The organism is Salinarimonas ramus (genome assembly GCF_014645695.1).
Taxonomy (GTDB): Bacteria; Pseudomonadota; Alphaproteobacteria; order Rhizobiales; family Beijerinckiaceae; genus Salinarimonas; species Salinarimonas ramus.
On record NZ_BMMF01000004.1, the window covers coordinates 113,839 to 225,084 of the forward strand.

Sequence of the window (111,246 nt, forward strand, 5' to 3'; positions counted from 1 at the left end):
CGCGCCTCCCCTCGGCAACGATCGTTCTCGAACGCCTCCAAAATGCACTTGTGCGGCGGGGCGAAATCTGGCAACGTCCGGCGCAACTAGGACAGCAAGGCTGTCCCATCGCCGGCGGCCGATGCCGTCACCCGATCTCGTAGGCAACACTTCTCGAAGGCGAGAGAGACGATGAACGCCCGCGCCACGCGCGACCGAGATCCGAAACCCACCGCCCGCGCGACGACGCGGGCGATGCGGGCGCGCCGCGGCTGAAACCCAGCCGCCGGACGCCCGCCTGAGGTGCGGGCGCCCCCTCCCCCGGCTTCCGTACCTCCTTGAACGAGCGGCACGCCCGGCTTCGCGAGCGATCCGGGCGGCAGGTTTCCGCCGTATGGCGGAGTGCGGCGACGGGGCGTCGAGGGCCCCGGTCCGAGCGAGGATCGAGCGATGACGAGCATGAACACTGCGACCGGTAGCGGCACGCCTGCCAAGGCCGATCCGTCACAGGCGGATTTGTGGCGTGTCGTCCGCGATCCGGGCCTGCCGGCTCCGCAGGGCCTCTACGATCCGCGTCACGAGAAGGATTCGTGCGGCGTCGGCTTCGTCGCCGACATGAAGAACCGCCGTACGCACGCCATCGTCGAGATGGGCCTCGACATCCTGCGCAATCTCGACCATCGCGGCGCCGTCGGCGCCGATCCGAAGATGGGCGACGGCTGCGGCATGCTGACCCAGATTCCGCATCGCTTCTTCGCCGGCGAGTGCGCCAAGCTCGGCATCTGGCTGCCGGAGCCCGGCGAGTACGGCGTCGGCATGCTGTTCATGCCGCGCGATCCGGAAGGCTACGAGATCGTCCGCGAGATCGTCGAGCGGGCGATCCACGACGAGGGCCTGGCGCTGCTCGGCTGGCGCGAGGTTCCCGTCGATCCCTCCGATCTGTCCGAGACGGTGAAGCAGACGGAGCCGCTGCACCGGCAGGTCTTCGTCGGCAAGACCAAGGAAGAGGACGAGGCCGCCTTCGAGCGCCGGCTGTTCTTGGCGCGCAAGGTGATCTCGAACGCGGTCTACGCGCTCGAGGACAAGCGCTGCGCCGGCTATTACCCGGTGAGCATGTCCTCGCGCACCATCGTCTACAAGGGCATGGTGCTGGTCACGCAGCTCGGCGCCTATTTCAAGGACCTCGTCGACCCGCGCTTCGAGAGCGCGCTCGCGCTCGTCCACCAGCGCTTCGCGACGAACACCTTCCCGACCTGGCAGCTCGCGCACCCCTACCGGATGGTCGCCCACAACGGCGAGATCAACACGCTGCGCGGCAACGTCAACTGGATGGCGGCGCGCCAGGCGAGCGTCGATTCGGAGCTGTTCGGCAACGACATCTCCAAGCTCTGGCCGATCTCCTACGAGGGCCAGTCCGACACGGCCTGCTTCGACAACGCGCTCGAGTTCCTGGTGCAGGGCGGCTACTCGCTCGCGCACGCCATGATGATGCTCATCCCCGAGGCCTGGGCGGGCAACCCGCTCATGGACGAGGACCGGCGCGTCTTCTACGAGTACCACGCCGCCCTGATGGAGCCGTGGGACGGCCCCGCGGCCATCGCCTTCACGGACGGCCGCCAGATCGGCGCGACGCTCGACCGCAACGGGCTTCGCCCGGCGCGTTACCTCGTCACCGAGGACGATCTCGTCGTGCTCGCCTCCGAGATGGGCGTGCTGCCGATCCCCGAGGAGAAGATCGTCGAGAAGTGGCGCCTGCAGCCCGGACGCATGCTGCTCATCGACCTCGAGGAGGGCCGAATCGTCGCCGACGAGGAGATCAAGCGCGAGCTCGCTACCGCCAACCCCTATCGCGATTGGCTCGAGCACACCCAGATCGTGCTCGAGGACCTCAACCCCGTCCAGCCGCGCCAGTCGCGCACGGACGTGTCTCTGCTCGACCGTCAGCAGGCTTTCGGCTACACGCAAGAAGACCTCAAGCTCCTCATGCAGCCCATGGCCGTCACCGGCCAGGAGGCGGTGGGCTCGATGGGTGCGGACACGCCGATCTCGGCTCTCTCCGACAAGTCGAAGCTGCTCTACAGCTATTTCAAGCAGAACTTCGCCCAGGTGACGAACCCGCCGATCGATCCGATCCGCGAGGAGCTCGTCATGAGCCTCGTGTCCTTCATCGGGCCGCGTCCGAACATCCTCGACCTCGAGGGCACCGCGCGGCGCAAGCGCCTCGAGGTGCGCCAGCCGATCCTGACGAACCAGGACCTCGAGAAGATCCGCTGCATCGGCCATTTCGAGGACCGCTTCGACACGAAGACGCTCGACATCACCTATCCGGCCGAGCAGGGCGCGCAGGGCATGGAGGGCGCTCTCGAGCGCCTGTGCGACCGCGCCGAGGCGGCCGTTCGTGGCGGCTACAACATCATCATCCTGTCCGACAGGCAGGTGGGCCCCGATCGCATCCCGATCCCGGCGCTGCTCGCGACGGCGGCGGTGCACGTCTACCTCATCCGCAAGGGGCTGCGCACCTCCGTCGGCCTCGTGGTGGAGACCGGCGAGGCGCGCGAGGTGCACCATTTCGCCTGTCTCGCCGGCTACGGCGCGGAGGCGATCAACCCCTATCTCGCCTTCGACACGCTGGCCGCCATGATGGACGAGATGCCGGCGGAGGTGGATTCCACCGAGGTCGTGCAGCGCTACATCAAGGCGATCGACAAGGGCCTGCTCAAGGTCATGTCGAAGATGGGCATCTCGACTTACCAGTCCTATTGCGGCGCGCAGATCTTCGACGCGGTGGGCCTCTCCTCCGCCTTCGTGGCGAAGTACTTCTTCGGCACGGCGACGACGATCGAGGGCGTGGGCCTGCCCGAGGTCGCGCGCGAAGCGGTGTCGCGCCACGAGGACGCCTTCGGCGACGCGCCGATCTACCGCGACAGCCTGGCCGTGGGCGGCGAGTACGCCTTCCGCCTGCGCGGCGAGACGCACGCCTGGAACCCGGACACGGTGGCGACGCTGCAGCACGCGGTTCGCCTGAAGGCGGACGAGCGCTATCGCGAATACGCGCGCCTCGTGAACGAGCAGGAGAACGCCTTCACCACGGTGCGCGGCCTCCTGCACATCAAGGACGCCGCCGAGACCGGGCGCGCGCCGGTGCCGCTCGACGAGGTCGAGCCGGCGGTCGAGATCGTCAAGCGCTTCTCCACCGGCGCCATGTCCTACGGCTCGATCTCGAAGGAGGCGCACGAGACGCTGGCGCTCGCCATGAACGAGCTCGGCGGCAAGTCGAACACCGGCGAGGGCGGCGAGGAGCCCGAGCGCTACCAGCCGCTGGCGGACGGGCGCTCGAAGCGCTCGGCCATCAAGCAGGTCGCGTCCGGCCGCTTCGGCGTGACGACGGAATACCTCGTCAATTCCGACATGATGCAGATCAAGGTGGCGCAGGGCGCCAAGCCCGGCGAGGGCGGCCAGCTGCCCGGCCACAAGGTCGACGCCAAGATCGCCAAGGTCCGGCACTCGACGCCGGGGGTCGGCCTGATCTCGCCGCCGCCGCACCACGACATCTACTCGATCGAGGATCTGGCGCAGCTGATCTTCGACCTCAAGAACGTCAACCCGGCGGCGGACGTGTCTGTGAAGCTCGTCTCGGAGGTGGGCGTGGGCACGGTGGCCGCGGGCGTCGCCAAGGCGCGCGCGGACCACATCACGATCTCGGGCTTCGAGGGCGGTACGGGCGCGTCCCCGCTCACCTCGATCAAGCACGCGGGCTCGCCCTGGGAGATGGGTCTCGCCGAGACGCATCAGACCCTCGTCATGAACCGCCTGCGCGGGCGCGTGGCTCTGCAGGTCGACGGCGGCCTGCGTACGGGGCGCGACGTCATCGTCGGCGCGCTGCTCGGAGCCGACGAGTTCGGCTTCTCGACGGCGCCGCTGATCGCGGCGGGCTGCATCATGATGCGCAAGTGCCACCTCAACACCTGCCCCGTCGGCGTCGCGACGCAGGACCCGGTGCTGCGCAAGCGCTTCAAGGGCCTGCCCGAGCACGTGGTCAACTACTTCTTCTTCGTCGCGGAGGAGGTGCGCGAGCACCTCGCCGCCATGGGCTTCCGCTCGCTGGAGGAGGTCGTCGGCCAGACCGACCTGCTCTGCAAGCGCGAGGGTGTCGCGCATTGGAAGGCGCGCGGCATCGACTTCACCCGCATGCTGACCAAGGTCGATGCCGGCGAGGGCGTCGCCATCCGCCATGTGGAGCGTCAGGTCCACCCGATCGCCGAGGTGCTCGATCGCACGCTGATCGCGAAGGCCGAGCCGGCGCTGGCCGGCGGCGAGGCGGTGACGATCGAGGCGTCGGTCAAGAACGTCGATCGCACGGTGGGCGCCATGCTCTCGGGCGAGGTCGCCAAGCGCTACGGCCACGAGGGGCTGCCCGACGACACGATCACCGTTCGCCTGAAGGGCACCGCCGGCCAGAGCTTCGGCGCCTGGGTCGCCTGCGGCGTCACCCTCGAGCTCGAGGGCGAGGCCAACGACTACGTCGGCAAGGGCCTGTCCGGCGGCAAGCTGATCATCAAGCCGGCGGCCGAGACCAAGGCGGTGCCCGAGCGCTCGATGATCGTCGGCAACACGGTGCTCTACGGCGCGATCTCCGGCGAGTGCTATTTCCGCGGCGTCGCCGGCGAGCGCTTCGCGGTGCGCAACTCGGGCGCGGTGGCGGTGGTCGAGGGCGTGGGCGACCACGGCTGCGAGTACATGACCGGCGGCGTCGTCGTCGTCATCGGCCAGACCGGGCGCAACTTCGCGGCCGGCATGTCGGGCGGCATCGCCTACGTGCTCGACGAGGCGGGCGATTTCGGCAAGCGCTGCAACCTCTCCATGGTCGACCTGGAGCCCGTGGAGGAGGAGGAGGACCTCATGCGCCGCCTCCACCACCACGGCGGGGACCTGGAGACCAAGGGCCGTATCGACGTGATGGCGAACATGTCCGGCAAGGACGAGGAGCGCCTGATGCAGCTCATCACGAACCACTTCCAGTACACGGGCTCCGCCCGCGCCGAGGCGATCCTCGCCGATTGGGCGACGTACCGGACGAAGTTCGTGAAGGTCATGCCGGTGGAGTACCGCCGGGCGCTCCGGGAGATGGAGCGGGCGCGAATGCCGGCCGCCGCGGAGTGAGGGACTTGACGGCGAATAAGCGTGGATACAAATAATCTACGCGGATCGGCTGAGAACCAGCGAATTGATTGCGGACGCATCACCTTCGGCATCCTGGACGAGCGCGTCGTCGCGCTCGTCTGGACGTCCAGGACCGAAGGGCGGCGGATCATTTCGATGAGGTACGCGAATGATCGAGAAAGGCAAAGAGTCCGGCGGCACCTGGATTGACCCGGACGACTCGCCGGAATGGACCGACGAGATGTTCGAGCGTGCCGACGTTTACGAGGGTGATCGCCTCATCAGACGCGGGCGGCCGAAGTCGGAGGCACCGAAAGTGCCGATCAACATCCGCCTGTCGCCGGACGTGATCGAGCGCTTCAAGGCATCCGGTCCCGGCTGGCAGACGCGCATCGATGCCGCGCTCAAGCAATACATCGCGGAACATCCCGAGCGGGTCTGAGCGGAGCCGTCCACATGAGCGCTGAGGAGGCGCGCCCGATCCGGAGCGACCTCGCCCGGATCGATGCGCACGAGATCACGGCGGAAGAGTACGCCGAGGTTCCAGAGCTGGACGACGCGTTCTTCGAACGCGCCGATCTCTACGAAGGCGACCGCCTGATCCGGCGCGGGCGCCGGGCGAACGACGACGAGACGCATCCCGAGCGGGTGTGAGGAAACGAAGAGCGTGGCCGGGGGCGCCGATCGCGCGGGTGACGAGGACGAAACGATGGGTAAGGTCACGGGCTTTCTCGAGTACGACCGCCAGGAGCAGAAGTACGAGCTCGCGGGCGATCGCATCCGGCACTTCAAGGAGTTCACGCTCCCCCTCGACGAGGGCGACCTGAAGAAGCAGGCGGCGCGCTGCATGGATTGCGGCATCCCGTTCTGCCACGGGCCGTCCGGCTGCCCGGTGCACAACCAGATCCCCGACTGGAACGACCTCGTCTACCAGGGCGACTGGGAGGAGGCCGCGAGGAACCTCCATTCCACCAACAACTTCCCGGAATTCACGGGCCGCATCTGCCCCGCGCCCTGCGAGGAGGCCTGCACGCTCAACCTCGAGAACCAGCCCGTCGCCATCAAGACGATCGAGCAGGCCATCGCAGACAAGGCCTGGGACATGGGCTGGATCAAGCCCGAGCCGCCCAAGACGCTCACCGGCAAGCGCGTGGCGATCATCGGCTCGGGGCCGGCCGGCCTCGCCGCCGCCCAGCAGCTCGCCCGCGTGGGGCACGAGGTGCACGTCTTCGAGCGCCAGGCGAAGCCCGGCGGGCTGCTGCGCTACGGCATCCCGGACTTCAAGATGGAGAAGTACCACATCGAGCGGCGCGTGAAGCAGATGGAGGCCGAGGGCGTGGTCTTCCATTGCAACGTCGAGATCGGCAAGACGCGCTCCTTCGCCTCGCTGCACAACGAGTTCGACGCCGTCCTGATGGCCGGCGGCGCGGAGAACCCGCGCGATCCGCAGCTGCCGGGCCAGGACCTCGACGGCGTGCACTACGCCATGCCCTTCCTCACCCAGTCCAACCAGCGGGTGAACGACGAGGGCATCCCCGAGGAGGTCGAGCAGGTCACGGCGGCCGGCAAGCACGTCGTCGTCATCGGCGGCGGCGACACGGCGTCGGACTGCGTGGGCACCTCCTTCCGCCAGGGTGCGCTCGCGGTGACGCAGCTCGACATCCGCCCCAAGCCCCCGATGATCGAGGACAAGCTGACGGTGTGGCCCTATTGGCCGACGAAGTTCCGCACCTCCTCCTCGCAGGCCGAGGGCGCCGAGCGCGAGTTCCAGGCGGCGACGCTCGCCATCGAGGGCAAGAAGGGGAAGGTGACGGGCGTGCGGTGCGCGCGCGTCGACGAGACGCGCCAGCCGATCCCCGGCACCGAGTTCGTCATCAAGGCCGACCTCGTCTTCCTCGCCATCGGCTTCGCCGGCCCGGTGAAGGAGGGGCTGCTCGCGGAGACGCAGGTGGCGCTCGACCGGCGCGGCAACGTCATGGCCGACGATCGCGATTACCGCACCTCCAGCGAGAAGCTGTTCGTGGCCGGCGACATGCGCCGCGGTCAGTCCCTCGTCGTGTGGGCGATCCGCGAAGGCCGCCAGGCCGCCCGCTCCATCGACGAGTTCCTGACGGGCGCGTCCACGCTGCCGCGATGAGCGGAACGGCACGCCCGGCTTTCGCCGGATTTGGCGTGCAGGGCGAATGCGGGAGGACGGGCGCGCGATCGCCCGTCTTCAGCCTTCGTTAACCATGCCGCCCCCAGCCTGCGGACGCGCGCCAGAAGGACGTCTCCTCTTGCCGATGCCGCCCCGCCGACTCGTCTATCCCGCACTCGCCGCCCTCGCGGCGACGCTGGCGCTCGCCCAGCCGGCTGCGGCGCACCCCCACGTGTGGGTGACGACCAAGACGGACATCGCCTTCGACAGCGCGGGCCGCGTCTCGGCGCTGCGCCACGCCTGGACCTTCGACGAAGGCTACACGTCCTTCCTGGTCCAGGGCCTCGATGCGAACGGCGACGGCGCCTATTCCTCCGAGGAGCTGGCGGAGCTCGCGGAGCTCAACGCCACCTCCCTCGCCGACTTCGAGTATTTCACCTACCTGAAGGCCGACGGCGCGGGCCAAATCTTCGCGCCTCCGGTCGACTATCGCCTCACCCACGACGGCGCGCACGCGACGCTGCACTTCACGCTGCCGCTCGAGACGCCGGCGGAGGCCGAGGCGGCGCTCGTGCTCGAAGTCTACGATCCGACCTTCTTCGTCTCCTTCCGCATGGACGAGAGCGACGACGCGGTCGCGCTGGCCGGCGGGCCGGAGGGCTGCGCCATCGACGTGGCCCGCGCCACCGAGGTGCGGCTCGACCAGTTCCAGAACCTGTCGGAAGCGTTCTTCGAGGCGATGACGGCGCCGGACACGCTGGGCGTCGAGATCGTCAACCGCGCCCTCGTCGCCTGCCCGTGAGGCCTCAGCCGATGGACGCGCAGAGCCCCGCCTTCGTCGAGACCGCGCCGCGCCCGCGCCAATGGGCGCGGATCGCCCTCGCGCTCGGCGCGGTGATCCTCGTCGCCGGGCTCGGCGCGCTCCTCGTCCACCTCTTCCTGCCCCCTCCCCCGCCGCCGCGCCCGGTGCCCTTCGGCGTCGGCGTGCGCGAGGCCGCACCCGCGCTCGGCGGCATCGGCGCGCGGCTCGCGGCGCTGCAATCGGCCTTCTACGACGCGCTACGCGGCAGCGTCGCGGCGCTGAAGGAGAGCGGCGCCGCCCTCCCCGCCCTCGTCGGGCTGGGCTTCGCCTACGGCGTGTTCCACGCCGCCGGGCCAGGGCACGGCAAGGCGGTGATCGCGGCCTATCTCGTCGCGGACGGCCGCGCGCTGGCCAAGGGCTTCACCCTCTCGCTCGCGGCGGCGCTGCTTCAGGCCCTCGTCGCCATCGTGCTCGTGCTGGGCGCGAGCCTCCTCCTTTCCGCGACGGCGCGGGAGATGGACGCGGCGACGCGCGCGATCGAGATCGCGAGCTTCGCCGCGGTCGCCGTGATGGGCGCGCTCGTCGTCTGGCGAAAGGCAGGCGCGCTGTCGGCGCTCGTCGCCGCCTCGCGCGGCGGGCCGATCGCCGCTCCCGGCTGCGGGGACGGCTGCGCGCATCTTCCCGACCCGACGACGCTCTCACGCATGACGAGCCTGCGCGAGCAGGCGGGCATCGTCCTCGCCGCGGGCCTGCGCCCCTGCGCGGGCGCGGTCGTCGTCCTCGTCTTCGCCCTCTCGCAGGGCCTCGCCTGGGCCGGCATCGCCGCGACCTTCGCGATGGCGCTGGGCACCGCGCTGACGACGGGGCTCGTCGCCACCCTCGCGGTGGTGGCGAAGCGCCTCGCGCTCGGCCTCGCCGGCGGACGCGGCCTCGGCGGCAGCCTCGCCCTGGGCGCGCTCGAGCTGATGGCCGGCGCCTTCGTCCTCGTCGTCGGCCTAGCGCTCCTCGTCGGCGTCGCGCAGGTGGCGGCGCTCTAGGATTCGCCCCCCCCGCGCCATGCCATAGCCGGCGAGCGTCGCCAGCGCACCGAAGGCGAGCCAGTGCCACGCGGAGAGCCGCGCCGGGCCAGCCCTGCGGCGCCAAGGCTTCCAGGAGGCGGCAGCGGATGGCGGATCGCCCAGATGGTGCGCGGCCGTGAGGCTTCCGAGCGGCCCCGCGCCACGGGGCGCGAGACGGCGCAGGCGACGGCGTGCGTCGAGCGCCTCGATGGCGCCGATCATCCCGCCTCGCTCGCGACGCATCGCGGCGACGATGCCGGCGTCGCGCCCGATGAAATGCCCGACGAGGCGCGCCGCGAGCCCGTCGACGGCGTGGCGCGTCCCCTCCCCCGCCGCGCCGGGCTGCGCCTCGACGGCGACGTCGAGCTCCGTGTCGAAGCCGAAGGAGCGGTTGTTCAAATTGGCCGAGCCCACGCGGATCAGCCGGTCGTCGATCAGCATGAGCTTGGCGTGGACGATGGTCGGGCGCCCGTCCGGCGCGTGCGGGGCGAAGGCGCGGAAGCGATCGAACGGGTCGTTGGCGTTCAGGTGCGCGACGAGGGCGTCGCGGGCGGAATCCATGACCATGCGGTCGAAGAAGCTCGGCGCGTGCGGCGAGAGGACGGCGATCACCTCCGGCCCGTCGGGCTCCGCGAGCCGCCGTGCGATGGCCTCGCCGATGGCGGGCGCGGCGAAATACTGGTTCTCGAGATAGATCAGCCGCCGCGCCGAGCGGATCGCCTCCAGCGTGAGCCGCTCGACCTCCCGCACGCCCGGCCGGCCGTGATGGCGCGGCGCGGCGCGAGCGATGCCGACGGGGACGGTCTCGAAATCGGGCACGACGCTCTCGGGCCATGGATCGCGGGCGGGCGCCAGCGGTACGGGCGCGCGCTCGCCCGTCGCCGCGTGCCAGCGTCGACGGGCGAATTCGCCGAGGCTCGCCGCCGCTTCGCCGTCGAGCAGCATGGCGACGCCGTGATGCGGCGGGTGGCCCGCACCCGTGGAGGCGGCACGCAAGCGGTTCGCGCCGCGATGGGCGCGGGTGTCCCAGCGATCGGGCGAGAAATCGTCGCCGGAGACGAAGGCGAGCGCGTCGTCGACGACGAGGAGCTTCTGGTGATGGCAGGCGCCCAGCGGCAGGTCGTTCGCGAGCGCGAGGCGGATCGCCGGATCGAGCCAGAACGGCGCGCGCTGGGGGAAGAGGTCGCGCGTCGCCGCGATGGCGAGGTTCATGTCCCAGACGTGCAGGCGCACGTCGAGGGCGGGATTGCGCGCGATCGCCGCGTTCAGCACCTCGCCGATGGCGTCGGGCTCGCCGGCGCGCGCGTTGCGCGGGTCGAGCCGCGTGCGCGGATCGAAGGCCCAGCCGAGCAACATCACCTGATGCTCGGCCTCCAGGATCGCCTGCTTGGCGAGGGCGAAGTAGCCGGCGTTGTCGAGGAGGAGCGCCGCCCTCCCAGCGGGCGGCGTTCGCCAGACGGTGTCGCCGGGGCGCAGCAGCGCGCCGGGAGCGACGAGAAGCGGAGCGGGAGCGTTCATGCCTCGACGACGCGGCGGCCCGGGCGGCGGTTCCGTCGGCCGCGAACCCCGAGCCGGGACGCGCGCGCGTGCACGATCGCCGTGCCCCCCTGCACGGCGGCGCCCCTCGCGCCCGCCCTCCCCGTTTGCTAGGGATGACCGATGGACCAGAACGAGAGCCGAAAAGGAGCGCCCCCTATGTCCGACGTCGCCTATCCGAAGCTCGCCCTCCACATCGCCGGCGCCTGGCGCCCCGCCGCCGACGGCGAGACGCTGCCCGTGATCAACCCGGCGACGGGCGAGACCATCGGCGAGCTGCCCAAGGCCTCCACCGCGGATCTCGACGAGGCGCTCGCCGCCGCCGATCGCGGCTTCGCCGCCTGGCGCAAGGTCGGCGCCTTCGAGCGCTACAAGATCCTGCGCAAGGCCGCCGATCTCCTGCGCGAGCGCGCGGAGACCGTGGCGACGATCATGACGATCGAGCAGGGCAAGCCGCTCTACGAGGCGCGCATCGAGACGAACGGCGCCGCCGACACCTGCGACTGGCTCGCCGAGGAGGGCCGGCGGAACTATGGCCGGGTGATCCCGCCGCGCTCGGGCGACGTGCTCCAGCTCGTGATCAAGGAGCCGGTGGGCCCCGTCGCCGCCTTCACGCCCTGGAACTTCCCCATCAACCAGGCCATCCGCAAGGTCGCGGCCGCGCTGTCGGTGGGCTGCTCGGTGATCCTCAAGGGCCCGGAGGACACGCCGGCCTCCTGCCAGGAGATGGTGCGCTGCTTCCTCGACGCCGGCGTGCCCGGCGACGCGCTGCAGCTCGTCTTCGGCGTGCCCTCCGAGATCTCGGAATACCTGATCCCCTCCCCCGTGATCCGGAAGATCTCCTTCACGGGCTCGACGGCGGTGGGCAAGCATCTGGCGGCGCTCGCCGGCCAGCACATGAAGCGCGCGACGATGGAGCTCGGCGGGCACGCGCCCGCGATCGTGTTCGAGGACGCCGACATCGACAAGGCGCTCTCGGTGCTCTCCGCCAACAAGTACCGCAACGCCGGCCAGGTCTGCATCGCGCCGACGCGCTTCCTGGTGCACGAGGCGGTCTACGACCGCTTCGTCGACGGCTTCGTCGACATCTCGAGGAACCTCGAGGTCGGCAACGGCCTCGACCCGAAGACGAAGATGGGCCCCCTCGCTCATTCCCGTCGCATCGAGGCGATGGAGACCCTCGTCGCCGACGCCGTCGAGAAGGGCGCCACGCTCAAGACCGGCGGCAAGCGCATCGGCAACCAGGGCTTCTTCTACGAGCCCACCGTCTTCACCGACGTGCCGCTCGACGCGCGCATCATGAACGAGGAGCCCTTCGGGCCCGTGGCCTCGATCAACCGCTTCAAGGACCACGACGAGGCGATCACGGAGGCCAACCGCCTCGCCTACGGCCTCGCGGCCTACGCCTACACGAATTCGGCGCAGACCGCGTCGGCGCTGGGCGCGCGCATCGAGAGCGGGATGGTCTCGATCAACCATCACGGCGTCGCCCTGCCGGAGACGCCCTTCGGCGGCATGAAGGATTCGGGCTACGGCTCGGAGGGCGGCATCGAGGGGCTCGACGCCTACGTCACCACCAAGTTCGTGACGCAGCAGGGGCTCTGAGCCCTCGGGGACGCGGGAACGCTTCGGCGCCCTGCGTCCCCGCCTCCCCTTGGCGAACCTCCCGGCCGCTGCTATCTCCCCTTGACGATCGCGACACGCGCGCGAGAGCGCGCCCGGCCCGGATTCCCATGACCACCGAGACCCTCGACAACATCCGCAACTTCTCCATCGTCGCGCATATCGACCACGGCAAGTCGACGCTGGCGGATCGTCTGATCCAGGCGACCGGCACCGTGTCCGAGCGCGAGATGCAGGAGCAGATGCTCGACTCGATGGACATCGAGCGCGAGCGCGGCATCACCATCAAGGCGCAGACCGTCCGGCTGGAATACGTGGCGCAGGACGGCAAGACCTACATCCTCAACCTGATGGACACGCCCGGGCACGTCGACTTCGCCTACGAGGTCTCGCGCTCGCTCAAGGCCTGCGAGGGCTCGCTCCTCGTCGTCGACGCCTCCCAGGGCGTCGAGGCGCAGACGCTCGCCAACGTCTACCAGGCGCTCGACGCCGACCACGAGATCGTCCCCGTCCTCAACAAGATCGACCTCCCCGCCGCCGAGCCCGAGCGGGTCAAGGAGCAGATCGAGGACGTGATCGGGCTCGACGCGTCCGACGCCGTGCCGATCTCGGCCAAGACCGGCATCGGCATCGACCTCGTGCTCGAGGCCATCGTCAAGCGGCTGCCCCCGCCCAAGGGCGACCGCGCGGCGCCGCTCAAGGCGATGCTGGTGGACAGCTGGTACGACCCCTATCTCGGCGTCATCGTCCTCGTACGCGTCATGGACGGCGTGCTGCGCAAGGGCATGGCCATCAAGATGATGGGCGCCGACGCGGAATACGAGGTCGACACGATCGGGGTGTTCCGGCCCAAGATGCAGAAGCTCGACGAGCTGGGGCCCGGCGAGGTCGGCTTCATCACCGCCGCCATCAAGGAAGTGGCCGACACCCGCGTCGGCGACACGATCACCGAGACGAAGCGCCCCACCGCCCAGATGCTGCCGGGCTTCAAGCCGGCCCAGCCGGTGGTGTTCTGCGGCCTCTTCCCGGTGGACGCGGCCGATTTCGAGGACCTGCGCGCGGCCATGGGCCGGCTTCGGCTCAACGATGCGAGCTTCTCCTACGAGATGGAGAGCTCGGCGGCGCTGGGCTTCGGCTTCCGCTGCGGCTTCCTCGGCTTGCTCCATCTCGAGATCATCCAGGAGCGGCTCGAGCGCGAGTTCAACCTCGACCTCATCTCCACGGCCCCGTCCGTCGTCTACAAGCTCGTCCTGCGCGACGGCGAGACGATCGAGCTGCACAATCCGGCCGACATGCCGGACGTGATGAAGATCGAGACGATCGAGGAGCCGTGGATCCGCGCCACGATCCTCACCCCCGACGATCATCTCGGCGCGGTGCTCAAGCTCTGCCAGGACCGCCGCGGCGTGCAGATCGACCTCAACTACGTCGGCAAGCGCGCCATGGTCGTCTACGACCTGCCGCTCAACGAGGTCGTGTTCGACTTCTACGACCGGCTGAAGTCGATCTCGCGGGGCTACGCCTCCTTCGACTACCAGATCACGGACTATCGCGAGGGCGACCTCGTCAAGATGTCGATCCTCGTCAACGCCGAGCCGGTGGACGCGCTCTCGATGCTCGTCCACCGCACCCGCGCCGAGGCGCGCGGGCGCGTCATGTGCGAGAAGCTCAAGGACCTGATCCCACAGCACCTCTTCCAGATCCCGATCCAGGCCGCCATCGGCGGCAAGATCATCGCCCGCGAGACCATCCGCGCGTTGAGGAAGGACGTGACCGCCAAGTGCTACGGCGGCGACGTCTCGCGCAAGCGCAAGCTCCTCGACAAGCAGAAGGAGGGCAAGAAGAAGATGCGCCAGTTCGGCCGCGTGGAGATCCCGCAGGAGGCCTTCATCGCCGCCCTCAAGATGGACAACTGAGCGCGGGGCCGGCTCGACTCGTCCGCCCCTCAGCCGTCCCGATTGCGCATGTGCCAGGCGAGGGCGCGCACCTTCGGGAGCAGAACCTCGTCGAGCGCGCGATCCGCGACGCTCTGCGTCCAGGCGCGCTCGAAGCAGGCGAGCCAGCCCTCGATCTCGGCCGTGCCGATCGGCGCGTGCAGGTGGCGCCGGCGCAGCATCGGCGGCCCGCGCCGCTCGACATAGACCGGCGGCCCGCCGAGCCAGCCGGTGAGATAGAGCCGCAGCATCTCCTCGGATTGCTCCAGCGTCTCGGGATGGATCTCCCGGCAGGCCCGCGCCTCCGGCAGCGTGTCCATGAGCGCGTAGAACCGCGCCGCGAGCCGCTCGACCACGGGCGCCCCGCCGATCGCGTCGTAGAGCGTCTTCACGTGGGGCTGCGGAGCGGGTGCGGTCATTGCGGGGTCCGGCTTTTCTTGCTTGGGATAGGCCTCTCCCGAATGCCGAGCGCGGCGGCGCCGCGGAAGGCGGCGGATCGTCGCTTCGGGATGACGCGGATGCGGACTCGCGCGCGGGCGGGAGATTGCATAGAGTAGGGTCGTGGAGGACCAGGCGAATGTCGGCGAAGACGACTGTGACCTTGCCTGACCGGCAGCGTGCTTTTCTGCAGCGCAAGATCGAATCCGGCGCTTTCGCTTCAACGGACGATGCCGTGGTCGAGGCCATCGAGCGTCTGATCGCGGACGATGCGGATCAGGAATTCGCTTTGGCGGGTTTCGACGACGAAATTCGAGCTCGTTTGGATACTCCGGAATCCGAGTACCTCGACCATGCCGAGGTCTTCGGACGCCCGCCGCGTACACGTTGATCGCCACGCGTGACATACCGCCTACGCTACCATCCAGCCGTTCCCGGTGACCTTGCACGCATCGAAGGCTGGGTGTCGAAGCGCTCGTCTGCCGAGACTGCGGCGAGGATCATAGCGGAGATCGAAGATGCGGCGGCCGAGCTGACCACCTTTCCGCACCGAGGCTCCGTCCGCAACCACGTCCGGAACGGCATCCGTGCCATTCCGGCCGGCCGTAGAGCCGTGATCGTCTTCCGCGTGAACGATGTCGACCGAACCGTCCTGATCGTGGGCGTTTCCTACGCAGGATCCGACTGGACACGCGCAGTACGCTCCCGCCTCCCACCGACCTCCTGACGCCGCGTGCCGCAAGCCCCCCATGCACGCGCCCCGCTTGATTCCGCCGCGCGCGGCTGCGACATGGGGGCGGCGTGGCGCGTGGCGCGAGCGCCGACCGGAGATTGCCCCCATGACCGCTCCCCTCTCCCTGTCCAAGGACAAGATCAAGATCCTGCTGCTCGAGAACGTGAACGACAGCGCGGTCGCGCTCATGGAGGCGGCCGGCTACGTCTCGATCACCCGGGTCAAGACGGCGCTCGACGGCGCGGCGCTGAAGGACGCGATCAAGGGCGTCCACATCCTCGGAATCCGCTCGCGCACGCAGCTGACGGAGGAGATCTTCGAGGCGGCGGACCGGCTGCTCGCGGTCGGCTGCTTCTCGGTGGGCACGAACCAGGTGGACCTCGACGCCGCGCGCCTGCGCGGCATCCCGATCTTCAACGCGCCGTTCTCGAATACCCGTTCGGTGGCGGAGCTGACGCTCGCGGAAGTGGTGATGCTCATGCGTCGCATCGTGCCGTGCTCCAACGCGGCGCACGAGGGCGGCTGGGACAAGTCGGCGACGGACAGCCACGAGGTGCGCGGCAAGTGCCTCGGCATCGTGGGCTACGGCAATATCGGCTCGCAGCTCTCGACGCTGGCCGAGAGCTTCGGCATGCGCGTGATGTACTACGACCGCACCGACAAGCTCCGCCACGGCAACACCGAGCCCGTGGACACGCTCCAGGAGCTCCTCGCCAAGTCGGACGTGGTGACGCTGCACGTGCCCGAGACGCCCGAGACCGAGGGCATGATCGGCGAGCGCGAGATCCGCGCGATGAAGCCCGGCGCGTACCTCATCAACAATTCCCGCGGCACCGTCGTCGATCTCGACGCGCTCGCCGCGGCGCTGAAGGATGGGCACCTGCGCGGCGCGGCGGTGGACGTGTTCCCCAAGGAGCCGGGCTCCAACAACGAGCCCTTCGAGAGCCCGCTCCAGGGCATCCCCAACGTGATCCTCACCCCGCACGTGGGCGGCTCGACGATGGAGGCGCAGGAGCGCATCGGCGTCGAGGTGGCCCGCAAGCTCGTCGATTATTCCGACATGGGCGCCACGCTGGGCGCGGTGAACTTCCCCCAGGCGCAGCTGCCCGGCCGCGCCCAGGGCACCCGCTACATCCACGTCCACAAGAACGTGCCGGGCATCCTCTCGGGGCTGATCGGCGTGTTCTCGAACCGCGGCATCAACATCGCGGGACAATACCTGCAGACGGACGGCGAGATCGGCTACGTCGTCGTCGAGGTCGACGGGGTGCCCGACGACAGCCGCGCGATCCTGGCGGACCTCCGTGCGCTCGAGGGGACGATCCGCGCGCGCATCCTCTACATGAGGCAATAAGGCCACAGACCGACAGGAAAACCGTCCGCACCGGAGCCCGCTCTTGCGGTGCGGTAAGCGATCCTTAAGCACGTTCGTTAACCATGCGGAGGCTCGCGATTCCCTTGCGAGCGCTCGTTCGTCGGCCTCACCGGATGTCCTCGCTCATGCTCGCGCGCCTTCTCCTCGTCACGTCGATCGGCGCCCTCGCCGCCTGCAACAACGCCACGACGGTCGCGGACGGCGCCGACGGCTCGCGCGGATCCTGGGTTTCCCCCGCCGTGCTCGCGCAGTCGGTCGCGCTGGACGGGACCGCGGCCTGGTACACGGGCTACAAGGACGACGAGCCCCACGACATCCCCCTCGTGAACCGCGCCCTGATGCGCCCCGAGCTGATGCGCCAGCGCGTCGAATATACGGGCGGCGAGGCGCCGGGCACGCTCGTCGTCGACATCGACGATCGCTTCCTCTACCTCGTCGAGGGCGACGGCAAGGCCATGCGCTACGGCATCGGGGTGGGCCGCAACGGCTTCTCCTGGCGCGGCGCGGCGCGGGTCGGCCGCAAGGGCGTGTGGCCCGGCTGGGGCCCGACCGACAACATGCTGCGCATCAACCCGGACCTGCCGACCTACATGGAAGGCGGCCTCGAGAACCCGCTCGGCGCCCGCGCGCTCTACCTCTACCAGGGCGACCGCGACACGCTGTTTCGCATCCACGGCACGAACGAGCCCTGGTCCATCGGCGAGGCGGTCTCCTCGGGCTGCGTGCGCATGCTCAACGAGGACGTGGTCGACCTCTACGAGCGCGTGCCGGTCGGTGCCCGGGTGATCGTCCGCCGCGGCTGAGCGGGCGGCTCGCACCCTCTCACGCCAGATAGAACGAAGAAGCCCCGGCGCCGCGCGCCGGGGCTTCTTCGTTCGTGGCTGTCTCGGACGACGACGGCTCGCCCCCCACCGAGAACGCGAACGCCGCACCCCGAGGGGCGCGGCGTCCTTGCGTAGGTCGTCCGAGATGAGCGATGCCGGGTCAGATGCGACCGGCGCCCGCGAACTCGGGATAGGCCTCGACGCCGACCTCGAGCTTGTCGAGGCCCGCCATCTCCTCCTCCTTGGTGACGCGCAGGCCGGTGGCCATCTTGAGCACGTACCAGACGATTCCCGAGGCGACGAAGGCGAAGGCGCCGATGGAGACCACGCCGATGAACTGGGTCACGAAGCTCGTGCCGTCCGTCGAGAGCGGAACCACCATCGTGCCCCAGATGCCGGCCAGCAGGTGGACCGGGATCGCGCCGACCACGTCGTCGATCTTCAGCTTGTCGAGGAGCGGCACCGCGAAGACCACGATCGCACCGCCGACGGCACCGATGAGGATGGCGAGCGGGACCGACGGGTCGAGCGGGCCGGCCGTGATCGACACGAGACCGGCGAGAGCGCCGTTGAGCGCGATCGTCAGATCGACCTTCTTGTAGACCACCTGGCAGAGGATCATCGCGGCCACCACGCCCGCCGCGGCGGCGAGGTTGGTGTTCATGAAGATCTTCGAGACGGCGGAGGCGTCCGCGATCGTGCCCATGGCGAGCTGCGAGCCGCCGTTGAAGCCGAACCAGCCGAGCCACAGGATGAAGGTGCCCAGCGTCGCGAGCGGCATGGACGAGCCCGGCAGCGGCATCACCTTGCCGTCGGCGGAATACTTGTCCGTACGCGCGCCGATGATGAGGGCGCCCGCGAGCGCGGCCCAGCCGCCGACCGAGTGCACCAGCGTCGAGCCGGCGAAGTCGGAGAAGCCCATCTCGGCGAGCCAGCCACCGCCCCACTGCCAGGAGCCGGTGATCGGGTAGATGATGCCGGTGAGGATCGCGACGAAGATGAAGAACGGCCACATCTTCGTGCGCTCGGCGATGGTGCCGGACACGATCGAGGCGGTGGTGGCGCAGAACACCATCTGGAAGAACCAGTCGGAGGCCGCGGCATAGCCGTCGCCGGCCGCCTCGGCGTCGGGCGCCGGGATGGCCTTGGGCGTGAAGGAGCCGAGGAAGCCGCCGTCGACGCCGTCGTACATGAGGTTGTAGCCGACGACCCAGAACATCAGGCCGGCGATGGAGTAGAGGCCGATGTTCTTCAGGCACTGCATGGAGACGTTCTTCGAGCGCACCATGCCGGCCTCGAGCATGGCGAAGCCGGCGGCCATCCACATGACGAGGAAGCCGCCGATGAGGAAGAGCAGCGTGTTGAAGACGAAGGCCGTGTCACCGGCGAGCGCGTACTCGACCGCCTCGGCGGTCTCGGGGGCGGCGTCCTGCGCGACCGCGGCCGTGGCGAGCACGGCGAGCGCGAGAGTGGAGGCGGCCGCCTTGGTCAGGATGGAAGGCATCATTCGGAAAACTCCTCCGATCGGATGGTCGAACGCGAGCACGGCGCGCGCTCAGAGAGCGTCGCCGTCGGTCTCGCCGGTGCGGATCCGCACCGCCTTCTCCAGCGGCACGACGAAGATCTTGCCGTCGCCGATCTGTCCCGTGCGGGCGGCGTTGGCGATCGCCTCGACGGCCGAGGCGACGAGGTCCGCGGAAACCGCCACCTCGATCTTGATCTTGGGCAGGAAGCTCACGGCGTATTCCGCGCCGCGATAGATTTCGGTGTGTCCCTTCTGGCGGCCGTAACCTTTCACCTCGGTCACGGTCAGGCCGTGCACGCCGAGGGCGGTGAGCGCGTCGCGCACCTCCTCCAGCTTGAACGGCTTGATGACGGCCATCACGATCTTCATGGGCAAGCCCCCTTGGATCCCGACGGGGTGTCCCCGCCGGCCGGTTGCGCGAACCGCGGAGCGGGAGGGCTCCGCGTGGTCACCGGTCGTTAATCAAGGGGCGTGCCAACCGGGCCCGCACAGTGGAAACGGCGTGTCTCGAGGGTCTTCGGCCGGTGCCGAGCCGCTCGCGGAGCCGGCTTTCGTGCGGCAGTGCACGCAAAGGAGCACGGGAGCGGGCATCGCGTGGACGCGACGCGCGAAGGCTTACGGACGACCGGGCCCCGCTGCAAGCCGACGAGGGCAACGCGCAGCCGGGCCGTTCGGGTCGCGGAGGATCTGCTGAAAACGAGAGCAGCGATCTCTGCTCAAAAAATAAGCAAACCGGGCACGCGCGCGTCACCCGGTGGGATGCTGCTCGGTCTCGCCCTTGGCCAGGATGGCGGTGAGCGTCTCCAGCCGGTCGGCCTCGGCGGTGGGCTTGTCCCAGCGGATGCGCGCAACGCGCGGGAAGCGCATGGCGACGCCGGACTTGTGGCGGGTGGAGCGCTGGAGACCCTCGAAGGCGATCTCGAGCACGAGCCCCTTCTCGGCGGTGTGCACCACCTCGCGCACCGGACCGAAGCGGTTCGTCGTATTGTTGCGCACGAACCGGTCGAGCTGCGCCAGCTCCTCGTCGGTGAAGCCGAAATAGGCCTTGCCCACGGGCACGAGCTCCTCGCCCCCCTCGGCCCCGGGCCGCCAGACGCCGAACGTGTAGTCCGAATAGAAGGAGGAGCGCTTCCCGTGCCCGCGCTGGGCGTACATCATCACGGCGTCCACCGTGTAGGGCTCGCGCTTCCACTTGAACCAGAGCCCCTTGGGGCGGCCCGGCACGTAGGAGCTGTCGGCGCGCTTGACCATGACGCCCTCGACGGCGTCGGCATCGTCTCCCGCCCCGTGCGAGGCGGGATCGGTGCGCGCCGCGGTCAGCGCGTCCCAATCGGCGAAGGGCACGAGGGGCGAGAGGTCGAGGCGCTCGCGTGCGCCGCGCGCGACGAAGGCCTCCAGGCGCGTGCGCCGCTCGGCGAAGGGCAGCGAGCGCAAATCCTCCTCGCCCTCGCCGAGGAGGTCGTAGGCGCGCAGATGCGCGGGATACTTCGTCATGAGCGCGTTCGACACGCTCTTTCGGTTGAGCCGCTGCTGGAGCACGTTGAAGCTCTGCACGCGCCCCTCGACGAGCACGAGCAGCTCGCCGTCGATCGCCGCCTCCATGCCGTCGAGGGCGACGACGAGGTCCGGGAAGGCGGCGGAAACGTCCTCGCCGGTGCGCGAATAGAGCCGCGTCGTGCCCGCGAAGGACACCGCCTGCACGCGGATGCCGTCCCACTTCCATTCGGCGGTGAAGTCGCCCGCGTCGAGCTTGCCGAAATCTTCGAGCTCGAGGGGATGCGCCAGCATGGGCGGGCGGAAGGGCGCGGGATCGCGCGAGACGGGCCGCTCGCCGCGCCCCTCGACCCAGGCGAAGAGCTCGACGTAGGGCGGCTGCAGGCCGTGCCAGACCTCCTCGACGGCGTCGGGTTCCATCTCGCCGAGCGAGGCGAGCGCCGTCTTGGCGAGCCGCGCAGAGACGCCGATGCGCAGGCTCCCCGTGATCAGCTTGAGCAGCGCCCAGCGCCCGGTCTCGTCGAGCGCGTCGAGCCAGGCGGCGAGGCGTGCGGGCAGATCGGACTTCGACGTCGTGGCGAGGGCCTCGACCACCTCCGACAGCGAGGGCGGCGGGCGGTTGTGGCCGATGCCTTCGTTGCGTTCAACGAGGGAGGCCGCCGCCTGCGACACGCTCGACGCACTCCCCTCCCCCTCGTGGGGAGGGGTAGGGGGTGAGGGGCGACGGGTGAAGGGCTCGCCGCTCGCCCCCGCACGCCCCGCCTGCATCGACGACGACGCTTCGTCCTGAACGCCCCACACCCCCGGCCCCTCTCCACGAGGGAGAGGGGAGACCCGCGGCGGTTCCGGACGCGAAGAGATCGGCGCGGGCCAGAGGAGCGCCGTCGTCTCGGCGAGGTCGCCGACGTAGGAATAGGACATCTCGAAGAGGACCGGGTCGCAGCGCTCCTGGATCAGCGCCCGGATCAGGTTCGGCTTGGCCTCGCGGAACGAGAGCTCGCCCGTGAGCGCGGCCAGCGCGAAGCCCCGCTCGGGATCGGGCGTCGCGCGCAGGTAGTCCGCGATGAGGCGGATCTTGGCGTTGCGACGGGATTCGTAGACCAGGCGGTCGAGGAGGGCGGCGAAGGTGTTCACGAGGCCGCTCCCGTCTCCACCGCGGCCGCCGGCGCCGCGAGGTCTCCCGCATCCTCCCCCTCGTCCCCGTACCCCAGCAGGTGCAACGGCCGCGCCCGGATCCCCCGCGTCCCGCACCAATGCACGAGCGCATCCTCCTGCCCGTGCGTGACCCAGACCTCCCCCGCCCCGGTCTCCAGGATGCTCTCCTGCAGCTCGTCCCAATCGCAATGGTCGGAGATCACCATGGGCAGCTCGACGCCCTTCTGACGGGCGCGGGCGCGCACGCGCATCCAGCCGGAGGCGAAGCCGGCGACGGGGTCGGGGAACTTGCGGGCCCAGACCTCCTGGATGGCGGAGGGCGGGCAGACGATCACCTCGCCGGCGAGCTTCGCCCGGTCGCCCGCCTGCACCTTCACCACCTCGCCGAGATCGACGCCGAGCTCGGCATAGAGCGCGCAGAGCTTCTCCATGGCGCCGTGAACCCAGATCGGGCGGTCGTAGCCGGCTTCGCGCAGGAGCGCCATCACGCGTTGGGCCTTGCCGAGCGCGTAGGCGCCCACGAGATGCGCCCGCTCGGGGAAGAGCGCGAGGGACGCCAGCAGCTTGTCGACCTCCGCTCGCGCATCGGGGTGACGGAAGACCGGCAACCCGAAGGTCGCCTCCGTGATGAAGACGTCGCAGGGCACGATCTCGCAAGGAAGGCAGGTGGGATCGTAGCCGCGCTTGTAGTCGCCCGAGACCACGAGCCGCGTCGCGCCCGCCTCGATGACGATCTGCGCGGAGCCGAGCACGTGCCCCGCCGGCACGAAGCGCACGGCGACGTCGCCCTGCCGGATCGTCTCGCCCAGCCGCGCCGCCTGCGTCGCGTCCGCGAAGTCCTCGCCGTAGCGCGCGGCCATGATGCGCAGGGTCTCGCTCGTGGCGAGCACGGCGCCGTGGCCCGCGCGGGCGTGGTCCGAATGGCCGTGCGTGACGAGGGCGCGGGGCACCGGGCGCACGGGGTCGACGTGGAAGTCGCCGAGCGGGCAATAGAGCCCCTGCGGCGTCTGGGTGAGGATGTCGGTCGCGCGGAGCGGCGAGGATGAGCTCATGACGCGGATATGGGGCGGCGCGCGCGAAACGGCAGCCCCGCGCAGCGCCGACGTCAGATCAGCGCGTCGAGCACCATACCGGCGAACAGGATCAGCCCCGCGTCGCGGTTCGAGCGGAACAGCATCAGCGCGCGCCGGCCGCCTGCGGGGTCGAGGGTCGCGACCTGCCAGGCGAGGTGGGCGGCGAAGGCGAGGAGGCCGAGCCAGGCGATCGGCCCGGGCGCGACGAGGGCGAGCGCCCCGGCCATGAGCGCGATCGTCGTCGCGTAGCACAGGCCGATGGCGAGGCGCACGCGCGCGCCGAAGAGGCGGGCGGAGGACTTGATGCCGGCGATCTCGTCGTCCTCGATGTCCTGGAGCGCGTAGATCGTGTCGTAGCCGACGACCCAGGCGATGGCGGCCGCATAGAGCAGCAGCGGCGCCGCCGACAGCGAGCCGAAGGCCGCCGCCCAGCCCATCAGCGCGCCCCAGGAGAAGCACAGGCCGAGGACGACCTGCGGCAGCCAGATCACCCGCTTCATGAACGGGTAGGTCAGCACGATCGCCACCGAGGCGAAGCCCGTGGCGACGGCGAACCAGTTGAGCTGGAGCAGCACCGCGAGCCCGACGGCGCATTGCGCGAGGACGAAGGCGAAGGCGCCCTTCACGCTCACGCGGCCGGACGGCAGCGGCCGGTCGCGGGTGCGCGCGACCCGGGCGTCGAGGTCGCGGTCGACGATGTCGTTGTAGGTCGATCCCGCGCCGCGCATGGCGACGGCGCCGACGAGGAACAGGACGAGGTGCCACGGGTCCGGATAGGGCGCGCCGGCGGCGAGGGCGGCGAGCGCCGCGGACCACCAGCACGGGAGGAGCAGCAGCCACCAGCCGATGGGACGCTCGACACGGGCGAGGCGCAGGTAGGGCCGTGCGGAGAGCGGCGCGAGCCGGTCCGCCCAGTGGCCCGTGACGGCGTCCGGCAGCGACCGGTCCGCCCCGCCGCGGAAGAGCCCCCCTCTGCGCATCGCGGCTTACAGCGCGCCCTGCGGGATCGGGAAGCGGCCGGTGAGGCCGGGGCCGCCGAACTGATTGGACTCGGCCGCCTCGCGCGCCTGGCGCTCGGCATTGTTGATCTGGGCGGCGACGCGGCAGGCGTCCGCCCGCATGCCGCCGACGCGCTCGTGGTCCTGGCGGACGTTCTGGGCGAAGTCGTTGGGGATCTGGCACCAGGCCTGGTTCTGGTCGATGAAGTCGACGAGCGTCTGGCCGTTGGCCTCGAGCTCGCGCAGCGCCGAGCAGGCCGGGCGCGGATCGACGTTCTCGGAGCCGAGCGATTCCAGCCGCTGCACGATGGCGCGGCGCTGCTCGAGCAGCGGCCCGACGCTCTGGCAGACGTTGGCCTGCGCGGAGACCTGCGTCGGCGCGAGCGCGCCCAGCGTCACCGCCGCCACGACGGCGAGCGCCGGTGCGAGCCGCCTCGTGAAGGAGATCCCGGAAGAGATCGTGGTCTTCGTCGCCATGCTCGTCGCCAGAGGCTCCTCGCCCCTGCCCCTTCGGCACGCCGGCCTGGATGGCCGAGCGCGCACGCTCTCTTGCGTCAACGCGTCTTCCGCGCATATCAGATCCCGGACCGGCACGCCAGCCGGCGCCCCGTCGCGGTCCCGGCCTCTCCACACCACGTCAATGTGGCGAGATTGGCTTTCGCCCGGTCCGACGCCCGCGGCGCGATCGTCGCGCCCCTCTCGCCCGGAGCCTTTCGCTTGGCCGCCTACGACTTCGCCGCCCCGCGCCTCTACGTCGACGCCCCGCTCGTGCTGGGGCAGCGCCACGCGCTCGATCGCGCGCAGGCGAACTACCTCCTCAACGTGCTGCGGCTCGGCCCCGGCGCCGACGTCCTCGTCTTCAACGGGCGCGACGGCGAATGGCGCACGCAGATCCAGCCGGAGGGCCGCAAGAGCGCCTCCCTGCTGGTGCTGGAGCAGACGCGCCCGCAGACCCCTCCCCCGGATCTCGCCTGGCTGTTCGCGCCGCTCAAGCACGCGCGGCTCGACTACATGGCGCAAAAGGCGGTCGAGATGGGGGCGGGCTCGCTGCGCCCGGTGCTCACGCGTCGCACGCAGTCCGGGCGGGTCAACCTCGATCGCATGCGGGCCAACGTCGTCGAGGCCGCCGAGCAGTGCGGGATCATCGCGCTCCCCGCCGTGCACGAGGAGGCGAAGCTCGACGCCGCCCTCGACGCGCTGGAGCCCGAGCGCGTGCTCGTCTTCTGCGACGAGGACGCACCCGTCGCCGACCCGCTCGCGGCGCTCGCCGCGGCGCCGCAGGGCCCGCTCGCCGTGCTGATCGGCCCCGAAGGCGGCTTCGACCCCGCCGAGCGCGAGACGCTGCTCGCGCGAGACCGCATCGTGCGCCTCTCCCTCGGCCCGCGCATCCTGCGCGCCGACACCGCCGCCGTCGCGGCGCTGGCGCTGGTGCAGGCGGCGCGGGGAGATTGGGGGCGGTCCTGAGGACGGATGGCGCAGGCGCCGGGCGCGCCCGCGCATGGTTCGCTCACCCCTGCGCCGCCTCCATGCTCACGGTCTCCGCGGAGCGCGTCCGCCCGGGTCTCGCGGCCGTCTCGTCGTTGAGGTGGCAGGCGGAGAGGCGGCTCTCGGCGATGGGCTTGAGGCCCGGGCGGTCCACCGAGCAGCGCGCGAAGACGTGCGGGCAGCGCGGGTGGAAATGGCAGCCCGGCGGCGGGCGCAGCGGCGAGGGGATCTCGCCCTTGAGCGCCGTGAAAGCGCGCTTCTTCGCCTCGAGGCGCGGCACCTCCTCGAGCAGCGCCTGCGTGTAGGGGTGGTTGGGCGCCTCGAATATCTCGTCGGTCTTCGCGAGCTCGACGATGCGCCCGAGATACATCACCGCCACGCGGTCGGCGATGTGCTCGATGACGCCCAGATCGTGGCTGACGAAGACGTAGGTGAGGTTCAATTCGCGCCGCAGCTCGAGGAAGAGGTTGAGCACCTGCGCCTGGATCGAGACGTCGAGCGCGGCCGTCGACTCGTCGCAGACCAGGACCCGCGGCTGCACCGCGAGCGCGCGGGCGATGTTGATGCGCGCGCGCTGCCCGCCGGAGAACTGGTGCGGGTAGCGCCGACGCGTCGCCGGGTCGAGGCCGACCTTCTCCATCAGGCCGCAGACGTAGGCGTCCATCTCCTCGGCCGCGATCAGCCCGTGCACGACGGGCGCTTCGCCGATGATCTCGACGACGCGCATGCGCGGGTTGAGCGAGGCGGCGGGGTCCTGGAAGATCATCTGCACCGCGAGGTCCGCCTTGCGGCGATCGGCGCCGTTCATCTTCGCCACGTCCGCGCCCTCGAAGCGCACGAGGCCGTCCGACGGATCGAGGATGCCGGCGATGATGCGCCCGAGCGTGGACTTGCCGCAGCCCGATTCGCCGACGAGGCCGACGACCTCTCCCGGCGCGATGTCGAGGGTCACGTCGTCGACGGCGCGCACCACCTGGTCCTGCAAGCCGGCGCCGAACAGGTTGGCCACGCGCTCGGCGGCGTCGAGGGACTTCACGAAGCGCTTGTGCACGTGCTCGAGGGAGAGGATCGGCTTCACGGCGGGAGCGGTCGCGTCGGCATTCATGGTCGCGTTCATGGCGTGAGCTCCCGCGCCGCGTCGGCTTTGGGCGTGTTCGGGGGCACGTCGAGGGGATTGTGGCAGCGCGCGGCGCGACCGCCGGGATAGGGCGTGCGCTCCGGCCGGATGGTGCGGCACGGATCGGTGGAATAGCCGCAGCGCGGGGCGAAGGGGCAGCCCGGAGGCAGCTTCGAGAGCTGGGGCGTCATGCCCGGGATCTGCGCCAGCGGCACGCCGCGCTTGTTGCGGCTGGGCACGGAGCCGATGAGGCCCGCGGTGTAGGGGTGGATCGGCCGCTCGAGCACGTCCGCGACCGGGCCCTCCTCGACGACCCGGCCGGCATACATGACGGCCACCTTGTCGGCGAGACCGGCGATGACGGACAGGTCGTGCGTGATCCACACGAGCGCCGTGCCCGTCTCGGCGCACAGCGCCTGCACCTCGGAGAGGATCTGCGCCTGGATCGTCACGTCGAGCGCCGTCGTCGGCTCGTCGGCGACGAGGACGGCGGGACGGTTCAAGAGCGCGGTGGCGATGGCCACGCGCTGGCGCATGCCCCCCGAGAACTGGTTCGGGTAGGCGTTCAGCCGCTCCTCGGGCGAGGGGATGCCGACCTTGGCGAGCGCGTCGCGCGCCCGTTCGCGTGCCGCCTTCTCCGAGACCTGCTCGTGGGCGCGGATCGCCTCGATCATCTGCGTGTCGATGCGCAGGACCGGGTTCAAGGTCGTCATCGGATCCTGGAAGATCATCGCGACGTCCTTGCCGCGGACCTTCTGGAGCGCCTTCTCGCTCTGCCCGACGAGCTCGGTCGCCTTCACCTTGATCGACCCGGCCGCGATGCGCCCCGGCGGATCGATGAGGCCGAGCACGGCGAGGCCGGTGACGGACTTGCCCGAGCCGGATTCGCCCACGAGCCCCATCACCTCGCCGGCGTCGACGCGGAAGGACACGCCGTCGACGGCGGTGACGAGCCCCTCGCGGGTGGAGAACGTGACCTGCAGGTCGCGGACGTCGAGTACGGGCGTCGTCATTTCGCGAGCCTCGGGTTGAGCACGTCGCGCAGACGGTCGCCGACGAGGTTGATGGCCACGATGACGATGACGAGGGCGACGCCGGGGAAGGTGGAGATCCAGTAATTGCCCGAGAGCAGGTAGCCGTAGCCGTTGGCGATGAGCATGCCGAGCGAGGGCTCCGTCACCGGCACGCCGACGCCCAGGAACGAGAGCGTCGATTCGAGCGCGATGGCGTTGGCGATCTGGACGGTCGCCACCACGATCAGCGGCGGGATGCAATTGGGCAGCAGGTGGCGGAAGACGATGCGCCGGCGCGGCAGCGCGAGGCAGCGCGCCGCCTCGATGTACTCGCGCCTCTTCTCGACGAGCGCCGAGCCGCGCACGGTGCGGGCGTAGTACGCCCATTGCACCACGACGAGCGCGATGACGACCTTGTCGACGCCGCGCCCGAACACCGCGAGCAGGACGAGCGCGACGAGGATCGCGGGGAAGGAGAGCTGCAGGTCGACGACGCGCATGACGAAGCTCTCGACGCGCCCGCCCGCATAGGCGGCGAGCACGCCCAGCGAGGCGCCGATGACGGCGGCGATCAGCACCGAGGAGGCGCCCACGGTCAGCGACACGCGCAGGCCGTAGAGGATCGCCGACAGCATGTCCCGGCCCTGGTCGTCGGTGCCGAGATAGGCCGTCTGGCCCATGCCGAAGATCTCGCCGGGCGGCAGCATGTTGTCCATGATGGACAGGTTGGCGAGGTCGTAGGGATCCTGCGGCGCGAACCAGGGCGCGAGCAGCGCCGCCGCCACGGAGGCGACGAGCAGCACGAGGCCGATGATGGCGCTCCAGCTCTCGAAGAACGAGGAGACGTGGCGGCGCAGCAGGCTCTCGCCCTTGTCGGGAGCCGGCGGCGGCACGCCCTTGTCGGACGCGCCCGCGGCTTCTCCGGGCCTGCCGGCGGATTGCGGCATGCCCGCGGCGGGGCCGGCGACGGGGCGCGCGGCGGCGTGGGGGGTGAGGTCGGTCATCGGTGGAGCCTCCTCAGCCCTTCGCCTCGGACAGGCGCACGCGCGGGTCGATCGCCGCGTAGAGCATGTCGACCACGAGGTTGATGATCACGAAGATGAACACGGTCAGCATCAGGTAGGCGACCACGATCGGGCGGTCGAGGCGGTTGATCGAATCGATGAGCAGCTTGCCCATGCCGGGGTAGGAGAACACCGTCTCCGTCACCACCGCGAAGGCGATCATCGAGCCGAGCTCGAGGCCGAGCACGGTGACGACGGGGATCATCATGTTCTTGAGCACGTGCACCATCACGATGCGCCGGGGCGAGAGGCCCTTGGCGCGGGCGAAGCGGACGTAGTCCTGCAGCATCACCTCGCGCGTGCCCGCCTGGGCGATGCGGATGACGAGGGAGGACTTGTAGAGCGCCAGCGTGAAGGCGGGCAGCAGCAGGTGGGAGAGCCCGTCGAGGGTGAACATCGAGAGCGGCACGCCGAGCACGTCGACCGTGTCCCCACGCCCGCTCGCCGGTAGCCATTGCAGCTCCACCGCGAAGAGCAGGATCAGCATCAGCCCGATCCAGAAGTTCGGCAGCGAGAAGCCGAGGATCGAGGTGGACATGATCGTGCGGCCCGCGAGCCCGTCGGGCTTGAGGCCGGCGATGACGCCGAGCGGCACGCCGATGAGGATCGAGAGCACGAGCGCGACGAAGGCGAGCTCCATCGTCGCCGGCAAGCGCTCGAGGATGACGGTGAGCGCGCTTTCCGAATAGACGAAGGAGGTGCCGAGATCGCCCTGCAGGGCGTTCCACACGAAGATCGCGAACTGCTCCCACAGCGGCCGATCGAGGCCGAGCCGCGCGGCGATGGCGTCGAGCTCCTGCTGGGTGGCTTCGGGGTTGGCCAGGATCGCGACGGGATCGCCCACCGCGTAGACCGCGAGGAAGACGAGGACCGCCATCACGGCGATCACGAGCAGCGACTGGCCGATACGGCGGATCAGGTAAACCAGCATGGGTGTCTCGGGCGCAGGGGCGAGAAGCGCGAAGGCACGGCGCGCGCGTCACGCGCCGTGCCCGCCGGAGGGTGACGACGGCCGCGCGCGGCCGCCGTCGGATCGCTCTGGGCGAGCCTCAGCTCGCCGGCTCGATCTCCATGGCGAGCGTGTACTGGTCCGCGCGGGGCGTGAGGTTCAGGCCCTCGCGGAACGCCCACGGCGTCACCTCGAAGTGGAGCGGGATGGTCGCGTAGTCCGCCATCGCCATGGTCGCCGCCTCCTGCAGGAGCGCCTCGCGGGCGTCCTCGTCGACGGTGCGCATGGCCTCCTCGACCAGGGCGTCGATCTCGGGGTTCGAGTAGTTCTGGCGGTTGGTGGCGCCCATGCCGGTGTCGGCGTTGCGGGTCGCGACGAGCGCGATCAGCGGGCTCGAGATCTCGCCCGTGGCGGCGCCCCAGCCGGCGAGCCACATGCCATACTCGTAGTTGTTACGGCGCGAGAAGAAGGTCGAGGCGGTCATCGCGTCGACGGTGGTGTTGATGCCGATGCGCGCGAGCATCTGGGCGACCGCCTGGGCGATCTTCTCGTCGTTCATGTAGCGATCGTTGGGCGCCGACAGGACGAGGCTGAAGCCGTTGGGATAGCCCGCCTCGGCGAGGAGCTCGCGCGAACGATCCGGATCGTAGGGGTCGACCGGGGTGTCCTCGCGGGTGCCGAACATCGGGTACGGCAGCAGGTCGCCGGCCGGGACGGCGAGCGTGCCCATGAGGCGCGACGCGATCGCCTGGCGGTCGATGGCCTTGGAGATCGCCTCGCGGACGCGCACGTCCGTGAAGGGGTTCTCGCCGTTGGTGCCCTCGACGCCCGGAGGCACGTGGCCCTCCTCGGCGTTGTTGTCGAGGTGCAGGTAGATCACGCGGTTCGAGAGGCCCTGCGCGATCTGGTAGCCGTCGCGACGCAGGCGGTCGAAATCCTGGATCGGCGGCGTCTCGATGACGTCGACGTCGCCCGCGAGCAGCGCCGCGACGCGGGCACCCTCGTTGGCGATGGGGCGCATCGTCACCTGCTCCCAGGTCGGCGTGCCGTCCCAGTAGTTCTCGTTGCGCGACAGCACGATGGAATCGCCGCGCACGTAGCTCTCGAGCTTGTAGGGGCCGGTTCCGATCGCCTTCTCGGGATCGTTGAAGTCGGCCGCCTGCGGGGGGGTGCCCATGTTCTCGCAGCCGTCTGGCGCGTAGGTGGCGTTCTCGCCGCCGAAGGCCTCGGCGGAGATGATGCCCACGCTCGCGAAGTTCGTCGGCAGGAGCGGCAGCGGCGAGGCCGTGCGGAACACCATCGTGTGCGGGTCCTCGACCTCGATGGAGTCGATGCCGGCCACGAAGCCCGTGAAGGACGAGGGCGAATCCTGCACGGTCGGCACGCGGCAGATCGTGTAGATCACGTCCTGCGCGTCGAACGGCGTGCCGTCGGAGAAGGTCACGCCCTCGCGCAGGTTGAAGCGCCAGGTGGTGTCGTCCACCGCTTCCCAGTCGCTCGCCAGGCTCGCGACGTTCTGCTGATTCTCGTCGGCCTGCGTCAGCCCCTCGAAGATGTGGGAGCGCAGCGCGTTGTTGGGCCCGAGATTGTGGAAGTGGGGATCCACGGCCGTCGGCTCCGAGGTGAGCCCGATGGTGAGCTCCTGGGCCAGCGCCGGGGTGGCGAAGATCATCGCGAGAGGCAGGCTCGCGAGGGCGAGCCGCTTGGCGGTACGTTGCATGTCGTCACGTCTCCTCTGGTGCCCGCCGGGCAAAAAACGCTACGTCAACCCGGAGGCATTTCTTGGGCCATCCTGCCCCCCGGAGCGCGCTCCGGGAAAGGCTTGATTGCCGCTCGTGTGAGGCTAATATTCGACCCCAACATTGTCGATACACAACCGCATCAAAGACGGTAATAGCAAAATGCGCGAGATGGATAGCGACGACGAAACCGGCCGCTCGTCGAGGCCGAGCGTGCGCGAGCTCGAGGTCCTGCACGCGGTGATCACCACGCGCAAGACCACGGCTGCCGCCCAAAGGTTGGGAGTTTCGCAACCCGCGGTGTCTCGGGCCATCGGCGCGCTGGAAGCGCGGCTCGGTCGCGACCTCTTCATCCGCGACGGCGGACGCCTCGTGCCCACCGCGGACGCCTTCGCGCTCGACGCCGAGGCGGCGCCCATCTTCTCGGCGCTGGAGCGCCTCGCGGATTGGCCGAACGTGCGCACGGCGGGCACCGTGCTGCGCGTTCTCGCGCCGCCGACCATCGCCCACACCTTCCTCGCGCCGCTGGTCGTGCGCTTCATGAAGGTGGAGCCGGACGTGCGCATCCAGATGGAGATCGGCCGCTCGCCGGACGCCGTGAACGCGGTGGCGGACGGCACGGCGGATCTCGGCGTCGTCGACGTGCCGGCGAGCCATTTCGGCGTGCGCGCCGAGCCCTTCCGCCAGTCCATCGCCCACGTGATGATGCCCGCCGACCACGCGCTCTCGGCCAAGGACACGGTGACGCCCGCCGATATCGGCGAGACGCCGCTCATCCAGGTGACGCGCCGCTTCTCGGCCCGCGCCCGGGTCGAGCGCGCCTTCTCCGATTACGGCATCGAGCCGCGCACGGTGCTCGAGGCCGGCACCGTGCAATTCCTCACCGAGATGGTGCGCGGCGGGCTCGGCGTCGCCATCGTCAACCCGTTCCCCATCGCCTACGTCACCGGCGCGCAGATCGCCTTCCGGCCCTTCACGCCGCAGATCGACTACGAATCGTCGTTCCTGTTCCCGGCGGTGGGCGGGAACCTGCCGGTGGCGCGGCGTTTCGTCGATTTCGTCCGCACCGAGCAATCCGCCCTGGTGCCCGCCGCCTGAGGCGCCCTACCTTCTCGATCGACACGACGCGCGCCCGCCGGGATGCGGGCGGCGCGAGGAGCCCGTTCATGACGCCCGAGGCCATCGTCGCGCATCTGCGCGACCTCGTCGCCTTCGACACGACGAGCCGCAACTCGAACCTGCCCCTGATCGACCACGTCGAGGCGTATCTCGCGCCCCTCGGCTTCACCTGCGAGCGGGTCTTCGACGAGACCGGCACGAAGGCGAACCTGTGGGCCACGATCGGCCCCGAGGACGTGCCGGGCTACGTGCTCTCCGGCCACACCGACGTCGTGCCCGTGGATGGGCAGGACTGGGCGAGCGACCCCTTCGTGCTCACCGAGAAGGACGGGCGCCTCTACGGGCGGGGCTCGTGCGACATGAAGGGCTTCCTCGCCGCCTGCCTCGCGGCCGCGCCCGCCATGGCGAAGGCGGACCTGAAGCGCCCCATCCATCTCGCCTTCTCCTACGACGAGGAGGTGGGCTGCGTCGGCGCCCGCGGGCTCGTGGCGCGCCTCGCCGAGAAATCCGTGCGCCCGCTCGCCTGCTTCGTTGGCGAGCCGACCTCCATGGGCGTCGTCGTCGGCCACAAGGCGAAGCGCTCCGTGGCGGTGACGGTACGCGGCCACACGGTCCATTCCTCGCTCGCGCCGCAGGGCGTCAACGCGGTGGAGTTCGCGGCCCTGCTGGTGGCGAAGATCCGCGAGATCGCCGACCGCTTCGCGCAGAGCGGCGCCCGTGACGGGCTCTACGACGTGCCCTTCACGACGACGCATGTGGGCGTGCTCAAGGGCGGCACGGCGCTCAACATCGTCGCCGACCGCGCCGAGATCCTGTTCGAGGTCCGCGCCATCGGCGGCGACGATCCCGACGCCGTACTGGCCGAGATCGCCGCCCATGCCCGCGACGTGCTCGAGCCCCGCATGAAGGCGGTGCGCCCCGAGGCCGGCATCGCGCTCGACGTCTATGCCGGCTTCCCCGGCCTCGACACGCCCCCGGACGCGGAGGTGGTCACCCTCGTCAAGCGCCTCGCCGGCCGCAACGAGCATTCCAAGGTCGCCTACGGCACGGAAGCGGGCCTCTTCTCCGAGATCGGCGGCATCCCGACCGTCGTCATCGGCCCCGGAGACATCGCCCAGGCCCACCAGGCGAACGAATGGATCGCCAAGAGCGAGCTCGAGGCCTGCGGGCGGTTCGTGGAGGCGGTGGTGACGGAGGCGTCGCGGGGGTGAGGTGGGGGGCGAGGCGGAAGGCGCCCCGCCCGCGCCGCGCTCAGGCGGCTGTGAAATGGAAAGTCATATGGCCGAGAACGAGCGCGACGAAGCGCTTTCCGAACGAGCGGCCCAGCGGACGGCGCGCATCGGCTACGAGCGCGCGCTGCTCGAGGAAGCGCGGGCGGACGTCGCGGCTGGGCGTTTGGTCGAGGGGGAAGAGCTCGAACGACATCTCGACGCTTTCGTTCGTGGAGAGCCGTTGCAGGCGCCCGGTCTGGAGGCGCCGCACCGCCAGAGCTGACCGGAAAGGTCCCCCCTCCCCCCTCACCGCCGCTCCTCGTCCGCCCTGAACCACGCGTAGCCGTGGGGCGGCAGGGCGATGGGGTCGTCGGCTTTCTGGGGGAGGCGGCCGCCGGAATCGCACAGGACGGGGCGGAGCATCTCGTGCGCGTCGGCGATGTCGAGGGTGACGGTGACCTGGCGGGCGGCGAGGTTGTGGAGCGTGATCATGCTCGCGCCGCGCCAGGTGGCGCGTAGCGCGAGCACGCCGGGGTCGCCGGTCTCGAGGATGTCGGTGCGGCCCCAGCCGATCTCGGGCGCCGCGCGCCGCGCCCGCACGAGCCGGCGGATGCGCTCCAGCAGCGAATCCGCGTTCTCGCCCTGCTGCGCCACGTTGACGGACTTCGGCGCGTAGTCCGGATCGGTGACGACCGCGCGGGCGAGCTCGTCCTCGGGCGCGGTGGAGAAGCCGCCGGTGGGCCCCTCCGTCCACTGGAAGGGCGTGCGCACCGCGGAGCGCTCCTCGAGATCGAGGTTCTCGCCCATGCCGATCTCCTCGCCGTACCAGAAGACGGGCGTGCCCGGCAGCGCCAGCATCAGGCTGTAGGCCATGGCGAGGCGGCGCACGTCGCCGCCGAGCATGGGGGCGAGACGGCGCCGGATGCCGCGCTCGTAGAGGCGCATGCGCTCTTCGGGCGCGAAGGCGGAAAAGACCTCCTCGCGCTCCTCGTCCGACAGGCGGCCGAGGTCGAGCTCGTCGTGGTTGCGCAGGAAGGTCGCCCATTGCGCCACCTCGTGGATCGGCGGGCGCTCGCGCATCAGGCTCGCCATGGGCCGCGCGTCCCCGCGCGCGAGCGAGAGGAACGTCGCCTGGTTGAGCAGGAAGTCGAAGACCATGGTCATCCGCTCGCCGTCCTCGCCGAAATAGGCGGGGATCGTGTCCATGGGCACGTTCGCCTCGGCGAGCAGGATCGCCTCCGCCTTTCGCCAGGAGAGGAAGCGGCGCAGATAGGTGAGGAAGGCGTGGGGGTCGGCATCGGCGTTCGGGTCGGCGCTGCGGAAGGGCGAGCGCGGGCGGTCCTCGATGAGGAAGGGCACCGCGTCGAGGCGAAAGCCCGAGACGCCGAGCTCGAGCCAGAAGCCCATGATCTTCTCGATCTCCTCGCGCACCGCGGGGTTGGCGAGGTTGAGGTCGGCCTGATGCGCGTAGAACCGGTGGAAGTAGTAGGCTTGCGCCGTCTCGTCCCACGTCCAGGTCGTGTCCTGCACGCCGGGGAAGACGACGCCCTCGTCGGCGCCCTCGGGCTTCTCCTTCGACCAGAGGAAATAGTCGCGAAAGCGGGAGCTCGGGTCCGAGCGGGCGTGCTGGAACCAGGGGTGGTCGATCGAGGTGTGGTTGACCACGAGGTCGACGATCACCCGGATGCCCCGCCCGTTGGCCTCGCGGGCGAAGCGCACGAAGTCGCCGAGCGTGCCGAGCCGTGGATCGACCTGATAGAAATCCGAGATGTCGTAGCCGTTGTCGCGGTTGGGCGAGGCGTAGAAGGGCAGGAGCCAGATGCAATTGGCGCCTAGCGCCTCGATGTGGTCGAGACGATCGGCGAGACCCTGGAAGTCCCCGCACCCGTCCCCGTCGGCATCCATGAAGGTCTCGACGTCGACGCAATAGACGACGGCGTTCTTGTACCAGAGATCGAGCATCGAGGGATCCTCTCGAGGTACTTCCCTGTAGGGGAAGGTGGGTCGGCCGAAGGATTCGGACCCCACCCCTTGCTCGCTTTGCGAGCGTTCCCCTCCCCTTCAGGGAGGGTGCGGGCAGAGCGCCTACGCCACGATGATCACGCCCTCGTTGGGGCGCAGGCGCAGGTCGTCGCCGACCTCCTCGTCGTCGCGGTCGAGATGCGTCGAGAGGGTGATGCGCCCGCGTCCGCCCGCGAGGCGGAGATCGCGCACGACCTCCTCCCCCGCGCCGAAATTGAGCACGATGGTGATCTCGTCGCCCTCGTGATGGCGCTTGTAGGCGAAGACGTTCCCCTTGCTCTCGATGCCCGACCAGTCGCCGATGGCGAGCGCCGGCGAGGCGCGGCGCAGGGCGATCAGCCGGCGGTGGAGGGTGAGCATGGAGCCCGGATCGCGGTCCTGCACCGCCACGTTGCGCGCCCGCCAGTCCGGCGAGAGCGGCAGCCAGGGCTCCACCGACGAGAAGCCGGCGTGGTCCGTGTCGTCCCATTGCATGGGCGTGCGCTGCGGATCGCGGGTGAACCCCGCCTCGTGGCGGCCCCACGCGTCCTCGCCGCGCCCCGGCGGGATCTCGACGTTGGGCATGCCGATCTCGTCGCCGTAATAGAGCGTGGGCGTGCCGCGCAACGTGAACAGCAGCATGGCGGCGACCCGCGCCTGCGCCTCGCCGACGCGGGCCGCGACGCGCTTCTGGTCGTGGTTGCCGAGCACCCAGTTCGGCCAGCCGCCCGGCGGCAGCAGGCCCTCGTACTGCGTCACGAGGGCGTCGACCTCCCGCGCCTCCCAGGGGGTGAGGATGAGCTGGAAGTTGAAGGGCAGATGCGCGCCGGAGAGGTCGCGCCCGTAATAGGCCATCAGCCGCTCGAGCGGCAGATAGATCTCGCCGATGAGCAGCTTGTCGTCGTAGGCGTCGACGAGCTCGCGCATCTCGGAGATGACGATCGTCATGTCCTCGTGATCGTTGGAATGGGCCTGGAGCAGCGTGTCGATCTCCGGCATGCCGGGCTTCCAGCCGGGATTGGGCGGGTTGTCCCGCAGCTCCGGGTCCTTCATGCAATAATAGACGACGTCGAGCCGGAAGCCGTCGACGCCGCGGTCGAGCCAGAAGCGCATGGCGTCGTACATCGCCGCGCGGACATCGGGGTTGCGCCAATTGAGGTCCGGCTGCTCGGGCAGGAAGGAATGCAGATAGTACTGCCCCGTCGCCTCGTCCCATTTCCAGGCCGGGCCGGAGAAGACCGAGATCCAGTTGTTGGGCGGGGAGCCGTCGGGCTTGGCGTCGCGCCAGACGTACCAGTCCCGCTTCGGGCTCTCGCGCGAGGCGCGGCTCTCCAGGAACCAGGCGTGCTGGTCGGACGTGTGGTTGGGCACGAAGTCCATGATGACCTTGAGCCCGAGCGCCTTCGCCCGCGCCACCAGCCGGTCGAAATCCTCGAGCGTGCCGAAGAGCGGGTGGATGCCCGTGTAGTCGGCGACGTCGTAGCCGTGATCCTTCATGGGCGAGGGATAGACGGGGCTGATCCAGACCGCGTCGCAGCCGAGCCCGGCGATGTGGTCGAGGCGCTCCTCGATCCCCTTCAGGTCACCGATGCCGTCGGCGTCGGTGTCCTGGAACGAGCGGGGATAGACGTGGTAGATGATGCCGCGCTGCCACCATCTCGTGCCGGCGATCATGACGCTCCTCCCGTGGCGCTTCTTGGTCGTCGCGACTTCGCCAACGACGCGGGCGCGCGGGCGTTCCGAGAGGGTCCCCTCCCGAACCCGCGGGATGAAATCGAGGGCGTATGACGGCGGAGACGCTCGGCGGCATTGTCATTTCTGCCGGTCGTGCTATTTTCCCGCTCGGAGTGAAGGGGGAAGGTCTCCCTCCCCCCTTCTTTTCGTCAGCCTCCGAAGCTGAAGCGGAAGGCGAGGTTGCAGCTCGCCTTCCGCACCCAACGGAAGCTGACGGACACGCTCAGGCGCGGAAATCTCCACGTCATCGCTCAGTCCTCCGGTGATCGGGCGATCCTCGCCCAAGGGTGCCGGGAGGAAGCCCGGCACGGGGCGCTGGACCGCCCTGGCGTTTCGCCGATCAACGGATGGCAACCTAGACAGTAACGCCTCCGCATGCAATCGAAAGAGTAGCAGATCCGTCCGGCGACGCACATTGACAGGCAAGGATGCGCTTGCCCCGCCCGTCGCGATCGGCCAACGTCTCCCCCCGCTCACCGGCCCGCGAGACGTTCGACCCGTGCGCCCCTCGATCCTCGATCCGCTGTTTGCTCCCGCCACCGGCCTGCCCGGCGTGGGGCCCAAGATCGCGCCGCTCGTCGATCGGCTGGTGGCCGAGCCCGGCCAGCCGGCGCGGATCGTCGACCTCCTGTTCCATCTCCCCACCGGCGGCGTGTCGCGCAAGGTGGCGGGCAAGATCGCGGATGCGCCGGTCGGCGAGCCGGTCTCCCTCGTCGTCACCGTCTCGCACCACCAGCCGGGGCCGCTCAACCGCTCGAAGGCGCCCTTTCGGGTGGTCGCCGACGACGACAGCGGCGACATCGCCATCGTGTTCTTCAACATGCCGCGCGCACGCATCGAGCGGCTGCTCCCCATCGGCGCGCGCAAGGTCGTCTCCGGCAAGATCGAGGTCTATGACGGGCGCCGGCAGATGGTGCATCCCGACCGTGTCGTCGATCTCGACGAGATCGACACGCTGCCCGCCGTCGAGACCATCTACGGCCAGACGGAGGGGCTGACCTCGCGCATGTTCGCGCGCCTCGTCGGCGCGGCGCTGGAGCGCGTGCCGGACCTGCCGGAATGGCAGGACCCCGCCTTCCTCGCCCGCGAGCGCTTCCTCTCCTTCCGCGAGGCGCTGGGCGCGCTGCATCGGCCCGACAGCGTCGAGACGGTGGCGGGCGAGGCCGGGCTCGCGCACCCCGCGCGCCGGCGCCTCGCCTACGACGAGGCGCTCGCCTCCCAGCTGGCGCTCGCCCTCGTGCGCGCCCGCCAGCGGCGAAAGCCCGGGCGCTCGAACGTCGGCGACGGTCGGCTCGTCGCCGCGATCACGGAGCGCCTGCCTTATGCGCTCACCGGCGCGCAGGCGCGCGCGCTCGACGACATCCGCGCCGACATGGCCTCCGACACGCGCATGCTGCGCCTGCTGCAGGGCGACGTCGGCGCCGGCAAGACCGTGGTGGGGCTCCTCGCCATGGCGAGCGCCATCGAGGCGGGGCGCCAGGCGGCGATGATGGCGCCCACCGAGATCCTGGCGCGCCAGCATTACGCGCGGCTGCAGCCGCTCGCCGACGAGGCCGGGCTCACCATCGCGCTTTTGACCGGGCGCGACCGCGGGGCGGAGCGGCGCGCGGCGCTCGCGGGCTTCGCGGACGGCTCGATCCAGATCGCCGTGGGCACCCACGCGCTCTTCCAGGAGGAGGTCGCCTTCCACGATCTCGGCCTTGCCGTCGTCGACGAGCAGCACCGCTTCGGCGTGCATCAGCGCCTCGCGCTCGGCGCCAAGGGCCAGGCGGTGGACGTGCTGGTCATGACCGCGACGCCGATCCCGCGCACGCTGGCGCTCACCTATTTCGGCGACATGGACGTCTCGATCCTCGACGAGAAGCCGCCCGGCCGCCAGCCGATCCAGACGAAGCTCGTGGCGCAGGGGCGCATCGGCGAGGTGGTGAAGGGGCTCGGCCGCGCCATGGAGGCGGGTGCGCGCATCTACTGGGTGTGCCCCCTCGTCGAGGAGAGCGAAACGATCGACCTCGCCGCCGCCGAGGATCGCGCGGAGGACCTGGCCCGCTGGTTCGGCGACAAGGTCGGCCTCATCCACGGGCGCATGCCCGGCCGCGAGAAGGACGAGGCCATGCGCCGCTTCCAGGCCGGCGAGACGACGCTGCTCGTCTCCACCACCGTCATCGAGGTCGGCGTCGACGTGCCGGAGGCCACCATCATGGTGATCGAGCACGCCGAGCGCTTCGGCCTCGCCCAGCTCCACCAGCTGCGCGGCCGCATCGGCCGCGGCTCCGAGGCCTCGACGTGCTTGTTGCTGTACAAGGGGCCCCTGGGGGAGACCGCCCGTGCCCGCCTCGAGATCATGCGCGAGACCGAGGACGGCTTCCGCATCGCCGAGGAGGATCTGAAGCTGCGCGGCGAAGGCGAGGTCCTCGGCACGCGGCAGTCGGGGTTGCCGGGGTTCAAGCTGCTACGCCCGGAGACGGACGGGCGGCTGCTCGAGACCGCGCGTGACGACGCGCGGCTCGTGGTGGAACGCGACCCGAAGCTGGAAGGGCCCCGGGGAGAGGCGTTGCGGGTGCTGCTGTATTTGTTTTCGCGGGATGCGGCGGTCAGGACGTTGGGGGCTGGGTGAGGGCTGACATCTAGTATTTCTCCGACGTTGTTTATTTTTACTTGGTCAATCTCTTTATCTCCAGTCCCATCCACGTTCGAAGTCCCAACTGGTGTTCACTGGACTACCATTTCCCACGAAAAACGACGGCGTTGCATTGTATCGTGTGCAAAAGCGCTCCGCTACGCCTCGAAATTCTTGCGTCGAGATAGCATTGATATTACCACGTCGAAATTCTGCAAGTCGCAAACCTAGCTCGCATACATCTATCTCCGCCAATAGATCTGACTCTGGAAATTCGAAATTCTGACGTCGAATGGCACATTTTGTCCAGATTATATTACCGCCGAAATACAGATACGAAAGCCGATATAATTTTCCTTCCTCGTCGGATCCGATAAGACCTGACCATCCTTTAGGAGTCTTCCGATCCAAAGTTGCGAAGAATGAATGAAACATATCAATAGCTTCTGCGGACAGCCAGTACGGGAAACGTTTTTCAGCACCAGTGTCTACAAAAGCGGGATCAAACGGCTCATCCCACGGAATCTGACCTTTTGATTGCGCCTCGTAAAATTGCTTTTCAAGCTCAGAAACTTCAATAATCCACCTAAGAACAGTCATTCCACGGTATGTTCTTGTAACATGCTTATCATTTATGCGCAGAAGGCCTATGCCAGCTCTTTGGCAGAGATCATTTTTGATTTGATCTCGCCATTTTTGGATATCGCTATGATGTAGGGGACCGTCGTATTCAACGATAAACCTCGGACGGTGTCGTCGATCAGTGATTAGAAAATCACAGTGAGATCTTGTATAAAAATCGAACTCACGCCTCGTTAAGACTGTTTTCCCTTTCGATATTACGTCAGAAAGCCGGACCTTTGCTCGAACACGCAATCCGTTTTGGGCTGCGATCTCCTCCAACTCGTCGCTGACTCGCTCTTCAGATTTGTTGAAGAAAAATTCATTGACGTGCATTTGCATTCTCCGGCGAAAGCATCATGGTAGTATATCACAGCCGGCTACAAACGTAGTCGCTATTCCTCAGCATTTCCTGGACTACACCCCGGGCATTTCTTTACTCAAGCCGCTCCCGCAGCACCCGCCTGATTATCTCCGCCCGGCTCGGCTTCGGGTCAGGCTCGTTGGCGATCAACGCGTCGAGCGCGCCGAGGAGATCGGAGCGCAGGCGCACGCCGACGAGGGTGCCGACCTCGGTCGGTGCGGGGCCGCGGCGGCGCTTGCCGGTGGCGGGGTCATTCATCGTCCAGATGCCCCCGCTCCCGCAACCATTCCGTGACGATCCGCCGGATCATCTCCGAGCGGTTCGGCCGGTCCGGCTCGGCTTGCGCGGCGCGCTCGATCGCTTGCGTCACCTTCTGCGGGGAGCGGAAGGAGAGGTGGGGATCCGTGCCGGTCGGCGGGCGGCCGCGCTTTTTCGGTGTCACGGTAATCGACATTCGGATTTGCGTGTCACATAAACAGGCGAGGCAGGCACACCCGGAGACCCCCAGATGTCCTCTCCCACGGATACCACATCCGCGGACGATCCCGCGCGTCTCGCGTCGTGGTGGGCGGCGCTCGTGGAGGATCTTTCCCCACGGGAGATCGATCGGCTGCGGCGGATGGCGGAGGCGTTCGTCGGGGCGCAGCGGGATGCGGTGCCCTCGCCCGCGCCGTCGCTCCTGGATCTGGCGGATGCGGCGCATGCCGCGCGGGCGCTGGCGCACGGGCTCGTGCTCGCCATCGAGGGGCTCGAACCCGGGGAGGAGAGCGCGGCGCTGGGGCGGATCGGGGATCTGCTGGGGCGGGAGATCGCGGCGCTCGAGGACGGGATCTCCCGCGCCCACCAAAAAGCCGGGTGACGCCTCGCGCCACCCGGCTCCCGTTCGCTCGCACTCAGATGAAGCGCGTCACTGCCGCTCGATCACCGCGCAGGCGAGGCGGCTGCCGGCGCCGCCGATGGGCTGGGTGACGTGGTCGTCGCGACCCTCGTGGACGACGAGTGCGGAGCCGTCGTCATCGAACAGCGCCTGGTCGCCGTCGAAGGTCAGGAGCGAGGTCGCGACCTCGGCGATGGCCGCGCCGTTCGTGCCGGCGTAGAAGTTCGCGAGATCGCCGGCCTCGGGGCCCTGCGGATGCAGGTAGCCGTGCATGGCGCCCTCGGAGGTGATGTGGCCCTGCGAGGCCTGGAACTCGGGGGCGTCCGAGCAATCGCCGACATGGTGGAAATGGGCCGCGTGCCAGCCGCCGGGCAGGCCGCCCTCCTCGATCGTGATGGTGCCGACGACCCCGTTGGGGCCGCCGCGGAGCGCGAGCGTGCCGATCTGCGAGCCCTCGGTGCCGACGATCGGCGCCTCGAAGGTCTCGATCTCGCTCTCCTGCGCGAGAGCCGGGGCGGCGAGCGCGGTCGCGGCGACGAGCGCCGTCGTGAGCGTGAGGGTGCGGGTCATGGTGGTCTCCTCCTGCGATGGGTCGACCCTGCGAACGGAGCGCGTCGCCACGTGTTCCGAAGCCACCTGTTCCGAGATCACGTGTTCCGCAGCATCGTGACGCGCGTGGCGTCGCGCGGCCCGCCGTGCTAGAGGCACCGCCCGAACCTGGAGCACGCGCCCGATGAACGCGAGACGCGCCGATCTCGTCCTCGTCGCGAGCGGCCATTTCGAGAGCCGCGCCAAGGCGCAGGAGGCGATCCGCGCCGGCCTCGTCACGGTGGACGGCGCCCCCCTGCGCAAGGCGTCCGAGACGATCCCCGAGGGCGCCGCCATCGTGGCGGAGGCGCCGCATCCGTGGGTGTCGCGCGGGGGCGTGAAGCTCTCGGCCGCGCTCGACGCCTTCGCCATCGACCCCGCGGGGCTCGACTGCCTCGACGTCGGCGCCTCGACGGGGGGCTTCACCGACGTGCTCCTCGCTCGCGGCGCGCGCTCCGTGCTCGCCATCGACGTCGGGCGCGGGCAGCTGCATCCGCGCATCGCCGCCGATCCGCGGGTTGTTTCCCGCGAGGGCTGCGACGCGCGAAGCCTCGATCTCGCCGGCCTCCCCGCGCCGGTCGCGCTCGTCGTGTGCGACGTGAGCTTCGTCTCGCTGAAGATCGCGCTTTCGCCGATCCTCGACCAGGCGGCGGCGGGGACGCGGCTCGTGGCTCTGGTGAAGCCGCAATTCGAGGCCGGTCGCGCGGCGCTCGACAAGAACGGCATCGTCCGGGACGAGGCGACGCGGGAGCGGGTCGTCGAGGACATCGCCGCCTGGCTCGAGGCGCGCGGATGGCGCATCCTCGGGCGCCTCCCCTCCCCCATCGCCGGCGGGGACGGCAATCGCGAGACCCTGATCGGAGCGGTGCGTGACTGACCTCCTTCCCGGCGAGACGGACGTGATCGCGGTGGACGTCGCCCGCCTCGGCGCGCGCGGCGACGGTATCGTCGAGACGAAGCGCGGGCCGCTCTACGTCGCCTACGCGCTTCCCGGCGAGCGGGTGCGGGTGGCGCTCTGCGACGGCGATCGCGCCCGGCTCGTCGCGGTGGAGACGCCCTCGCCCGATCGCATCGCGCCGTTCTGCCCCTATTTCGGCACCTGCGGCGGCTGCCTGACGCAGCATCTCGCCCGCGCGCCGGCGCGCGCCTGGAAGCGAGAGATCGTCGTCGACGCCCTCGCGGCGGCGGGCGTCGAGGCGGGCGAGATCGCGCCGACGGTGGACGCGCACGGCGCCGGGCGCCGGCGGCTGACGTTCCACGCGCGCTACCCGGACGGCAAGGCGCGCGTGGGATTCATGGCGGCGCGCTCGCACGATCTCGTGGCGATCGACGCCTGCCCCGTGGCCGAGCCCGGCCTCGCCGGCGCGCCGCGGGCGGCGCACGCGCTCGCCCATCTCATGCGCGGCAAGGCGAAGCCCCTCGACATCCAGGTAACGCTCACCGAGGGAGGGCTCGACGTCGACCTGCGCGGCCACGGCCCCGTGGACGAGGGGCTGCGCGCCAAGCTCGTCGGCGCGGCGGGCCTCCTCGACCTCGCGCGGCTCTCGCTCCACGGCGAGATCCTGGTGGAGCGCCGCGCGCCGCGCGTGCGCATGGGCGAGGCCATGGTGGCGATCCCGCCCGGCGGCTTCCTGCAGGCGACGGCGGCGGGCGAGGCGGCGCTCGCCGAGCTCGTCCGCTCGGCCGTGGGGAAGGCCAAGCGCGTCCTCGACCTCTTCGCCGGCGCCGGCCCGTTCGCGCTCAGGCTCGCCGCGCGCGCGCAGGTGCATGCGGTGGAGAGCGAGGGTGCGGCGCTCATGGCGCTCGATCGCGCCTCGCGCGCGACGCCGGGCCTGCGGCACGTGACGACGGAGGTGCGCGACCTCTTCCGCCGGCCGCTCCTCTCGACGGAGCTCGCCAAGATCGACGCCGTGGTGCTCGATCCGCCGCGGGCGGGTGCGCAGGCGCAGGCCGAGCGGCTCGCGGAGACGACGGTGGCGACCATCGCCTACGTCTCCTGCGACCCCGCCACCTTCGCCCGCGACGCGGCGATCCTGGTCGGCGCCGGCTATGCGCTGGAGCGGGTCACGCCGGTGGACCAGTTCGCGCACGCGCCGCACGTCGAGCTGGTGGGCGTCTTCCGCGGCCCGCGCGCGCGGCGCTGACGCGGCTCGATGACGCGTTCGTGACCGGCGGTGACGAAAGCGCGAGCTTGCGCGAGAGCCATTGCAACGCTCGGCGGCAGGCGCGACGTTCGCGCCGTCGCGATCCCGCGCCGCATCGGCGGTGACGGCGGGTCGCGACCGTCCAAGGAGCGATCCACATGACCTCTCTCTCTCGCCGCACCCTTCTCGGCGGCCTCGCCGCCGGCGCCGGCCTCGCAGCCGCGAGCCCGCTCTCGCCTGCACGCGCGCAAGCTCCCGCCACCGCCCTCGAGCCCGGCGCGGGCGCGTACCGCTTCAATGTCGGTGACATCCGCGTCACCGTGCTCGGCGACGGCCGCCTCGAGCTCGGCCCCGTCGGCGACACGGTGCCCGGCGTCGATGCGGAGACCGTCGCCGCGCTCTTCTCGGAGAACGGCCTCGAGGCCGGTCCTCTCGCCACCGCCGCCAACGTGGTGCTGATCGAGACCGGCGACCGGCGCATCCTGCTCGATGCGGGCTCCGGCAGCGGCTTCCAGCCGACCGCCGGCCGGCTTCCCGCCTCGCTGGCCGCCGCCGGCGTCGCGCCGGAGACGATCGACACGGTGGTCGTCACCCACGTCCATCCCGATCACGCCTGGGGTCTCGTCGACGAGGCGGGCGCGCCGGTCTTCGGCGCCGCCGAGCACGTGATCGGCGAGGCGGACCTCGCCTTCTGGACCGACCCCGCCACCCGCGCCGCCTTCCCGGCGGCCTTCCACTTCCTGGTGGACGGCAACGTGCGCGTCCTCTCCGCCATCGAGGGCTCGACGACGGCAGCCGCCGACGGGCGCGAGGTCGCGCCGGGCGTGACGCTGATGGCGACGCCGGGCCACACGCCCGGCCACATGGCGGTGGCGCTCTCGTCGGGCGACGCGAAGCTCCTCGTCATCGGGGACGTGGCGACGCATCCGATCGTCTCGCTGTCGCGGCCGGATTGGGGCTTCGTCTTCGACGCGGACCCGCAGACGGCCGCAGCCACCCGCAAGCGGGTGCTCGACATGGCGGCGAGCGATGCCTGGCCGGTCCTCGCCTACCACTTCCCCTTCCCGGGCGTGGGCCGCATCGTCGCGGCGGGCGAGGGTTACCGCTCGGTTCCCGTTATGCTCTGAGGCGCGTGCGCCCGATCGTCCGCGTCGGCCGTCTCTGCCGGCGCGGGCTCCGCCGCCGGGTGGCCGAAATCGAGCTCCCCCTGAAGCTCCAGGAACTCCGCCTGCTCGGCCTGGACGGCGGCGGCCTCGATGGCCTCCATCGTCTCCGCCGCATGGGCATGGGAGACGGTGGGGACGCTCTCGACCACCTCCTCCGCGCGCGGATCGAGGGGCGCGGCGACCGGCGTGGTGCGCGGCAGCGTCTGGAAGCGCATCTGCTGGTCGGCCGGGACCGACGGACGGGCGCGCAGACGCCAGATCGCGAAGGCGATCGAGACGACGCCGATGACGCCGGAGAACACGAACAGGCCGGACGGCCCGATCTCCCCCATCACCGCCGCGGCGATCGGCGGGCCCACCGTGGCGCCCACCGAATAGGTGAGAACGAGGCCGCCGGAGGCGCCCACGCGCTCCTCGCGCTCGAGGTGATCGTTGGTGTGGGCGACGCACAGGGGATAGATGGCGAAGCCGATCCCCCCGTAGAGCGCGCCGACGACGAGCATCGCCCAGAAGCCGAGCGCCGGCGTCGGCAGCATCAGGAAGGACACGAGCGCGCCCGCCACCATCGTGCCCACGATGACGAGGCGGCGATCGTAGCGATCGGACAGCCGCCCCAGCGGCCATTGCAGCAGCACGCCGCCGAAGATGATCGCCGACATGAACGTCGCCGTGTCCGACAGGTCGAGCCCGAAGCCGGAGGCGTAGACCGGCGCCAGCGAGTAGATGGCGCCAAGCACGAGGCCCGAGGAGATGCAGCCGAAGATGCCCAGCGGCGAGGCGATCCACAGGCGCTTGAAGCTCAACGAGGAGACGTTGGGGATCATCGGCGGCGCGCGCGGCGTCATCGCCACGGGCACCACGGCGAGGATGATGACCATCGCGATGAGGCTGAAGATCAGGTAGCCGCTCTCGTCGGGCACCGTCAGCACGAATTGTCCGCCGCCCTGCGCGAAATAGAGGCATGTCATGTAGACCGCGAGGATGGTCCCGCGATTCTCCGGCGTGGCCGAATCGTTGAGCCAGCTCTCGATGCAGACGAACAGCCCCGCCGCGCAGAAGCCCTGCGTGATTCGGTAGAGCGCCCAGAGCGGCTCGTCGACGACGACGGGATAGGCCAGCGTCGCCGCCGCCATGATGGCGGCGAAGGCGGCGAAGGCGCGCACGTGGCCCACCCGCGTGACGATGTGGAAGGCGAAGAGCGCGCCGAGCGTCAGCCCCAGGAAGTTGGCCGCCATGACGAGGCCGATGACCAGCGTCGAGGCGTCGGTCTCGCCCAGGCGCACGCTGACCACGGTGCCGAGGGGGCCGGAGCCCGCCATCAGCAGGATCACCGCGAGGAGCAGCGCGAGGACGGGCTGGACGGTACGGGTCATGAGCCTTCCACGGGGTACGAAGCGCGGGGCTCTGCCCCTGTGCGCCGAAAGGGCGCGCGCTATCTGTGGATCGAGGCGACGGCGTGGCGCGGGGGCGATCTCCCCGATCCGCACCCCGCATCGGGTACGCGTCTTGCTTACCTCCCCTCGGGCCTCCGCGAGGAGGTCGCCGAGGCGGGCTCTCGCCCGGCACCGCGGCCATGTGACCGCATCCGGCTCAGCGCGGATAGGCGCGCCGACCCGGCTCCGTCACACTGGCATCGGCGCCACGCGAGACCGAGAGGCGCCAAGCGATTCGACGGGCTCCCGCGCCGCGTGCGACGCGATGCCCGTCTATCCGCCGGCGAATTCTCTGGGCAACCTTCGACAAGGGTCGGGGGTTAAAGTCAAGATGACGGCATGATGGGGCGAGCGAGCATGTATCCGAACGACGACCTCTTCACCTCATTCGCGCAGATGTACGACCAGCGGCGCGAGACCGAGATGTCCCTGATGGACTATCTCGAAGGCTGCAAGTCGGATCCGATGATGTATGCGAGCGCGCCCGAGCGCATCCTCGCGGCCATCGGCGAGCCGGAGATGGTCGACACGAGCCGCGATTCGCGTCTCGGCCGCATCTTCATGAACCGGACGATCCGCATCTATCCCGCCTTCGAGGAGTTCTACGGGATGGAGGAGACGATCGAGCGGATCGTGTCCTTCTTCCGCCATGCGGCGCAGGGGCTCGAGGAGCGCAAGCAGATCCTCTACCTGCTCGGCCCCGTGGGCGGCGGCAAGTCCTCGCTGGCCGAACGGCTCAAGGCCCTGATGGAGAAGCACCCGATCTACGTGCTCAAGGCCGGCGGCGAGATGAGCCCCGTCTTCGAGAGCCCGCTCGGCCTGTTCGATCCCGAGCGCATGGGCGACATGATCGAGGATCGCTACGGCGTCCCGCGCCGGCGGCTCTCGGGGCTGCTCAGCCCCTGGGCGCTCAAGCGCCTCGACGAGTTCGGCGGCGACATCTCCCGCTTCAAGGTCGTGAAGGTGAACCCCTCGCGGCTGCGCCAGATCGGCATTTCCAAGACCGAGCCCGGCGACGAGAACAACCAGGACATCTCCTCGCTGGTCGGCAAGGTCGACATCCGCAAGCTCGAGACCCTCTCGCAGAACGATCCGGACGCCTATTCCTATTCGGGCGGTCTGAACCGCGCGAACCAGGGCGTGCTCGAGTTCGTCGAGATGTTCAAGGCGCCCATCAAGATGCTCCACCCGCTGCTCACGGCGACGCAGGAGGGCAATTACGTCGGCACCGAGAACATCGGCGCGATCCCCTATCAGGGCATCATCCTGGCGCACTCGAACGAGGCGGAGTGGCAGTCCTTCCGGGCGAACAAGAACAACGAGGCGTTCATCGATCGCATCTACGTGATCAAGGTGCCCTACTGCCTGCGCGTCACGGAAGAGCAGAAGATCTACGACAAGCTCATCCGCTCCTCGGAGCTGGCCGAATCGCCCTGCGCGCCCGGCACGCTCGACATGCTGGCGCGCTTCGCGGTGCTGTCCCGGCTGCGCGAGCACGAGAACTCGAACGTCTATTCCAAGATGCGCGTCTACGACGGCGAGAGCCTCAAGGAGGTCGATCCGCGGGCCCGCTCCATCCAGGAATATCGCGACGCCGCCGGCGTCGACGAGGGGATGGACGGCATCTCCACGCGCTTCGCCTTCAAGGTGCTGGCGGCGACGTTCAACCACGACACGATCGAGATCGCGGCCGATCCCGTGCACCTCATGTACGTGCTCGAGCAGACGGTTCGCCGCGAGCAGCTGCCGGACGAGCAGGAGAAGCGCTACATCGAGTTCATCAAGGCCGAGCTCGGGCCGCGCTACGCCGAGTTCATCGGCAACGAGATCCAGAAGGCGTATCTCGAGAGCTACCACGATTACGGGCAGAACCTGTTTGACCGCTACGTGGACTACGCGGACGCCTGGATCGAGGATCAGGACTTCAAGGATCCCGACACCGGCCAGCTCCTCAATCGCGAGCTCCTCAACCAGGAGCTGACCAAGATCGAGAAGCCCGCCGGCATCGCCAACCCGAAGGACTTCCGCAACGAGGTCGTCAAGTTCGCCCTGCGCTCACGGGCGAGCCACGGGGGCAAGAACCCCTCGTGGACCTCCTACGAGAAGATCCGCGAGGTGATCGAGCGGCGGATGTTCAGCCAGGTGGAGGAGCTCCTGCCGGTGATCAGCTTCGGGTCGAAGAAGGACTCGGACACCGAGAAGAAGCATTCCGACTTCGTCGACCGCATGACCGAGCGCGGCTACACCGAGCGTCAGGTCCGGCGGCTCGTCGAATGGTACATGCGCGTGAAGCAGGCGGGCTGAGGACGGCCCGCACACGAGAGGCGCCTTGATGCATATCGTCGACCGCCGCCTCAATCCGGGCGGCAAGAGCCTCGCCAACCGTCAGCGCTTCCTGCGCCGAGCGAAAGCGTTGGTGAAGCGTGCGGTGCGCGATTCCTCCAAGGAGCGCAGCATCAAGGATCTCGAGGCCGGGGGCGAGGTCTCCATCCCGCTCGACGGGGTGCGCGAGCCGCGCCTGCGGCGCTCGGGAGAAGGGGGCGTGCGCGACTACGTGCTCCCCGGCAACAAGGACTACATCGAGGGCGAGCGCATTCCGCGTCCGCCCCGAGGCGGCGGGGGCGGCGGCTCGCAGGGCTCTCCCGGCGGTGAGGGCGAGGACGATTTCCGCTTCGCGCTCACCCACGAGGAATTCGTCGACCTGTTCCTCGAGGACCTGGAGCTGCCCGACCTCGCCAAGCGCAAGCTCGCGACGACGGAGCAGCTTAGCTGGCGGCGCGCCGGCTTCTCGGTGACGGGCTCGCCGGCGAACCTCGCGCTGACCCGCACCATGCGCAACTCCCTCTCCCGGCGCATCGCGCTGCGCCGGCCTCGGCCGGACGCCATCGCGGCGCTGGAGGAGGAGATCGCCGAGCTCGAGCGCACGAAGGACGATCCCATCCGGCTGGAAGAGGCGCGCGAGGAGCTCGCGCGCATGAAGAAGCGCACGCGGGCGATCCCCTGGATCGACCCGATCGACCTGCGCTATCGTCGCTCGGAAGCCGTTCCGCGCCCGGTGGCGCAGGCGGTGATGTTCTGCCTCATGGACGTCTCGGGCTCCATGACCGAGCACATGAAGGATCTGGCCAAGCGCTTCTTCACGCTGCTCTACCTCTTCCTCAAGCGCCGCTACAAGCACGTGGAGATCGTCTTCATCCGCCACACCCACGAGGCGTCGGAGGTGGACGAGGAGACGTTCTTCTACTCCCCCGAGACCGGCGGCACGGTGGTGTCGACGGCGCTCGAGGAGATGATCCGCGTGATGCGCGACCGGTACAGGCCCGACGACTGGAACATCTACGCGGCCCAGGCGTCGGACGGCGACAACACCTCCTCCGACAACGCCAAGACGGCGGCGCTCTTGACGGAGGAGATCCTCCCCGCCTGCCAGTACTTCGCCTATCTCGAGGTCGGGCGCGAGGACGACAGCCCGATGGGCTTCGGCTACCGCCAGAGCGACCTGTGGCGCACCTACGATCTCGCCCGCACCGCCGGCGCGCAGATCGCCATGCGCAAGGTCCGTCACCGCCGCGACATCTACCCGGTCTTCCGCGAGCTCTTCGCCAAGAAGGGCGAGCAGAAGACCGCCTGAGCACCAGACACCGGAATGCGGGGGACACGCGCATGAGCCTGGCCGACCAGAAGACCGCCAAGCCCGGCATGCGGACCGGCACGCGGCGGAACCTGCCCGAAGGCCTGCTCTTCGAGGGAGCGGACTGGGATTTCGACACGATCCAGCGGGTGTTCGACGCCTGCGAGGAGATCGCCATCGACGAGCTGGGTCTCGACGTCTACCCCAACCAGGTCGAGGTGATCACCGCCGAGCAGATGCTCGACGCCTATTCCTCGATCGGCATGCCGCTCTTCTACAAGCACTGGTCCTTCGGCAAGCACTTCGCCTCGCACGAGGCGAGCTATCGCAAGGGCATGCGGGGGCTGGCCTACGAGATCGTCATCAACTCGAACCCATGCATCTCCTACATCATGGAGGAGAACACGGCGACGATGCAGACGCTGGTGATCGCCCACGCCGCCTTCGGACACAACCACTTCTTCAAGAACAACTACCTCTTCAAGCAGTGGACCGACGCCGACGGCATCCTCGACTATCTCGAATTCGCCAAGGGCTTCATCTCGGATTGCGAGGAGCGCTACGGCCACGGGCCGGTGGAGATGGTGCTCGACGCCGCGCACGCCCTCATGGGCCAGGCGGTGCATCGCTATCCGCGCAAGGTGCGCCCCGACCTGCGCACCGAGGAGAAGCGCGAGCGCGAGCGGCGCCTCCACGAGGAGCGGATGTACAACGATCTGTGGCGCACCGTCCCCACCAAGGACAAGGGCACGCCCGACGACGCCGATCTCCTGCGCCGCCACGCGCTCCTGCAGCTGCCGCAGGAGAACATCCTCTATTTCCTCGAGAAGACCGCCCCCAAGCTCGCGCCCTGGCAGCGCGAGGCTCTGCGCATCGTGCGGCTCATCGCGCAGTATTTCTATCCCCAGGGCCAGACCAAGGTCATGAACGAGGGCTGCGCCACCTACGTCCACTACAAGATCATGAATCGGCTTCACGAGACCGGGCGGATCTCGGACGGATCGATGCTGGAATTCCTGCGCTCGCACACGAACGTGGTCTACCAGCCGCAATTCGACGAGCCGCATTACGGCGGCGTCAACCCGTACGCGCTCGGCTTCGCCATGATGCAGGACATCGAGCGCATCTGCGAGACCCCCACCGACGAGGACCGGGAGTGGTTCCCCGACATCGCCGGCAAGGGCGATCACATGGCCGTTTTGCGCGACATCTGGGCGAATTATCGCGACGAGAGCTTCATCCTGCAATTCCTCTCGCCGCACCTGATGCGACAGCTCAAGATGTTCCACGTCGTCGACGACGAGGACGAGCCGGATCTCGAGGTGCGCGCGATCCACGACGAGCGCGGCTATCGCAAGCTTCGCCGCGCGATGGCACGGCAATACGACATCGCCCACACCGACCCCGACATCCAGATCGTCGACGTCGATCTCGCGGGGGACCGCCGCCTCATCCTCCAGCACACGATGCTCAATCGCGTCGGGCTCGAGGAGAGCGACACGCGCCGCACGCTCCAGCACCTCGCCGACCTGTGGGGCTACGACGTGCTGATGCGCGAGGTCGATCCCGAGACCGAAATGGTGGTCAAGGAGCACACCGCGAGCGCGCGACGCCGGCTCGTGTGAGCCGGCGCAGGCAGCACGGCCTCAGCCGCGCCCGTGCGGGGCGCCGAGGTCCATCTGCGGCCCGAGCGGCACCACGCGGGACGGGTTTACGCTTTCGTGGCTCTCGTAATAGTGGCGCTTGATGTGCGTGAAGTTCGTCGTCTCGGCGACGCCGGGCACCTGGTAGAGCTCGCGCAGGTAGCCCGACAGGTTCGGGTAGTCCACGATCCGGCGGATGTTGCACTTGAAGTGCCCGACATAGACCGGATCGAAGCGCACCAGCGTCGTGAACAGCCGCCAATCGGCCTCGGTGATGCGATCGCCCAGGAGGTAGCGCCGTTCGCCGAGCCGGGCTTCCAGCCAATCGAGCGTCTCGAAGAGCGGGCGCACCGCCTCCTCGTAGGCCTCCTGCGTGGTGGCGAAGCCCGACTTGTAGACGCCGTTGTTCACGTCGTCGTAGACGCGCGCGTTCACCGCGTCGATCTCCTCGCGCAGCTCGCGCGGGTAGTAGTCGCCGGGCGTGGCGCCCACGCCGTCGAAGGCGGAATTGAGCATGCGGATGATCTCCGCGCTCTCGTTCGAGACGATCGTGCCGCGCTGCTTGTCCCACAGGACCGGCACGGTGACGCGGCCGGTATAGGCCGGATCCGCCGCCGTGTAGACCTGATGCAGCACCCGCGCGCCGTTGATCGCGTCCGGCACGACGCCCTCGCCGGGCTCGAAGGTCCAGCCCTCCTCGCCCATGAACCAGTGCACGACGGACAGGGAGATCATGCCCTCGAGCCCCTTCAGCGCGCGGAAGATCAGCGTGCGGTGGGCCCAGGGGCAGGCGAGGCTGACATAGAGATGGTAGCGCCCGGGCTCGGCTGCGAAGCCGCCCTCCCCCGACGGCCCCGGCGCGCCGTCGGGCGTCACCCAGTTGCGGAAGGCGGACACGGAGCGCTTGAAGCGCCCGCCCGTGGATTTCGTGTCGTACCACTGGTCCTGCCAGCGGCCGTCGACGAGGAGGCCCATGGTCCCGTCCTTTCGCGTGATGTTCGTTCGATTTCGTGTACGCAATGAACCCTGCAGATGCCAGGAAGTTCGCTTGCGCGCACGCCGAGGAGCCCTTGCGAGAGCCATAGACGATTTAAAAATTTGCTTGCTAGGCACGCAAGTAAATGATGAGGTGCCCTCTCCACAGCAGGAGACCGACATGAGACACGTACGCGTCACGTCATTCGGCGGCCCCGATGTCCTCGAGCTCGCCGAGGCCGCCCCTCCCACCCCGGGCCCTGGCCAGGTGTCCATCGCGGTCGCGGCGATCGGCATCGGCCTCGTCGACGTGCTGATGCGCCAGGGCGCGTTTCCCGGGCTTTCCCTGCCCTTCACGCCGGGCGTCGAGATCGCCGGCACGATCGAGCGCGTCGGCGCCGGCGTGAGCGCCGACCTGGTCGGCCGGCGCGTCTACGCCATCGTGGGCTCCGGCGGCTATGCGAGCCACGTGGTCGTCGACGCGACGTCCGTCATCGCGCTTCCCCGTGCCGTGGGCTTCGACGCGGCGGTGGCGACGGGCGTCAACGCGCTCGTCGCCATGGCCGCTTTGCAGCGGGCGCGCGTGACGGATGGAGAGCGGGTCCTCGTTCGCGGCGCCAGCGGCGGCATCGGGCTGATGGCGGTCCAGCTCGCGCGGGCGCTCGGAGGGATCGTCACCGCCGCCTCCGGTGCCGGGCACGACCTTCAGAAATTCGGAGCGCATGCGGTCGTCGGTCGGTCCCATCATACGGACGACACATTCGACGTCGTCGTCGACCCGGTCGCGGGTCCCGACCTCCCGCATTTCGTCGAGCGGCTCGCCCCGAACGGTCGGCTGATCGTGTGCGGCGCCGCCGGAGGCTTTCCGCCCGCGGACTTCGCGGCGGCGTTGCTGACCGGCTTTTCCCGGTCTCGAACCATCGGCACGCTGAGCCTCGATTCCCTTAGCCGGGACGAGAAGGCCGCGATGGCGCAACGCGTCTTCGCGCTGGCGGAACAGGGAAGACTGACCCCGGTCGTCCATGCGCGATACGCCCTCGACGACATCGCGTCGGCGCATCGGGCGCTGGAAGCCGGCTCGGTCCTGGGTAAGCTCGTCGCTCACCCGTGAGAGCCATCCCCGCTCTCATCGACGCAGGTAGAAGGCCGGGACGAGAGCGCATGGCGCAGGTCGCACGACGCACGCAGGAAGAACGGCGGGAGGATTCCGAGCGCCGCATGCTGGAGGCCGGCGTGCGCATCGTCGCCGAACGCGGCATGATCGCCCTGACGCTCGACAGGGTCGGCGTCGAGGCCGGCTACAGCCGGGGCCTGCCGCGGCACCATTTCGGCACCAAGGCGGCCTACGAGGCCGCCTTGCTCGCCTTCGTCAACGCGCAATACCAGAGCGAGATCGCGGGATTGGAGCGCGCGCCGGGCCTGGACGGGCTGTTCCAGCTCGTGCGCGGCTTCTGCGACATGTCGAAGGATCCGCTGTGCGTGTGCGTCGCGACACTGATCCTGTCCGCCACCGACCTCGACGAGGGGCGCGAGACGGTGCCCGGCCAGATCGCCGAGCTGCGCGCCTTCACCGTCCGGGAGCTGGAGCGCCAGATCGCCGACGGCATCGCGGCCGGCGACATCCGCCCCACCGTCGAGCCCGCTCGCCTCGCCCGCATCCTGATCGTGACGCTCACGGGGCTCCTGTCGCAATGGTCGAAGGATCGCGCGTTCGACCTCGCGGGTGCGGGCGAGGATCTCGTCGCGCTGCTCGCCTCGGGCATCGCCGCGATCGAACGCAAAGATCGGGTCGGTCATTGACCCCGGGAGGGTGCCAACCACGTCGAGAAGACCTGCAGGAGCCCGTGACAGAGGAGACCCGATCATGACCCGCACGATCCTCGCCGCGCTCGCGGCGACCACGATGCTGGCCGCGCCCGCGGCCGCCCAGGACGCCGACGAGACCGCTCGCGCCGTCTTCGGCGGCGGATGCTTCTGGTGCGTGGAGGCCGATTTCGACAAGGTGCCGGGCGTGCTCGAGACCACCTCCGGCTATATCGGCGGCGCGCTCGAGAACCCGACCTACGAGCAGGTCTCCAGCGAGGAGACCGGGCATGCCGAGGCCGTGGAGATCGTCTACGACCCGGACCGGGTGAGCTACGAGGAGCTCCTGCACGTCTTCTGGCGCACGCACGACCCGCTGACCGGAGGGGCGCAGTTCTGCGACGTCGGCTCGTCCTACCGCCCGGTGATCTTCCCGCTCGACGCCGAGCAGGAGCGGCTCGCCGAGGCGTCGAAGGAGGCCGTCGCCGCGCGCTTCGACGAACCGATCGAGACCACGATCGAGGAGCCCACCACCTTCTGGCCGGCGGAGGAGTACCACCAGGACTATTACGAGAAGAACCCGGTGGCCTATCGCTTCTATCGCTGGAATTGCGGCCGCGACGCGCGCGTCGAGGCCCTGTGGGGCGAGGAGGCCGGCGGGCTGGGGATCTTCGAGGACGCCTCCTGAGGCAGCCCACGCGGTAAGCGCGGCCTCACAGGTCCTGCACCGGCGCCGGCTCGCGCGCGGCGCGCGCGCTGCGTTTCTCGCTGGGCGCGGGAATGGTCGAGGCGCGCACCACGAGGCTCGTCGGCAGGACGCGATGCTCGCGCTCGCCGGCGAGCAGCATGCGCGCCGCGACACGCCCCTTCTCCTCCACCGGCTGACGGATCGTGGTCAGCGGCGGGCTCGCGCGCTCGGCCTCCGGCACGTCGTCGAAGCCGACGATGGAGACGTCGTGGGGCACGGAGAGCCCCATGCGCGCCAAGGCGCCGCAGGCGGCGAGCGCCATCGTGTCGGACATGGCGAGCAGCGCGGTCGGGTGCTCGCGGCCGGGCGCGAACATGACGCGGATCGCCTCCTCGACGGAGGGCGCGTCGTTGAGGCACTCGTAGACGACGACGTCCGCGGGATCGACGTCCGCCTCCGCGAAGGCGTCGCGATAGCCGAGGAGGCGCGAGCGCGGCGTCGTGTAGCTGATCGTGGCGAAGCGCGCCTCGTCGACGAGGCCGGTGCGCTCCTTGTCGTCCATCTCGAGCGAGAGGATGCCGATGCGGCGATGGCCGAGGCCCGTGAGGTGGCGCGCCGCTTCGGCGGCGGCCGTACGATCGTCGACGTCGACCGCGCCGGCGCCGGGCACCTCGCCCGAATCGACGGCGACGAAGGGCAGGCCGCGCCGCCGCGCCAGCTCGACGAGGGTGTTGTCCTCGGTGATGCAGAACAGGATGAAGCCGTCGACGATGGCCGATTCGATGGACCAGCCGTCCCGCCGTTCGGCGTCCGCCGAGACGATGGTGAGCCCGATGTGCTCGGCGTCGCAGACCTCCGCGATCCCCGAGAGCAGCTTCTGGCCGAAGGGGTCGTTGAGGATGTAGTGCAGGCTCGCGTCGACCACGAGCGCGATGAGGTTCGAGCGCCCCGAACGGAGCACGCGGCCCGCGGGGGCGGGCCCGCGAAAGCCGATCTTCTTGGCGGCGGCGAGGACGCGCTCGCGCAGCTCCTCGCGCACCAGCTCGGGGCGGTTGAACACGTTCGAGACCGTGCCCTGCGACACGCCCGCGAGCACCGCCACGTCCTTCAGCCGTGCTTTCTTCATCACACCTCGTATACCAAATCGATGAACCGATTCAAGGACCCCTTGACGGGTGTCCGCGTCGAGTCCATATCCCGCCTGTGCCTGAATCGATTCAAGAGGCAACGACCGGAATCGAGCCAGGCCGACACCGAGAGGCTCACACAAGTAGGAGATTGAGCCATGATCCCCGCAACCTTCCTCTTCCCGTGGTTGCCCAGCGACGACGGATCCCGTCGTTCGCAGCGCACCCCCTGGATCGCTCATGCGCGCGGCATGCAATATGCGTGCGCGTTTCTGGCGGCAGCCGTCTTCTTCGGCGGCTGATCCTCCGCGGGCACGGTCCGTACCGGCAGGCACGGCCTGCCGGCGGGCGCGACGAGAGAGGTACAGCTTCTTCTCGATCGCGACAATGCGGCCCGTTGCGAACCGAGCCCGAATACGAGCGATCCGGTACGAACAAAAGATCACGCAGGGTGGATCGATCACGCCAGCGCCCGGCCGAGCGAGAGCTCGCCGGGCGCTTCCTTTTGGTGAGGTGCGACGGCGGTCTCCTCAGACGACCACCTGCACGTTGTCGATGAATGCGATCTGACGCCCGTTGCCGATGATCCGGATCGCCTTGATCTCCGGCGCACCCGGCAGGACGACGCGGTCGTAGCGGACGTCCTTCGTCGTGATCACCATCGGCCACATGCCCGGCTCCTGGACCAGGTGCAGATCCAGCTGCAGCGTACCGTCGGGTCCGAGGGCGTCTTCCGCGGCGGTCAGCACCGGGCGAACGCCCGGGTTCCCGACGGTCACCGCCCCCACGACGTAGAAGTTGTCCGGCGGCGGCGGCATCTTGTTGAGGAATGCGGCCCATTGTGCGGTCATCGTACCCTCCCTGCTGATGGTCGTGCACATGCACGACCCCAGGTCGGATGCTAACACATCTTAACGTAGATTCCGCGTCAGATGCAGCGCCCGCCGTCGACCTCCATGCACACGCCGGTCAGGAATTCCGCTTCGTCCGAGCACAGGAAGAGCGCGGCGTTGGCGATATCCGTGGGCTGCGACAGGCGGCCCATCGGGATCGTGGCGCGGAACTGGGCGCGGCGCTCCTCGGTGTCCTCGCCGAGGAAGGTCGCGAGCATGCCGGTCTCCCCCGCGACGGGGTTGATCGCCACGACGCGGATCTTCTCGGGGGCGAGCTCCACCGCCATGGCGCGGGTGAGCGTGATCGCCGCGCCCTTCGAGCCGTTGTACCAGACGAGGCCCGGGCGCGGCCGCACGCCCGCCGTCGAGGCGATATTGAGGATGACGCCGCCCGCGCCCTGCTCCCGGAAGACCGGGATCGCCGCGTGCGCGCCGCGGAAGATCGCCTTGACGTTGACGTCGTAGATCCGGTCGAAGGTCTCCTCGTCGACCTCGAGCATCGGCCTGTTGCGATGCGCGAAGCCGGCATTGTTGACGAGGATGTCGAGGCGCCCGAAGGCGCTCTTCGCCTCGTCGACCATGGCCTGGACGTCGGCGGCCTTCGTCACGTCCGCCTTCACGAAGCGCGCGGCCTCGCCGATCTCGGCGGCCACGCGACGCCCGCCCTCCTCGGCGATGTCGCCCACGATCACCTTCGCGCCTTCCCGCGCGAACGTCTTGGCGATCCCCTCCCCGAACCCGGAGCCGGCTCCCGTGACGATGGCGACCTTACCCGAGAGACGCATGTTCTTGTCCTTTCTCACCAGAAACCAGGGTGAACCGCCGCTCCCTCTCCTTCCCTGTAGGGGAAGGTGGATCGGCGCGCAGCGCCGAGACGGATGGGGCGCGCGGAACGCGCGTTCGGCGCAGCCGAAATCCGGAGGCGGCTGGGTGAGCCGGGTGTTTTCGGCTCCGCCGAACGCTTCGCGCCCCATCCGTCACCGGCTTCGCCGGCGCCACCTTCCCCTACAGGGAAGGAGAATGGCCGCGCCGACCCTCGGCCTCCTCACTCGTACTTCACCGCCACCGTCTTGAGCTGGGCGAAGCCGTAGAGGGCCTCGAAGCCCTTCTCGCGGCCGTGGCCCGACTTGCCGACGCCGCCGAAGGGCAGCTCGACGCCGCCGCCGGCGCCGTAATTGTTGACGAAGACCTGGCCCGCGCGCAGCCGCTTGGCCATGCGCAGCTGGCGCCCGCCGTCGCGCGTCCACACGCCGGCGACGAGGCCGTATTCCGTGCCGTTGGCGATGCGAACCGCCTCCTCCTCGCCCTCGAAGGGGATGAGGGAGAGGACCGGCCCGAAGATCTCGTCGCGCGCCAGCTCGGCGTCGGCGTCCACCGGCCCGAACAAAGCCGGCGCCACGTAGAAGCCTCCCGACGGCGCATCGTCGAGCACGCGCCCGCGGGCGAGCACGGCCGCCCCGCCCGCCTCGGCGCGCGCGATGAAGCCTTTCACGCGGTCGCGCTGGCGGGCGTTGACGATGGGGCCGACGTCGGGATCGTCGAGCGCGGGGCCGACGGTGAGCGCGGAGAAGCGCTCCACGAGCGCGGAGACGACCTCGTCCCAGATCGGGCGTTCGATGAGGATGCGCGATCCCGCCGAGCAGGTCTGCCCGGCATTCTGCACGGAGGCGCGCACCAGGAAGGGCAGCGCCGCCTCGAGATCGGCGTCGGCGAAGACGAGCTGGGGCGACTTGCCGCCGAGCTCGAGGGTGACGGGCACGACGTTCCGCGCCGCCATCTCCTGCACCTTCTGCCCCACGAGCACCGAGCCCGTGAAGGAGACGTGCGCGACGTCCGGATGGGAGGCGAGCGGCGCGCCCGCCTCCTCGCCGTAGCCCGTGACGATGTTCAGCGCGCCCTCGGGAAGGCCCGCTTCCAGCGCGATCTTGCCGATCATCAGCGCGGTGAGGGAGGCGTCCTCGCCCGGCTTGACGACGCAGGCGTTACCCATGGCCAGCGCCGCGCCCACCGAGCGCCCGATGATCTGCATCGGGTAGTTCCACGGCACGATGTGGCCTGTGACGCCGTGGGGCTCGTACCAGGTCATCACCTGATAGCCCGCCTGGTAGGGGATGGTGTCGCCGTGGACCTTGTCGGCGGCGCCGCCGTAGAACTCGAAATAGCGTGCGCAGGCGAGCGCGTCGGCCTTGGCCTGGGCGTGCGGCTTGCCGACGTCGCGGGCCTCGAGGATGGCGAGATCGGTGGCGCGCGAAAGGATGCCCTCGGCGATCTTCGTGAGCACCCGCCCGCGCTCCGTCGCCGTCATGCGGCCCCAGGGCCCGTCGAGCGCCTGCTTCGCCGCCTTGACCGCGGCGTCGATGTCGGCGGCGCGCCCGCGCGCGAGCTCCGCCAGCGGCTCGCCGGTGGAGGGGTCGAGGACGGGGATGCGCTCGCCCCCGGCGGCGTCCTGGAAGGCGCCGCCGATCAGCAGCTTCGGCGCGGGAACGGTCATGTGCGCTCTCAATAGGCGAGGTTTCGGAAGAACAGCGTCAGCTCGGGCACGTAGGTGATGATCATGAGGCAGGTCACGATCACGAGGACGAAGGGTACGAGATGACGGATGATCCGCTCCAGGGGAACTTGCGCCACCTGGCATGCGGCGAAGAGATTGACCCCGAATGGCGGCGTGATCATGCCCAGCGCGAGGTTGACCACCATGATCAGCCCGAAATGCACCGGGTCGACGCCGAACGAGATCGCCACCGGGGCGAGGATCGGCGCGAGCACGATGATCGCCGCCGACGTCTCGATGAACATGCCCACCAGGAACAGGAAGACGTTGACCGCGAGCAGGAACATCGCCGGATCGGAGACGACGCTCGTGATCCACGCCGAGATCGCCGCGGGCACGCCGGCGCGGGTGATCAGGAAGGAGAACAGGCCCGCCGCCGCGATGATGAACATGATGATCGTCGAGGCGATGACCGAGCGGCGCAGCACGCCGATCAGGTCGCGCCACGAGATCGCCCGGTAGACGATCGTGCCGACGAGGAGCGCGTAGACCACCGCCACCACCGAGGCCTCCGTCGGCGTGAAGACGCCTTGGTAGATGCCGCCGATGATGATCACCGGCATGGCGAGCGCCCACGCCGCCTCCTTGGTGGCGGACAGGAGCGGCAGGCGCCCCACGTGGTCCTCCTTGCCCCAGCCGTTGATGCGGCAATAGACGAGCACGAAGAGGATGAGCGCCGCGCCGATCAGGATACCCGGCCCGATGCCGCCCACGAACAATTCGCCGATCGAGACCTCGGCCGCGACGCCGTAGAGGATGAGCGGGATCGAGGGCGGGATGATCACGCCGAGCTCGGCCGACGTCGCCTGCAGGCTCGCGCCGAAGCTCTTGGGGTAGCCGTGCTTGATCATCGCCGGAATGATGATCGCGCCGATGGCGAAGGTGGTGGCGACGGAGGAGCCCGACACCGAGGCGAAGATCATGCAGGTGAGCACGCACGAGGCCGCGAGCCCGCCCTGCACGCCGCCCACCAGCGCCTTGGCGAATTCGACGAGACGCCGCGAGATGCCGCCGGCCTCCATCAGGTTTCCGGCGAGGATGAAGAACGGGATCGCCATCAGCGGGAACGAGTCGATCGTCGTCATCAGGCGCTGCGCGACGAGGACGAGGGGCAGCGGCGTGAAGAAGGCGATGCCGCCGATGGAGGCCGCCAGGATGGCGATGGCGATCGGCGCGCCGAGCGCGATGAAGAAGACCATGCCGGCGAGCATGAAGGTCGACATGGCGGATCAGGCTCCCTCGGTCTCGAGCCGCGCGCGCGCCTCGGCCTCGTTGACGGGCTCGCCCCTCGACGCCCGCGAGACCTCCTCGGCGAAGCGCGCGATCACGGCGACGATGGAGAGCGCCGCGCCCACGGGGATCGCGGTGTAGACGATGGCGATGGAGATGCCGCCGCCGGTGAAGGGGTTGTCGACGCCCGCCAGCGTCTGGAAGCGCACGCGCTCGGCCATGGACCAGCCGTACCAGAACATCACCGCGAGCACGCCGAGGTTGAGCCCGGCGATGGCGCAGATGACGACGATCTTGAGGGTCTTGGGCGCGAGCCGCTGGAGCATGTCCACCGCCATGAGCGAGCCCGTGCGGAAGGCCGCGACGAGGCCGAGATAGACCATCCAGATCTGGAGCGAGCGCGAGGTGACCTCGGACCAGGTGGAGGGCTGCTCGAAGACGAAGCGCGTCGTCACCTGGTAGAACGACACCGCCGCCATGGTGACGAGCAGGATCATCGCCAGCGTGAGCGTGACGTGGAAGACCGCGCGGTCGACGAGCTTGAGGGCGGTGAGCATGAGGGTCCGTTCATGAGAGGCGCCGAGCCGTCTCCTTCCCCTACAGGGAAGGAGAGCGACGCCGCGAGGCGGGTGCCCCTCTCCCGTGCGGGAGAGGGGCGACCGGCGTTCACATGCCGGTGTTGCGGATGGCGTCGATCTTGTCCTGGCCGAAGCGCTCCGCGAACTCGGCGAAGGCCGGCTGCAGCGCGGCCTCGAAGGCGGCGCGGTCCGGGTCCTCGACGACCTGCATGCCCTGCTCCTTCAAGGTCGCGACGCCGTTGTCGGCGTCCTCGCGCACCTTCTCGCGCATGGCGGCGGCGCCGGCGGCGGCGGCCTCCTCGAACCAGCCCTTCTCCTCGTCGGTGAGGCCGTCCCACACGATCGGCGAGAGGATGATCAGCGCCGGCGAGTAGACGTGCTGGGTCAGGGTCAGATGGTCCTGCACCTGCGAGAAGTTCGCCGACAGGATCACGCCGATCGGGTTCTCCTGGCCGTCGACCGTGCCCTGCTGGAGCGCGGTGAACAGCTCGGGGAACGCCATCGGGGTCGGCAGCACGCCGAGCTCCTGGAAGGCGCGCATGTGCACCTGGTTCTCCATGGTGCGCACCTTGAGGCCCTGCGTGTCCTCGGGCGTGCGGATGGGGCGCACGTTGTTGGTGAGGTTGCGGAAGCCGTTCTCGCCCCAGGCGAGCCCGATGAGCCCGTGATTGGGGAATTGCGCGAGGATCTCCTGGCCGATCGGGCCGTCGAGCACCGCGTGGGCGTGCTCGTAGTCGCGGAACAGGAAGGGGATGTCCGTGATCAGCGTGTCGGGCACGAAGTTGCCGACGGGGCCCGTCGAGGTGATGACGATGTCGACGGTGCCGATCTGGGCGCCCTCGACCATCTCGCGCTCGCCGCCGAGCGCGTTGGCCGGGAACTGCTCGATCGTGAACTTGCCGTCGGAGAGCCGCTCGAGCTCCTCGGCCATGGCGGTTGCGCCCACGCCGTAATGCGAGGTGGGGGCCAGCGAGTAGCCGAGCTTGAGCGCCTGCTGCGCCTGGGCGCCGGAGATGCCGAGCGCGACGAGGGCGACGCCCGCGAGCGCGGCCTTGATGGTGGTGTGGAACATGGGGTCGATTTCCTCCGGTCCTTGGTTGATCTCGTTGCGGTGACCCGAACGCGCGGGCTGGCGTGCCGCGCGCGTCCTCTTCCCGTCCGCAGGCTCAGGGCAGGGCCTCTAGCGCGCGGGCGAAGAAATCCTCTCCTCCGAAATTGCCGCTCTTGAGAGCGAGGGCGAGCGCACCGGCCGGCGCGCCGAGCGCGAGCGTCGCCGGCACGCCGGGCGCGATCTCCGCGCCGATGCGCAAAGCCTTGATCTGGAGCGCCTCGACGACGGCGCCCGAGGTCTCGCCGCCGGCGACGACGAGGCGGCGCAGGCCGTAGGCGACGAGGTGCTCGGCGATGCGCGCGAGGAGCCCCTCGAGCGCCGCGCCCGCGAAGCCCGCGCCGAAGCGCGCCTGCACGGCCGCGACCACCTCCGGCTCCGCGCTCGTCGCGATGGCGAGCGGGCCCGAGGGCAGCTTCTCGCGGGCGAAGGCGAGCGCGTCGGCGAGCGCCCGCTCGGGATCTGCGATCGCCGCCGCGGCGTCGATGCGCATCACCGGCATGAACGCCTGCGCCGCCGCGAGCTGCGCGCGCGTCGCCGCGGAGGAGGAGCCCGCGAGGATCACGGCCGGCCCGCCGACGGGCGGCAGGGCGGAGGAGACGCTCTCGCTGGCGCGGCCGGACGCGATCAGCGCCCGCGCGAGACCGTGGCCGAGGCCCGACGCGCCGGTGGAGACCGGATGAGCGAGCGCCGCCTGCCCGAGCGGGATCAGGTCGTCGTCGCAGACGGCATCGACGATCGCAGCCCCCCTCCCCTCGCCCGCGAGCGCCGCGAGGCGCTTTCCGATCGCCTCCGCGCCGGCGCGAACGTCGGCATGCGCCACGAGCCCGACCGGCGCCGCGCTCTGGCGGGAGAGCACGCGCACGAGATCGGCGTCGCGCATGGGGTTGAGGGGATGGTCCTTGAGCGGGCTCTCCGAGAGGAGCCGGTCGCCTACGAAGAGATGCCCCTGGTAGACCGTGCGCCCCGTGCCCGGAAAGGCTGGGCAGACGGGCACGATCGCCGCGCCGGCATCGGCCCGCAGCGCGTCCGTGACGGGGCCGATATTGCCGGCATCCGTCGAATCGAAGGTCGAGCAGATCTTGTAGAGCACGTGCCCGGCGCCCGCCGCGACCAGCATCTCGCGCGCGGCCCGCGCGCGGGAGACGGCCTCCTGCGCCGGCACGGAGCGGATCTTGAGCGCCACGACGAGCGCTTCGGCGGCGGGGATCGCGAGATCGGGATCGGGCACGCCGATCGTCTGCACCACGGAGAGCCCGGCGCGCGCGAGCGTGTTCGCGAGATCGGTCGCGCCGGTATGGTCGTCCGCGATGCAGCCGAGAGCGAGTGCGCGCTTTTGCGCCTCCGCCTGTCCGTTGCCGTCCATCGTCCTCCCCGCGGCGCCGCGCGTTGCGATCCCCGGCGCCTCGTTCTTCGCCGCCACGTTAGCCAGTCGTCGCGCGGGCGGCAACGGGGCAATTTCATGGCCTTTGGGCGAACTCCCCGGAAAATCGCGCCGGAAACGTGCACTTTCTCTACGGAACGCGCAATGTCGGCGCGCTTTCGCGCCGTTTTCCCCGCTTAATCGGCCCCGCGGAGATAGGCGGCGACGATGGGGCCGAGCGGCGCCCAGCCGTCGACGGTGCGCCCGAGATGCGGCGCGTAGAGGCTGGGCACGAGCCCGCCGTCGAGGAAGAGCGCGTCGGGCGTGCGGAGCTCGTCGCGGAAGAGCCGCCCGAAGGTGTGGAAGGTCACCGGCTCCTCGGAGATGGCGAACCAGACCGTCCCGTCCGCCGCGACGCCGACGCCGTTGCGTCGCTTTCGCGAGGTGGAGCGCTCGAGGAAGCGCGGATGCAACGCGCCGTCGATGACGAGCATGGGCCCCGATTGCGTCGCGAGATCGGGGGCGATGCCGGAGCGGCGGTAGGCCTGCGTCTCCATCACCCGCGCACGCCCGTCCTCCACGAGGAAGACGCCGTTGGGCAGGAGGTGGAAATTGCCCGGCCCGTCGTTGGTGTTGAGCGCGTTCAGCGTCTCCCCCGCCTCGACGTGCAGGCCCACCGGCGAGAGGTCGTTGGCATACATCCCCGCATTCATGGCGAAGACGAGCGGCGCCCCGCCCGCCTCCTCCGGGATGCGCGAGAAGCGCCCGTAGGGCTCGCCGGCCGCGTCCGCCGAATAGAGCCGCAGCGCGTGCACGTCCGGATCGATGGCGCACACGGTGAAGCGCGCGCCGTCGAACATGCGCGGCACGCAGGGCGCCTCGGGCGTCGGGGCCGGCTGCGCCGAGACGCCCAGCGGCGCGGCAATCAGCGCGACGAGCGTGATGAGGATGCTTCGCACGCGTCGTCTCGTTCCTTGCCGTGCTGACGATCGCGATCGATCTCGCGACGAAGATCCTCGCCGGCAGCGTGACGGCCGACCAGGAGCTCGCGTCCAACGGGATCGTCCCCGAGCCGGCGCAGCGCCTCTGCCGCGCGACGCGCGAAGCGCAGCTGGCCTTCCGTTTCAGACGTTGTCATCGCTCGTCTCCTTTCGACAAGCTAGGAGATCGGGAAAGCGTTCGCAAACCCGAATAACGCATCGTCCAGAGCCGAAGCCGCTCTGAAAGGTTCTCGCCTGGGTAGCAGACCATTCGCCCCCGCCTCACCTCACCGCACCAATTCCCGCATCGCGCCGTCGAGCCCCTCCAGCGTCAGGGGGAACATGCGCCCGCTCATCAGCTGCGAGACGAGGCCGATGGAGTGGGTGTAGCCCCAATGCGAGCGCGGGACGGGATTGAGCCAGACCGCGCGGCCGAAATGGGCGGTCAGGCGCTCCATCCAGACCTGGCCGGGCTCCTCGTTCCAGTGCTCCACGGAGCCTCCGGGGACGAGGATCTCGTAGGGGCTCATGGAGGCGTCGCCGACGAAGACGCAGCGATAGTCGGCGGGATAGGTGCGGATCACGTCGAGGGTCGGGATCGTCTCCGCATGCCGGCGGCGATTGTCGCGCCACAGGCCCTCGTAAGGGCAATTGTGGAAATAGAAGTGCTCGAAATGCTTGAACTCGGCCCGCGCCGCCGAGAACAGCTCCTCGGCGCGCTCGACATGCCAGTCCATGGAGCCGCCGACGTCGAGGAAGAGGAGCACCTTCACCGCGTTGCGGCGCTCGGGGCGCATCTTCACGTCGAGGAAGCCCTGGCGCGCCGTCTCGCGGATCGTGCCGTCGAGGTCGAGCTCGTCGGCGGCGCCGGTGCGGGCGAAGCGGCGCAGGCGCCGCAGCGCGACGCGCATGTTGCGGGTGCCGAGCTCGACTTGGTCGTCGAGATCCTTGAACTCCCGCTTGTCCCAGACCTTCACCGCGCGAAAGTTGCGGTTGCCGTCCTGCCCGATGCGGATGCCTTCGGGATTGTAGCCGTAGGCGCCGTAGGGCGAGGTTCCGGCCGTGCCGATCCACTTCGAGCCGCCCTGGTGGCGGCCCTTCTGCTCGGCGAGGCGCTGCTTGAGCTCGTCCATCAGACGGTCCCAGCCCTTGGCCTCGATCTCGGCCTTCTCCTCGGGCGTGAGGTAGCGCTCGGCGATCTTGCGCAGCCATTCCTCGGGGATCTCGGCGGCCTCGAGCGCCTCGCCCATGGTCCCGAGCCCCTTGAAGACGCGGGAGAAGACGCGATCGAACTTGTCGAGGTTGCGCTCGTCCTTCACCAGCGCCGCGCGAGAGAGGTAGTAGAAATCCTCCACCCGCTTGTCGGCGAGGTCGCGGTCGAGCGCGCCCAGGAGGGTGAGGTATTCCCGCAGCGACACGGGAATGCGCGCGGCGCGCAGCTCTGCGAAGAACGTCGTCAGCATGGGGGCATGGTGGCGACGGGCCGGCGCGGACGCAAGGGGCATGCGCGGGCGCGGCCTCACGCCGCCGCCGGCAGGTCGAGGGCGGCGGTGAAGCCCGCCTCGCTCGTCTCGCAGGCGAAGGATCCGCCCCAGGCCTCGGCGACGTCCTGCACGATGGCGAGGCCGAGCCCCGCGCCCGAGCCGCGAGCGTCGAGGCGCCCGCCGCGGGCGAGCACCGTCTCGACGAGCTCGGCCGCGATGCCGGGCCCGTCGTCGGCGACGGCGAGGCGGATGCGCGCGCCCTCCCGCTCGGCCGAGAGGACGATGCGCGTGCGCGCGTGCCGCGCGGCGTTCTCGACGAGGTTCCCCAAGGCTTCGGTGAGGTCGTCGGGGTCGATGCGTGCGGCAAGCGCGGGCGCGATCTCGACGGCCCAGTCCCTCGCCGCGCCGTCGGGCGTGCGCCGGACGACGGCGACGACGCGCTCGGCGATCGCGCGTACCTCCGCCCGCGCCGCGCTCGAGCGCCCGGCGAGACGGGCGCGGGCGAGCTCGCGCTCCACGGTGCGGCTCATGGCGGAGAGGATCGCGGCGACGTCGTCGGCGAGGGCGTCCTCTCCCCGTTCGCGCAAGCGGGCGACGTCGCCTTCGAGCGCCTGCAGCGGCGTGCGCAGGCCGTGGGCGAGATCGGCGGCGCGGGCGCGGGCCTTGGCGACGTCGACCTCGCGTGCGGCGATGAGCCCGTCGAGCTCTCCCGCGAGCGGTGCGACCTCGGCGGGGAAGTCTGCGCCGACGCGGGTCGCGACGCCGGAGCGCACGGCGGCGACGCGCTTCGCGACGAGGGCGAGCGGGCGCAGGCCCACCCGCACCTGCGCCACGCTCGCGAGCGCGAGGAGCAGGCCGATGACGAGGAGGTAGGGGAGGAGATCGGCGCGGAAGGCGGCCGTCGCGCGCGCCACCTCGGCGCGGTCCACGGCAGCGGCCACGCGCGCGCGGGTCTCGCCGAGGCGCGGCGGCAGCACGACCTCGCGCTCCACCGCGAGCAGGCTCGCGTCGAGGGGACCGGAGATGCGGTGGACGTGCACCGCCCCGTCGCCGACCACGTCCTGCGGCAGGTCGAGGCGCTCGTCCCAGAGCGAGCGCGCGCGCAGCTCCGTACCCGCCACCTCGATCTGCCAGTAGAGCCCCGAGAGCGGCTGCACGAAGCGCGGATCGCCGGGATACCGCGCGACGACGAAGCCGCCGTCCGGCGCGCGGTCGATGCCGGCGACGAGCTGGTCGAGCTGCACGGTCAGCTCGGCGACGAGCCGGCGCTCGACATGGCGCTCGAACAGGAGCCCGAGGCCGAAGGCGCAGAGCGCCAGCGCCAGCGCGATGGAGGCGAGCCCCGCCGCGACGAGGCGCGTGCGCAGCGAGGTCGCGCTCCTCATGCGGGCGCGTCCGGGACGACGTAGCCGAAGCCGCGGCGAGTCTCGATCACGCCGGGCCCGATCTTGCGGCGCAGCCGCGCGACGAGCGCCTCGAGCGCGTTCTGGTCGCGCGCGTCGTCGTCGCCGTGGAGCTGCTCCATCAATTCGCCCGCGGGCACCACCCGGCCGCGATGATGCGCGAGATAGGCGAGGAGCCGATATTCGAGGGGGGAGAGCGCCAGCGGCGCGCCGGCGCGGGTGACGCTCATGCGGCGGGGGTCGACGACGATGTCGCCGATCGATATGGCGGGTGCCGCCTGCCCCGCCGCGCGCCGCACGAGGGCGCGGGCGCGCGCCACCAATTCCTCCATGCGGAAGGGCTTGGCGAGGTAGTCGTCCGCGCCGGCGTCGATGCCCTCGACGCGCTCGACCCAGGAGCCGCGCGCGGTGAGCACGAGGACCGGCATCGTGCGCCCCGCCGCCCGCCAGCGCTTGAGCACGGTGAGCCCGTCGAGGAGCGGCAGGCCGAGATCGAGGACGACGAGCGCGTAATCCTCCGTGTCGCCGCGAAACCAGGCGTCCTCGCCGTCGCGCGCGATCTCCACGAGGAAGCCCGCGCCCGTGAGGGCGGCGGCGAGATCCTCGGCGATGCGGGGATCGTCCTCGACGCACAAGGCCCGCATGTCAGTCGTCGTCCCGGTCGTCGTCGATCTCGAGCTCGAGCACCTGCGCCGTCTTGGCGTCGACGAGGATCTCGCGCACGACGCCGTCGGCCCCCACCAGCGTCAGCTCGTAGACGGGGCGCCCGTCCTCGCGCTCGAGCTCGACCTCGATCACCTTGCCGCCGAAGCGCGGCGCCAGCGCGGCGAGGATCTCGGCGAGGGGCAGCGCCGCGCCGGAGCGCACCGCCTCGCGGGCGCGCACGTGGTCGTCGTCGTCGGAATAGCGGTGATCGTCCGCGTGCGCGCCGAACGTGACGACACCCCCGGCCAGCGGCAGGGCGAGGAGGAGCGCGAAAGCGAGGGCGCGAGTGCGGGTCATCCCGCTCTCATGCCACGGCCGTGCTGACGGAACGCTGACGGCGGGCGTCAGGCGGGCATCAGCGCCGATGCGCGATGGTCCCCTCGACGCCGCGGGACGAGCCTGCGGCGCGACACGAGAAAGGACGAGCCCCATGCGCACCCCGATCACCCCGCTCCGCTCCCTCGGCCTCGCCGTCCCGGCTCTGGCTCTGGCCCTGATCGCCGGCCCCGCGCTGGCCTCCTCGGATCGCGACGACGACGAGCGTCGCGGCTCCACGATTCCCGCCGCCGACTGGCTCTCCATCGGAGAGATCACCCAGCGGCTCGAGGCGAACGGCGGGCGCGTGACCAAGGTCGAGGCCGACGACGGCATCTACGAGGTGTACATCATCGAGGACGGCGTGCGCTACGAGATGAGCGTGCATCCGCGGACCGCCGAGGTGCTGCATCGGGAGCGCGACTGATGAGCGCCGGGGCGAAAACCGACGATCCGGAGGCGGCGCGCGCCGCCTCCGACGTCCCCGGCACGATCCGGGTCTGGGATCCGCTGGTGCGCATCGGCCACTGGGCTCTCGCGGCGGCCTTCCTCGTCGCGTACCTCTCCGAGGGCGAGCCGATGTCGGTGCATCAGGTCGCGGGCTACGCGGCCCTCTTCATCGTCGTCGTGCGCATCGGCTGGGGCTTCGTCGGTCCGCGCCGGGCGCGGTTCTCCGACTTCGTCGCGGGTCCGGGCGCGGTCTTGCGATACCTGAAGGGTCTCGCGACGGGGACCGCACCGCGTTACGTCGGTCACAGCCCGGCTGGCGGCGCGATGACGCTGGCGCTCCTCGTCTGCATCCTCGGCACGGCGGTGACGGGCGTCGCCCGACTCGCGGTCGAGGAGGGAGAAGGGCCGCTCGCGCCGTTCGTCGCGCCCGTGTCGGCGCAGGTGGAGAGCCTGCCGGCGCTGCCGACGATCGCCTTCGTCGCACCGGCAAGGGCCGACGACGACGACGCATGGGAGGGCGGCGAGCGCGGCGAGGAGAGCGTGATCGGCGAGGCGCACGAGCTCTTCGCCAATCTCGACCTCGCGCTGGTGCTCTTGCACCTCGGCGGCGTCGCCGTCGCGGGCGTCGTTCATCGCGAGAACCTGGTCGGCGCGATGATCACCGGCCGCAAGCGGGCCTGATCGAGCTCCCTCGATCTCCCGCCCGCGGCCGGCAAGGCGCGCGTCAAGTCCGGACGCGCCTCGGGTCCAGACGCGCCTCAGCCCCCGATGCGGCGCGTCGCGACCACGCGGAAGACGGTCGAGGCGATGAAGCTGCCGGCGGCGACGAGGGTCGCACCGGCCTCGGCGAGCCGCTCGGGATCGAGCGCGGCGGCGTCGAAGCCCGCGAAGGGCAGGACGAGGGCGGCGAGCCCCACGAAATTCGCCCAGACGGTGCGGCTCGCGAACGGTGTCTTGGTCTCGGTCATCTGAGCTGTTCTCCTGGCTCGGGTGGCTGCGGCGTCACAATTCGGCATCGAAGGGCAGGCGCCCGGTGCCGTAGGCGCGCCATTGGCCGGCGCGGCCGCGGGGCGTGACGATCCCCGTGGACAGGCGGAAGCGCGCGTTCTCGCGGCTGGCTTCCAGGAACTCGACGAGGGTGAGCGCGCGCTCGGCCCAACCCGTGCCGTCGTCCACCGCGAGCGCGAAGGTGCCCGGGCCGCTCGGCACGCAGGTCGGCGCCGCGCGCATGGCGACGGGGAAGGCGACGAGCGCCTGGTGATGGGTGTCGTCGAGGCCCGCCGTCGTACCGATGGAGCGGTTCGCCGCGTCGAGGCCCGCCATCCAGAAGTAGCGCCGGCACAGGCTCTCCTCGATCGCCGGCGGCCGCCGCTCCCAGGCGCCGGGGACGGGCGCGACCTCGAGCTGGACGCGCCGGAAGGTCGTCTCGACGGCCGCGTCGAGCCGCACGAGCACGTCGGACCAGGCCTCCCAGGGCACCTGCAGCGTCACGCCCCGCCGACCCGTGCCGGCGGCGATGGTGCCGGTGCTCGCGTCCGGAGCCCAGCGTCACGATCTCGGTCCGGCGGGTGGGCCCCCCGCGGCTGCCGAGCGCCACGTCGAGGGGAAAGCGCACCTCGTGGAAATCGTCCATGGTCGTCCTCCGATGAGGCAGCCTTCGGGTGAGGCGTCCTTGACCTCGCTCAAGGCGCGGCCGGCGGCTTCGGGGTCAGGTAGCGCCGAGCGGTCGCGCAGGCGGCCGCAAGTGCACAGAGGAAGGAAGCACGATGAGCCATGTCCCCCACGAGCTCGCCGAGGAGTTCCCGGAAGCGGCCGAGCGCATCCACGCGCTCAAGCAGGACAACGCCCATTTCGCGAAGCTCGCCGACGAGTATCACGAGCTCAACCGCACGATTCACCGCATCGAGACCCGGGTCGAGCCGGCGTCGGACGACGTCGAGCAGGACCTGCGTCGCAAGCGCCTCGCCCTGAAGGACGAGATCGCCGCGATGCTGTCGGCCGCCGCGTGAGGCTCGAGACGGCGACGCTCAAGAAGCCCGCCGCCCGCGCGCCACGGCGCGGGCGAGGCTCGCGGAGACCTGCGCTTCCGAACGCCGGAAGCTCTCCGCGTCGGGCGTCTGGATGTTGACGACGATCGTCGGCGCGCGGCCCTCGCCCGCGCCGGCGCGCACGCCCAGCCGCCCGTCGGCCCCGCGCGCGAGCGGCAGGATCGCCTCCGCGCCGCGCTCGCCCATCAGGCCGAGGCCCCCGGCCATGGGGAAGTAGGTCGGCGCCGCGACGACCCCGCCCTTGGCGAAGGGCCGCACCGGCGGCAGCGGCGGGAAGCCGCCGCCTGCGAGTCCGCCTGCCCCCGACCCGCCGTGGAAGATCCCGCCGAGGAGGCCCGCCACGCCCCGCGAGAGCGTCTGCTGCAGCGGCGCGAGCGCCGCCTTCAGCCCGATCTCGACGAGCGAGCGCCCCATCTGCTGCAGGATGGCGTCGAAGCGCTTGCCGTCGGCGACGCCCTTGGCGAAGGTCGCGGTGAAGCTCGCGCCTAGCCGCTCCGTCAGACGGGTCAGCCGCTCGATCTCCTGCGCCCGCTCCGGGGGGATCAGGGCGCGCGAGAACGGATCGTCGCGATCCTCCAGCATGGGTCGTCTCCTCCTGCCTCATCGATCGGGAAAGGCCGCCATCAGGGCGGCGAGCGTGTCGCGTGTCGGTGCGCCCGCGCGCGCGCGTCCGAGACGGCCGGCGACGGCCGCCGCGAGCTCGCGCGGCGTCGCACGCCAGAACGTGTCGGGCGTCCAGCCCAGCGGGCCGAGCGCCGTCTCGAGCGCGTCGTCCCAGGGAAACGGCGCGGGCGCGGCGCCGGTCACGCCCGCGCCGACGGAGGGTTCGGCGCCGTCTCCGTCATCGGATTTCCTTGTGCCGGCGCCCCGAACGCCTTCGCCAGCGCCTCCATCGCCGCCCGCGCCAGGGGCTCGACGCCCTCCTCGAGCGCGAACGCCGCGACCTCCCGGTCGTCGATCGCCTCCCCGCCACCACGGAGCGCTGCGCCGAGGATCGCCACGAGGTCGCGCGCCTTCAGCCGCCCCTCCGCGAGCCGCGCCGCGAGAGCCCCGAGATCCTGCGCGCCGAGCGCGTCCTCGAGCTCCGCCAGCGCGCCGAGCGTGATGCGCAAGGTGCGCTCCCGCCCCGCGATGGTCACGGCGACATCGCCGCGTCGTGCGTTCGCCATGGATGTCCTCCTCTCGTGATCAGAGCGCCGCGAAGGCGATCTCGCCCGCCGATTCGAAGGCGGCGTCGAAGGTCAGCTCTCCCGCGTGCTCGCCGCGATAATCCAGCGAGACGATCTGGAAGGGCCCGGTCAGCGTGCCGAAATCCGGCACGATCACCTGGTAGGCGCGGATCTCGCCGGCGAAGAAGACGGCGCGCAGGAGCGCGTCCGACGTCCCGTCGAGGAACACGCCCGAGCCCGAAACCGCGGCACGGCGCACGCCGGCGCCCGCCAGCAATTCCCGCCAACGCCCCACGCTCTCGGCGTTGGTGGTGTCGACCATGTCGGCGTTGAGCCCGATCTGCCGGGCGCGCAGCCCGGCGATCGTGACGAACGCGCCCGTTCCCTCGTCGATCTTGACGAGGAGATCCTTGCCCTTCTGCGCGGCCATCGCGGCGCCTCCGTCAGCTGGTGGTTTCGGTGAAGGCCGCGAGCCGCAGCCAGGCGCGGGCGGCGCCCGTCGCCGCATCCCGCGTCGCGCCGCTCTCGGCGACGCGCAGCCGCACGAGGCGGTGCCCGACGAGGGCGAGATCGGAATCGTCGAGGAGCGTCGCGATCCGGTCGGCGACGGCGAGCCCCGCCGCGGCGGAGCCCGGGCGCGACCACACGACGATCTCCGCCTCCTGCCAGTGCGCCCGCACGCCCTCGCCCGAGGCGTCGCGGGCGACCACTCGCCCGAAGGTCGCGTAGACCGGCCGCGCCCCGCGGGGCGGCTCGTCGTGGAGGCGCAGCGATCCGCCGAAGAGGTCGGCGAGGATCGTGTCCGCCGCGAGCGCGGCGAGGATCGCCGTGCGCAGCGCGAGGATGGGTCCGGGCGCGCTCACGGCTTGATCTCCTCGACGAGGCAGAGCGTCTCGCGCCCGCGCCCGTCCGGGTCGCTGGCGGCGCGGATGGCGAAGCGGCGTGCGCCGAGGATCAGCCGCATGCGCCCGTCGATACCGGCGCGGTGGCGCAGGCGCACGCGATGGGTCACCGCGTCCTCCGGGCGCCCGCCGCGCTCGCGCTCGTCGAGGGCGACGGCCTCGATGGCGCCCCAGACCCGCGGGCCCGGCTGGTAGATCCGCACCACGCCGCCGAAGCCGTCGGGTGTCTCCAGCGGCACGTCGAGGGTGAAGAGGCGGCGTCGCGCGCCGATGGCGGTTCTCGCTCCACGCATGGCCTCACCCCATCCGCAAGCGGCGGAACGGCGCGATCAGCGCCGCGACGTCGAGGGGCAGGCTCGCCCGCTCCGTGGGCGGCGGGCCGTCTCCCCGGTTCTCGAACCAATGGGCGGCGAGCAGCCGGATCGCCTGCACGAGCGGCGCCGGCGCGTCCGCCGCGCTCGCGCCGAAGCCCGCCGTCAGGTCGATCTCGACGCCGTCGGCCGCCTCCAGCGCCGCGCCCGCGAGGACGATCCGCGCCGGATCGGCCCGGCGCTCCAGGCGCCAGTCGGCGGCGGAGACGACGCTCGCCGTCCCGTTCGCGTCGTAGGCGCGCACCTCGGCGACCGCGAGGATCGGTGCCAGCGGCAGGCGCACGACGCCGTCCTCCGGCACGTGCGCGAGCGCGATCCGCCAGGATTGCTCGAGCACGACGAGCCGCGTCGTCGCCTCGATGACGAGCCGCGCCGCGCGCAGGAGCGCGCCCACGAGCGCGTCCTCGTCCTCGTGCTCGAGCCGCAGGAAGGCGCGCATCTCGGGCACGCCGACGGGCTCGACGGCGGGGCCGGCGAGGTATAGGGGGGTCATGTCAGCGCTCCTCGTCTGGAGTTCTCGCGTCTGGAGTTCTTCGGTGTCGTCTCGTGCGAAGGCCGCGCTCGCGGCGGCTCTCCTGATGCTCGCGGGCGCGCTCGCGCCGGCGAAGGCCGTCGTCGGCGGCGCGCCCGAGACCGGGCCGCTCGCCGCGTCCACCCTGATGATCCTGTCGTCGAGCGGAGCCGCGTGCTCGGGCGTCGTCCTCGCGCCCGACGTCGTGCTCACCGCCGCGCATTGCGTGACGGGCGCCGCCGACCATCGGGCCCATTGGCGCGATCCCGCCGGCGCCCCGATCCTCGCCGAGATCGCGGCGATCGCGGTCCATCCCGGCTACGATGCCGGGGCCATCGAGGCGCGCCGGCGTTCCATCGATCTCGCGCTCGTGCGCCTCGCCTCACCGCTGCCCGAAGCCTTCCGCCCCGCGACGCTCGCGGCCGAGACCGCGAGCGCGGGCCAGGCGCTCGATCTTTTGGGCTACGGCGTCGCGCAGGAGGGCGAGGCGGGACGCCTGAGCGGCGGCACGCTGCGGCGCGCGCGCCTCTCCGTCGTCGAGCCCTACGGCCCCTCCTCCATCCTGGTCTGGCTTTCGGGCGCGGGTGCCGGCGGCTGCCACGGCGATTCCGGCGGACCGATCGCGCGCGACGACACCGTCGTCGCCGTCACCTCCTGGACCCGCGGCACGAACGGCGCCGCCTGCGGCGACATCAGCCAGGGCGTCCTCGTCGGCCCGCAACGCGGCTTCATCGACACGACGCTCGCCGGCTGGAACCGCGCCGCGCGCTGGCGGTGAATCGGAGGCCGAAAAAGCAAAAGGCCCGCTAGAGCGGGCCTTCCTCGTAAATCATCGTGATCGAATGTCAGGCGGCGTTGCGGCTCGCCTCTTCATCGTCGTCGAGCGGATCGGGGCCGAGGCCGCACGGATCCTGTACGAGGCACTTTTCGTCAACCTCGTGCCAGGTCTTCCACTCGGCGTCGGGGATGCGTGAAATGAAGGAACGCTGACCGGAGGCGTACACTTCCTTGATGCGAGCCTGAGCCGCCGCGATCGCATCCATCAGCTCGTCCGTATCGCCAACGGAGACGCCGAGATCCTTCTCGATCGTGGTCATGTCACAGCTCCTTGCTCAGATAGTTCCCCTTCGCACCCTTGATGCGGAAAGGCGCGTACCCGTATCTTTGGTACTTACCAGGGTCAACCGGGTCCTTGATCACAACACGGTATGATCCGAGGAGTTTCGCATACTCCTCGGCGCAGGCCAAGATCGGCACCAGCGCCCCTCGAAGATAGGTAGGCGCAAACGACCTTTCCACCCAATTAAGGGACAAGTGAGTCTTCGCGTTCGAGGGCTTGCCCAGTGCGAGCGCCTGAAGCACGCGACGCCCGTCGACGATCTGCCAAACGGCGAGATCAAAGAACGATGGTCGCGCTCGATGCTTCTTCAGGAGCGTTTCCCAGCTGTGCGGGAAGCCCGAATGCGTTCCTTCGCCGTAGTAGCGGACCCATTCCAGCCGGGCGAACTCGATAGCGTCGTCGTCGATCGTCGCGAGCTGCATACCGCGCCAGTTCGCGCGCGCGCCGGCGGCCTGGATGCGCTCGTTGATGTCCTCAGCCACCAACTCACGCGCGTGACGCTTCAAAAGGTAATAGCGGGCGTAAGGACCGATCGACAACGCAAGCTTCCGAACCGCGTGTATGGCCCCTCGATGCACGATCTCGTCGCGCATAGCAACCGTGGGCTAAAGCGCGAACGCAATGATCCCCACTACATCCTTCGGCATCCCCCGCGCTTGCACCCCACGCGCCCCCGCAGCACACTCTCCCGATGACGCCTCGCGCTCGCCCGCTCCCGCGCCTCGCCGCGGCACTCGTCACCCTCGCCGCGTCGATCGCGGGCGTTCTCGCGTGCCTCGATCCCGCGAGCGCCATCACCCGCGGGCGGGCGGCGGACGCCAATACGGGCCTGCGCGAGAGCGTGGTGCGCATCGACAGCTCGGACGGGGAATTGTGCACGGGCGTGCTGGTGCGCGACGACATCGTGCTCACCGCCGCCCATTGCGTCCTCGATCCCGTCAATTACCGCGTCACCGCCCTCGATTACGGCTTCGGCCCCGTGCGCACGGGCGTCGCCGCGGCGATCCTGCATCCGAGCTTCCAGCCCGGCATCCCGCCACGGGAGCAGCCGGGCGTCGACCTCGCGCTCCTCAAGCTCGACCAGCGCCTCGGCGCGGATTTCGCACCCTTCGCCGTCTCCGCCGCGCAGATGCCGCGCGCCGGCCAGGACGCCACCATCGCCGGCTTCGGCACCACGCGGTTTCGCGCCAAGTCGACGGCGCGTACGCTGCGCTACACCTATGTCGTCGTCATGGGCGAGGCGCGGCTCGGCAACCGCATGATCATGGCCGCCGATCCCGAGCGCCTCGGCGAGAGCGAGGGCGCGGGGGCCTGCCAGGGCGATTCCGGCGGCCCCCTCCTCGCCGGCGGGCCGGGCTCGTACCGGCTCGACGGCATCGTCTCGTGGTCCTCCGGCGCCTTCTCGGACGCCGGCGGCACGGCCTGCGGGGGGCTCACCGCGATCACGCCGGTGGCCCCCCACGTGCGCTGGATCGAGGCGCGCATCGGCGACCTCGACCGCGCCGTCCCCTCCGCCCCGCCCGCGCCGCTCGACATCACGCCGCCGGCGCGCGGGGTCTATCTGGGGACGAACTGACCTCACGCCGCGAAGCGCAGGAGCTTGATCGCCGCGAAGTCCTGCACCCCGCCGCCCACGCGCTTCGTCGTGTAGAAGAGCACGTAGGGCTTGGCGGAATACGGGTCTCGCAGGATGCGCACGCCGGCGCGATCGACGACGAGATAGCCGCGCTTGAAGTCGCCGAAGGCGATGGCGTCGGCGCCGGCCGCGATGTCGGGCATGTCCTCGGCCTCCACGACGGGAAAGCCCATCAGGCTCGCCGCCTGGCCGGGGCCCGCCGGGGGCTGCCAGAGGTAATGGCCCTGCGCGTCCTTGAACTTGCGCACCACGGCCTGCGTCTTGCGGTTCATGACGAAGGTCGCGTTCTGGCGATAGCCGCTCTTCAACGCATAGATCAGGTCGACGATCACGTCGGAGGGGTCCGAGCCCGGGAAGGCGCCGGCCGCACCCGTCGCCACGAAACCGAGATTGCCCCACGACCACGAGGCGTCCGCCACCGCCGTGTAGTCGAGGAAGCCCCGCGGCTTGGCGTTGCCGTCACCCGACACGAAGGCAGCGCCCTCCTGCTCGGCGAAGGCGGTCTCCACCTCGTCGGCGATCCATTGGTCGATGTCGACGATGGCGTCGTCGAGCAGCGTCTGCGTCGCGGCCGGCATGGCGTAGAGCTCCATCGCGGGAAACGAGAGCTCCGCCAGCGTCGGGCTGTCGGTCTGCGGGCGCGCGGCGGTTTCCGCCACCCAGCCCGAGGCCGCGCCGCTGATCGCATGCGCCACCTTGTAGAGCCCGCCCGAGATGGTGCGGTTGGCCGAGATCGCCCGGATCGGCGACAGCGACGAGAGCCGGCGGATCACCTCGCGCTCCACCTGCGGCGGCGCGAGATAGCCGCCGTCGGGCCCGGACCCGGCCGAGAGCGCCTTCTCCTCGAGGCGCTTCAAGCCCGCGCTCTCGCCGGTGCGCACGTAGAGGTCGAAGGCGGCCTTGTGCTCCACCGCCAGCGGATCGGACCGCTTCTCCTCCCCGCTCCCGCCGAGGGGCGGGCGCTGGCGGGCGAGCGCGGCGCGGTCGGAGCGCGCCTTCTGCTCGTCGAGAAAGGCGTCGATGCGCGCGAGCTTCTCCTCGACGAGCACGTCGACGCCGCCACGCGTCTCGAGCGCGGCGAGGCGCCCGTCGTTCTCCTGGCGATAGGTCTCGAAGGCCTGCGCGAATTCCGCGAAAGCGGCCTGCGCATCGGCGGATTTGGTCTCGATGTCGTGCATGACGTGTCCTCTCGTTGGGTCTCGAAGAAGAAGCGGGTTCACGCCGCCGCGGGCACGGCGCCGGGGAGGAGCTTCTTCGCCGCCTTGCGGATCGTCTCCGCGAGCGAGGGCGGGACGCCCTTCACCGCGGCGACGCGCGCCGCGGGGAGCATGGGGAAGGTGACGATCGAGATCTCCCACAGGTCGACCTCGTGCAGCAGGCGTCGCCCGCTCGCACGCTCGGCGCCAGCCTTCGTCACCCGGTAGCCGATGGAGAGGCCGTCGATCGCGCCTTCGCGCATCAGCGCGTGGATCTCCCGCGCGCGGCCTACGGCCAGGTTGAGGCGCCCGCGCACGCGCAGCCCGCAGGCGTCCTCCTCGATCTTGAGCCAGGTCCCGATCGGCTCGCCGGGATCGTGCTGGAAGAGCATCCGCACGCCGCGCGCCCCTCGGGTCGCGAGGCTCTTCGCGAAGGCGCCGGGCTGGACCACGTCCTTGGCGAGATCGGTCACGCCGAAGAGGCTCGCATAGCCTTCGAACACGCCGCTCGCGTCGACGATGTCGGGCTTGGCGGGCAGGAGCTTCGTCTCCGGCGCCCCGCCGGCCGCGCCCTTCGCGAGCGCGGTGCGTCGCGTCGCGAGCCCGCTCATCGCGCGCCCTCCGTCATGGCGCCTCGCGGGTCGCGGGCGAGGCGCGCGAGCGTGCGCACGAAGACGCGCATCGTCTCGCGCGCGGGGTCTGGCCGCGGCACGCGGCGGGTGAGCGCATGAAGCAGCTTCGTCATCTGTCGTCTCCCGAGAAACGGCGGTTGAAGCGCGCGAGCTCGCGCACGAAGGCGTCGAAGCGCCGGCTCGCCTGGGCGGCCTCGCGCAGCAGGAGGAGGGCGAAGAAGGACGCGGCGAGCGCCCAGGCGAGAAGCGCGAGATGGGCGAGATCGCCCCGCGTCGCGACGGCCGCGAGGAGACGCTCGAGCATCCCCGGCACGACGAGGATCGGATCGGTCATCGATTCTTGCACCTTCACGTCCCGGCCCGCCCGTAGCCGATGGCCTCGCGCTTCTCGTCGTCGGTGAGGAAGCTCGCCGCCGAGACCCGCCGCCAGAGCGATTCCCGCTCCTCGGAGAGCGCCTCGATGGCGTCGAGATCGGGCTCGAGCGCGAGATCGCCGCCGAACGCCGGCGCGAGCCACAGCGCCAGGGCCTGCGCCGTGCGCTTGGCCATCGGGATCACCGTCTGGCGGTAGAAGGCGCGGTTCGCCTCCGCGTAGTTCGAATGCGTCGCGTCGCCCGGCAGGCCGAGCAGCAGCGGCGGCACGCCGAAGGCGAGCGCGATCTCCCGCGCCGCCGCGGCCTTGGCCTCGACGAAGTCCATCTCCTTGGGCGAGAGCGCGAGCGGCTTCCAGTCGAGCCCGCCCTCCAGCAGCATCGGCCGCCCGGCGTTTCGCGCACCCTGGTAGCTCTCCTCGAGCTCGCCCTTGAGCTTGGTGAAGATCGCGTCGGACACGTTGGTGTCGCCCGTGAAGACGAGGGCGCCGGAGGGTCGCGCCGCATTGTCGAGGAGCGCCTTGTTCCAGGCGGAGGCGGCGTTGTGCACGTCGAGCGCCGCCGCCGCCGCCTCCATGGGCGAGAGGCCGTAATGGTCGTCGGTCGGGTGGAAGAGCGTCAGATGCAGGATCGGGCTGATCGCCCCGTCGCCGCGGGAGAACCGCACCGTCTGCGCGCCGACCTGATAGTCCCACGCCACCGGCCAGCCGTCGGCGCCGGGGACGACGCGCATACGGTCGGGCCTGAGCGCATAGAGCTCGCGGGGTGTCTCCTCGATCGCCGCGGCCTCGACATAGGCGTTGCCCGAGACCAGCAGGTGGCCGAACACGCTCTCGAGGAAGCGCCCGCCCTCCTCGCGCGGGTTCGGGCGGCGCAGGAGCGCGAGCAGCGGATGCTCGCGCCGCTCGCGCCCGCCCTCGAGCAGCACGAGCGGCAGCGACGCCGCCGCTTCCGCCACGAGCCGCACGCAGCGATGGACGACGGCGTTGCGCTGATAGCCCTCCCGCGCGAGCGCCGCGTAGTCCCGCGGCGTCCAGACGGGGCGCCCGCCATGGTAGAAGGCGAGCGCCGCACCCGCGCGCGACGCCTTCTGCCCCGGCGCAGCGAGCTGCGCCAGGCGTTGCAGGAACGTTGTCATGAGGAGATTCCCTCGTTGAATGAAGGCCGCCGTCTCCCTCCTTCCCTGTAGGGGAAGGTGGCGCGCCGCGAAGCGGCGTGACGGATGGGGCACGCGGAACGCGTGTTCGGCGAAGCCGAAAGGGCGCCCCACGCTGAACCACGATCCTCACACGATCCGCACCCGCGGGCTCGCGGGCTTCGGCCCGAGCGCGAGATGCGTGATCGCCCAGACGAGCGCGTCGAGCCGGTCCGGCGAGCGCCCTCCCGAGAGCCCTTCCGGCCCGAAATCGGCCATCTCGTCCTCCAGCGCCGGAAAGGTGCCGGCATGCTTCACGCGACCTTGCGCGTAGAGCACCGCCACGGGCTCGGCGCGCATGTGCTTGCCGCGGGTCGCGCGCACCGAGACGATGGCGCAGCCCGGATCGACCTCGCGAATGACGGCGGCGGCCATCTCGCCGCCCTGGTTCACCTCGACGACGAGCGCGTCCGCCTCGAGCCGCCGATAGAGCATCGTCGCCTTCGACGCCCAGACTTCCGGGCGCATGCCCTCCCCGCTCTCGTCGGCGAGCACGTGGCACACGCCCGCCGCGTCGATGCCGGCGGCGACGATCCCGCAGGCGTCCGCACCCTTGCGCGACGTCGCCGGCGGATCGATCGCCACCGCGATGCGCCGGAGCGCCGGCGCGTGCTCCTCGCGCGCGGCCTCGATCCCGTCGCGCGTCCACAGCGCGTCGGGGCGATCGTCGATCAGCTCGCCGTCGAGCTCCTGGCGCCCGAGGCGCGTGCCGGCATAGCGGTCCACCACCGCCTGCAGGAAGGACGGCGCGAGGTTGGCGCGGTTGGCGTCCGTCGAGGCGCGGGTCAACGCCACGCGCTCGTCGCCGAGGAGGCGCTTGACGAGCGGGATGGTGCGCGGCGTCGTCGTCACCACCTCCCGCGGGCGCTCGCCGAGCCGCAGGCCGAATTGCAGCTGATCCCAGGTCGCGTCGGCGTGCCGCCACTTGCCGACCTCGTCCGCCCAGGCCGCCTCGAATTGCGGGCCGCGCAGGGCTTCGGGATCCTCCGCCGAGAAGGCGAGCGCCACCGCCCCCGTCGCCGGCCATTCGAGCCGGCGGCGCGTGGCGGTCCAGATCGGGCGCTCGCGCTTGGAATGAATGGCGAGGAGCCCCGAGGGCCCATCGATCATCACGTCGCGCACGTCCGCGAAGGTCTCGCCGACGAGCGCGATCTTGCCGACGCGCCGTCGCGTCAGCCACGGCGCGCCCATCACCATGCCGCGTACCCATTCCGCACCGGTGCGGGTCTTGCCCGCCCCGCGCCCGCCGAGAACGAGCCAGATCGTCCAGTCCGTTCCGTCCCGCGCCCGCTCGGGCGGCAATTGATCGGTCCGCGCCGAGAGCGCCCAGCCCGGCGCACGGCGCGTGCCCTCGAGATAGCGACGCAGCCGCGGGCTATACGCCCCCCAGATCGCCTCCTTCTCGCTCTCGCTCGTGGAGGCGCTCAACCTCGCGCGCAACGACGTCAGCCAGGCGAGATGCCGTTCCGGCGTCCAGATCCGCCCCGTCATCCTCGTCCTCCCCCCTGGCCTGCCGCTCCGCGCCGAGCGCGCGCTCGAGCGCGACGAGCTCCTTGAGGCAGCGGGTGAGGTCTCCCACGGCACGCGCCGTGGCCTTCGGGTCGTGCCTCTCCTCCGAGCAGGCGAACGCGTCGAGGCGCTCGCCCACGAAGCGCCGCAGGCCCGCCGCGAGCCGCGCCGCATCGAGCCCGGCGCGCGGCGTCGCGGTGGCGTGGACCATCGTTCGATATCCTCGATAGCGTGCGGGGAGCCGCATCCCGGCTCGGAGCCGGCGCGAGACCGACGGCTGCCGCACAGACGAAAAACGCCCCGGTTGCGACCGAGGCGTTGCATTTCTCTGGCGGTAGATGTTCGATACACTCATCGACCGTGCTTAAACTCTAGCTGCACAACGTCACGCTGTCAAGCGCGATTCGCACCGGCCCCTCGCTTTTCGGCCACCGAAGGCTGCCACCTCTAGCCTTGCGCAGCGTCGTCCGGCAGAATGGCGACAGCTTCCTGTTTTTCGCATAGATAGGGACGGGATACATCCGCTAATAGTCGTCTGCGTGACAGACGAACTTGCAAATCTGGTTGTGACTGGCGTTGGGTCGCCTCGCCGTGCCGTCACCGTATGACGCAAGGCGAATGGCCGTGACGATCAGACCGAGGGGGGTGGACGGCCTGCCGCCGAGCATGCGGCGCCGTCCGGACTAGTTCGAGGACATCCAACGATGCGCTCCGTATTGCGGCTCCGCGACGACGAGAACAGGCTCCTGAAGGCGTTGCCTCAAGAAGAATTCGAACTGCTGAAGCCGCATCTGGCGCCCGCGGCGCTCCTGCGGGGCGACGTGCTGTTCGACGCCCAGGACACGATCGAGCACGTGTACTTTCCCCAGAGCGGCGTCGTCTCGCTCGTCACGCTCATGCGCGACGGGTCCAGCGTCGAGGCCGGGACCATCGGCCGCGAGGGCGCGGTCGGGCTCATCACCGGCTCGGGGACCCGCCAGGCGGCGACACGCGGCGTCGTCCAGATCCCCGGGCGCGCCCGGCGCATGGAGGTCGCACGCTTCCGCCAGGCGCTGGAGCGCAGCGCCGCTCTGCGCGACCTCGTCGACCGCTATACCGAAGCGCTCCTCGCCCAGGTGCTGCAGACCGTCGCCTGCAACGCGCTCCATTCCGTCGAGCAGCGCTTCTGCCGCTGGCTCCTCACCTGCCGCGACCGTACCGGCTCGGACGTCATCCCGCTCACGCAGGAGGCGGTGGCCGAGATGCTGGGCGTCCAGCGCACCACCGTCACCGCCGCGGCCCGCGCTCTTCAGAACCAGGGCCTGATCCGCTACCGCCGCGGCCTCATCGAATGCGTCGACCTGCCGGGCCTGCATGCGACCTCGTGCGAATGCTACGACGTCGTGCGCGGGCGCTTCGAGCAGCTCCTCCCGATGACCTATCAGGACTTCCCCGCGGGCGAGGAGCGCGGCGGCTGATCGGCCGCCGCGCGCGTCAATAGACGCCACCGACCGGCGCCGGCGGCACCAGGGGAGCGCCGAGGCCGCTCGTCGTACGCGGCGTCAGGCTCGTGCCGACGGGTGCGAGGCTCGTGCTCATCGGCGGCAGGCCCGGCGGCGGAAAAGCCTGCACAGGCGAGCCGCCTCCCCCGGGGAGCGTCGGCAGGGGCGGTAGCGCGCGGCGATCGCCCGTCGTGCCCGGCGCCGCGGACGGCAGCACCATCGGCTGCATCGCACCGATCAGGGGCTGGGGATCGTCGAGACGCGAATCGAACTCGATCTGCGGACGGCAATAGTGCCGCTCCCCGCGCGAATCGTGCATCGCGAGATCCATGTGGAAGTGATTCTCGTGCATGCCGTCGGAGCCGGGCCCGAGCACCGTGCGGAAGCGCTCGCAGGCGCCCACGAACGCCTCGCGCAGGAAGCCCTGCTCCTCGGGCGTGCCGCGCCAGCCGCCACGAATCGTCACCTTGCGCCCGTCGGCCAGCGTGAAGGACATCACGTCCACCGCGTTGCCGAAGGCGTGCTCGGAGAGCTTCGCGCCGGGGCGATGGTTGCGCGTGCGGCAGGCGTAGGAGCCCGACTCGATCTCCACCACGGGCGAGCCGAGATAGAGCCACGCCGCCGGCTGCACGATCTCGGAGAGCCAGCGCTCGGTCATGGCGGTGACCGGGCAGCCGAGCGTCATCTGCTGCTTGAGGCGCACCTGGCCGTCGAGGAGGGCCGTGATCGCGAAGGGGGTGTCGATGCCGCAGGTGCCGGGGCCGTCGAGGCGCGGGCGCTGGGACATGTAGGCCGTCGGGCGCACGTCCTCGCGGGCGAGGCAGGCGGCCTCGGCCTGGGAGCGCCATTCCTCGCGCTCCTCGATCTCGAACCACCCGCAGCCCGTGAGCGCGAGGACGAGGGAGGAGGCGAGGAGGCATGTCGATACGCGACGCGACATGCCCGTAGGATGCCGTGGATCGCGTTAAGGGCGCGTTGAGCACGTGCGGGCCGCGCCGCCCCGAAACGGGACGCGCCGGGATCGCTCCCGGCGCGTCGTGTCGATCACGCGCCGTCGGTCTTGCGGCGCTCGGCCATGAAGCGATCGAAGGTCTCGCGGTCGCGGGTGCGCTTGAGCTCGTCGAGGAAGCGGGCGAAGGCGCGCTGCTCGTCCTCGAGCTTGCGGCGCTCCTCCTCGAGGCGGGCGAGCTGCTCGCGCTTGTAGGCGTCGAAGGCCGCGTTGCCCGTGCCGCCGACGCCCAGGTCGAAGCGCGCGCGGTCCAGCCCCCCGCCGAGCCCGGCCGGGAAGTCCCAGGCGCCCTCGTCCTTGAGCTTCCACAGCTTCCAGACGAGGAACGCGACGCCGATCGGCCAGAACACGACGAGGCCGGCGACGATCGCCACGATCTCCCAGGTCTTGAAGCGCCGCAGCAGCTCGGACGCGTTGAAGGTCGTAGTGGCGTTCATGTCGTTCTCCAGATGTCGATGAGTGCGAGATGGTGACGCCTGTGCCCGCTTGAAAGACCGATCCTGTACTTTCGCCGGGAGGCTCCCGCCCCGGCGGCGTGCTACGCTTCGCGCCGACTAGCGCCGCCCAAACCGGAAAAGCACGCCGATGCTCTCGCTCCTCGACCTCCTGCGCCGCATGGATGCCGGCACGCTCCCGCCCGACGGCGCCCTCGCGCTCTGCCGCGAGGCCATCGCCGCCCGCGAGCCCGAGGTCGAAGCGCTCGTCCATCTCGACGAGACCGCGCGCCCCGGTGCCGCCGGCGGCCCGCTCGCCGGTATCCCGCTCGGCGTGAAGGACATCATCGACGTGGCGGGCCTGCCCACGCGGATGGGCTCGCCGCTCTACGAGGGCAACCTCCCGCGCGCGGACGCCGCGATCGTCGCCATGGCGCGGCGCGCCGGCGCGATCCCGCTCGCCAAGACGACGACGACGCCCTTCGCCTATCTCGACCCGACGCGCACGCGAAACCCAGCCGTGCCCGACTGCACGCCGGGAGGCTCCTCGTCGGGCTCCGCCGCCGCGGTCGCCGCCGGCATGCTGCCGCTGGCGCTCGGCACGCAGACCGGCGGATCGGTGATCCGCCCCGCCGCCTATTGCGGCGTCGCCGCGATCAAGCCCTCCGCCCGGCTCCTGCCGACGGTCGGGGTCAAGTGCTTCTCGTGGACGCTCGACACCGTCGGCCTCTTCGCGGCGAGCGTCCAGGACGTCGCCCACGCCCTCGCCGCCCTCGCCCGCCGCCCCGAGCTCGCTTTGCCCGAGGGCGATCCGCTGACGAACCACGCGGGGATTCGCCTGGGCATCCTCCACCAGGACTTCGCGGGCGACCCCGAGCCGGAGGCCGCAGCCGCCCTCGACGAGGCCGCCCGCGCCGCCGAGCGCGCCGGCGCGCGGCTCGTCGCGCTCGAGAGCCCTCCCCTGCTGGCCGACGCCTGGCGGCTGCACGGGATCATCCAGAATTTCGAGGCGGCCCAGGCGCTCGCCTGGGAATGGGACGCGCATCGCGACGCGCTGCCGCCGGAGCTGCGCGGGCTCCTCGACGAGGCGCAGAGCGTCGACGCGGCGCTCTACGACGACGCGCGCCGAATCGTCCACCACGCCCGGGAGGCAGCCCGCGGGATCTTCGCCGAGGTGGACGCGATCCTCACCTTCGCCGCGCCGGGTCCCGCGCCCCGCGGATACGCCTCCACCGGCTCGTCGCGCTTCAACCGGCTCTGGACCCTGCTGGGCGACCCCTGCGTCGCCGTCCCCGGCCTCGAGAGCGCGGACGGCCGTCCGGTGGGCGTGCAGACGATCTCGCGGTTCGGACGTGACGAAAAGGCGTTGGCGGCGGGCGCATTCGTCGCCGCGGCGATCGCGGCGAGGCGATGAGCGTCAGCGGAGAATTTGCCGCAATATCAAGCATTTCAATGCTTTAACCCTTGATTAACCGCTTTTCACCGACCCTGCACTCCACAAAGCCTGCGGCGCCGCTTGCGGTACGCCGGTTGCCTGCTAAATTATGTGTGGTCCCTCGGCAGGGAGGATATGACATGAGCCGCTACGCGAAGCTTCATCTCGTACCGAAGTTGAACATCGCGGCGTTCTGTGCAGCGCTCGTTTTCGTGGGCGCCATCGTCGTCGGAGCCATTTGAGACACGCGCCGGACATTCGGCGACGCAAAGACACGAGAAGAGGTCATCCCCCCGAACGGTTTCGCCGCCGCCGGCCCCAGCCGGCGGCGGCTTCGCGTCGAGGGCGGGGTTTCCCCCGAGCCGGCGGATGGCCGGCCCCGATCGCCGAGGGCTCGGAAGAGCGCGTCGGCGAGAGCTTCGGAGAGCGCCACCCATGAGCGAGACGCCCCGCTTCGACACGAGCTTCGACCAGGAGCCCGGCACCTGCCTTCGGCTCTCCCCGCTCGTGCGTCGCGTTCTCGCCGGCAATGCCGGGCCGGTGACCTTCACGGGCACGTGCAGCTACGTCGTCGGGAACGGCGAGGTCGCGATCGTCGATCCGGGCCCGGACGACCCCGCCCATCTCGACGCCCTGCTGGCCGCCACGGCGGGCGAGCGCATCACCCATCTCGTCGTCACCCACACCCACCGCGACCATTCCCCCGGCGCCGCGATCCTGCGCGAACGCACCGGCGCGCGCGTCGTCGGCTGCGCGCCCCACCGCGATTCGCGCGCCCTCGCCGCGGGCGAGGCCAACCGCATGGAGGCGGCGGGAGACCGCTCCTACGCTCCGGACCAGGTTCTCGGCGACGGCGAGCGGGTCCACGGCTCCGGCTGGACGCTCGAGGCCGTCGCGACGCCGGGCCACACGGCGAACCACCTCGCTTTCGCGCTGCAGGAGGAGAACGCGCTCTTCTCCGGCGATCACGTCATGGCCTGGTCCACCACCTTCATCGGCCCGCCGGACGGCGCCATGGGCCCCTACATGGCCTCTCTCTCGAAGGTGCTGGCGCGCGGCGAGAGCATCTACTGGCCCGGCCACGGCGGCCCCGTGACCGAGCCCGCCCGCTTCGTGCGCGCGATCATCGCCCATCGCCGCCAGCGTGAGGAGGCGATCCTCGCGCGCCTGCGCGCCGGCGACGAGACCATCCCCGCCCTCGTCGAGACCGTCTATCGCGGCCTCTCCCCCGCCCTGAAGCCGGCCGCCGCGCTCAACGTGCTGGCCCACCTCGAGGACCTCCACGCCCGCGCCCTCGCGCGCGCCGACGGCGCGGGCCTCGACGCACGCTGGCGCGCGGCATGAGGTCGGCCACCTTACACCTGACGAACTTGACAAAGACCGGCGGGTATCCCAGCTTCAGAGGCGGAGGCGGCGCATGGCGAACGGCATCAAGTCGAGCGGACCCCGCGATCGAGATCGGATGCGCGCCGAGCCGTCCGATCTCGTCATCGACCCGGACGCGACGCTCGCGCAGATCACGACACATCTCGCCGGGCTCAGCCGCAGCACCGGGCGCAGCCAGGCTTTCGAGGTTACCGTCGCGCCCGCCGGAACGGTGTCCGTGCGCCTACGCCCGGCCGACGACGAGCCGTCCGGCTCCATCGAAGATGCGCTGTCGCGGGCGCTGGACCGCGGACGGACCTTCGCGGGTCGCACGCTCGACGCCGAGGACATGCTCAGCGCGGACGAGCTGGCACGACGTCTCGACGTGTCTCGTGAGACCGTGAACGTATGGCGCCAGCGCAGGCGCCTCTTGGCGCTCGAGGGCGCGCGCCGGGGCTACCGATACCCGTCCTGGCAGATCGGCTCCGACGGCCGGCCGTGGCCCGCGCTGCCGCAGCTCTTCGAGATCCTCGGCGACGAGCCCTGGACCGTGCACCGCTTCCTCGTCCAGCCCCATGGCGCACTCGGCGGACGCACGGGCCGCGAGGCGCTGGACGCGGACCTCGGAGCAGAGGCACTGCGAGCCGCACGGAGCATGGCGGCTGGGGACTTCGCCTGACGTGCCGTCCTCGCTACCGCCGCCGAAATTCGCGGATGCCGCTCTCGAGACGACCGTGGTTCCAGCTGGAACACGGTTCAAGCGGATCATCTGGCGACACTTCACCGATCCGTTGGGCTGCGGGCGCAGCCCGAGCCGCTTCAGCGATCCGCGCACGTCTCTCCCCGAGGCGGATCGATACGGCGTCGTCTATCTGGGCAGCTCGACGAGCGTCTGCTTCCTCGAAGCGATTCAGCGGGATCGCGCCGTCGGCTCTTTCGCCGGCTTCGCCATCGGGCTCGGCGAGCTGAGGGAAAGGGTGATCGCGACGATCGACGCCGCGCGTGATCTCGCGGTCCTCGACCTCACCGGCGACGGTCTCGTGCTGGCGGGTGTCCCGACGGATGCAGTGCGCGCATCCGACCAGGGAATCGGGCAAGCTTGGTCCCTCGCCATTCACGAGCATCCCGCACGTCTCGACGGTATCCTCTACCCGTCCCGTCTGAACGGGGAGAGCAACCTCGCCGTATTCGACCGTGCCGTCGGAGACGGACTCGTCGCCATGGACACGCGCCCGCTTCTGCAGGATACGGACATGATCGGGGTGCTCGATCGCTTCAGGGTCACCGTGGTGCCTGATCGGCTGCGGTAGACCGCCGCGGAAAGCAAGGCGCCGCCGTTGTCAGACGCACGCCCGCACCTATCTCTCACGCGAGCGCACGGGAGGAGCTTCTGTCCGACCTCGTCGTCAAGATCGCCGGACGGATCGCCGCCGTCGACGCCGCTGAGTGGGATGCCTGCGCGCTCGGGCCCCAGGCCGGGGCGCTCGGCGTCGATCCGCATTGCCCGTTCGTGTCCCACGCCTTCCTCGCGGCGCTGGAGGAATCCGGCTGCGTGCGGGCGGAGACCGGCTGGGCGCCCGCGCATGTCCTGGTGGAGGACGGCGCGGGAGCGCTCCTCGCCTGCGCGCCCGCCTACCTGAAGAGCCACAGCCAGGGCGAGTACGTCTTCGACCATGCCTGGGCGGACGCCTACGAGCGCGCCGGCGGGCGATACTACCCCAAGGTCCAAATCAGCGTGCCCTTCACGCCCGCGACGGGGCCGCGCCTCCTGGTTCGCCCGGGCGCGCGGTCCGACGAGGCGCGCGCGACCCTCGTCGCCGGACTGAAGGCGCTTCGCGCCCAGGCGGGCGCCTCCTCCGTCCACCTCACCTTCCTGCCGAAGGCCGATTGGGAGCGGCTCGGGGGCGAGGGCTTCCTGCAGCGCATCGACCAGCAATTCCATTGGCTGAACGACGGCTACGCCACCTTCGACGCCTTTCTCGACACGCTCGCCTCGCGCAAGCGCAAGACCATCCGGCGCGAGCGGCGCGACGCGCTCGCGCCCGGCATCGAGATCGACTGGGTCCGCGGCGCCGAGATCACGGAGGCGCACTGGGACGCGTTCTACGACTTCTACATGGATACCGGCTCGCGCAAATGGGGCCGGCCTTACCTCAACCGCCGCTTCTTCTCCCTCGTCGGCGAGCGTCTCGGCGAGCGCGTCCTGCTGATCCTGGCGCGGCGCGAGGGCCGTCACGTCGCCGGCGCCATCAACTTCATCGGCGACGAGACGCTGTACGGCCGCAACTGGGGCTGCATCGAGGACCACCCCTTCCTGCATTTCGAGGTCTGCTATTACCAGGCCATCGACTTCGCCATCGCCAACGGCCTGAAGCGCGTGGAGGCGGGGGCGCAGGGCGAGCACAAGCTGCTTCGCGGCTATCGCCCGGTGGAGACCTATTCCGCCCATCACATCGCCGATCGCGGGCTGGCGCGCGCCGTCGCGGATTACCTCGAGCGCGAGCGGGCCTATGTCGGCGAGATCGGCGAGGAGCTCGAGGCGGCGCTGCCGTTCAAGCGCGGCGGGGGCGAGCCGACCGCTTGACCCGCGGGCCGCGCCGTCGTCTCCTGCCGCCGCCAGCCTCGGGGAGCCGATCATGACCGCCTACGATCCGCAGAACGTCTTCGCCAAGATCCTGTGCGGCGAGCTGCCGGCCCATGAGGTCTACGAGGACGACGCCACCCTCGCCTTCATGGACATCATGCCGCGGGGCGACGGGCACGTCCTCGTCATCCCCAGGACGCCCTGCCGCAACCTCCTCGACGCGCCGCCGGAGGCGCTGGCGGCCGTGATGATCACGGCCCAGAAGGTCGCGCGCGCGGCCATGGCCGCCTTCGGCGCGGACGGGGTCACGGTGCAGCAATTCAACGAAAGCGCCGGCGGACAGGTCGTCTTCCACCTCCATGTCCACGTCATTCCCCGATTCGAGGGCGTTTCGCTCCGGCCGCACACTGGCGACATGGCGGATCAGGCCCTGCTCGCGGAGCAGGCGGCGCGGATACGCGCGCGCCTCTGAGGTTATTGATCTGTGTTGTTAACATAATATTTTATCATGAATATTCTCGTATCGCATAGTATATGATTTTTTGTTGACACTCCATTCATGCTTGGTATGTTGATGGCAGATGGCAGCAGCGCTTGTGCGGCGAGCGTCATAGCCGATCACCTCAACCAAGCGGAGGGCGTCATGGCCTATGGCTTCCAGGATTTCGATGGAAACGGCAACGGCTCCATCACCAAGAGCGAGTTTCGCGAGGGCCTGAAGGAGAACTTCGGCACCCACCTCGACGAGGAGATGTTCTACGAGCTCGTGTCGAGCTTCGATGGCGAGCTCTCGGAGATGTCCTTCGAGGATCTCGACAAGAACGGCGATGGCCAGGTGAGCGCCAATCTCATCGCCAACAACCTCTTCAAGGAGATCAACGGCGGCTCGTCCAGCGGCTCGATCTCCGAGGACGAGTGGATGGATGCCGGCGGCATCGTCGAGGAGCGAGAGGATCCGCCGCAGGAGGAGATGGAGACGCTCGCTCCGTTCGACTTCGCGGAAGCGGACGGCAACGAGAACGGCATCATCTCGGCCAATACCGCTGCCAAGGCGACGTTCGAGCAGAACGACGTCGGCTCGACGATGGACGAGGACGAGTTCTACGAGCTCGGCTTGGGCGAGATGCTCGGCGTCGAGTTCGACGAGATCAACACGTCCGGCAGCGTCATCACGCGCTCCGAGATGGCGGCCTTCTACAAGGATCTGTTCGGCGGCATCAACATCGACATCGAGCAGTTCGAGGAGGAGTTCCCGCCGGAAGAGAAGGAGTGATCCCCTCCGCCCCGGGCTCCGACATGAAGAAGGCCGCCTCACCCGAGGCGGCCTTCTCGTATCCACGACCTGTTCGATCGACCTATTGCAGCGCGTCCCACGCCTGCTGAGCGCCGGCGACCACATCGTCCAGCGTGAGGCCGAGGAGCGACAGGCCGAAGATCACGGCCCAGTAGAGACCGACGAGGATCACCGGCACCAGCACCCAGCCGAGGATCTCCTCGAGGACGTGGCGCTTGCGCCGCCGCTCCCAGCGCTTTTCCCGCTCGCTGAGCGGGCCCTGGTGCCGCAGAGCGGCGCGCCCACGCACCGGCTTCTCGCGCACGGCTTCGCGCGAGCGTCCGCGCCGCAGGAGCGAGCGCGGCGCGCGCTCGTCGGCGGCATCAGCGGGAGCCGGAGGCTCTTCGTAGGCGGGCGGCGGCTCCGACGGATGCGCCTCGGGAGCGGGCCGCCCGCCGCCGACGCCGCTGCGCCCGCCGCGTCGCAGGAAGGCCGGCAGCCGCGCGCGCAAGCCGCCCTCGCTCTCGCCGTCCGCCGCGAAGCGTTCGTAATCGTCGTCCTCGCCCGCCTGTCGATAGGCCCGGCGATCGTCCGGCTCCAGCACGGGTGCCGGCGCCACGTTCTCCCGCGGCACCGCGCGCGCCCGCACGGCCTCTGGCGACGCCGCCTGCAGCGGCGCGTCACCGTGCCATTGTCCTTGCGCCTGTCCCTGCCTCGGCAGCGGCTGCACGAAGTCGGAGCGCGGCAGCACGGTCCCGCCCGCGGTCGGGGCCTCGTGGCCGTCGACCACGTGCGCGTGGGCATCCACGATGTCGGGGTCGAGCGGGCCCTGCCCGGCCGATTCCGGCCGGCCGCGGGGTGGGCCGAGATCGGGCGCGAGATCTCCCGCGGCCGGGTCGTTGCGCAACGAGGCGGCGCGCAGACGCGCCACCGCCTCGTCGAGATCGCGTTGCGTCATGCGCGCACCAGAGGCACCTTCGGAACGGTCCGCACGCCACCACCGCCGTTGCCACCACCGCCGTCCGGGCCGTCACCCGGCTTCTTGGGCGAGGGCTTCTTGGCGGCCGCGCGCAGCTTGCGCTTGGCCTTCTTGGGCGGGTCGGTCGGCTTCTCGAGCTTCACCTTGGCGGGCTTCGCCTCCGGCGGCATGTACTCGAAGCCGAGCTTGTCGAGCCCGTCGACGTCCTTCTCCACGATCACCTTGACCGCGCCGCCGTCCTTCAGGCGCCCGAACAGCACCTCGTCGGCGAGCGGCGTCTTGATCGAGGACTGGATGAGCCGACCCATCGGCCGCGCGCCCATGCTCTCGTCGTAGCCGTGATCGACGAGCCAGTCCCGCGCGCCCTGCGAGAGCTCGATCGTGACGTTGCGGTCGGCGAGCTGCGCCTCGAGCTGGAGGACGAACTTGTCCACCACCTTGTAGATCACCTCGCGCGGCAGGTTGCCGAAGGAGATGATCGCGTCGAGACGGTTGCGGAATTCCGGCGCGAACAGCTTGTTGATCGCCTCCGTATTGTCACCCTCGCGCTTGGTGCGCGTGAACCCGAACGCCGCCTTGGCGAGGTCCGCCGCGCCCGCGTTCGTGGTCATGATCAGGATCACGTTGCGGAAGTCGACGTGCTTGCCGTTGTGGTCCGTCAGCTTCCCGTGGTCCATGATCTGTAGCAGGATGTTGAACAGGTCCGGATGCGCCTTCTCGATCTCGTCGAGGAGCAGCACGCAATGCGGATGCTGGTCCACCCCGTCCGTGAGCAACCCGCCCTGGTCGAAGCCGACATAGCCGGGAGGCGCGCCGATCAGCCGGCTGACCGTGTGGCGCTCCATGTATTCCGACATGTCGAAGCGCAGGAGCTCGACGCCGAGCGCCTTGGAGAGCTGGCGGGCCACCTCCGTCTTGCCGACGCCGGTGGGGCCGGCGAAGAGGTAGTTGCCGATCGGCTTCTCCGGCTCGCGCAGGCCCGCACGGGCGAGCTTGATCGCCGAGGTGAGCGCGCCGATCGCCTGATCCTGCCCGTAGACCACCGTCTTGAGCGAGGATTCGAGGTTGGCGAGCACCTCCGCGTCGTCCTTCGAGACGGTCTTGGGCGGGATGCGGGCCATGGAGGCGATGGTGGCCTCGATCTCCTTCACGCCGATCGTCTTCTTGCGCTTGGATTCCGCCAGCAGCATCTGCGAGGCGCCCGTCTCGTCGATCACGTCGATCGCCTTGTCGGGCAGCTTGCGGTCGTGGATGTAGCGCGCGGAGAGCTCCACTGCCGCCTTGATGGCGTCGTTCGAGTAGCGCAGCTTGTGGAAGGTCTCGTAATAGGGCTTGAGGCCCTTGATGATCTCGACCGTGTCCGCGACCGACGGCTCGTTGACGTCGATCTTCTGGAAGCGGCGAACCAGCGCGCGATCCTTCTCGAAATACTGGCGATATTCCTTGTAGGTCGTCGAGCCGATGCAGCGCAGCGTGCCCGCCGCCAGAGCCGGCTTGAGCAGGTTCGAGGCGTCCATGGCACCGCCCGAGGTCGCACCGGCGCCGATCACCGTGTGGATCTCGTCGATGAACATGATCGCCTTCGGGTGCGCCTCGATCTCCTTGACGACCTGCTTCAGGCGCTCCTCGAAATCGCCGCGATAGCGCGTGCCGGCGAGCAGCGCGCCCATGTCCAGCGAGAACACGGTGGCGTCGGCGAGCACGTCGGGCACCCGGCCCTCGTTGATCTTGCGGGCGAGACCCTCCGCGATGGCGGTCTTGCCCACGCCGGGATCGCCGACGAGGAGCGGATTGTTCTTCTGGCGGCGGCAGAGCACCTGGATCGTGCGCTGCACCTCGGCCTCGCGGCCGATCAGCGGGTCGATCTTGCCCTCGCGCGCCTTCTTGTTGAGGTTGACGCAATAGGCGTCCAAGGCATCGCCCTTCTTCTTGGAGCGCGCCTCGCCCTCCTCGCCGGAGGGCCGCTCGCCGCTCTCCTCCTCCACGCCGCGGGGCGGGCGCGATTCGGCGGCGCCGGGGCGCTTGGCGATGCCGTGCGAGATGTAGTTCACCGCGTCGTAGCGCGTCATGTCCTGCTCCTGCAGGAAGTACGCGGCATGGCTCTCGCGCTCGGCGAAGATGGCGACGAGCACGTTCGCGCCCGTCACCTCCTCGCGGCCCGAGGACTGGACGTGGATCACCGCACGTTGAATAACGCGCTGGAATCCCGCGGTGGGCTTCGCGTCGGCGCGGTGGTCCGAGACGAGGTTGGCCAGCTCGTTGTCGACGTATTCCACGAGATTGCGCCGGAGCGCCTCGATGTCGACGTTGCAGGCCCGCATCACCGCGGCCGCGTCCTGGTCGTCGACCAGCGCGAGGAGAAGGTGCTCCAGCGTCGCGTATTCGTGACGCCTCTCGCCGGCGAGGGCGAGAGCCCGGTGGAGCGCTTGTTCAAGAGAGCGAGAAAAGCTCGGCAAGGCTGGCCTCTACGAGTTCGTGAGGGAAAGGCTACTTCTTCTCCATGACGCATTGCAGCGGATGCTGGTGCTTCCTGGCGAAATCCATCACCTGGGTCACCTTGGTCTCCGCCACCTCGTAGGTGAAGACGCCGCATTCCCCCACGCCGTTGTGATGGACGTGCAGCATGATGCGCGTGGCGTCCTCGCGCGACTTGTGGAAGAAGCGCTCGAGGACGTGGATGACGAACTCCATCGGCGTGTAGTCGTCGTTGAGCAACAGCACGCGATAAAGGTTGGGCTTCTTCGTGCGCGGCTTGGTACGCGTGATGATCGCCGTGCCCGAACGCCCGCCGTCGTCACCGCCGCCCTCGTCCGAGCCGGCGGCGATGATCGGTGATCGTACGCCTGATCGGACGCCGAGCGTACCGACCCGCGACGCGCGTGACCCCCACGCGCCGCTCACGCTTCCCCTTTCGAAGTCGAACCGAACCATGACAGCCGGGTCATCCATTCTCTAGCTGGACCGGACGCCCCGCTCGGGCGACGCGCCCGAGATCGATGAAAGCGCGATCGAGCATCAATGTATAGTCCCCCCACCCGCTTCGCCAGGGGCGGCGCTCCGCGACATCCGTCGCAGGCCGGAAAAGGCCCGCGACGAGTGCCCGCCTCACACGAACTGCTGAAGGCCCGGGATCGATCCGACGATGGGGCCGAGCGTGTCCTCGCCCACCTTCTCTCGGCCGTAGGCGAACAATTCCTTGCCGAGAGGTTGCATCTGGCCCATGTCGACGCCGATCTGCATGAGCTTGCCGCCCAGCTGCATCACGCCGCCGCCCATCATCCCGCCGAGCGAGCCGATGAGCCCGCCGGCGCCGGAGGCGGATTCGCCGTCGGCGATCGCCTGCTCGGCGGACGGCATCGCCGCGATGAGGCGGTTCACCTCCTCGGGAGGCCCTTCCTTGCGCAGGAAGGCGAGGATGATGCCCACGGCCTTGCGCGCGGTCTCCGCGTCGAGGCCGGTGCGCTCGGTGATGCGCGCGATGAGATCGTCCATGGTCGTCTCCGTGTGGAACTCGTCCGTGTCGCGGCCGCGGCTTCGTCGCGGGCACGCCTCGTGCGTATGGGTCGCAGAGCCGCCCCCGTTGCGCAAGCCCGGCGCCGAGGAGGGGGATCGCCGCGACAATGCGCCAGCCACGCCGCTCGTTCGCCGGAACTCCGACTCCGCCCGCCCGTTCGGTGGGCGTACGGGTACCGTCCCGACGAGAGGAGACGAAAAATGTCCGTCGACAAGGATCGCACCGAGGGCTCCGCCAAGAACATGGCCGGCAAGGCGAAGGAAGCCGCCGGCAAGCTCACCGGAGACCAGAAGACGCAGGCCGAGGGCCGCTCGCAGCAGGCCGAGGGCAAGGCCCAGAACACCGCCGGCAGCATCAAGGACACGCTGCGCGGCAAGTGATCGCCACACGTGATCGGCGGCTGACCCCAGCACCTCGAAGACGGCCGGAGCGCGAGCCCCGGCCGTTTTCGTCACGTCCGCGCACTGGCACCCGCGTCGCGCCCGCGCCACAATGACACGCGGGACGAAGCAGAGATCCGGGGCGGGGCGGCATGAGCGAGCGCGATCACATCCTCATCGGCAAGAGCCACAAGGCGGAGACCCTCCTCCTGAGGCGCGCGAACCGTCACGGGCTCGTCGCCGGCGCCACGGGCACGGGCAAGACCGTGACGCTGCAGACGCTCGCCGAGGGCTTCTCCAACGCCGGCGTCCCGGTCTTCGCCGCCGACATCAAGGGCGACCTCTCCGGCATCGCGGTCCCCGGCGACGGCGCCAGGCCCTTCGTCGAACGCGCCGCCGAGATCGATGTGCCCTACGAGCCCGACGACTACCCGACCGTCTTCTGGGACCTGTTCGGCGAGCGCGGCCACCCGATCCGCGCCACGATCTCCGAGATCGGTCCGCTGCTCTTGTCGCGCCTCCTCGACCTCAACGACACGCAGGAGGGCGTCCTCAACATCGCCTTCCGCCTCGCCGACGAGGAGGGGCTGCTCCTCCTCGACCTGAAGGACCTGCGCGCCCTCCTCGCCTTCGTCTCGGAGAACGCCTCGGCGCTCTCGGGTGTCTACGGCAACGTCTCGAAGGCCTCCGTCGGCGCCATCCAGCGCCAGCTCCTCGTCCTCGAGAACCAGGGCGGCGAGGCCTTCCTGGGCGAGCCCTCCCTCGACATCCTCGATTTGATGCGCACGGATCGCTCCGGCCGCGGCACGATCAACCTGCTCGCCGCCGAGCGGCTCATGAACACGCCGCGCCTCTACGCCACCTTCCTGCTCTGGCTCCTCTCGGAGCTGTTCGAGCGCCTGCCGGAGGTGGGCGACCCGGACAAGCCCAAGCTCGTCTTCTTCTTCGACGAGGCGCACCTGCTCTTCGACGACGCGCCCGAGGCCCTCCTCGACACGATCGAGCGCGTGGTGCGGCTCATCCGCTCGAAGGGGGTCGGGGTCTATTTCGTCACGCAGAACCCGCTCGATCTTCCCGACGCCGTGCTGGGCCAGCTCGGCAACCGCGTCCAGCACGCGCTGCGAGCCTTCACCCCGCGTGATCGCCGCGCCGTGAAGGCCGCCGCAGAGACCTTTCGGCAGAACGAGGCCTTCGACGTCGAGACCGCCATCACGGAGCTGCGCGTGGGCGAGGCGCTCGTCTCGACGCTGGACGCCAAGGGCGCGCCGACCGTGGTGGAGCGCACCCTCGTCGCCCCGCCGATGGCGCGCGTCGGCCCCGCCACCGATTCCGAGCGCGAGCGCATCCTGCGCACGAGCCCGCTCGCCGGGCGCTACGACACCAACATCGACCGCGAGAGCGCCTACGAGATCCTGGCGCGCCGCGCCGAGGAGGCTTTGCGCGAGGAGGAGATCCCGGAGGAGAAGGGCGGCCTCCTCGACGCGCTCGGCGACTTCTTCGGCACCGGCGGGAGCGCGGGTGGCGGCGGCGGATCTCGGCGCGGGCGGCTCACCACCGGCCAGCGCGTCGCCCGCGAGGTGACGCGCACCGTCGTCAACCGCGTCGCCGGCCAGGTCGCCGCCGACATCGGCCGCTCCATCGGCGGGCGCACGGGCTCCAGCGTCGGCCGCGCCATCGTCCGCGGCGTGCTCGGCGGCATGCTCCGCCGCTGACGGGAATGCAGGCCGCCACCCCGCCACCCCGCCACCTCCCCGCAGGGGAGGAGTCCGTGCGCAGCGCGGGCGGTGGGGCCGTTACGAGTGTTCTGCAAGCCGGCCCGCCCCCGCCCCACCCTCCGGCCCTCGGGCCGTCGTCCTCCCCTGCGGGCAGGTAGCGGCGCGTGCTCAGCCGAGCCGGGCCTCCACCTCTTCGGCTCTCGGCGGATTCGCGCCCGCGCGCTCGCAGGTGATGGAGGCGGCCGCGATGGCGTAGGCGAGGGCGTCGGAAACGGCGCCGGCGTCGAGGCGCGCGAGCGCGTCCCGGTCGAGGAGCCCCCGCTCGTCGAGCCGCGCGAGCAGCCCCGCATGGAGCGTGTCGCCGGCGCCCACCGTGTCCGCGACGCTCACCGCACGTCCCGGCGCCTCCACGACCACCGTCCCGCCCGATCCACCCAGATAGGCCCGCGCCCCGTCGGGCCCGTGAGTCACGACGACGAGGCGCGCCCCGCCGGCGAGCCAGCTCTCCGCGAGCCGCGCCTCGCCCGCGCGGTCCCCGTGCGCGACGCCGAAGCCGTCGGCGACGTCCTCCGCGCTCGCCTTGACGATGTCGGCGAGCGCCAGGAAATCGCCCATGCGCTCCCGCCAAGCGGCGAGGTCCGGCGTCACCATGGCGCGCAGGTTGGGGTCGAGCGAGATCACGCGCCGTCCCGCCTCGCGCCGCGCCAGCGCGAGGTAGGCGGCGCCCGCGGGATCGACGGCCGTCGAGAACGAGCCGAAGGTCAGCGCCCGCACGGCCTCGGGCAGCGCTGCTGGCAGGTCGGCGCTCGTGATCACGCGGTCCGCGGCGCCGTGGCCGTGGAAGGCGTAGGAGACGTCCCCGTTCGGGCGCCGCGCCACGACGCCGATCGTCGTCGACGCGGTAAGACGCGGGGCGAGCGCGAGGTCGACACCGTCGCGCGCGAGCCGGCTCGCCAGCACGTCCCCGAACCGATCCGTCGAGAGCCCGCCGCAGAAGCCGGCGCTCCGCCCCAGCCGCGCCAGCGCGATTGCCACGTTGAAGGGCGAGCCCCCCGGCACCGCGCGCGCATCGAGCGCCGTGCCGTCGTCCGCACCGACGAAGAGATCGATCAGCGCCTCGCCGCAGACCAGGATCATGCGCGCCTCCTCGCGAGCCTCGTTCACGCCCCTCTATCGCATCGCAGGGCGCGCGAATGAAGCCCGGGCTGACGCCCGCGTCAGACCTCGACGCCCTCGGCGCGCAACCCGGCTTCGAGATCGAAGCCCAGCGGGCAATGGAGCGCGCGCATGCCGACGGCGCGAGCGCCGGCGACGTTCTTCTCCGAATCGTCGATGAACAAGCACGCGCCCGCCTCGAGCCCGTAGCGGTCGAGCAGCAGGCGGTAGATCACGGGATCGGGCTTGATCACCCCCTCGTGGCCGGAGACGACGACGCCCGTGAAGCGGGTCAGGAGCGGGAAGCGCGCGCACGCGTCGGCCCATTTCTCCCGCGAGAAGTTGGTGATGCCGTAGACCGGCTCGCTCCGCTCCAGCAGGCGCTCGAACAGGGCCGTGTTCGGCGCGATGTCGCCGGGCACCATCTCCTGCCAGCGCGTGTCGAAGGCGCGGATGTAGGGCTCCCACTCGGGGTACCGCGCGCTCAAGGCCGCCACGTGCTCGGCATAGGGCGCGCCGCGGTCCATCTCGAGGTTCCACGCATTGGTGCAGACGTTGGCGAGGAACCATTCCATGCGCGCCACGTCCCCCTCGAACATGCGCTCGTAGAGGAAGCGCGGGTCCCAGCGGATGAGGACGTTGCCGACGTCGAAGACGAGGATGGTCACGGGGCGGGCTCCGGTGGCGTTCGAACGCCGCCGCTTCGCACGCAGGCGTGACGGGAGCAAGACGCCCCTCCGTGCGCGACCGGACCAAAGTGGCGCTTCCGTCTCCCCCGGCTTTGGCGGTAGACCGATGAGGACGTCTTGCGGAGCGACACCATGATCGACGACGCCGCCCTCTCGGCCGACTTCCCCCTCCCCTCGCGGGAGGATTGGCTCGCCCTCGTCGAGGGCGTGCTGAAGGGCGCCGACTTCGAGAAGCGGCTCGTCTCGAGGACATACGACGGTCTCGCCGTCCAGCCGCTCTACGGCAAGTCCGATGCCGCACCGCGTCCCGGCCGCGCCGCCCACGGCCCCTGGCGCGTGGCGCAGCGCGTGGAGGATCCGCGCATCGAGAGCGCCGCCGGCCAGGCGCTGGAGGATCTGGAGGGCGGCGCGGACGCCCTCGTCCTCGTCCTGCCGCAGGCTTCGTCCGCCCGCGGCTTCGGCCTGCGCATCGAGACGCTCGACGATCTCGACGCGGCTCTGCGCGGCGTCATGCTCGACCTCGTCCACCTGCGCCTCGACGCCGGCGGCGCGGGGCGCCAGGCGGCGGCGCTCCTCGTGGCGCTCGCCGAGCGCCGCGGGCACGCGCTCGCCGACCTCTCCATCGACCTCGCCTTGGACCCGATCGGTGCCGCGGCGGCGGCGGGACGGATGTCTGCGCCGTGGGAAATCGTCGCCGAGCGCTCGGCGCAGACGCTGCACGATCTCGCGGCGCGCGGCTTCACCGGCCGCACCTTCCTCGCGGACGCGCGGCCCTGGCACGAGGCCGGCGCCAGCGAGGCGCAGGAGCTCGCCTGCGTGCTCGCGACCGGCCTCGCCTACCTGCGCGCGCTCGAAGCCGGCGGGCATTCCCTCGATGTCGCGCGCGACGCGCTCTCCTTCCTCCTCGTGGCGGACGCGGACGAGCTCCTCGGCATCGCCAAGTTCCGGGCCCTGCGCGCGCTGTGGGCGCGCGTCGAGGAGGCGTCGGGCCTCACCCCGAAGCCGATCCGGCTCCACGCCGAGACCGCCTGGCGCATGACGACCCGCCGCGATCCGTGGGTGAACCTTCTGCGCGCCACGGTCGCGACCTTCTCGGCCGGCGTGGGGGGCGCGGATTCCCTCGTCGTCACGCCCTTCACCGCCGCGCTGGGGCTGCCCGACGCCTTCGCCCGGCGGGTGGCGCGCAACACCCAGCTCGTCCTCCTGCACGAATCCAATCTCTGGCGCGTCGCCGATCCCGCCGCCGGCTCCGGCGCGCTCGAGGGCCTCACGGATGCGCTCTGCGAGAAAGCGTGGGCGCTCTTCCAGGAGATCGAGCGCGAGGGTGGGATGGTCGAGGCGCTGCGCGCCGGCGCGCTGCAGGAGCGCATCCGCGCGACCCGCGCCGCCCGCGACGCGGCCATCGCCAAGCGCAAGGACGCCATCACCGGCGTCTCGGAATTCCCCTTCCTCGACGAGAAGCCCGTCGCCGTCGCCATGGACGCCGACGCAGCCCCGCCGCCGGCCGCGCCCTCCGAGGCGGACGCCTCCGCGCCGCCCGTCGCCGCCTTCTCGGACCTGGTGGCGGAGGCCGCGTCCGGCGCGCGCCTCGCCCGCCTCCTCGCCGCGCCGGCCGGAATCGAGCCGGTCACGCTCGGCGCACTCCCGCGGCGGCGCGACGCCGAGCCCTACGAGCGCCTGCGCGACCGCTCGGACGCGCTCTTCGCCGCCCACGGAAAGCGGCCGGCGATCTTCCTCGCGAATATCGGCCCGCTCTCCGCCTTCAACGCTCGCGCCACCTTCGCCAAGAACGCCTTCGAGGCCGGCGGCATCGCGGCGCTCGGCAACGACGGCTTTCCCGATCACGCCGCCATGGCGGAGGCCTTCCGCGCCTCGGGCGCCACCATCGCCTGCCTGTGCTCGTCGGACGCGCTCTACGAGACCGACGCACCCGCCGCCGCGAAGGCGATGAAGGACGCGGGCTGCACCAGGCTCTACCTCGCGGGCCGCCCCGGCGCCCACGAGGCCGCCTGGCGCGAGGCCGGCATCGACGCCTTCGTCTTCATGGGCGTCGACCTGCTCGGGCTGCTCGAGGACGCGCTCCGCCGCGCAGAGGAGGCCGCCCGTGCTTGATCGAACGGCCGAGCGCCCACATCATCGCTCGTTCCGAGCGGCCGCGCTCTCCCTGTCATCCCGGGCCGCGAAGCGGACCCGGGACCCAGAACCACAGGTGCCGGCTATAGCGTGCGCGAGAGCGCGCGCGGCCACGACCGGCCTGCATCGGCGACACGTGGACGGACGCGCTCTCGCGCGCCCTGATCCTACCTCCACGTGTTCTGGGTCCCGGATCGCCTTTTGCGTTCGGGATGACAAGGGAAGCGTGCTGCCGGAAGGCCGCTGCGTGGAGGTGAGACGATGAGGACGGAAAGCCCGAGCACCACATCCCCGAGCACCCTGCCGGATTTCACGAGCCTCCCCTTCGCCCACGCCACGCGCGGCGAAGCGGCGGCCGGCGCCGAGGCCGGCGCGCCCTGGGAGACGCCGGAGGGCATTCCCGTGAAGGGCGCCTACGGCCCGGAGGATCGCACGGGGCTCGGCTTCGTCGACGGCCTGCCCGGCATCGCGCCCTACCTGCGCGGCCCCTACCCGACCATGTACGTCACCCAGCCGTGGACCGTGCGCCAATATGCCGGCTTCTCCACGGCGGAGGATTCCAACGCCTTCTACCGCCGCAACCTCGCGGCGGGCCAGAAGGGCCTTTCGGTGGCCTTCGACCTCGCCACCCATCGCGGCTACGATTCCGACCACCCCCGCGTCGCCGGCGATGTCGGCATGGCAGGCGTCGCGATCGATTCCATCTACGACATGCGCACGCTGTTCTCGGGCATCCCGCTCGACCAGATGAGCGTGTCCATGACCATGAACGGCGCGGTGCTGCCGGTGATGGCGCTCTACATCGTCGCCGCCGAGGAGCAGGGCGTGTCCGCCGACAAGCTCGCCGGCACGATCCAGAACGACATCCTCAAGGAGTTCATGGTCCGCAACACCTACATCTACCCGCCCCTGGCCAGCATGCGGATCATCTCGGACATCTTCGGCTACACCTCGGCGAACATGCCGAAGTTCAACTCGATCTCCATCTCCGGCTACCACATGCAGGAGGCGGGCGCGACGCAGGACCTCGAGCTCGCCTACACGCTCGCCGACGGCGTCGAGTACATCCGCGCCGGCCTCGCGGCGGGGCTCACCATCGACACGTTCGCTCCGCGCCTGTCCTTCTTCTGGGCGATCGGCATGAACTTCTTCATGGAGGTGGCGAAGCTGCGCGCCGCCCGCCTGCTCTGGGCCAAGCTGGTCAAGCAATTCGAGCCGCAGAGCCAGAAGTCGCTGGCTCTGCGCACCCATTCCCAGACGTCGGGCTGGTCGCTCACCGCGCAGGACGTCTTCAACAACGTCACCCGCACCTGCATCGAGGCGATGGCGGCGACGCAGGGGCACACCCAGTCGCTCCACACCAACGCGCTCGACGAGGCGCTGGCGCTGCCCACCGACTTCTCCGCCCGCATCGCCCGCAACACCCAGCTCTTCCTGCAGCAGGAGAGCGGCACGACGCGCATCATCGATCCATGGGGCGGCTCGCATTTCGTCGAGCGGCTCACCGCCGAGCTCGCCAAGAAGGCGATGGCGCATATCGAGGAGGTCGAGGCGCTGGGCGGCATGGCCAAGGCCATCGAGGCCGGCGTGCCCAAGCTCAAGATCGAGGAGGCCGCCGCGCGCACCCAGGCGCGGATCGATTCCGGCAACCAGGCCGTCATCGGCGTCAACATGTTCAAGCCCCTCGACGAGCGGCCGGTCGACGTGCTCAGGGTCGACAACGCCAACGTCCGCCAGCTCCAGCTCGACAAGCTCGCGCGCCTTCGCGCCGAGCGCGACCAGGGCGCCGTCGACGCCGCCTGCGCCGCGCTGTCGAAGGCGGCCGAGACCGGCGAGGGCAATCTCCTCGCGCTGGCGGTCGAGGCCGGGCGGGCCAAGGCGACCGTGGGCGAGATCTCCGCGGCGCTGGAGACCGTCTGGGGCCGTCATCGCGCCGAGATCCGCTCCATCTCGGGCGTCTACAAGCGGGAGGTCGGAGCCATGTCCCCTGCCGTCGAGCGCGTGCGCACCCTCGTCGAAACCTTCGAGGAGGAGGACGGGCGGCGCCCGCGCATCCTCGTCGCCAAGATGGGCCAGGACGGCCACGACCGCGGCCAGAAGGTCATCGCCTCCGCCTTCGCCGACCTCGGCTTCGACGTGGACATCGGCCCGCTCTTCGCGACGCCCGAGGAAGCCGCGCGCCAGGCCATCGAGAACGACGTCCACATCGTCGGCGTCTCCTCGCTCGCCGCCGGCCACCTCACCCTGGTGCCCGAGCTGCGCAAGGCGCTCGAAGCCTACGACCGCGGCGACGTGATGATCGTCGTGGGCGGCGTCATCCCGCCCGACGACGTGCCCACCCTCCTGGAGATGGGCGCCTCCGCGGTCTTCCCGCCGGGTACCGTCATCGCGGAGGCCGCCGAGAAGCTGCTCTACGAGCTCAACCGTCGCCTCGGTTACGAGCCGCGCCAGGCCGCGGAATAGACGCACCGCCCCGCCCGGAGACGCCACGCGGCGCCACGCCGCGTGCGTGCGGCTGCCTTCGCCCACCCCATTGCTCGAACTGCATCCCGGCATTATGCTGCGTTCGCCGTAACGAACGAATTCGATCGTTCAATCGGTAGATCCTTATACCCGTACGTCGCGTCAGAGATCGCCGAGAGATGACCGCCCCCGCCCCGATCGCCGATTCCACGCTCGCCCGCGAGGCGCGCAACCAGGCCGACGAGCCCCAGAGCCACGTCGCCCGCTTCGGTCGGGACGAGCCCCTGATGATGGATTGCGGCACGGCGCTGGCGCCCTGGCAGCTCGCCTACCAGACCTACGGCACGCTCAATGCCGATCGCACGAACGCGATCCTCGTCTGCCACGCGCTCACCGGTGACCAGCACGTGGCGAACGACCACCCGGTCACCGGCAAGCCCGGCTGGTGGACGAGCTTCGTCGGCCCGGGCCGCCCTCTCGACACGGACCGCTTCTTCGTCGTGTGCGCCAACGTCATCGGCGGCTGCATGGGCTCGACCGGCCCCGCCTCCACCAATCCCGACACCGGCGCGCCCTGGGGGCTCGACTTCCCGCTCGTGACGATCCGCGACATGGTACGCGCGCAGGCGATGCTGATGAGCCGGCTCGGCGTCGAGGACCTTTTCTGCGTCGCCGGCGGCTCCATGGGCGGCATGCAGGTGCTCGAATGGGCGGCGCTCTACCCGCACCGCGTCTTCGCGGCGATGCCCATCGCCGCCTCCGCCCGCCATTCCGCGCAGAACATCGCTTTCCACGAGGTGGGCCGCCAGGCCGTGATGGCCGATCCGGACTGGCGCGGCGGGCGCTATCTCGAGGAGGGCGCGCGGCCCCGCAAGGGCCTCGCCGTGGCCCGCATGGGCGCGCACGTGACGTACCTCTCCGAGAGCGCGCTCCACCGCAAGTTCGGCCGCCGCTTCCAAGGCCGCGACGCACCGACCTTCTCCTTCGACGCCGACTTCCAGATCGAGAGCTACCTGCGCCACCAGGGCATCACCTTCGTGGAGCGCTTCGACGCCAACTCGTATCTCTACGTGACGCGGGCGATGGACTATTTCGACCTCGCCGACGAGCACGGCGGCAAGCTCGCCGACGCCTTCCGCGGCACGCGCAGCCGCTTCTTCGTGATGAGCTTCACCTCCGACTGGCTCTTCCCCACCGAGGAGAGCCGCGCCGTGGTGCGCGCGCTCAACGCGGCGGGCGCGTCGGTCTCGTTCGTCGAGGTCGAGAGCGACAAGGGCCACGACGCCTTCCTCCTCGACGAGCCCGACATGTTCGCCGCCGCCAAGGGCTTCATCGACGGCGCGGCCGCGGCGCGGGGGATCTGAGATGACCGCGCACCAGCCCCCGCCGCTCGTCTCCGCCGCCCCGGCGCCCGGCGTCGCCCCGCGCAAGGACCACCTGCTTCTCGCCGAGCTCGTGACGCCGAGCGCGCGCATCCTCGACGTCGGCTGCGGCGACGGCGCGCTCCTCGCGCTCTTGCGCGACCGCACCGGCGCCGACGGCCGGGGCATCGAGATCGAGCGCGACAACGTCGCCGCCTGCCTCGCCCGCGGCCTCTCCGTGATCCAGGGCGACGCCGACACCGACCTCGCCGACTATCCCGACGACGCCTTCGACTACGTCATCCTCTCGCAGACCATCCAGGCGACGCGCCGCCCGCGCGAGGTGCTGGAGCACATGCTGCGCATCGGCAAGCGGGCGATCGTGTCCTTCCCGAACTTCGGCCATTGGCGGGTGCGGGTGGACATCGCGCTGCGCGGGCGCATGCCCGTGAACGAGACGATGCCCTACACCTGGTTCGACACGCCCAACATCCACTTCTGCACGATCCGGGACTTCGTCGGGTTGTGCGAGATCGTCGGCGCGCGTGTGGAGCGGGCCTACGCGCTCGACGGCCGCGGCGAGCCCGTACGGCTGCCGCTGCCCTGGTGGGCCTGGAACATCCTCGGCGAACAGGGGGTCTTCCTGCTCAGCCGGTCGTGAATCCGTCTGTCATCAATCGTGATCGAACGCTTGGCCGCCTCGCTCGTTGTCAGGCCGATTTTCGAACTCACGAGAGGTGATGCCACCATGCGCAGCACGACCCGAAACCGCTACACCAGCTTCGCGAAGCTGACCCCCGTCGTCGCCATCCTGGCTCTCGCCGCCTGCGGCGAGGAGACGACCACCGCCGAGGCGCCGGTCATCGAGGACGAGGCCATCGTCGAGCAGGACACGGCCGTCGTCGAGGACACCGCCCCGGTCGTCGAGGAAGACACCGCGGCCGTCGTCGAGGAGCCCGTCGAGACCGAGACGGACACCGAGGTCACCGTGATCGAGCCCGAGACCACCACGGGCGCCGCGACCGAAACGGAGACCGCCGGCACCGAGATCGAGCCCATCGTCGAGGATACCGGCGAGGCCGAGGTCACGGTCATCACGCCGGAGGGCGGGGACACCCAGACCACAGCGCAGGCGGGCGGCACGACGGGCACCGGCACCGACACGCTCTCCACCGCGGGCGAGGCCACCGGCGCCATCAGCGCGACGACCGCCGCCATGGTCGAGCCGGGCACCTATACCTCGGATCAGCTCTCGCTCGAGCTCGCCGAGGGCGGCACGTTCAGCCTCACCGGTCCGGACGGAAACGCCGTCGAGGGCGACTGGCGCGTCTTCGACCAGACGCTGACGCTGTCGAACGCGTCCGGCGCCACGGGCGACGCGAGCTTCCCGATGACCTGCAACATCACCGAGGAGGGCGAGGGCTTCCGCATCTCCGCGGAGACGTCGTCCTGCGAGATGCTCGACGGCCAGGTCTTCCAGCCCCAGGGCTGACGCGGGCGCTTCGCGCCGCTGATGACCGATCAGATCAGGAAGAGGCCGGCGACGTCGCCGGCCTCTTTCGCATGCGCCGTGCCGTGCTCATGCGTCGCGCCGTCCGCCTCCGGGAGATGCGCGCGCACCGGCGCGAAGCTGCGCCGATGGGCCGGGCAGACGCCGCGCGCGGCGAGCGCCGCCAGATGCTCGGGCGTGCCGTAGCCCATGTGGCGCGCGAAACCGTAGCCGGGATGCACGAGGTCGAGGCGGCGCATCATCCGATCGCGCATGACCTTGGCGACGATGGACGCCGCCGCGATCGCCGCGATCTCGCCGTCCCCGCCGATCACCGCCCTGCCCTCGCAGGAGAGCCCCGGCGGCACGTCGCGCCCGTCGACGAGGGCGAGGTCGGGCGCGCAGGGCAGCGCGAGGAGCGCGCGGCACATGGCGGCGAGCGTCGCGCCGCGGATGTTGCGACGGTCGATCTCGGCGGGCCCGGCGCTCGCGATCGCGACGTGGGCGCGCGCGAGGATCGTCTCGTAGAGCGCGTCCCGCCGCTCGGCGGCGAGCTTCTTCGAATCGGCGAGCCCGCGCGGGACGGGCCCGTGGAAGACCACGGCCGCGCACACGACGGGCCCCGCCAGCGGCCCGCGCCCGGCCTCGTCGATCCCCGCGACCAGCGCCCCCGGCGCGAGCGCACGCTCCCGCCGCCCGTCGAGACGGGGCAGGCTCTTCTGCGCGGCACGGGTCCGGGCGACGATCGTCGACATGGGCTCCTCTCGGCCGCTCTCGGGACCAGCCGAAGGCGACGGGCGCGAATCGCCCGACGAGGCCCCGATCCTACCGCGCCCGATTTGCACGCGCGACCCGCCCGCGGTACCCCGGAGCCGATCGACGGCATTCGAGCGTCGCCGTTTACCGGGCGTTCAGCACGAAGGTCGACCCTCGCGGAGCCGGGGGAGCACCACGCGCGAGACGAGGAACATTCGATGAAGCACGTCGCGGTCCTGATGGGCGGCTGGTCGGCCGAGCGGCCGGTGAGCCTGAAGACCGGCCGCGCCTGCGCGGCCGCGCTCGCGGAGGTGGGCTATCGCGTCACCGAGGTCGACGTGACGCCCGACGTCGCCCGCGATCTCGAGCGGCTCGCTCCCGACGTCGTCTTCAACGGCCTGCACGGGCCGATGGGCGAGGACGGGCGCATTCAGGGCCTGCTCGAGTACCTGCGCATCCCCTACACCCATTCGGGCGTCCTCGCCTCTTCGCTCGCCATGAACAAGGACAAGGCCAAGCTGATCATGGCCGCCGCCGGCGTGCCCGTTGCCACGGGGCTCGTCTGCTCGCGATTCGACGCAGCGCGCGAGCACGTCCTGCCGCCGCCCTACGTGCTCAAGCCCGTGAGCGAGGGCTCCTCCTTCGGCGTCGTCATCGTGCGCGAGGACCGCTCCCACCCGCCCCAGGAGGTGGGGCGCGAGGACTGGCCCTACGGCGACCTGCTGCTGGCGGAGGAATTCATCGCCGGGCGCGAGCTGACCTGCGCCGTCATGGGCGACCGGGCGCTCGACATCATCGACATACGCCCGGCCACCGGCGCCTTCTACGACTTCGATGCGAAATACGCCGCGGGCGGATCCATCCACGTCCTCCCCGCAGACCTTAAACCGAAAATTTACCATCAGGTCCAAGAGTCGGCGTTAACGGCGCATCAAGCTCTCGGCTGTCGAGGGGTGACGAGGACCGACTTCCGCTACGACGACCGCCCCGACGGGACGGGCAAGCTCGTGGCGCTGGAGGTCAACACCCAGCCCGGCATGACCGAAACGAGCCTTGTGCCGGAGATCGCGGCCCATGCGGGCCACAGCTTCGGTGAGCTTGTACGATGGATGGTGGAGGACGCCTCGCTGAACCGCTGACCGCCGGATCGCCCGGCGGCGCGGAGGCGCGCGCCGGGTTCCTGCGGGGCCTGCGGCTCGACGCGCTCGGCTCCGTCCTGCCCGCGGCCTTCCGCCGCCGCGGCCCCATCGCCCGCCTCGAGCGCCGCCTGCCGCGATTCGCCGGCTCCATGTTGCTGTGCGCCTTCTTCGGCGCCACCGCCTTCGCCGGGCTCTCCGCGGGCGGGCGCCTCGACGCCTTCTTCGCGCAGAACGGCTCCCCCCGCGACATCGTCGCGCGCGCCTTCGGCTTCGGCATCGAGGCGATCACCATCTCCGGCATCGGGCGCCTCGACGAGCGCGAGGTGCTCTCGGCGGCGGGCATCGATCCGCGCGCCTCCCTGCCTTTCCTCGACGTGGGCATCGCCCGCGAGCAGCTCGAGAGCCTGCCCCTCGTGGGCGAGGCCTCCGTGCGCAAGCTCTTCCCCAACCAGGTGACGATCGGCATCGTCGAGCGCGAGCCCTTCGCGCTCTGGCAGGTGGACGGACGCGTCTACGTCATCGCCGCCGACGGCCAGATCATCGACGTCTTCCACGACGATCCGCGCTACCGCGTCCTGCCCCACGTCGTGGGCGAGGGCGCGAACACGCGGCTCGAGGATTATTTCGCCATCGTCGACGCGGCCGGGCCGCTGCGTGCGCGCATCCGCGCCGGCAGCCTCGTCGCCGAGCGGCGCTGGACCCTCACCCTCGACAGCGGCATCGACCTGCGCCTCCCGGAGCGCGACCCGATGGCGGCTCTCGAGCGCTTCGTCGCGCTGGAACGCGATCACGCGATCCTGGAGAAGGACATCATCGCCGTGGATCTGCGCATGCCCGATCGCATCGTCGTTCGCCTGACCGAGGAGGCGGCGGCCGCGCGCGCCGAGGAGATGGAGGACCGCGTCCTGCGCGGCCGGGGGGTGCGCACGTGACCGCCCCCGTCGTCCTCCCCCGCCTCAAGCCGCTCTCCGCCCGCAAGAGCGCGATCCTCTCGGTGCTCGACGTGGGCACCTCGAAGATCGTCTGCCTCGTCGCCCAGCTGCAGCCCTGGGAGGGCGCGGAGGGCCTGACCAACCGCACGCATCTCGCGCGCATCCTCGGCATCGGGCACCACCGCTCGGTGGGCCTCAAGGGCGGCGCCATCGTCGACCTGGAGGCCGTGGAGGCCTCGATCCGCCACGCGGTCCACGCCGCGGAGCGGATGGCGAAGGTCGAGATC

The 111,246-nt window shown here is 70.4% G+C and carries 113 protein-coding genes and 1 pseudogene (1 of these 114 only partly in view); 52 read left to right on the forward strand and 62 right to left on the reverse strand.

Features of this window, described 5'->3' with window-relative positions; genetic code table 11:
- Positions 1-438: 438 nt before the first annotated feature.
- From gltB to IEX89_RS07280, 6 genes are all read left to right on the forward strand, one after another.
- Complete coding sequence (gene gltB / locus IEX89_RS07250; RefSeq protein WP_188911214.1) at positions 439-5,139, forward strand: glutamate synthase large subunit; 4,701 nt, start codon at positions 439-441, stop codon at positions 5,137-5,139.
- Between the two features lie 169 nt (positions 5,140-5,308).
- A complete protein-coding gene (locus IEX89_RS07260) occupies positions 5,309-5,581 on the forward strand; it encodes a BrnA antitoxin family protein (RefSeq protein ID WP_188911215.1) in 273 nt (90 codons plus the stop codon).
- 14 nt (positions 5,582-5,595) lie between these two features.
- Positions 5,596-5,793, forward strand: coding sequence for a hypothetical protein (locus tag IEX89_RS07265; RefSeq protein WP_188911216.1), 198 nt, complete (start codon positions 5,596-5,598; stop codon positions 5,791-5,793).
- Between the two features lie 55 nt (positions 5,794-5,848).
- On the forward strand, positions 5,849-7,276 hold the full coding sequence (locus IEX89_RS07270; protein WP_188911217.1) for a glutamate synthase subunit beta: 1,428 nt from the start codon (positions 5,849-5,851) through the stop codon (positions 7,274-7,276).
- A 145-nt stretch (positions 7,277-7,421) separates the two neighbouring features.
- Positions 7,422-8,078, forward strand: a complete 657-nt coding sequence (locus tag IEX89_RS07275) for a DUF1007 family protein (RefSeq protein WP_188911218.1) — start codon at positions 7,422-7,424, stop codon at positions 8,076-8,078.
- Positions 8,079-8,089: 11 nt separating this feature from the next.
- A complete protein-coding gene (locus IEX89_RS07280) occupies positions 8,090-9,115 on the forward strand; it encodes a nickel/cobalt transporter (protein WP_188911219.1) in 1,026 nt (341 codons plus the stop codon).
- Here IEX89_RS07280 and IEX89_RS07285 read toward each other — a convergent pair.
- On the reverse strand, positions 9,074-10,654 hold the full coding sequence (locus IEX89_RS07285) for a phospholipase D-like domain-containing protein (RefSeq protein ID WP_188911220.1): 1,581 nt from the start codon (positions 10,652-10,654) through the stop codon (positions 9,074-9,076). The genes IEX89_RS07280 and IEX89_RS07285 overlap by 42 nt on opposite strands.
- Positions 10,655-10,831: 177 nt before the next feature.
- Between IEX89_RS07285 and IEX89_RS07290 the strand changes: the two genes are divergently transcribed.
- A complete protein-coding gene (locus tag IEX89_RS07290; protein WP_188911222.1) occupies positions 10,832-12,277 on the forward strand; it encodes an NAD-dependent succinate-semialdehyde dehydrogenase in 1,446 nt (481 codons plus the stop codon).
- Between the two features lie 128 nt (positions 12,278-12,405).
- Positions 12,406-14,211: a translation elongation factor 4 gene (lepA, locus tag IEX89_RS07295; protein WP_188911224.1), complete on the forward strand. Its 1,806-nt coding sequence runs from the start codon at positions 12,406-12,408 to the stop codon at positions 14,209-14,211.
- 29 nt (positions 14,212-14,240) lie between these two features.
- Here lepA and IEX89_RS07300 read toward each other — a convergent pair whose 3' ends face one another.
- Positions 14,241-14,648: a group II truncated hemoglobin gene (locus IEX89_RS07300; RefSeq protein ID WP_188911226.1), complete on the reverse strand. Its 408-nt coding sequence runs from the start codon at positions 14,646-14,648 to the stop codon at positions 14,241-14,243.
- A 158-nt stretch (positions 14,649-14,806) separates the two neighbouring features.
- Between IEX89_RS07300 and IEX89_RS07305 the strand changes: the two genes are divergently transcribed.
- The 4 genes from IEX89_RS07305 (at position 14,807) to IEX89_RS07320 (ending at position 17,578) form a co-directional block, all read left to right on the forward strand.
- Complete coding sequence (locus tag IEX89_RS07305; RefSeq protein WP_188911228.1) at positions 14,807-15,058, forward strand: ribbon-helix-helix domain-containing protein; 252 nt, start codon at positions 14,807-14,809, stop codon at positions 15,056-15,058.
- Positions 15,059-15,067: 9 nt separating this feature from the next.
- On the forward strand, positions 15,068-15,394 hold the full coding sequence (locus tag IEX89_RS24755) for a type II toxin-antitoxin system RelE/ParE family toxin (RefSeq protein ID WP_188911231.1): 327 nt from the start codon (positions 15,068-15,070) through the stop codon (positions 15,392-15,394).
- 112 nt (positions 15,395-15,506) lie between these two features.
- Positions 15,507-16,754, forward strand: coding sequence for a phosphoglycerate dehydrogenase (gene serA / locus IEX89_RS07315; protein WP_188911233.1), 1,248 nt, complete (start codon positions 15,507-15,509; stop codon positions 16,752-16,754).
- Between the two features lie 146 nt (positions 16,755-16,900).
- The gene (locus tag IEX89_RS07320) at positions 16,901-17,578 is read left to right on the forward strand and encodes a L,D-transpeptidase (RefSeq protein WP_188911235.1); all 678 of its coding nucleotides are present in this window, start codon (positions 16,901-16,903) and stop codon (positions 17,576-17,578) included.
- A gap of 181 nt (positions 17,579-17,759) precedes the next feature.
- Here IEX89_RS07320 and amtB read toward each other — a convergent pair whose 3' ends face one another.
- The 6 genes from amtB to IEX89_RS07350 form a co-directional block, all read right to left on the reverse strand.
- Positions 17,760-19,103 carry an ammonium transporter AmtB gene (gene amtB, locus IEX89_RS07325; protein WP_188911836.1) on the reverse strand — a complete coding sequence of 448 codons (1,344 nt, stop codon included), beginning with the start codon at positions 19,101-19,103 and terminating at the stop codon, positions 17,760-17,762.
- A 51-nt stretch (positions 19,104-19,154) separates the two neighbouring features.
- Entirely contained in the window at positions 19,155-19,493 is a 339-nt protein-coding gene (locus tag IEX89_RS07330; protein WP_029030397.1) for a P-II family nitrogen regulator, read from the reverse strand.
- A gap of 378 nt (positions 19,494-19,871) precedes the next feature.
- Positions 19,872-21,752, reverse strand: coding sequence for a cisplatin damage response ATP-dependent DNA ligase (locus tag IEX89_RS07335; protein WP_188911237.1), 1,881 nt, complete (start codon positions 21,750-21,752; stop codon positions 19,872-19,874).
- On the reverse strand, positions 21,749-22,825 hold the full coding sequence (locus IEX89_RS07340; RefSeq protein WP_188911239.1) for a ligase-associated DNA damage response exonuclease: 1,077 nt from the start codon (positions 22,823-22,825) through the stop codon (positions 21,749-21,751). The genes IEX89_RS07335 and IEX89_RS07340 overlap by 4 nt, the downstream gene beginning before the upstream one ends.
- A gap of 53 nt (positions 22,826-22,878) precedes the next feature.
- Positions 22,879-23,826, reverse strand: coding sequence for a 4-hydroxybenzoate octaprenyltransferase (gene ubiA / locus IEX89_RS07345; RefSeq protein WP_188911241.1), 948 nt, complete (start codon positions 23,824-23,826; stop codon positions 22,879-22,881).
- A 6-nt stretch (positions 23,827-23,832) separates the two neighbouring features.
- Positions 23,833-24,321, reverse strand: coding sequence for a hypothetical protein (locus IEX89_RS07350; RefSeq protein ID WP_188911243.1), 489 nt, complete (start codon positions 24,319-24,321; stop codon positions 23,833-23,835).
- A 240-nt stretch (positions 24,322-24,561) separates the two neighbouring features.
- Here IEX89_RS07350 and IEX89_RS07355 point away from each other — a divergent pair, with 240 nt between their 5' ends.
- Entirely contained in the window at positions 24,562-25,308 is a 747-nt protein-coding gene (locus IEX89_RS07355) for a 16S rRNA (uracil(1498)-N(3))-methyltransferase (RefSeq protein ID WP_188911245.1), read from the forward strand.
- Positions 25,309-25,351: 43 nt separating this feature from the next.
- On the opposite strand, the gene IEX89_RS07360 is transcribed toward IEX89_RS07355, so the two are convergent.
- From IEX89_RS07360 to IEX89_RS07380, 5 genes are all read right to left on the reverse strand, one after another.
- Positions 25,352-26,446 carry an ABC transporter ATP-binding protein gene (locus IEX89_RS07360; RefSeq protein ID WP_188911248.1) on the reverse strand — a complete coding sequence of 365 codons (1,095 nt, stop codon included), beginning with the start codon at positions 26,444-26,446 and terminating at the stop codon, positions 25,352-25,354.
- Entirely contained in the window at positions 26,443-27,459 is a 1,017-nt protein-coding gene (locus IEX89_RS07365; protein WP_188911251.1) for an ABC transporter ATP-binding protein, read from the reverse strand. Before IEX89_RS07365 ends, IEX89_RS07360 begins: the two co-directional genes overlap by 4 nt.
- The gene (locus tag IEX89_RS07370) at positions 27,456-28,406 is read right to left on the reverse strand and encodes an ABC transporter permease (RefSeq protein WP_188911837.1); all 951 of its coding nucleotides are present in this window, start codon (positions 28,404-28,406) and stop codon (positions 27,456-27,458) included. Before IEX89_RS07370 ends, IEX89_RS07365 begins: the two co-directional genes overlap by 4 nt.
- Positions 28,407-28,476: 70 nt before the next feature.
- Positions 28,477-29,454, reverse strand: coding sequence for an ABC transporter permease (locus tag IEX89_RS07375; protein ID WP_188911253.1), 978 nt, complete (start codon positions 29,452-29,454; stop codon positions 28,477-28,479).
- A gap of 118 nt (positions 29,455-29,572) precedes the next feature.
- Complete coding sequence (locus IEX89_RS07380) at positions 29,573-31,192, reverse strand: ABC transporter substrate-binding protein (protein WP_188911255.1); 1,620 nt, start codon at positions 31,190-31,192, stop codon at positions 29,573-29,575.
- Between the two features lie 232 nt (positions 31,193-31,424).
- Here IEX89_RS07380 and IEX89_RS07385 point away from each other — a divergent pair, with 232 nt between their 5' ends.
- From IEX89_RS07385 to IEX89_RS07395, 3 genes are all read left to right on the forward strand, one after another.
- On the forward strand, positions 31,425-32,309 hold the full coding sequence (locus tag IEX89_RS07385; protein ID WP_188911257.1) for a LysR family transcriptional regulator: 885 nt from the start codon (positions 31,425-31,427) through the stop codon (positions 32,307-32,309).
- Positions 32,310-32,377: 68 nt separating this feature from the next.
- Entirely contained in the window at positions 32,378-33,541 is a 1,164-nt protein-coding gene (gene argE, locus IEX89_RS07390; protein WP_188911259.1) for an acetylornithine deacetylase, read from the forward strand.
- A 67-nt stretch (positions 33,542-33,608) separates the two neighbouring features.
- Positions 33,609-33,824, forward strand: a complete 216-nt coding sequence (locus IEX89_RS07395; protein ID WP_188911262.1) for a hypothetical protein — start codon at positions 33,609-33,611, stop codon at positions 33,822-33,824.
- A gap of 23 nt (positions 33,825-33,847) precedes the next feature.
- Here IEX89_RS07395 and IEX89_RS07400 read toward each other — a convergent pair whose 3' ends face one another.
- Together IEX89_RS07400 and IEX89_RS07405 are read right to left on the reverse strand one after the other, a co-directional pair.
- Entirely contained in the window at positions 33,848-35,503 is a 1,656-nt protein-coding gene (locus IEX89_RS07400; RefSeq protein WP_188911264.1) for an alpha-amylase family protein, read from the reverse strand.
- Positions 35,504-35,626: 123 nt separating this feature from the next.
- On the reverse strand, positions 35,627-37,213 hold the full coding sequence (locus tag IEX89_RS07405) for an alpha-amylase family glycosyl hydrolase (RefSeq protein WP_188911838.1): 1,587 nt from the start codon (positions 37,211-37,213) through the stop codon (positions 35,627-35,629).
- A gap of 562 nt (positions 37,214-37,775) precedes the next feature.
- Between IEX89_RS07405 and recG the strand changes: the two genes are divergently transcribed.
- On the forward strand, positions 37,776-39,890 hold the full coding sequence (gene recG / locus IEX89_RS07410) for an ATP-dependent DNA helicase RecG (protein WP_244645167.1): 2,115 nt from the start codon (positions 37,776-37,778) through the stop codon (positions 39,888-39,890).
- 54 nt (positions 39,891-39,944) lie between these two features.
- On the opposite strand, the gene IEX89_RS07415 is transcribed toward recG, so the two are convergent.
- The 3 genes from IEX89_RS07415 to IEX89_RS07425 form a co-directional block, all read right to left on the reverse strand.
- Entirely contained in the window at positions 39,945-40,850 is a 906-nt protein-coding gene (locus tag IEX89_RS07415) for a DUF2726 domain-containing protein (RefSeq protein ID WP_188911266.1), read from the reverse strand.
- Between the two features lie 100 nt (positions 40,851-40,950).
- Entirely contained in the window at positions 40,951-41,136 is a 186-nt protein-coding gene (locus IEX89_RS07420) for a ribbon-helix-helix protein, CopG family (protein WP_188911268.1), read from the reverse strand.
- Positions 41,129-41,332 (reverse strand): hypothetical protein, encoded by a 204-nt coding sequence (locus IEX89_RS07425; protein ID WP_188911270.1) that lies wholly within the window; start codon positions 41,330-41,332, stop codon positions 41,129-41,131. The genes IEX89_RS07420 and IEX89_RS07425 overlap by 8 nt, the downstream gene beginning before the upstream one ends.
- Positions 41,333-41,386: 54 nt before the next feature.
- Between IEX89_RS07425 and IEX89_RS07430 the strand changes: the two genes are divergently transcribed.
- Positions 41,387-41,737, forward strand: a complete 351-nt coding sequence (locus tag IEX89_RS07430; protein ID WP_188911272.1) for a hypothetical protein — start codon at positions 41,387-41,389, stop codon at positions 41,735-41,737.
- A 48-nt stretch (positions 41,738-41,785) separates the two neighbouring features.
- Here the strand turns inward: IEX89_RS07430 and IEX89_RS07435 are convergent, their stop codons facing one another.
- A complete protein-coding gene (locus tag IEX89_RS07435; RefSeq protein WP_188911274.1) occupies positions 41,786-42,325 on the reverse strand; it encodes a superoxide dismutase family protein in 540 nt (179 codons plus the stop codon).
- Positions 42,326-42,488: 163 nt separating this feature from the next.
- On the opposite strand from IEX89_RS07435, the gene IEX89_RS07440 reads away from it, so the two are divergent.
- The 3 genes from IEX89_RS07440 (at position 42,489) to IEX89_RS07450 (ending at position 45,614) form a co-directional block, all read left to right on the forward strand.
- The gene (locus IEX89_RS07440) at positions 42,489-43,220 is read left to right on the forward strand and encodes a TlyA family RNA methyltransferase (protein ID WP_188911276.1); all 732 of its coding nucleotides are present in this window, start codon (positions 42,489-42,491) and stop codon (positions 43,218-43,220) included.
- Positions 43,213-44,487 (forward strand): class I SAM-dependent RNA methyltransferase, encoded by a 1,275-nt coding sequence (locus tag IEX89_RS07445; RefSeq protein WP_244645170.1) that lies wholly within the window; start codon positions 43,213-43,215, stop codon positions 44,485-44,487. Before IEX89_RS07440 ends, IEX89_RS07445 begins: the two co-directional genes overlap by 8 nt.
- A 158-nt stretch (positions 44,488-44,645) precedes the next feature.
- Positions 44,646-45,614 carry an MBL fold metallo-hydrolase gene (locus IEX89_RS07450; protein WP_188911278.1) on the forward strand — a complete coding sequence of 323 codons (969 nt, stop codon included), beginning with the start codon at positions 44,646-44,648 and terminating at the stop codon, positions 45,612-45,614.
- On the opposite strand, the gene IEX89_RS07455 is transcribed toward IEX89_RS07450, so the two are convergent.
- A complete protein-coding gene (locus tag IEX89_RS07455; RefSeq protein WP_188911280.1) occupies positions 45,587-47,026 on the reverse strand; it encodes an MFS transporter in 1,440 nt (479 codons plus the stop codon). The two genes, IEX89_RS07450 and IEX89_RS07455, sit on opposite strands and share 28 nt — an antisense overlap.
- Positions 47,027-47,443: 417 nt before the next feature.
- Here IEX89_RS07455 and IEX89_RS07460 point away from each other — a divergent pair, with 417 nt between their 5' ends.
- The 3 genes from IEX89_RS07460 (at position 47,444) to IEX89_RS07470 (ending at position 52,342) form a co-directional block, all read left to right on the forward strand.
- Positions 47,444-49,390: a PrkA family serine protein kinase gene (locus IEX89_RS07460; RefSeq protein ID WP_188911281.1), complete on the forward strand. Its 1,947-nt coding sequence runs from the start codon at positions 47,444-47,446 to the stop codon at positions 49,388-49,390.
- Positions 49,391-49,418: 28 nt separating this feature from the next.
- Positions 49,419-50,717 (forward strand): YeaH/YhbH family protein, encoded by a 1,299-nt coding sequence (locus IEX89_RS07465; protein WP_188911841.1) that lies wholly within the window; start codon positions 49,419-49,421, stop codon positions 50,715-50,717.
- Positions 50,718-50,785: 68 nt separating this feature from the next.
- Entirely contained in the window at positions 50,786-52,342 is a 1,557-nt protein-coding gene (locus IEX89_RS07470) for a SpoVR family protein (protein WP_188911842.1), read from the forward strand.
- Positions 52,343-52,363: 21 nt separating this feature from the next.
- On the opposite strand, the gene IEX89_RS07475 is transcribed toward IEX89_RS07470, so the two are convergent.
- Complete coding sequence (locus tag IEX89_RS07475) at positions 52,364-53,335, reverse strand: glutathione S-transferase family protein (RefSeq protein WP_188911283.1); 972 nt, start codon at positions 53,333-53,335, stop codon at positions 52,364-52,366.
- Between IEX89_RS07475 and IEX89_RS07480 the strand changes: the two genes are divergently transcribed.
- The 3 genes from IEX89_RS07480 to msrA all read left to right on the forward strand — a co-directional run bounded on the left by IEX89_RS07480 (position 53,334) and on the right by msrA (position 55,826).
- Positions 53,334-54,446, forward strand: coding sequence for a quinone oxidoreductase family protein (locus IEX89_RS07480; protein WP_188911285.1), 1,113 nt, complete (start codon positions 53,334-53,336; stop codon positions 54,444-54,446). The two genes, IEX89_RS07475 and IEX89_RS07480, sit on opposite strands and share 2 nt — an antisense overlap.
- Before the next feature lie 50 nt (positions 54,447-54,496).
- Positions 54,497-55,135: a TetR/AcrR family transcriptional regulator gene (locus IEX89_RS07485; RefSeq protein WP_188911288.1), complete on the forward strand. Its 639-nt coding sequence runs from the start codon at positions 54,497-54,499 to the stop codon at positions 55,133-55,135.
- Between the two features lie 64 nt (positions 55,136-55,199).
- Positions 55,200-55,826: a peptide-methionine (S)-S-oxide reductase MsrA gene (msrA, locus tag IEX89_RS07490; RefSeq protein ID WP_188911290.1), complete on the forward strand. Its 627-nt coding sequence runs from the start codon at positions 55,200-55,202 to the stop codon at positions 55,824-55,826.
- A 25-nt stretch (positions 55,827-55,851) separates the two neighbouring features.
- Here msrA and IEX89_RS07495 read toward each other — a convergent pair whose 3' ends face one another.
- A complete protein-coding gene (locus IEX89_RS07495; RefSeq protein WP_188911292.1) occupies positions 55,852-56,952 on the reverse strand; it encodes a LacI family DNA-binding transcriptional regulator in 1,101 nt (366 codons plus the stop codon).
- Between the two features lie 159 nt (positions 56,953-57,111).
- Between IEX89_RS07495 and IEX89_RS07500 the strand changes: the two genes are divergently transcribed.
- Positions 57,112-57,255, forward strand: coding sequence for a hypothetical protein (locus IEX89_RS07500; protein ID WP_188911294.1), 144 nt, complete (start codon positions 57,112-57,114; stop codon positions 57,253-57,255).
- Between the two features lie 228 nt (positions 57,256-57,483).
- On the opposite strand, the gene IEX89_RS07505 is transcribed toward IEX89_RS07500, so the two are convergent.
- The 8 genes from IEX89_RS07505 to IEX89_RS07540 form a co-directional block, all read right to left on the reverse strand.
- A complete protein-coding gene (locus IEX89_RS07505) occupies positions 57,484-57,804 on the reverse strand; it encodes a hypothetical protein (protein WP_188911296.1) in 321 nt (106 codons plus the stop codon).
- A gap of 77 nt (positions 57,805-57,881) precedes the next feature.
- Positions 57,882-58,631 (reverse strand): SDR family oxidoreductase, encoded by a 750-nt coding sequence (locus IEX89_RS07510; protein WP_188911298.1) that lies wholly within the window; start codon positions 58,629-58,631, stop codon positions 57,882-57,884.
- A gap of 260 nt (positions 58,632-58,891) precedes the next feature.
- Complete coding sequence (locus IEX89_RS07515) at positions 58,892-60,337, reverse strand: aldehyde dehydrogenase family protein (RefSeq protein ID WP_188911300.1); 1,446 nt, start codon at positions 60,335-60,337, stop codon at positions 58,892-58,894.
- Positions 60,338-60,345: 8 nt separating this feature from the next.
- On the reverse strand, positions 60,346-61,620 hold the full coding sequence (locus IEX89_RS07520; protein ID WP_188911301.1) for a TRAP transporter large permease: 1,275 nt from the start codon (positions 61,618-61,620) through the stop codon (positions 60,346-60,348).
- Positions 61,621-61,626: 6 nt separating this feature from the next.
- The gene (locus tag IEX89_RS07525) at positions 61,627-62,184 is read right to left on the reverse strand and encodes a TRAP transporter small permease (RefSeq protein ID WP_188911303.1); all 558 of its coding nucleotides are present in this window, start codon (positions 62,182-62,184) and stop codon (positions 61,627-61,629) included.
- Between the two features lie 109 nt (positions 62,185-62,293).
- Positions 62,294-63,277 carry a TRAP transporter substrate-binding protein gene (locus IEX89_RS07530; protein WP_188911305.1) on the reverse strand — a complete coding sequence of 328 codons (984 nt, stop codon included), beginning with the start codon at positions 63,275-63,277 and terminating at the stop codon, positions 62,294-62,296.
- A gap of 94 nt (positions 63,278-63,371) precedes the next feature.
- Positions 63,372-64,679 (reverse strand): 3-oxo-tetronate kinase, encoded by a 1,308-nt coding sequence (gene otnK, locus IEX89_RS07535; RefSeq protein WP_188911307.1) that lies wholly within the window; start codon positions 64,677-64,679, stop codon positions 63,372-63,374.
- 194 nt (positions 64,680-64,873) lie between these two features.
- Positions 64,874-65,635: a phosphodiester glycosidase family protein gene (locus IEX89_RS07540; RefSeq protein WP_244645171.1), complete on the reverse strand. Its 762-nt coding sequence runs from the start codon at positions 65,633-65,635 to the stop codon at positions 64,874-64,876.
- Between the two features lie 20 nt (positions 65,636-65,655).
- Here IEX89_RS07540 and IEX89_RS07545 point away from each other — a divergent pair, with 20 nt between their 5' ends.
- Positions 65,656-65,871 (forward strand): hypothetical protein, encoded by a 216-nt coding sequence (locus IEX89_RS07545; RefSeq protein ID WP_188911310.1) that lies wholly within the window; start codon positions 65,656-65,658, stop codon positions 65,869-65,871.
- Positions 65,872-65,943: 72 nt separating this feature from the next.
- On the opposite strand, the gene IEX89_RS07550 is transcribed toward IEX89_RS07545, so the two are convergent.
- The 4 genes from IEX89_RS07550 to IEX89_RS07565 are packed head-to-tail and all read right to left on the reverse strand — an operon-like array spanning position 65,944 to position 69,545.
- Positions 65,944-67,119 (reverse strand): vWA domain-containing protein, encoded by a 1,176-nt coding sequence (locus IEX89_RS07550; RefSeq protein ID WP_188911312.1) that lies wholly within the window; start codon positions 67,117-67,119, stop codon positions 65,944-65,946.
- 56 nt (positions 67,120-67,175) lie between these two features.
- Complete coding sequence (locus IEX89_RS07555; RefSeq protein WP_188911314.1) at positions 67,176-68,525, reverse strand: sensor histidine kinase; 1,350 nt, start codon at positions 68,523-68,525, stop codon at positions 67,176-67,178.
- Positions 68,522-69,187: a response regulator transcription factor gene (locus IEX89_RS07560; protein ID WP_188911316.1), complete on the reverse strand. Its 666-nt coding sequence runs from the start codon at positions 69,185-69,187 to the stop codon at positions 68,522-68,524. The genes IEX89_RS07555 and IEX89_RS07560 overlap by 4 nt, the downstream gene beginning before the upstream one ends.
- Position 69,188: 1 nt before the next feature.
- Complete coding sequence (locus IEX89_RS07565; RefSeq protein ID WP_188911318.1) at positions 69,189-69,545, reverse strand: PepSY domain-containing protein; 357 nt, start codon at positions 69,543-69,545, stop codon at positions 69,189-69,191.
- Between the two features lie 133 nt (positions 69,546-69,678).
- Here IEX89_RS07565 and IEX89_RS07570 point away from each other — a divergent pair, with 133 nt between their 5' ends.
- Together IEX89_RS07570 and IEX89_RS07575 are read left to right on the forward strand one after the other, a co-directional pair.
- Positions 69,679-69,990, forward strand: a complete 312-nt coding sequence (locus tag IEX89_RS07570) for a PepSY domain-containing protein (RefSeq protein WP_188911320.1) — start codon at positions 69,679-69,681, stop codon at positions 69,988-69,990.
- Positions 69,990-70,694: a cytochrome b/b6 domain-containing protein gene (locus tag IEX89_RS07575; protein ID WP_188911322.1), complete on the forward strand. Its 705-nt coding sequence runs from the start codon at positions 69,990-69,992 to the stop codon at positions 70,692-70,694. The genes IEX89_RS07570 and IEX89_RS07575 overlap by 1 nt, the downstream gene beginning before the upstream one ends.
- Positions 70,695-70,771: 77 nt before the next feature.
- Here the strand turns inward: IEX89_RS07575 and IEX89_RS07580 are convergent, their stop codons facing one another.
- From IEX89_RS07580 to IEX89_RS07590, 3 genes and pseudogenes are all read right to left on the reverse strand, one after another.
- Positions 70,772-70,981, reverse strand: a complete 210-nt coding sequence (locus IEX89_RS07580; RefSeq protein WP_188911323.1) for a hypothetical protein — start codon at positions 70,979-70,981, stop codon at positions 70,772-70,774.
- A 34-nt stretch (positions 70,982-71,015) separates the two neighbouring features.
- The gene (locus IEX89_RS07585; protein ID WP_188911325.1) at positions 71,016-71,504 is read right to left on the reverse strand and encodes a hypothetical protein; all 489 of its coding nucleotides are present in this window, start codon (positions 71,502-71,504) and stop codon (positions 71,016-71,018) included.
- A pseudogene (locus IEX89_RS07590) lies at positions 71,485-71,646 on the reverse strand (DUF2460 domain-containing protein); the annotation flags it as partial. The pseudogene IEX89_RS07590 and the gene IEX89_RS07585, both read right to left, overlap by 20 nt.
- Before the next feature lie 133 nt (positions 71,647-71,779).
- On the opposite strand from IEX89_RS07590, the gene IEX89_RS07595 reads away from it, so the two are divergent.
- Entirely contained in the window at positions 71,780-72,022 is a 243-nt protein-coding gene (locus IEX89_RS07595) for an HP1242/YdcH family protein (RefSeq protein WP_188911327.1), read from the forward strand.
- A gap of 18 nt (positions 72,023-72,040) precedes the next feature.
- Here IEX89_RS07595 and IEX89_RS07600 read toward each other — a convergent pair whose 3' ends face one another.
- From IEX89_RS07600 to IEX89_RS07630, 7 genes are read right to left on the reverse strand one after another with little or no spacing between them, the layout of a single operon-like run.
- Positions 72,041-72,643 carry a phage tail tape measure protein gene (locus tag IEX89_RS07600; protein WP_188911329.1) on the reverse strand — a complete coding sequence of 201 codons (603 nt, stop codon included), beginning with the start codon at positions 72,641-72,643 and terminating at the stop codon, positions 72,041-72,043.
- 18 nt (positions 72,644-72,661) lie between these two features.
- The gene (locus tag IEX89_RS07605; RefSeq protein ID WP_188911331.1) at positions 72,662-72,868 is read right to left on the reverse strand and encodes a phage tail assembly chaperone; all 207 of its coding nucleotides are present in this window, start codon (positions 72,866-72,868) and stop codon (positions 72,662-72,664) included.
- Positions 72,865-73,230 carry a gene transfer agent family protein gene (locus IEX89_RS07610; RefSeq protein ID WP_188911333.1) on the reverse strand — a complete coding sequence of 122 codons (366 nt, stop codon included), beginning with the start codon at positions 73,228-73,230 and terminating at the stop codon, positions 72,865-72,867. The genes IEX89_RS07605 and IEX89_RS07610 overlap by 4 nt, the downstream gene beginning before the upstream one ends.
- A gap of 19 nt (positions 73,231-73,249) precedes the next feature.
- Positions 73,250-73,660 carry a phage major tail protein, TP901-1 family gene (locus tag IEX89_RS07615; RefSeq protein ID WP_188911335.1) on the reverse strand — a complete coding sequence of 137 codons (411 nt, stop codon included), beginning with the start codon at positions 73,658-73,660 and terminating at the stop codon, positions 73,250-73,252.
- A 13-nt stretch (positions 73,661-73,673) separates the two neighbouring features.
- On the reverse strand, positions 73,674-74,093 hold the full coding sequence (locus IEX89_RS07620) for a DUF3168 domain-containing protein (protein ID WP_188911337.1): 420 nt from the start codon (positions 74,091-74,093) through the stop codon (positions 73,674-73,676).
- Complete coding sequence (locus IEX89_RS07625) at positions 74,090-74,425, reverse strand: phage head closure protein (RefSeq protein WP_188911338.1); 336 nt, start codon at positions 74,423-74,425, stop codon at positions 74,090-74,092. The genes IEX89_RS07620 and IEX89_RS07625 overlap by 4 nt, the downstream gene beginning before the upstream one ends.
- 4 nt (positions 74,426-74,429) lie before the next feature.
- Positions 74,430-74,996: a head-tail connector protein gene (locus tag IEX89_RS07630; RefSeq protein ID WP_188911340.1), complete on the reverse strand. Its 567-nt coding sequence runs from the start codon at positions 74,994-74,996 to the stop codon at positions 74,430-74,432.
- Between the two features lie 43 nt (positions 74,997-75,039).
- Between IEX89_RS07630 and IEX89_RS07635 the strand changes: the two genes are divergently transcribed.
- Positions 75,040-75,792, forward strand: coding sequence for a S1 family peptidase (locus IEX89_RS07635; protein ID WP_244645172.1), 753 nt, complete (start codon positions 75,040-75,042; stop codon positions 75,790-75,792).
- Between the two features lie 67 nt (positions 75,793-75,859).
- Here IEX89_RS07635 and IEX89_RS07640 read toward each other — a convergent pair whose 3' ends face one another.
- A complete protein-coding gene (locus IEX89_RS07640) occupies positions 75,860-76,111 on the reverse strand; it encodes a hypothetical protein (RefSeq protein ID WP_188911344.1) in 252 nt (83 codons plus the stop codon).
- 1 nt (position 76,112) lies between these two features.
- Positions 76,113-76,727 (reverse strand): hypothetical protein, encoded by a 615-nt coding sequence (locus IEX89_RS07645; RefSeq protein ID WP_188911346.1) that lies wholly within the window; start codon positions 76,725-76,727, stop codon positions 76,113-76,115.
- A 98-nt stretch (positions 76,728-76,825) separates the two neighbouring features.
- On the opposite strand from IEX89_RS07645, the gene IEX89_RS07650 reads away from it, so the two are divergent.
- Entirely contained in the window at positions 76,826-77,710 is an 885-nt protein-coding gene (locus tag IEX89_RS07650) for a S1 family peptidase (RefSeq protein ID WP_188911348.1), read from the forward strand.
- A gap of 2 nt (positions 77,711-77,712) precedes the next feature.
- Here the strand turns inward: IEX89_RS07650 and IEX89_RS07655 are convergent, their stop codons facing one another.
- From IEX89_RS07655 to IEX89_RS07685, 7 genes are all read right to left on the reverse strand, one after another.
- The gene (locus tag IEX89_RS07655; RefSeq protein ID WP_188911350.1) at positions 77,713-78,948 is read right to left on the reverse strand and encodes a phage major capsid protein; all 1,236 of its coding nucleotides are present in this window, start codon (positions 78,946-78,948) and stop codon (positions 77,713-77,715) included.
- A gap of 38 nt (positions 78,949-78,986) precedes the next feature.
- A complete protein-coding gene (locus tag IEX89_RS07660; protein WP_188911352.1) occupies positions 78,987-79,577 on the reverse strand; it encodes an HK97 family phage prohead protease in 591 nt (196 codons plus the stop codon).
- A complete protein-coding gene (locus IEX89_RS07665; RefSeq protein WP_188911354.1) occupies positions 79,574-79,711 on the reverse strand; it encodes a hypothetical protein in 138 nt (45 codons plus the stop codon). The genes IEX89_RS07660 and IEX89_RS07665 overlap by 4 nt, the downstream gene beginning before the upstream one ends.
- Positions 79,708-79,932, reverse strand: a complete 225-nt coding sequence (locus tag IEX89_RS07670) for a hypothetical protein (RefSeq protein ID WP_244645173.1) — start codon at positions 79,930-79,932, stop codon at positions 79,708-79,710. Before IEX89_RS07670 ends, IEX89_RS07665 begins: the two co-directional genes overlap by 4 nt.
- 14 nt (positions 79,933-79,946) lie before the next feature.
- Positions 79,947-81,107: a phage portal protein gene (locus IEX89_RS07675; RefSeq protein WP_188911356.1), complete on the reverse strand. Its 1,161-nt coding sequence runs from the start codon at positions 81,105-81,107 to the stop codon at positions 79,947-79,949.
- 147 nt (positions 81,108-81,254) lie between these two features.
- Positions 81,255-82,592 (reverse strand): DNA-packaging protein, encoded by a 1,338-nt coding sequence (locus IEX89_RS07680; RefSeq protein ID WP_373290558.1) that lies wholly within the window; start codon positions 82,590-82,592, stop codon positions 81,255-81,257.
- Complete coding sequence (locus tag IEX89_RS07685; RefSeq protein ID WP_188911894.1) at positions 82,540-82,884, reverse strand: hypothetical protein; 345 nt, start codon at positions 82,882-82,884, stop codon at positions 82,540-82,542. Before IEX89_RS07685 ends, IEX89_RS07680 begins: the two co-directional genes overlap by 53 nt.
- Positions 82,885-83,377: 493 nt before the next feature.
- Here IEX89_RS07685 and IEX89_RS07690 point away from each other — a divergent pair, with 493 nt between their 5' ends.
- A complete protein-coding gene (locus IEX89_RS07690) occupies positions 83,378-84,130 on the forward strand; it encodes a Crp/Fnr family transcriptional regulator (protein WP_188911359.1) in 753 nt (250 codons plus the stop codon).
- 16 nt (positions 84,131-84,146) lie between these two features.
- On the opposite strand, the gene IEX89_RS07695 is transcribed toward IEX89_RS07690, so the two are convergent.
- On the reverse strand, positions 84,147-85,094 hold the full coding sequence (locus tag IEX89_RS07695; protein ID WP_188911361.1) for an extensin-like domain-containing protein: 948 nt from the start codon (positions 85,092-85,094) through the stop codon (positions 84,147-84,149).
- A gap of 104 nt (positions 85,095-85,198) precedes the next feature.
- A complete protein-coding gene (locus tag IEX89_RS07700) occupies positions 85,199-85,600 on the reverse strand; it encodes a DUF2852 domain-containing protein (RefSeq protein WP_188911364.1) in 402 nt (133 codons plus the stop codon).
- A 148-nt stretch (positions 85,601-85,748) separates the two neighbouring features.
- Between IEX89_RS07700 and IEX89_RS07705 the strand changes: the two genes are divergently transcribed.
- The 7 genes from IEX89_RS07705 (at position 85,749) to IEX89_RS07735 (ending at position 92,254) form a co-directional block, all read left to right on the forward strand.
- Positions 85,749-87,011 (forward strand): amidase, encoded by a 1,263-nt coding sequence (locus IEX89_RS07705; protein WP_188911365.1) that lies wholly within the window; start codon positions 85,749-85,751, stop codon positions 87,009-87,011.
- Positions 87,012-87,467: 456 nt separating this feature from the next.
- A complete protein-coding gene (locus tag IEX89_RS07710) occupies positions 87,468-88,376 on the forward strand; it encodes an MBL fold metallo-hydrolase (protein ID WP_188911368.1) in 909 nt (302 codons plus the stop codon).
- 73 nt (positions 88,377-88,449) lie between these two features.
- Positions 88,450-89,076, forward strand: a complete 627-nt coding sequence (locus IEX89_RS07715) for a helix-turn-helix domain-containing protein (protein ID WP_188911369.1) — start codon at positions 88,450-88,452, stop codon at positions 89,074-89,076.
- 55 nt (positions 89,077-89,131) lie between these two features.
- Positions 89,132-89,707, forward strand: a complete 576-nt coding sequence (locus IEX89_RS07720; protein WP_210317594.1) for an RES family NAD+ phosphorylase — start codon at positions 89,132-89,134, stop codon at positions 89,705-89,707.
- A gap of 50 nt (positions 89,708-89,757) precedes the next feature.
- The gene (locus IEX89_RS07725; protein WP_188911845.1) at positions 89,758-90,981 is read left to right on the forward strand and encodes a GNAT family N-acetyltransferase; all 1,224 of its coding nucleotides are present in this window, start codon (positions 89,758-89,760) and stop codon (positions 90,979-90,981) included.
- Positions 90,982-91,033: 52 nt separating this feature from the next.
- Entirely contained in the window at positions 91,034-91,453 is a 420-nt protein-coding gene (locus tag IEX89_RS07730) for an HIT family protein (protein ID WP_188911373.1), read from the forward strand.
- 171 nt (positions 91,454-91,624) lie between these two features.
- Positions 91,625-92,254 (forward strand): EF-hand domain-containing protein, encoded by a 630-nt coding sequence (locus IEX89_RS07735; RefSeq protein WP_188911375.1) that lies wholly within the window; start codon positions 91,625-91,627, stop codon positions 92,252-92,254.
- Between the two features lie 82 nt (positions 92,255-92,336).
- Here IEX89_RS07735 and IEX89_RS07740 read toward each other — a convergent pair whose 3' ends face one another.
- From IEX89_RS07740 to IEX89_RS07755, 4 genes are all read right to left on the reverse strand, one after another.
- The gene (locus IEX89_RS07740; protein WP_188911377.1) at positions 92,337-93,212 is read right to left on the reverse strand and encodes a hypothetical protein; all 876 of its coding nucleotides are present in this window, start codon (positions 93,210-93,212) and stop codon (positions 92,337-92,339) included.
- A complete protein-coding gene (clpA, locus tag IEX89_RS07745; protein ID WP_188911379.1) occupies positions 93,209-95,689 on the reverse strand; it encodes an ATP-dependent Clp protease ATP-binding subunit ClpA in 2,481 nt (826 codons plus the stop codon). Before clpA ends, IEX89_RS07740 begins: the two co-directional genes overlap by 4 nt.
- A 31-nt stretch (positions 95,690-95,720) precedes the next feature.
- Positions 95,721-96,062, reverse strand: coding sequence for an ATP-dependent Clp protease adapter ClpS (gene clpS / locus IEX89_RS07750; RefSeq protein WP_188911846.1), 342 nt, complete (start codon positions 96,060-96,062; stop codon positions 95,721-95,723).
- Positions 96,063-96,338: 276 nt separating this feature from the next.
- Positions 96,339-96,725, reverse strand: a complete 387-nt coding sequence (locus tag IEX89_RS07755; protein WP_188911381.1) for a DUF2267 domain-containing protein — start codon at positions 96,723-96,725, stop codon at positions 96,339-96,341.
- A gap of 222 nt (positions 96,726-96,947) precedes the next feature.
- Between IEX89_RS07755 and IEX89_RS07760 the strand changes: the two genes are divergently transcribed.
- Both IEX89_RS07760 and IEX89_RS07765 read left to right on the forward strand, forming a co-directional pair.
- Complete coding sequence (locus IEX89_RS07760) at positions 96,948-97,127, forward strand: CsbD family protein (RefSeq protein WP_188911384.1); 180 nt, start codon at positions 96,948-96,950, stop codon at positions 97,125-97,127.
- Between the two features lie 152 nt (positions 97,128-97,279).
- On the forward strand, positions 97,280-98,839 hold the full coding sequence (locus tag IEX89_RS07765; protein ID WP_188911386.1) for a helicase HerA-like domain-containing protein: 1,560 nt from the start codon (positions 97,280-97,282) through the stop codon (positions 98,837-98,839).
- 171 nt (positions 98,840-99,010) lie between these two features.
- Here the strand turns inward: IEX89_RS07765 and IEX89_RS07770 are convergent, their stop codons facing one another.
- Both IEX89_RS07770 and IEX89_RS07775 read right to left on the reverse strand, forming a co-directional pair.
- Positions 99,011-100,006 carry a carbohydrate kinase family protein gene (locus tag IEX89_RS07770; protein ID WP_244645175.1) on the reverse strand — a complete coding sequence of 332 codons (996 nt, stop codon included), beginning with the start codon at positions 100,004-100,006 and terminating at the stop codon, positions 99,011-99,013.
- Between the two features lie 53 nt (positions 100,007-100,059).
- Entirely contained in the window at positions 100,060-100,665 is a 606-nt protein-coding gene (locus IEX89_RS07775; protein WP_244645176.1) for an HAD family hydrolase, read from the reverse strand.
- 156 nt (positions 100,666-100,821) lie between these two features.
- Between IEX89_RS07775 and IEX89_RS07780 the strand changes: the two genes are divergently transcribed.
- The 5 genes from IEX89_RS07780 to IEX89_RS07800 all read left to right on the forward strand — a co-directional run bounded on the left by IEX89_RS07780 (position 100,822) and on the right by IEX89_RS07800 (position 108,135).
- Positions 100,822-102,798 carry a methylmalonyl-CoA mutase family protein gene (locus IEX89_RS07780; RefSeq protein ID WP_373290563.1) on the forward strand — a complete coding sequence of 659 codons (1,977 nt, stop codon included), beginning with the start codon at positions 100,822-100,824 and terminating at the stop codon, positions 102,796-102,798.
- Positions 102,799-103,080: 282 nt separating this feature from the next.
- Complete coding sequence (scpA, locus tag IEX89_RS07785) at positions 103,081-105,282, forward strand: methylmalonyl-CoA mutase (RefSeq protein WP_188911390.1); 2,202 nt, start codon at positions 103,081-103,083, stop codon at positions 105,280-105,282.
- A gap of 179 nt (positions 105,283-105,461) precedes the next feature.
- On the forward strand, positions 105,462-106,646 hold the full coding sequence (gene metX, locus IEX89_RS07790; protein WP_188911392.1) for a homoserine O-acetyltransferase MetX: 1,185 nt from the start codon (positions 105,462-105,464) through the stop codon (positions 106,644-106,646).
- Position 106,647: 1 nt separating this feature from the next.
- Positions 106,648-107,304: a methionine biosynthesis protein MetW gene (gene metW / locus IEX89_RS07795; RefSeq protein ID WP_188911394.1), complete on the forward strand. Its 657-nt coding sequence runs from the start codon at positions 106,648-106,650 to the stop codon at positions 107,302-107,304.
- A gap of 87 nt (positions 107,305-107,391) precedes the next feature.
- Entirely contained in the window at positions 107,392-108,135 is a 744-nt protein-coding gene (locus IEX89_RS07800) for a hypothetical protein (RefSeq protein WP_188911396.1), read from the forward strand.
- Between the two features lie 29 nt (positions 108,136-108,164).
- Here the strand turns inward: IEX89_RS07800 and rnhB are convergent, their stop codons facing one another.
- Positions 108,165-108,887 carry a ribonuclease HII gene (gene rnhB, locus IEX89_RS07805; protein WP_188911398.1) on the reverse strand — a complete coding sequence of 241 codons (723 nt, stop codon included), beginning with the start codon at positions 108,885-108,887 and terminating at the stop codon, positions 108,165-108,167.
- A 219-nt stretch (positions 108,888-109,106) separates the two neighbouring features.
- On the opposite strand from rnhB, the gene IEX89_RS07810 reads away from it, so the two are divergent.
- The 3 genes in view from IEX89_RS07810 to ftsA are tightly spaced (each overlapping or abutting the next) and all read left to right on the forward strand, a layout consistent with a single transcriptional unit that may run on beyond the window.
- Positions 109,107-110,027, forward strand: a complete 921-nt coding sequence (locus tag IEX89_RS07810; RefSeq protein ID WP_188911399.1) for a D-alanine--D-alanine ligase — start codon at positions 109,107-109,109, stop codon at positions 110,025-110,027.
- On the forward strand, positions 109,994-110,959 hold the full coding sequence (locus tag IEX89_RS07815) for a cell division protein FtsQ/DivIB (RefSeq protein WP_188911401.1): 966 nt from the start codon (positions 109,994-109,996) through the stop codon (positions 110,957-110,959). The genes IEX89_RS07810 and IEX89_RS07815 overlap by 34 nt, the downstream gene beginning before the upstream one ends.
- Positions 110,956-111,246: the 5' end (the start) of a cell division protein FtsA gene (gene ftsA, locus IEX89_RS07820; protein WP_188911403.1), read on the forward strand. It continues 1,023 nt past the right edge of the window; only the first 291 of its 1,314 coding nucleotides appear in the window; its start codon is at positions 110,956-110,958; its stop codon lies beyond the right edge, outside the window. Before IEX89_RS07815 ends, ftsA begins: the two co-directional genes overlap by 4 nt.

Coding starts and splice junctions, on each gene's coding strand:
- IEX89_RS07700 (WP_188911364.1), bottom strand. CDS start 85,600: ATGAACGCCACTACGACCTTCAACGCGTCCGAGCTGCTGCGGCGCTTC.
- IEX89_RS07615 (WP_188911335.1), bottom strand. CDS start 73,660: ATGGCCGCGCAGAAGGGCAAGGATCTCCTCGTCAAGATCGACGAGGGA.
- IEX89_RS07630 (WP_188911340.1), bottom strand. CDS start 74,996: ATGACCCCCCTATACCTCGCCGGCCCCGCCGTCGAGCCCGTCGGCGTG.
- IEX89_RS07265 (WP_188911216.1), top strand. CDS start 5,596: ATGAGCGCTGAGGAGGCGCGCCCGATCCGGAGCGACCTCGCCCGGATC.
- IEX89_RS07320 (WP_188911235.1), top strand. CDS start 16,901: ATGCTCGCGCGCCTTCTCCTCGTCACGTCGATCGGCGCCCTCGCCGCC.
- IEX89_RS07515 (WP_188911300.1), bottom strand. CDS start 60,337: ATGACCGTTCCCGCGCCGAAGCTGCTGATCGGCGGCGCCTTCCAGGAC.
- IEX89_RS07300 (WP_188911226.1), bottom strand. CDS start 14,648: ATGACCGCACCCGCTCCGCAGCCCCACGTGAAGACGCTCTACGACGCG.
- IEX89_RS07285 (WP_188911220.1), bottom strand. CDS start 10,654: ATGAACGCTCCCGCTCCGCTTCTCGTCGCTCCCGGCGCGCTGCTGCGC.
- rnhB (WP_188911398.1), bottom strand. CDS start 108,887: ATGTCGACGATCGTCGCCCGGACCCGTGCCGCGCAGAAGAGCCTGCCC.
- scpA (WP_188911390.1), top strand. CDS start 103,081: ATGAGGACGGAAAGCCCGAGCACCACATCCCCGAGCACCCTGCCGGAT.
- IEX89_RS07305 (WP_188911228.1), top strand. CDS start 14,807: ATGTCGGCGAAGACGACTGTGACCTTGCCTGACCGGCAGCGTGCTTTT.
- IEX89_RS07485 (WP_188911288.1), top strand. CDS start 54,497: ATGGCGCAGGTCGCACGACGCACGCAGGAAGAACGGCGGGAGGATTCC.
- IEX89_RS07765 (WP_188911386.1), top strand. CDS start 97,280: ATGAGCGAGCGCGATCACATCCTCATCGGCAAGAGCCACAAGGCGGAG.
- metX (WP_188911392.1), top strand. CDS start 105,462: ATGACCGCCCCCGCCCCGATCGCCGATTCCACGCTCGCCCGCGAGGCG.
- IEX89_RS07740 (WP_188911377.1), bottom strand. CDS start 93,212: ATGACGCAACGCGATCTCGACGAGGCGGTGGCGCGTCTGCGCGCCGCC.
- IEX89_RS07510 (WP_188911298.1), bottom strand. CDS start 58,631: ATGCGTCTCTCGGGTAAGGTCGCCATCGTCACGGGAGCCGGCTCCGGG.
- IEX89_RS07470 (WP_188911842.1), top strand. CDS start 50,786: ATGCGGACCGGCACGCGGCGGAACCTGCCCGAAGGCCTGCTCTTCGAG.
- IEX89_RS07705 (WP_188911365.1), top strand. CDS start 85,749: ATGCTCTCGCTCCTCGACCTCCTGCGCCGCATGGATGCCGGCACGCTC.
- IEX89_RS07505 (WP_188911296.1), bottom strand. CDS start 57,804: ATGACCGCACAATGGGCCGCATTCCTCAACAAGATGCCGCCGCCGCCG.
- msrA (WP_188911290.1), top strand. CDS start 55,200: ATGACCCGCACGATCCTCGCCGCGCTCGCGGCGACCACGATGCTGGCC.
- IEX89_RS07735 (WP_188911375.1), top strand. CDS start 91,625: ATGGCCTATGGCTTCCAGGATTTCGATGGAAACGGCAACGGCTCCATC.
- IEX89_RS07550 (WP_188911312.1), bottom strand. CDS start 67,119: ATGCTGACGACGTTCTTCGCAGAGCTGCGCGCCGCGCGCATTCCCGTG.
- IEX89_RS07525 (WP_188911303.1), bottom strand. CDS start 62,184: ATGCTCACCGCCCTCAAGCTCGTCGACCGCGCGGTCTTCCACGTCACG.
- IEX89_RS07375 (WP_188911253.1), bottom strand. CDS start 29,454: ATGCTGGTTTACCTGATCCGCCGTATCGGCCAGTCGCTGCTCGTGATC.
- IEX89_RS07350 (WP_188911243.1), bottom strand. CDS start 24,321: ATGGCGACGAAGACCACGATCTCTTCCGGGATCTCCTTCACGAGGCGG.
- IEX89_RS07760 (WP_188911384.1), top strand. CDS start 96,948: ATGTCCGTCGACAAGGATCGCACCGAGGGCTCCGCCAAGAACATGGCC.
- IEX89_RS07695 (WP_188911361.1), bottom strand. CDS start 85,094: ATGTCGCGTCGCGTATCGACATGCCTCCTCGCCTCCTCCCTCGTCCTC.
- IEX89_RS07415 (WP_188911266.1), bottom strand. CDS start 40,850: ATGCACGTCAATGAATTTTTCTTCAACAAATCTGAAGAGCGAGTCAGC.
- IEX89_RS07640 (WP_188911344.1), bottom strand. CDS start 76,111: ATGACCACGATCGAGAAGGATCTCGGCGTCTCCGTTGGCGATACGGAC.
- IEX89_RS07690 (WP_188911359.1), top strand. CDS start 83,378: ATGCGCTCCGTATTGCGGCTCCGCGACGACGAGAACAGGCTCCTGAAG.
- IEX89_RS07570 (WP_188911320.1), top strand. CDS start 69,679: ATGCGCACCCCGATCACCCCGCTCCGCTCCCTCGGCCTCGCCGTCCCG.
- IEX89_RS07330 (WP_029030397.1), bottom strand. CDS start 19,493: ATGAAGATCGTGATGGCCGTCATCAAGCCGTTCAAGCTGGAGGAGGTG.
- metW (WP_188911394.1), top strand. CDS start 106,648: ATGACCGCGCACCAGCCCCCGCCGCTCGTCTCCGCCGCCCCGGCGCCC.
- otnK (WP_188911307.1), bottom strand. CDS start 64,679: ATGGACGGCAACGGACAGGCGGAGGCGCAAAAGCGCGCACTCGCTCTC.
- IEX89_RS07715 (WP_188911369.1), top strand. CDS start 88,450: ATGGCGAACGGCATCAAGTCGAGCGGACCCCGCGATCGAGATCGGATG.
- IEX89_RS07460 (WP_188911281.1), top strand. CDS start 47,444: ATGTATCCGAACGACGACCTCTTCACCTCATTCGCGCAGATGTACGAC.
- IEX89_RS07555 (WP_188911314.1), bottom strand. CDS start 68,525: ATGAGGAGCGCGACCTCGCTGCGCACGCGCCTCGTCGCGGCGGGGCTC.
- IEX89_RS07575 (WP_188911322.1), top strand. CDS start 69,990: ATGAGCGCCGGGGCGAAAACCGACGATCCGGAGGCGGCGCGCGCCGCC.
- IEX89_RS07275 (WP_188911218.1), top strand. CDS start 7,422: ATGCCGCCCCGCCGACTCGTCTATCCCGCACTCGCCGCCCTCGCGGCG.
- IEX89_RS07380 (WP_188911255.1), bottom strand. CDS start 31,192: ATGCAACGTACCGCCAAGCGGCTCGCCCTCGCGAGCCTGCCTCTCGCG.
- IEX89_RS07660 (WP_188911352.1), bottom strand. CDS start 79,577: ATGAGCGGGCTCGCGACGCGACGCACCGCGCTCGCGAAGGGCGCGGCC.
- IEX89_RS07710 (WP_188911368.1), top strand. CDS start 87,468: ATGAGCGAGACGCCCCGCTTCGACACGAGCTTCGACCAGGAGCCCGGC.
- IEX89_RS07595 (WP_188911327.1), top strand. CDS start 71,780: ATGAGCCATGTCCCCCACGAGCTCGCCGAGGAGTTCCCGGAAGCGGCC.
- amtB (WP_188911836.1), bottom strand. CDS start 19,103: ATGCCTTCCATCCTGACCAAGGCGGCCGCCTCCACTCTCGCGCTCGCC.
- IEX89_RS07395 (WP_188911262.1), top strand. CDS start 33,609: ATGGCCGAGAACGAGCGCGACGAAGCGCTTTCCGAACGAGCGGCCCAG.
- IEX89_RS07500 (WP_188911294.1), top strand. CDS start 57,112: ATGATCCCCGCAACCTTCCTCTTCCCGTGGTTGCCCAGCGACGACGGA.
- IEX89_RS07685 (WP_188911894.1), bottom strand. CDS start 82,884: ATGGTCCACGCCACCGCGACGCCGCGCGCCGGGCTCGATGCGGCGCGG.
- IEX89_RS07425 (WP_188911270.1), bottom strand. CDS start 41,332: ATGTCGATTACCGTGACACCGAAAAAGCGCGGCCGCCCGCCGACCGGC.
- lepA (WP_188911224.1), top strand. CDS start 12,406: ATGACCACCGAGACCCTCGACAACATCCGCAACTTCTCCATCGTCGCG.
- IEX89_RS07495 (WP_188911292.1), bottom strand. CDS start 56,952: ATGAAGAAAGCACGGCTGAAGGACGTGGCGGTGCTCGCGGGCGTGTCG.
- IEX89_RS07450 (WP_188911278.1), top strand. CDS start 44,646: ATGACCTCTCTCTCTCGCCGCACCCTTCTCGGCGGCCTCGCCGCCGGC.
- IEX89_RS07340 (WP_188911239.1), bottom strand. CDS start 22,825: ATGAGCTCATCCTCGCCGCTCCGCGCGACCGACATCCTCACCCAGACG.
- IEX89_RS07270 (WP_188911217.1), top strand. CDS start 5,849: ATGGGTAAGGTCACGGGCTTTCTCGAGTACGACCGCCAGGAGCAGAAG.
- IEX89_RS07420 (WP_188911268.1), bottom strand. CDS start 41,136: ATGAATGACCCCGCCACCGGCAAGCGCCGCCGCGGCCCCGCACCGACC.
- IEX89_RS07600 (WP_188911329.1), bottom strand. CDS start 72,643: ATGCTGGAGGATCGCGACGATCCGTTCTCGCGCGCCCTGATCCCCCCG.
- IEX89_RS07580 (WP_188911323.1), bottom strand. CDS start 70,981: ATGACCGAGACCAAGACACCGTTCGCGAGCCGCACCGTCTGGGCGAAT.
- IEX89_RS07520 (WP_188911301.1), bottom strand. CDS start 61,620: ATGTCGACCTTCATGCTCGCCGGCATGGTCTTCTTCATCGCGCTCGGC.
- IEX89_RS07655 (WP_188911350.1), bottom strand. CDS start 78,948: ATGCACGACATCGAGACCAAATCCGCCGATGCGCAGGCCGCTTTCGCG.
- IEX89_RS07810 (WP_188911399.1), top strand. CDS start 109,107: ATGAAGCACGTCGCGGTCCTGATGGGCGGCTGGTCGGCCGAGCGGCCG.
- IEX89_RS07440 (WP_188911276.1), top strand. CDS start 42,489: ATGAACGCGAGACGCGCCGATCTCGTCCTCGTCGCGAGCGGCCATTTC.
- IEX89_RS07815 (WP_188911401.1), top strand. CDS start 109,994: ATGGATGGTGGAGGACGCCTCGCTGAACCGCTGACCGCCGGATCGCCC.
- argE (WP_188911259.1), top strand. CDS start 32,378: ATGACGCCCGAGGCCATCGTCGCGCATCTGCGCGACCTCGTCGCCTTC.
- IEX89_RS07565 (WP_188911318.1), bottom strand. CDS start 69,545: ATGACCCGCACTCGCGCCCTCGCTTTCGCGCTCCTCCTCGCCCTGCCG.
- IEX89_RS07755 (WP_188911381.1), bottom strand. CDS start 96,725: ATGGACGATCTCATCGCGCGCATCACCGAGCGCACCGGCCTCGACGCG.
- IEX89_RS07730 (WP_188911373.1), top strand. CDS start 91,034: ATGACCGCCTACGATCCGCAGAACGTCTTCGCCAAGATCCTGTGCGGC.
- IEX89_RS07675 (WP_188911356.1), bottom strand. CDS start 81,107: ATGACAACGTTCCTGCAACGCCTGGCGCAGCTCGCTGCGCCGGGGCAG.
- IEX89_RS07435 (WP_188911274.1), bottom strand. CDS start 42,325: ATGACCCGCACCCTCACGCTCACGACGGCGCTCGTCGCCGCGACCGCG.
- IEX89_RS07475 (WP_188911283.1), bottom strand. CDS start 53,335: ATGGGCCTCCTCGTCGACGGCCGCTGGCAGGACCAGTGGTACGACACG.
- ubiA (WP_188911241.1), bottom strand. CDS start 23,826: ATGCGCAGAGGGGGGCTCTTCCGCGGCGGGGCGGACCGGTCGCTGCCG.
- IEX89_RS07465 (WP_188911841.1), top strand. CDS start 49,419: ATGCATATCGTCGACCGCCGCCTCAATCCGGGCGGCAAGAGCCTCGCC.
- IEX89_RS07800 (WP_188911396.1), top strand. CDS start 107,392: ATGCGCAGCACGACCCGAAACCGCTACACCAGCTTCGCGAAGCTGACC.
- IEX89_RS07365 (WP_188911251.1), bottom strand. CDS start 27,459: ATGACGACGCCCGTACTCGACGTCCGCGACCTGCAGGTCACGTTCTCC.
- IEX89_RS07430 (WP_188911272.1), top strand. CDS start 41,387: ATGTCCTCTCCCACGGATACCACATCCGCGGACGATCCCGCGCGTCTC.
- IEX89_RS07560 (WP_188911316.1), bottom strand. CDS start 69,187: ATGCGGGCCTTGTGCGTCGAGGACGATCCCCGCATCGCCGAGGATCTC.
- IEX89_RS07360 (WP_188911248.1), bottom strand. CDS start 26,446: ATGAACGCGACCATGAATGCCGACGCGACCGCTCCCGCCGTGAAGCCG.
- IEX89_RS07455 (WP_188911280.1), bottom strand. CDS start 47,026: ATGACCCGTACCGTCCAGCCCGTCCTCGCGCTGCTCCTCGCGGTGATC.
- IEX89_RS07645 (WP_188911346.1), bottom strand. CDS start 76,727: ATGCGCGACGAGATCGTGCATCGAGGGGCCATACACGCGGTTCGGAAG.
- IEX89_RS07610 (WP_188911333.1), bottom strand. CDS start 73,230: ATGGCGAACGCACGACGCGGCGATGTCGCCGTGACCATCGCGGGGCGG.
- IEX89_RS07370 (WP_188911837.1), bottom strand. CDS start 28,406: ATGCCGCAATCCGCCGGCAGGCCCGGAGAAGCCGCGGGCGCGTCCGAC.
- IEX89_RS07480 (WP_188911285.1), top strand. CDS start 53,334: ATGGTCCCGTCCTTTCGCGTGATGTTCGTTCGATTTCGTGTACGCAAT.
- serA (WP_188911233.1), top strand. CDS start 15,507: ATGACCGCTCCCCTCTCCCTGTCCAAGGACAAGATCAAGATCCTGCTG.
- IEX89_RS07625 (WP_188911338.1), bottom strand. CDS start 74,425: ATGCGTGGAGCGAGAACCGCCATCGGCGCGCGACGCCGCCTCTTCACC.
- IEX89_RS07260 (WP_188911215.1), top strand. CDS start 5,309: ATGATCGAGAAAGGCAAAGAGTCCGGCGGCACCTGGATTGACCCGGAC.
- IEX89_RS07670 (WP_244645173.1), bottom strand. CDS start 79,932: ATGACCGATCCGATCCTCGTCGTGCCGGGGATGCTCGAGCGTCTCCTC.
- IEX89_RS07650 (WP_188911348.1), top strand. CDS start 76,826: ATGACGCCTCGCGCTCGCCCGCTCCCGCGCCTCGCCGCGGCACTCGTC.
- IEX89_RS07290 (WP_188911222.1), top strand. CDS start 10,832: ATGTCCGACGTCGCCTATCCGAAGCTCGCCCTCCACATCGCCGGCGCC.
- IEX89_RS07400 (WP_188911264.1), bottom strand. CDS start 35,503: ATGCTCGATCTCTGGTACAAGAACGCCGTCGTCTATTGCGTCGACGTC.
- IEX89_RS07280 (WP_188911219.1), top strand. CDS start 8,090: ATGGACGCGCAGAGCCCCGCCTTCGTCGAGACCGCGCCGCGCCCGCGC.
- gltB (WP_188911214.1), top strand. CDS start 439: ATGAACACTGCGACCGGTAGCGGCACGCCTGCCAAGGCCGATCCGTCA.
- IEX89_RS07665 (WP_188911354.1), bottom strand. CDS start 79,711: ATGACGAAGCTGCTTCATGCGCTCACCCGCCGCGTGCCGCGGCCAGAC.
- IEX89_RS07530 (WP_188911305.1), bottom strand. CDS start 63,277: ATGTTCCACACCACCATCAAGGCCGCGCTCGCGGGCGTCGCCCTCGTC.